The sequence below is a fragment of the Puia sp. genome (genome assembly GCF_035546395.1).
Classification (GTDB): Bacteria; Bacteroidota; Bacteroidia; order Chitinophagales; family Chitinophagaceae; genus Puia.
In genome coordinates this window covers 1037172-1152514 of sequence record NZ_DASZXR010000014.1, presented here as the reverse complement: position 1 = coordinate 1152514, position 115343 = coordinate 1037172, and the positions used below count along the sequence as shown (strand labels likewise).

General features: G+C 54.4%; 95 protein-coding genes (2 of these 95 cut by a window edge). 43 read left to right on the top strand and 52 right to left on the bottom strand.

Annotated features, from left to right (window positions below; translation table 11 throughout):
• The 3 genes in view from VHE34_RS17560 to VHE34_RS17550 are tightly spaced (at most 4 nt apart) and all read right to left on the bottom strand, a layout consistent with a single transcriptional unit that may run on beyond the window.
• On the bottom strand, positions 1 to 429 hold the 5' portion of the coding sequence (locus VHE34_RS17560; protein ID WP_325590158.1) for a LytTR family DNA-binding domain-containing protein. Its footprint begins 318 nt before the window's first position; only the first 429 of its 747 coding nucleotides appear in the window; its start codon is at positions 427 to 429; its stop codon lies off the left edge, out of view.
• A gap of 1 nt (position 430) precedes the next feature.
• Positions 431 to 1708, bottom strand: a complete 1278-nt coding sequence (locus tag VHE34_RS17555; RefSeq protein WP_325590157.1) for a hypothetical protein — start codon at positions 1706 to 1708, stop codon at positions 431 to 433.
• A 4-nt stretch (positions 1709 to 1712) separates the two neighbouring features.
• Positions 1713 to 3158 carry a DUF4270 family protein gene (locus VHE34_RS17550; RefSeq protein WP_325590156.1) on the bottom strand — a complete coding sequence of 482 codons (1446 nt, stop codon included), beginning with the start codon at positions 3156 to 3158 and terminating at the stop codon, positions 1713 to 1715.
• Between the two features lie 395 nt (positions 3159 to 3553).
• On the opposite strand from VHE34_RS17550, the gene VHE34_RS17545 reads away from it, so the two are divergent.
• The 3 genes from VHE34_RS17545 (at position 3554) to VHE34_RS17535 (ending at position 7771) form a co-directional block, all read left to right on the top strand.
• Positions 3554 to 4699: a hypothetical protein gene (locus VHE34_RS17545; RefSeq protein WP_325590155.1), complete on the top strand. Its 1146-nt coding sequence runs from the start codon at positions 3554 to 3556 to the stop codon at positions 4697 to 4699.
• Positions 4699 to 5109 (top strand): DUF4907 domain-containing protein, encoded by a 411-nt coding sequence (locus VHE34_RS17540; RefSeq protein WP_325590154.1) that lies wholly within the window; start codon positions 4699 to 4701, stop codon positions 5107 to 5109. The genes VHE34_RS17545 and VHE34_RS17540 overlap by 1 nt, the downstream gene beginning before the upstream one ends.
• A gap of 64 nt (positions 5110 to 5173) precedes the next feature.
• Positions 5174 to 7771, top strand: a complete 2598-nt coding sequence (locus VHE34_RS17535) for a M1 family metallopeptidase (protein WP_325590153.1) — start codon at positions 5174 to 5176, stop codon at positions 7769 to 7771.
• Between the two features lie 4 nt (positions 7772 to 7775).
• On the opposite strand, the gene VHE34_RS17530 is transcribed toward VHE34_RS17535, so the two are convergent.
• The 4 genes from VHE34_RS17530 to VHE34_RS17515 are packed head-to-tail and all read right to left on the bottom strand — an operon-like array spanning position 7776 to position 10797.
• Entirely contained in the window at positions 7776 to 8891 is a 1116-nt protein-coding gene (locus tag VHE34_RS17530; protein ID WP_325590152.1) for a carboxylate-amine ligase, read from the bottom strand.
• A 10-nt stretch (positions 8892 to 8901) separates the two neighbouring features.
• Positions 8902 to 9039: a hypothetical protein gene (locus tag VHE34_RS17525; RefSeq protein ID WP_325590151.1), complete on the bottom strand. Its 138-nt coding sequence runs from the start codon at positions 9037 to 9039 to the stop codon at positions 8902 to 8904.
• 60 nt (positions 9040 to 9099) lie between these two features.
• A complete protein-coding gene (locus VHE34_RS17520; protein WP_325590150.1) occupies positions 9100 to 10068 on the bottom strand; it encodes a hypothetical protein in 969 nt (322 codons plus the stop codon).
• A 6-nt stretch (positions 10069 to 10074) separates the two neighbouring features.
• Positions 10075 to 10797 carry an esterase family protein gene (locus VHE34_RS17515; protein ID WP_325590149.1) on the bottom strand — a complete coding sequence of 241 codons (723 nt, stop codon included), beginning with the start codon at positions 10795 to 10797 and terminating at the stop codon, positions 10075 to 10077.
• A 29-nt stretch (positions 10798 to 10826) separates the two neighbouring features.
• Between VHE34_RS17515 and VHE34_RS17510 the strand changes: the two genes are divergently transcribed.
• Positions 10827 to 11639: an alpha/beta hydrolase gene (locus VHE34_RS17510; RefSeq protein ID WP_325590148.1), complete on the top strand. Its 813-nt coding sequence runs from the start codon at positions 10827 to 10829 to the stop codon at positions 11637 to 11639.
• 109 nt (positions 11640 to 11748) lie between these two features.
• Here VHE34_RS17510 and VHE34_RS17505 read toward each other — a convergent pair whose 3' ends face one another.
• A complete protein-coding gene (locus tag VHE34_RS17505) occupies positions 11749 to 15102 on the bottom strand; it encodes a TonB-dependent receptor (protein WP_325590147.1) in 3354 nt (1117 codons plus the stop codon).
• Between the two features lie 343 nt (positions 15103 to 15445).
• Here VHE34_RS17505 and VHE34_RS17500 point away from each other — a divergent pair, with 343 nt between their 5' ends.
• The gene (locus VHE34_RS17500; RefSeq protein ID WP_325590146.1) at positions 15446 to 16645 is read left to right on the top strand and encodes a bifunctional 3,4-dihydroxy-2-butanone-4-phosphate synthase/GTP cyclohydrolase II; all 1200 of its coding nucleotides are present in this window, start codon (positions 15446 to 15448) and stop codon (positions 16643 to 16645) included.
• Between the two features lie 32 nt (positions 16646 to 16677).
• Here VHE34_RS17500 and VHE34_RS17495 read toward each other — a convergent pair whose 3' ends face one another.
• From VHE34_RS17495 to ggt, 3 genes are all read right to left on the bottom strand, one after another.
• Positions 16678 to 21423, bottom strand: a complete 4746-nt coding sequence (locus tag VHE34_RS17495) for a translocation/assembly module TamB domain-containing protein (protein WP_325590145.1) — start codon at positions 21421 to 21423, stop codon at positions 16678 to 16680.
• 113 nt (positions 21424 to 21536) lie between these two features.
• A complete protein-coding gene (locus tag VHE34_RS17490; RefSeq protein ID WP_325590144.1) occupies positions 21537 to 22076 on the bottom strand; it encodes a DUF1572 family protein in 540 nt (179 codons plus the stop codon).
• Positions 22077 to 22087: 11 nt separating this feature from the next.
• A complete protein-coding gene (gene ggt / locus VHE34_RS17485) occupies positions 22088 to 23800 on the bottom strand; it encodes a gamma-glutamyltransferase (RefSeq protein WP_325590143.1) in 1713 nt (570 codons plus the stop codon).
• Positions 23801 to 23867: 67 nt separating this feature from the next.
• Between ggt and VHE34_RS17480 the strand changes: the two genes are divergently transcribed.
• The 4 genes from VHE34_RS17480 to VHE34_RS17465 all read left to right on the top strand — a co-directional run bounded on the left by VHE34_RS17480 (position 23868) and on the right by VHE34_RS17465 (position 30950).
• The gene (locus tag VHE34_RS17480; RefSeq protein WP_325590142.1) at positions 23868 to 26420 is read left to right on the top strand and encodes a M14 family metallopeptidase; all 2553 of its coding nucleotides are present in this window, start codon (positions 23868 to 23870) and stop codon (positions 26418 to 26420) included.
• A 10-nt stretch (positions 26421 to 26430) separates the two neighbouring features.
• On the top strand, positions 26431 to 28905 hold the full coding sequence (locus tag VHE34_RS17475; RefSeq protein ID WP_325590141.1) for a PIG-L family deacetylase: 2475 nt from the start codon (positions 26431 to 26433) through the stop codon (positions 28903 to 28905).
• A 189-nt stretch (positions 28906 to 29094) separates the two neighbouring features.
• The gene (locus VHE34_RS17470; protein ID WP_325590140.1) at positions 29095 to 29226 is read left to right on the top strand and encodes a hypothetical protein; all 132 of its coding nucleotides are present in this window, start codon (positions 29095 to 29097) and stop codon (positions 29224 to 29226) included.
• Positions 29223 to 30950: a sodium:solute symporter gene (locus VHE34_RS17465; protein WP_325590139.1), complete on the top strand. Its 1728-nt coding sequence runs from the start codon at positions 29223 to 29225 to the stop codon at positions 30948 to 30950. The genes VHE34_RS17470 and VHE34_RS17465 overlap by 4 nt, the downstream gene beginning before the upstream one ends.
• 35 nt (positions 30951 to 30985) lie before the next feature.
• Here the strand turns inward: VHE34_RS17465 and VHE34_RS17460 are convergent, their stop codons facing one another.
• The 4 genes from VHE34_RS17460 to xerD are packed head-to-tail and all read right to left on the bottom strand — an operon-like array spanning position 30986 to position 34995.
• Positions 30986 to 31828, bottom strand: a complete 843-nt coding sequence (locus VHE34_RS17460) for a DUF2911 domain-containing protein (RefSeq protein WP_325590138.1) — start codon at positions 31826 to 31828, stop codon at positions 30986 to 30988.
• A gap of 42 nt (positions 31829 to 31870) precedes the next feature.
• Positions 31871 to 33328: a carboxypeptidase-like regulatory domain-containing protein gene (locus VHE34_RS17455; protein ID WP_325590137.1), complete on the bottom strand. Its 1458-nt coding sequence runs from the start codon at positions 33326 to 33328 to the stop codon at positions 31871 to 31873.
• An 8-nt stretch (positions 33329 to 33336) separates the two neighbouring features.
• Positions 33337 to 34035 (bottom strand): sigma-70 family RNA polymerase sigma factor, encoded by a 699-nt coding sequence (locus tag VHE34_RS17450; protein ID WP_325590136.1) that lies wholly within the window; start codon positions 34033 to 34035, stop codon positions 33337 to 33339.
• Positions 34036 to 34095: 60 nt separating this feature from the next.
• Positions 34096 to 34995, bottom strand: a complete 900-nt coding sequence (gene xerD, locus VHE34_RS17445; RefSeq protein WP_325590135.1) for a site-specific tyrosine recombinase XerD — start codon at positions 34993 to 34995, stop codon at positions 34096 to 34098.
• A gap of 72 nt (positions 34996 to 35067) precedes the next feature.
• Between xerD and VHE34_RS17440 the strand changes: the two genes are divergently transcribed.
• Positions 35068 to 35577: a YkgJ family cysteine cluster protein gene (locus VHE34_RS17440; RefSeq protein ID WP_325590134.1), complete on the top strand. Its 510-nt coding sequence runs from the start codon at positions 35068 to 35070 to the stop codon at positions 35575 to 35577.
• Here VHE34_RS17440 and VHE34_RS17435 read toward each other — a convergent pair.
• Positions 35568 to 35924: a YraN family protein gene (locus VHE34_RS17435; RefSeq protein WP_325590133.1), complete on the bottom strand. Its 357-nt coding sequence runs from the start codon at positions 35922 to 35924 to the stop codon at positions 35568 to 35570. The two genes, VHE34_RS17440 and VHE34_RS17435, sit on opposite strands and share 10 nt — an antisense overlap.
• A 28-nt stretch (positions 35925 to 35952) precedes the next feature.
• Between VHE34_RS17435 and manA the strand changes: the two genes are divergently transcribed.
• Positions 35953 to 37167 carry a mannose-6-phosphate isomerase, class I gene (gene manA / locus VHE34_RS17430; protein ID WP_325590132.1) on the top strand — a complete coding sequence of 405 codons (1215 nt, stop codon included), beginning with the start codon at positions 35953 to 35955 and terminating at the stop codon, positions 37165 to 37167.
• 8 nt (positions 37168 to 37175) lie between these two features.
• Here the strand turns inward: manA and rnhA are convergent, their stop codons facing one another.
• Positions 37176 to 37646: a ribonuclease HI gene (gene rnhA, locus VHE34_RS17425; RefSeq protein WP_325590131.1), complete on the bottom strand. Its 471-nt coding sequence runs from the start codon at positions 37644 to 37646 to the stop codon at positions 37176 to 37178.
• A 58-nt stretch (positions 37647 to 37704) separates the two neighbouring features.
• A complete protein-coding gene (locus VHE34_RS17420) occupies positions 37705 to 39345 on the bottom strand; it encodes an acyl-CoA carboxylase subunit beta (RefSeq protein ID WP_325590130.1) in 1641 nt (546 codons plus the stop codon).
• Positions 39346 to 39371: 26 nt separating this feature from the next.
• On the opposite strand from VHE34_RS17420, the gene VHE34_RS17415 reads away from it, so the two are divergent.
• Complete coding sequence (locus VHE34_RS17415) at positions 39372 to 40454, top strand: DUF3810 domain-containing protein (RefSeq protein ID WP_325590129.1); 1083 nt, start codon at positions 39372 to 39374, stop codon at positions 40452 to 40454.
• 22 nt (positions 40455 to 40476) lie between these two features.
• Here VHE34_RS17415 and dcd read toward each other — a convergent pair whose 3' ends face one another.
• A complete protein-coding gene (gene dcd, locus VHE34_RS17410) occupies positions 40477 to 41013 on the bottom strand; it encodes a dCTP deaminase (protein ID WP_325590128.1) in 537 nt (178 codons plus the stop codon).
• A 50-nt stretch (positions 41014 to 41063) separates the two neighbouring features.
• Between dcd and VHE34_RS17405 the strand changes: the two genes are divergently transcribed.
• The gene (locus tag VHE34_RS17405; protein ID WP_325590127.1) at positions 41064 to 41729 is read left to right on the top strand and encodes a 4'-phosphopantetheinyl transferase family protein; all 666 of its coding nucleotides are present in this window, start codon (positions 41064 to 41066) and stop codon (positions 41727 to 41729) included.
• 16 nt (positions 41730 to 41745) lie between these two features.
• On the opposite strand, the gene VHE34_RS17400 is transcribed toward VHE34_RS17405, so the two are convergent.
• Positions 41746 to 42984: a DUF2130 domain-containing protein gene (locus VHE34_RS17400; RefSeq protein WP_325590126.1), complete on the bottom strand. Its 1239-nt coding sequence runs from the start codon at positions 42982 to 42984 to the stop codon at positions 41746 to 41748.
• A gap of 65 nt (positions 42985 to 43049) precedes the next feature.
• On the opposite strand from VHE34_RS17400, the gene VHE34_RS17395 reads away from it, so the two are divergent.
• Positions 43050 to 43865, top strand: a complete 816-nt coding sequence (locus tag VHE34_RS17395; protein ID WP_325590125.1) for a M48 family metallopeptidase — start codon at positions 43050 to 43052, stop codon at positions 43863 to 43865.
• On the opposite strand, the gene VHE34_RS17390 is transcribed toward VHE34_RS17395, so the two are convergent.
• Both VHE34_RS17390 and VHE34_RS17385 read right to left on the bottom strand, forming a co-directional pair.
• Complete coding sequence (locus VHE34_RS17390; protein ID WP_325590124.1) at positions 43858 to 44721, bottom strand: AraC family transcriptional regulator; 864 nt, start codon at positions 44719 to 44721, stop codon at positions 43858 to 43860. The two genes, VHE34_RS17395 and VHE34_RS17390, sit on opposite strands and share 8 nt — an antisense overlap.
• A gap of 47 nt (positions 44722 to 44768) precedes the next feature.
• Positions 44769 to 45593: a cupin domain-containing protein gene (locus tag VHE34_RS17385; protein WP_325590123.1), complete on the bottom strand. Its 825-nt coding sequence runs from the start codon at positions 45591 to 45593 to the stop codon at positions 44769 to 44771.
• Positions 45594 to 45626: 33 nt separating this feature from the next.
• On the opposite strand from VHE34_RS17385, the gene VHE34_RS17380 reads away from it, so the two are divergent.
• From VHE34_RS17380 to VHE34_RS17355, 6 genes are read left to right on the top strand one after another with little or no spacing between them, the layout of a single operon-like run.
• On the top strand, positions 45627 to 47483 hold the full coding sequence (locus tag VHE34_RS17380) for an ABC transporter ATP-binding protein (protein WP_325590122.1): 1857 nt from the start codon (positions 45627 to 45629) through the stop codon (positions 47481 to 47483).
• A gap of 56 nt (positions 47484 to 47539) precedes the next feature.
• The gene (locus tag VHE34_RS17375; RefSeq protein ID WP_325590121.1) at positions 47540 to 48223 is read left to right on the top strand and encodes a response regulator transcription factor; all 684 of its coding nucleotides are present in this window, start codon (positions 47540 to 47542) and stop codon (positions 48221 to 48223) included.
• A gap of 6 nt (positions 48224 to 48229) precedes the next feature.
• Positions 48230 to 49549, top strand: coding sequence for a HAMP domain-containing sensor histidine kinase (locus tag VHE34_RS17370; protein ID WP_325590120.1), 1320 nt, complete (start codon positions 48230 to 48232; stop codon positions 49547 to 49549).
• Between the two features lie 12 nt (positions 49550 to 49561).
• Positions 49562 to 50971, top strand: a complete 1410-nt coding sequence (locus tag VHE34_RS17365; RefSeq protein ID WP_325590119.1) for a TolC family protein — start codon at positions 49562 to 49564, stop codon at positions 50969 to 50971.
• Positions 50972 to 50980: 9 nt separating this feature from the next.
• Positions 50981 to 54262, top strand: coding sequence for an efflux RND transporter permease subunit (locus tag VHE34_RS17360; protein WP_325590118.1), 3282 nt, complete (start codon positions 50981 to 50983; stop codon positions 54260 to 54262).
• Complete coding sequence (locus VHE34_RS17355) at positions 54243 to 55382, top strand: efflux RND transporter periplasmic adaptor subunit (RefSeq protein WP_325590117.1); 1140 nt, start codon at positions 54243 to 54245, stop codon at positions 55380 to 55382. The genes VHE34_RS17360 and VHE34_RS17355 overlap by 20 nt, the downstream gene beginning before the upstream one ends.
• On the opposite strand, the gene VHE34_RS17350 is transcribed toward VHE34_RS17355, so the two are convergent.
• Entirely contained in the window at positions 55345 to 56739 is a 1395-nt protein-coding gene (locus VHE34_RS17350; protein WP_325590116.1) for a glycosyl hydrolase family 8, read from the bottom strand. The two genes, VHE34_RS17355 and VHE34_RS17350, sit on opposite strands and share 38 nt — an antisense overlap.
• A 203-nt stretch (positions 56740 to 56942) precedes the next feature.
• Between VHE34_RS17350 and VHE34_RS17345 the strand changes: the two genes are divergently transcribed.
• Positions 56943 to 57941, top strand: coding sequence for a hypothetical protein (locus VHE34_RS17345; protein ID WP_325590115.1), 999 nt, complete (start codon positions 56943 to 56945; stop codon positions 57939 to 57941).
• On the opposite strand, the gene VHE34_RS17340 is transcribed toward VHE34_RS17345, so the two are convergent.
• The 3 genes from VHE34_RS17340 to VHE34_RS17330 form a co-directional block, all read right to left on the bottom strand.
• Positions 57938 to 60217, bottom strand: coding sequence for a transglycosylase domain-containing protein (locus tag VHE34_RS17340; RefSeq protein WP_325590114.1), 2280 nt, complete (start codon positions 60215 to 60217; stop codon positions 57938 to 57940). The two genes, VHE34_RS17345 and VHE34_RS17340, sit on opposite strands and share 4 nt — an antisense overlap.
• Positions 60218 to 60293: 76 nt before the next feature.
• Positions 60294 to 61040, bottom strand: coding sequence for a LytTR family DNA-binding domain-containing protein (locus VHE34_RS17335; protein WP_325590113.1), 747 nt, complete (start codon positions 61038 to 61040; stop codon positions 60294 to 60296).
• Between the two features lie 20 nt (positions 61041 to 61060).
• Positions 61061 to 62080 carry a sensor histidine kinase gene (locus VHE34_RS17330; RefSeq protein WP_325590112.1) on the bottom strand — a complete coding sequence of 340 codons (1020 nt, stop codon included), beginning with the start codon at positions 62078 to 62080 and terminating at the stop codon, positions 61061 to 61063.
• A gap of 209 nt (positions 62081 to 62289) precedes the next feature.
• On the opposite strand from VHE34_RS17330, the gene VHE34_RS17325 reads away from it, so the two are divergent.
• The 3 genes from VHE34_RS17325 to VHE34_RS17315 all read left to right on the top strand — a co-directional run bounded on the left by VHE34_RS17325 (position 62290) and on the right by VHE34_RS17315 (position 65578).
• Positions 62290 to 63081: a hypothetical protein gene (locus VHE34_RS17325; RefSeq protein WP_325590111.1), complete on the top strand. Its 792-nt coding sequence runs from the start codon at positions 62290 to 62292 to the stop codon at positions 63079 to 63081.
• Between the two features lie 249 nt (positions 63082 to 63330).
• The gene (locus VHE34_RS17320; protein ID WP_325590110.1) at positions 63331 to 64731 is read left to right on the top strand and encodes an ammonium transporter; all 1401 of its coding nucleotides are present in this window, start codon (positions 63331 to 63333) and stop codon (positions 64729 to 64731) included.
• 199 nt (positions 64732 to 64930) lie between these two features.
• Positions 64931 to 65578 carry a YdcF family protein gene (locus VHE34_RS17315; protein ID WP_325590109.1) on the top strand — a complete coding sequence of 216 codons (648 nt, stop codon included), beginning with the start codon at positions 64931 to 64933 and terminating at the stop codon, positions 65576 to 65578.
• Between the two features lie 176 nt (positions 65579 to 65754).
• On the opposite strand, the gene VHE34_RS17310 is transcribed toward VHE34_RS17315, so the two are convergent.
• The 7 genes from VHE34_RS17310 to VHE34_RS17280 all read right to left on the bottom strand — a co-directional run bounded on the left by VHE34_RS17310 (position 65755) and on the right by VHE34_RS17280 (position 73802).
• Positions 65755 to 66267 carry a hypothetical protein gene (locus VHE34_RS17310; protein WP_325590108.1) on the bottom strand — a complete coding sequence of 171 codons (513 nt, stop codon included), beginning with the start codon at positions 66265 to 66267 and terminating at the stop codon, positions 65755 to 65757.
• A 51-nt stretch (positions 66268 to 66318) separates the two neighbouring features.
• A complete protein-coding gene (locus VHE34_RS17305; protein ID WP_325590107.1) occupies positions 66319 to 66792 on the bottom strand; it encodes a tetratricopeptide repeat protein in 474 nt (157 codons plus the stop codon).
• A gap of 1 nt (position 66793) precedes the next feature.
• On the bottom strand, positions 66794 to 67780 hold the full coding sequence (locus VHE34_RS17300) for an RHS repeat-associated core domain-containing protein (RefSeq protein ID WP_325590106.1): 987 nt from the start codon (positions 67778 to 67780) through the stop codon (positions 66794 to 66796).
• Between the two features lie 596 nt (positions 67781 to 68376).
• Positions 68377 to 68571: a hypothetical protein gene (locus VHE34_RS17295; protein ID WP_325590105.1), complete on the bottom strand. Its 195-nt coding sequence runs from the start codon at positions 68569 to 68571 to the stop codon at positions 68377 to 68379.
• Positions 68572 to 69266: 695 nt separating this feature from the next.
• The gene (locus tag VHE34_RS17290; protein WP_325590104.1) at positions 69267 to 70124 is read right to left on the bottom strand and encodes a tyrosine-type recombinase/integrase; all 858 of its coding nucleotides are present in this window, start codon (positions 70122 to 70124) and stop codon (positions 69267 to 69269) included.
• Positions 70121 to 71029 carry a tyrosine-type recombinase/integrase gene (locus VHE34_RS17285; RefSeq protein ID WP_325590103.1) on the bottom strand — a complete coding sequence of 303 codons (909 nt, stop codon included), beginning with the start codon at positions 71027 to 71029 and terminating at the stop codon, positions 70121 to 70123. Before VHE34_RS17285 ends, VHE34_RS17290 begins: the two co-directional genes overlap by 4 nt.
• Positions 71030 to 71144: 115 nt before the next feature.
• Complete coding sequence (locus VHE34_RS17280) at positions 71145 to 73802, bottom strand: CHC2 zinc finger domain-containing protein (RefSeq protein ID WP_325590102.1); 2658 nt, start codon at positions 73800 to 73802, stop codon at positions 71145 to 71147.
• A 155-nt stretch (positions 73803 to 73957) separates the two neighbouring features.
• Here VHE34_RS17280 and VHE34_RS17275 point away from each other — a divergent pair, with 155 nt between their 5' ends.
• Entirely contained in the window at positions 73958 to 74314 is a 357-nt protein-coding gene (locus tag VHE34_RS17275; protein WP_325590101.1) for a helix-turn-helix transcriptional regulator, read from the top strand.
• Positions 74315 to 74331: 17 nt separating this feature from the next.
• Here the strand turns inward: VHE34_RS17275 and VHE34_RS17270 are convergent, their stop codons facing one another.
• From VHE34_RS17270 to VHE34_RS17250, 5 genes are all read right to left on the bottom strand, one after another.
• Positions 74332 to 75189, bottom strand: a complete 858-nt coding sequence (locus tag VHE34_RS17270; RefSeq protein WP_325590100.1) for a HEPN domain-containing protein — start codon at positions 75187 to 75189, stop codon at positions 74332 to 74334.
• Between the two features lie 81 nt (positions 75190 to 75270).
• Complete coding sequence (locus VHE34_RS17265; protein ID WP_325590099.1) at positions 75271 to 75891, bottom strand: hypothetical protein; 621 nt, start codon at positions 75889 to 75891, stop codon at positions 75271 to 75273.
• A gap of 58 nt (positions 75892 to 75949) precedes the next feature.
• Entirely contained in the window at positions 75950 to 76915 is a 966-nt protein-coding gene (locus VHE34_RS17260; protein WP_325590098.1) for a hypothetical protein, read from the bottom strand.
• 38 nt (positions 76916 to 76953) lie between these two features.
• Positions 76954 to 77667 (bottom strand): hypothetical protein, encoded by a 714-nt coding sequence (locus VHE34_RS17255; RefSeq protein WP_325590097.1) that lies wholly within the window; start codon positions 77665 to 77667, stop codon positions 76954 to 76956.
• A gap of 7 nt (positions 77668 to 77674) precedes the next feature.
• Entirely contained in the window at positions 77675 to 78787 is a 1113-nt protein-coding gene (locus tag VHE34_RS17250) for a T6SS effector amidase Tae4 family protein (RefSeq protein ID WP_325590096.1), read from the bottom strand.
• A 211-nt stretch (positions 78788 to 78998) separates the two neighbouring features.
• Between VHE34_RS17250 and VHE34_RS17245 the strand changes: the two genes are divergently transcribed.
• A complete protein-coding gene (locus VHE34_RS17245; RefSeq protein WP_325590095.1) occupies positions 78999 to 80369 on the top strand; it encodes an IS110 family transposase in 1371 nt (456 codons plus the stop codon).
• Here the strand turns inward: VHE34_RS17245 and VHE34_RS17240 are convergent.
• Positions 80352 to 80504 (bottom strand): hypothetical protein, encoded by a 153-nt coding sequence (locus VHE34_RS17240; RefSeq protein ID WP_325590094.1) that lies wholly within the window; start codon positions 80502 to 80504, stop codon positions 80352 to 80354. The genes VHE34_RS17245 and VHE34_RS17240 overlap by 18 nt on opposite strands.
• A gap of 29 nt (positions 80505 to 80533) precedes the next feature.
• Here VHE34_RS17240 and VHE34_RS17235 point away from each other — a divergent pair, with 29 nt between their 5' ends.
• A complete protein-coding gene (locus VHE34_RS17235; RefSeq protein ID WP_325590093.1) occupies positions 80534 to 81766 on the top strand; it encodes a glycoside hydrolase family 5 protein in 1233 nt (410 codons plus the stop codon).
• Here VHE34_RS17235 and VHE34_RS17230 read toward each other — a convergent pair.
• The 5 genes from VHE34_RS17230 to VHE34_RS17210 form a co-directional block, all read right to left on the bottom strand.
• Entirely contained in the window at positions 81758 to 82510 is a 753-nt protein-coding gene (locus VHE34_RS17230; RefSeq protein ID WP_325590092.1) for a lipocalin family protein, read from the bottom strand. The two genes, VHE34_RS17235 and VHE34_RS17230, sit on opposite strands and share 9 nt — an antisense overlap.
• A complete protein-coding gene (locus VHE34_RS17225) occupies positions 82507 to 83265 on the bottom strand; it encodes a hypothetical protein (RefSeq protein WP_325590091.1) in 759 nt (252 codons plus the stop codon). Before VHE34_RS17225 ends, VHE34_RS17230 begins: the two co-directional genes overlap by 4 nt.
• 23 nt (positions 83266 to 83288) lie before the next feature.
• A complete protein-coding gene (gene ppk1 / locus VHE34_RS17220) occupies positions 83289 to 85373 on the bottom strand; it encodes a polyphosphate kinase 1 (protein WP_325590090.1) in 2085 nt (694 codons plus the stop codon).
• A gap of 235 nt (positions 85374 to 85608) precedes the next feature.
• The gene (locus VHE34_RS17215; RefSeq protein WP_325590089.1) at positions 85609 to 86184 is read right to left on the bottom strand and encodes a DsbA family protein; all 576 of its coding nucleotides are present in this window, start codon (positions 86182 to 86184) and stop codon (positions 85609 to 85611) included.
• A 16-nt stretch (positions 86185 to 86200) separates the two neighbouring features.
• Entirely contained in the window at positions 86201 to 87079 is an 879-nt protein-coding gene (locus tag VHE34_RS17210; protein WP_325590088.1) for a helix-turn-helix transcriptional regulator, read from the bottom strand.
• 202 nt (positions 87080 to 87281) lie between these two features.
• Between VHE34_RS17210 and VHE34_RS17205 the strand changes: the two genes are divergently transcribed.
• The 7 genes from VHE34_RS17205 to prs all read left to right on the top strand — a co-directional run bounded on the left by VHE34_RS17205 (position 87282) and on the right by prs (position 93044).
• A complete protein-coding gene (locus VHE34_RS17205; RefSeq protein ID WP_325590087.1) occupies positions 87282 to 87986 on the top strand; it encodes an NUDIX hydrolase in 705 nt (234 codons plus the stop codon).
• Positions 87983 to 89500, top strand: a complete 1518-nt coding sequence (locus tag VHE34_RS17200) for a nicotinate phosphoribosyltransferase (protein WP_325590086.1) — start codon at positions 87983 to 87985, stop codon at positions 89498 to 89500. The genes VHE34_RS17205 and VHE34_RS17200 overlap by 4 nt, the downstream gene beginning before the upstream one ends.
• Before the next feature lie 71 nt (positions 89501 to 89571).
• Positions 89572 to 89982, top strand: a complete 411-nt coding sequence (locus VHE34_RS17195; RefSeq protein ID WP_325590085.1) for an ADP-ribosylation/crystallin J1 — start codon at positions 89572 to 89574, stop codon at positions 89980 to 89982.
• Between the two features lies 1 nt (position 89983).
• Complete coding sequence (locus VHE34_RS17190; RefSeq protein WP_325590084.1) at positions 89984 to 90529, top strand: RNA 2'-phosphotransferase; 546 nt, start codon at positions 89984 to 89986, stop codon at positions 90527 to 90529.
• The gene (locus VHE34_RS17185) at positions 90522 to 91472 is read left to right on the top strand and encodes an ADP-ribosylglycohydrolase family protein (RefSeq protein WP_325590083.1); all 951 of its coding nucleotides are present in this window, start codon (positions 90522 to 90524) and stop codon (positions 91470 to 91472) included. Before VHE34_RS17190 ends, VHE34_RS17185 begins: the two co-directional genes overlap by 8 nt.
• Positions 91465 to 92193, top strand: a complete 729-nt coding sequence (locus VHE34_RS17180; RefSeq protein ID WP_325590082.1) for a metallophosphoesterase family protein — start codon at positions 91465 to 91467, stop codon at positions 92191 to 92193. Before VHE34_RS17185 ends, VHE34_RS17180 begins: the two co-directional genes overlap by 8 nt.
• A gap of 11 nt (positions 92194 to 92204) precedes the next feature.
• A complete protein-coding gene (gene prs / locus VHE34_RS17175) occupies positions 92205 to 93044 on the top strand; it encodes a ribose-phosphate diphosphokinase (protein WP_325590081.1) in 840 nt (279 codons plus the stop codon).
• Here the strand turns inward: prs and VHE34_RS17170 are convergent.
• Both VHE34_RS17170 and VHE34_RS17165 read right to left on the bottom strand, forming a co-directional pair.
• Complete coding sequence (locus VHE34_RS17170) at positions 93041 to 95395, bottom strand: TIM-barrel domain-containing protein (RefSeq protein ID WP_325590080.1); 2355 nt, start codon at positions 95393 to 95395, stop codon at positions 93041 to 93043. The two genes, prs and VHE34_RS17170, sit on opposite strands and share 4 nt — an antisense overlap.
• Positions 95396 to 95469: 74 nt before the next feature.
• Positions 95470 to 96456: an aldo/keto reductase gene (locus VHE34_RS17165; protein ID WP_325590079.1), complete on the bottom strand. Its 987-nt coding sequence runs from the start codon at positions 96454 to 96456 to the stop codon at positions 95470 to 95472.
• Between the two features lie 19 nt (positions 96457 to 96475).
• Here VHE34_RS17165 and VHE34_RS17160 point away from each other — a divergent pair, with 19 nt between their 5' ends.
• The 3 genes from VHE34_RS17160 (at position 96476) to VHE34_RS17150 (ending at position 97849) form a co-directional block, all read left to right on the top strand.
• Complete coding sequence (locus VHE34_RS17160) at positions 96476 to 96700, top strand: hypothetical protein (protein ID WP_325590078.1); 225 nt, start codon at positions 96476 to 96478, stop codon at positions 96698 to 96700.
• Positions 96701 to 96912: 212 nt separating this feature from the next.
• Positions 96913 to 97509: a TetR/AcrR family transcriptional regulator gene (locus VHE34_RS17155; RefSeq protein WP_325590077.1), complete on the top strand. Its 597-nt coding sequence runs from the start codon at positions 96913 to 96915 to the stop codon at positions 97507 to 97509.
• Positions 97510 to 97591: 82 nt separating this feature from the next.
• Positions 97592 to 97849, top strand: a complete 258-nt coding sequence (locus VHE34_RS17150) for a hypothetical protein (RefSeq protein WP_325590076.1) — start codon at positions 97592 to 97594, stop codon at positions 97847 to 97849.
• Positions 97850 to 98034: 185 nt separating this feature from the next.
• On the opposite strand, the gene VHE34_RS17145 is transcribed toward VHE34_RS17150, so the two are convergent.
• From VHE34_RS17145 to VHE34_RS17135, 3 genes are read right to left on the bottom strand one after another with little or no spacing between them, the layout of a single operon-like run.
• Complete coding sequence (locus tag VHE34_RS17145; protein WP_325590075.1) at positions 98035 to 98952, bottom strand: helix-turn-helix transcriptional regulator; 918 nt, start codon at positions 98950 to 98952, stop codon at positions 98035 to 98037.
• Positions 98953 to 98967: 15 nt separating this feature from the next.
• Positions 98968 to 99495, bottom strand: coding sequence for a hypothetical protein (locus VHE34_RS17140; RefSeq protein WP_325590074.1), 528 nt, complete (start codon positions 99493 to 99495; stop codon positions 98968 to 98970).
• Between the two features lie 5 nt (positions 99496 to 99500).
• Positions 99501 to 99935, bottom strand: a complete 435-nt coding sequence (locus tag VHE34_RS17135) for an SDR family oxidoreductase (RefSeq protein ID WP_325590073.1) — start codon at positions 99933 to 99935, stop codon at positions 99501 to 99503.
• 546 nt (positions 99936 to 100481) lie between these two features.
• On the opposite strand from VHE34_RS17135, the gene VHE34_RS17130 reads away from it, so the two are divergent.
• Positions 100482 to 100793 carry a hypothetical protein gene (locus VHE34_RS17130; RefSeq protein WP_325590072.1) on the top strand — a complete coding sequence of 104 codons (312 nt, stop codon included), beginning with the start codon at positions 100482 to 100484 and terminating at the stop codon, positions 100791 to 100793.
• A gap of 200 nt (positions 100794 to 100993) precedes the next feature.
• Positions 100994 to 102757, top strand: coding sequence for an SMP-30/gluconolactonase/LRE family protein (locus tag VHE34_RS17125; protein ID WP_325590071.1), 1764 nt, complete (start codon positions 100994 to 100996; stop codon positions 102755 to 102757).
• Here VHE34_RS17125 and VHE34_RS17120 read toward each other — a convergent pair.
• The 3 genes from VHE34_RS17120 to VHE34_RS17110 are packed head-to-tail and all read right to left on the bottom strand — an operon-like array spanning position 102752 to position 111327.
• Positions 102752 to 106321, bottom strand: coding sequence for a VCBS repeat-containing protein (locus VHE34_RS17120; RefSeq protein WP_325590070.1), 3570 nt, complete (start codon positions 106319 to 106321; stop codon positions 102752 to 102754). The genes VHE34_RS17125 and VHE34_RS17120 overlap by 6 nt on opposite strands.
• Positions 106322 to 106327: 6 nt before the next feature.
• Positions 106328 to 108079, bottom strand: coding sequence for a RagB/SusD family nutrient uptake outer membrane protein (locus tag VHE34_RS17115; protein WP_325590069.1), 1752 nt, complete (start codon positions 108077 to 108079; stop codon positions 106328 to 106330).
• A gap of 23 nt (positions 108080 to 108102) precedes the next feature.
• Complete coding sequence (locus tag VHE34_RS17110; protein ID WP_325590068.1) at positions 108103 to 111327, bottom strand: TonB-dependent receptor; 3225 nt, start codon at positions 111325 to 111327, stop codon at positions 108103 to 108105.
• 138 nt (positions 111328 to 111465) lie between these two features.
• On the opposite strand from VHE34_RS17110, the gene VHE34_RS17105 reads away from it, so the two are divergent.
• The 4 genes in view from VHE34_RS17105 to VHE34_RS17090 are tightly spaced (at most 7 nt apart) and all read left to right on the top strand, a layout consistent with a single transcriptional unit that may run on beyond the window.
• The gene (locus tag VHE34_RS17105; protein ID WP_325590067.1) at positions 111466 to 112596 is read left to right on the top strand and encodes a mannonate dehydratase; all 1131 of its coding nucleotides are present in this window, start codon (positions 111466 to 111468) and stop codon (positions 112594 to 112596) included.
• Positions 112593 to 113525, top strand: coding sequence for an RraA family protein (locus VHE34_RS17100; protein ID WP_325590066.1), 933 nt, complete (start codon positions 112593 to 112595; stop codon positions 113523 to 113525). Before VHE34_RS17105 ends, VHE34_RS17100 begins: the two co-directional genes overlap by 4 nt.
• A gap of 4 nt (positions 113526 to 113529) precedes the next feature.
• Positions 113530 to 114915 carry a mandelate racemase/muconate lactonizing enzyme family protein gene (locus VHE34_RS17095; protein ID WP_325590065.1) on the top strand — a complete coding sequence of 462 codons (1386 nt, stop codon included), beginning with the start codon at positions 113530 to 113532 and terminating at the stop codon, positions 114913 to 114915.
• A gap of 7 nt (positions 114916 to 114922) precedes the next feature.
• Positions 114923 to 115343: the beginning of a bile acid:sodium symporter gene (locus VHE34_RS17090; protein ID WP_325590064.1), read on the top strand. Its footprint extends 2672 nt past the window's final position; only the first 421 of its 3093 coding nucleotides appear in the window; the start codon lies at positions 114923 to 114925; the stop codon falls past the right edge of the window.

The window sequence follows — 115343 nt, the reverse complement described above, 5'->3', positions numbered from 1 at the left end:
GTTGTTGCGGTGATGGATATAAATGGTGGAGGACAGATAGTCCCTGATCTTGTTGATGGTGGAAAGGAATCTTTCATAGGAAAGCGGCCGGACCAGGTAGCTGAAGACGTCCATGTCCGTTTCTTTCTCTTCCTTTTCCTGTTTGTCGGCGATGCAGATGACGATGGGATAGTAGCCCGATTCCCTGAGGCGGAGCATGACCCGGTTGTCGAGCAGCCGGATGTCCCAGAAGATGATGTCTGCGCGGTGCTGAGTGACGAGGGGATAGAGGTCTGCCGCCGATCCGCATTTACCGGAGAAGGAGAGCTTGGGTGTTTTTGCGATGTACTCCTTGAGGAGGGCGCTTTGCTTGTTGTTATCCTCCACCACCACGCAGTTGAGCACTCCCATCAGGGGGAAGCCTTTCATCTGCTGGTGGAGATCAAGCATATTAGTCAAATTTCTTTCCTTTTGTATACCAAATGGAGCCGTAGTTGATAACAAAGGTGACGTTGGCGTAGTTCTCGCGGATCAGGTTATTCTCGGTCGTTCCCTTAATGCCGTACTGGAAGACGATGGAGTAGGCGAGGGGGGACTTCAGGGAGTTCATCCCGAAGCCCAGGGTGACGCCCATATCCCTGATCTGCTTCCCATTGATCTGCAGGTAGGAGTTTCCGTAGTACAGGCCGGTTTGCAGGTAGTTGAGCTCTACGCGTTGATTGTAGAAGATGCGTTTTTTGGAGATCTCGAAGCCGACGGACCCGCGTTCGCTGCTGGCGATGCTATAGCCCTGGCCCGGATAGGAATTGTGCTTAAGGCTGCCCCAATCCTGGTAGCGGTAATCGGCGACCCAGGTGTACTTGTCGTTATGAGTAACGGAGAGGCCGGCGCCGTAGCTGTTCGGCAGGGTGAGGTAGCTTTCGGGCAACTGTTCGTTCTGCAGGATCGAGGAGTCGCTGCCGAGCACGAGCTTGGTGGGTGCGGCCAGCAGGTCGGCCCTTTGAGAATAGATGCCACCGACGCTGAAGGACCAGTGTTTGCCGATGTTGCTATACACCTGCATCCCATAGGTCATATAGAGGTTCTGCAGGTTCACGTCGTTCTCTGTGGATGTTTGGGAGGCGCCGCCGTTGAGATTCTGAATGATGTCCTTCTGGTTCAGCTGCCCGAAGATGTAACCCGCGTCCACCCCGATGGACAGGTGGTGAAAGAACTCGTAGGAGTTGGCCCAATAGGCTTTGTTGACGCTGCCGTGTCCCTGATAATAATGGTTGGCGGACTCGTTGGCGGAACCCTGGATATAATAGGGGACGTTGAACTCGTAGTTTTGCGTGCTGAAGGGCACCAGGCCGATGCTGGACCCCCAGTTCCTGGTTACCTTGATCCCCATGGCGAGGCGGCGGAAGGTGATATCGCCGGACTGGGTGCTTGCGGGGGCGACAGGGCTGCCGGAGTACTGGATGAAGGAGCCGCGGATGCCCATTTCCATCGAAAAATACTGGTTGGCCAGCGCGGAGAATGAAGCGGGGTTGTTATTGATCAGATAGCGGTTGCTCCGGTAGCCGATACCGGTATTGGCCAAGCCGCTGGTGCGATTGTAAAATCCGTCTTCGATGTCACCGATACCCATCTGGGAATAAGGCGAGAAGTTATTCTGGGCCATCACTCCGATGGAGGTTACCGTAAGCAGCGACAGCAGGAGCGATATTTTTATCCGGGTAGGTGCCATTTATTTATTGATGGGGATATAACGAAATATAGTAAATGTTCAGGGTAATGCGCTGATCGACGGGGTAGGTCTGGTCGGGGATGATCAGCCGGTTGAAGGCCGTATTGCTCGACGGGATGGTGAGCATTAATCCCGATTGACGAGCGGTAGGGCTCGAATTGAGCAGTGCGGCCTTGATGTAAGCGGTGACGTCATAGCTGTATACCGTATTGAGGGGATGGAAGTAGTCCAGTTGGAGCGCCCCGGTCTGGGTACCTGCGGCCCCGAGGGCAGGGATAGGGGACAGCAGCGTGTTATTCTGGTCCGTGCTATAGATGCCTACAGCAGGCGGCAGCCGCCAGGTGGTAGAGAAACTTCCCGGTACGGGTCTGACGATCAAGCTGGCGCGTAACAGGCCGATATAGTCGGGTCGTAATGCAATGGACGTGATGTTGGGGAAGGTCAGCTTGACATTGAGCCCGCCAATGGTTTGAACAAAGGAGACGTGTTTTGTATGCGTCGATGTGGTCAGTGGGGGGATCTGTGGACGCTGGGTCGGCCGCAGCAGGCTGTCGACGGGTTTGTTCTGATAGCCGCCGTTGCCGCCATAGTGAGTTATGACATTATTGAACTGGAAGGCTTTGGAGCCAATCGGAAAGTCGATGAAGGCCCCGGTGCTGATGACGCCGTTCTGCCGGTAGTAGATGCGCATGATGGCGCTGTCCTTGAACCCATAGATCAGGTTGGCGACTCCGGAGGAGACGTCCGGCGAAAGACAGAGTCCGTGGAACCAACGCTGCCATTTCGTCCCGTTGGTAATGGTGTCGGACTTGTTGTAGATCATGGTATACAACTGCTGGCCCAGTGCCTTGTCCATGGGAATGCGGACGGTATCGCCCGTACCCTGGCTGGTGTTGGAAAGGGCCAGGGCGGTATTGAGGTTGGGGAAGATGCGAACGGACGCGGAGCCCAGTGCCGGGCCGAGGGGGAGGGAGTCGTTGCTGAACCAGCCGATCTGTCCATTGGCTTCCTGGAAGAGGGTATCGATCTGGCTGACGACGTAATTTTGATAGACGGTGGTATCCCCATAGTAGGGGTTGCCGGTTTTTGCGAAAAGGATGAGCCCGATGGAATCATAGGTCGTCGAGCGTGGGTCGAGGGTGGGCAGGCTGGCCGGGGGAACGACCTGCCAGTAGGCCCGGCTGGTGATATTCCCCAGATAATCGTCATTATAGGAGCCGACCTGCAGGTATCCTGTGCCGGAGGTGGAGGTGGAGTCTACCAGCGCCGTTGACATTATTATAGTGGAGGTGTCGACCTGGATGACGTTGGCACCGGTGCCTTCATCGGAATAGCTGCTGCCGAACAGCAGGGAGGGCTGTTTTTGACAGCCGGCGAGGAAAAACAAAGCCAGAAGGGAAGAAAATATGGGAAAAAGCAGTTCTTTTCGCAGATATTTATGTATAGTCATGCTGGTTTCTTATAACTGGCCGGCAAAGATGCGAATTTTGGCCGGATTCCGTCCGGTTAAGGTGCAATATTAGGGGGGTGAGTTGTTACTATTTTGTTAGTATGTATCAAAGGTATCAAAAAAACGACCAATCGCTTTTTTTTATCTACCAATAGAAATGCTTTCGAGGTTGCCGGGCGGTGCAAAAAAGGCCTGCCGACTCCTTGTTAATTGCTCTTTTTCAAAAAGATAGAACAAAAGGAAGAGCGCGAAAAGCAAAGAAGCGGAAAAGGCGCGCGAATTCTTTCTTGGTATATAAAAAGCGGCATTTCGTCTATTAAATCTTTGTGAAAATACATTTTAACGAAATTGCTATGTGTACTTCGAATACTTTAGCGCAAAATATCAAAAAAATTATGAAGCGGATCAACATTACTTTGTTCGCGTTAATGTTACTAGGTATCCTGTTTTCCTGCACCAAAGCTAGCATCAACTATACACAAAACGGCAACTGGGTAGGTCGTGCCACCTTCCCGGGACAGACCTCCGGCTTCGGGGTTGCGTTCACCATCAATAACGTTGCATGGGTCGGCACGGGGATCAATCCGCAATTTCCCAACCAACGGTTAAAAACCTTCTTCAAATATACTCCGACTCCCATCCCCACCAATCCGCTTCCTTCTCCTACTTTTTATGATAGTACGCTGGGAACCTGGTCCAAGTCTGCAGATTTCCCTGGTCCTGCCCGCAGCAATGCGGTAGCCTTTACTATCGGCAATACGGGTTATGTCGGTACGGGTGTCGGCAACGACGGTTTCACGCCGCTGGCGGATTTCTGGGCCTATAGCTCTGACCAGAACACCTGGTACCAGATCGATTCCCTCGAGCAGGGCGGTGTCGCCCAGCCTCGTCTGGATGCTGCGGCCTGGGGTTTTGACTCGGTCGGCTACGTCCTCACCGGTACGGACAACTACACCTATTTTGTCGACGTATGGAAATACAGCCCTGCTACGAATACCTGGACCCCCAAACAATACCTGCCGGGCAACCCGCGGAGCGGCGCCACGACCTGGGTCTACAACGGCAAGGGTTATATCCTGGGCGGCTACACGGCCAGCGGTCAGCATGAGGTGAACAATATGGCTTATGACTTCTGGGTGTTCGATCCCAAACATGCGGAGACGGACACTACGCACGTCTGGAGCCAACTCCGGGATATCTCCAACACCAACAGCGGTACCTACGACGATGGTTATACCAATATCGTCCGCAAATACGGCGTTGGTTTTATCATCCCCGCGGGTCCCTGGAATCCTGCCGACAGGGGATATATCACGCTTGGACAGAACGGCACGTCGATCAACTATACCTGGGAGTATGATTTCGCCACCGATCTCTGGTATGAGAAGACTCCCTATGAAGGTGCGCCGCGCAGCGGGGCGGTCGGCTTCTCTCTTTTGGGCCGCGGCTTTGTCGGCACCGGCGTCAGTCAGGGTAACACGGGCGCTTTCCAGGACCTGAGAGAGTTCTTCCCGCAACAGATTTATAACCAGTTCGATTAATGAAATTCTTGCGTAAATGGGGGCTTTCGATCCTGATGCTGCTGGTGATCATCGGGACCTTTTCCTTCGGCTTCTATAGGCGGATGAAGGCGCGTCACGACCATGCGCAGCTGGAGCTGAAGGCCATCCCGGTAAAGAACGGCTGGGGCTATGATATCCTGCAGGACGGGCGCCCCTGGTGCCACCAGGATTATATCCCCGCGGTTACCGGTTTCCGGGTCTTTCGTACGAAAGAAGATGCGCTGGCGGCGGGCAAGATCGTCTATGATAAGGCCATGGCCGGGCAGCTGCCGGATATAACGGAGGCGGAGATGCGGAACAAGGGGATCTTTATTCCCCCGTTGGATTCCGCGGCCCAGGCGGCGCAGGCCGCGGCGGCCCCCCCCGCGCCCCCTACTTCGAAGAAATAATTTTTTTGATATTCTTATAGTTACGAACCCCGCGCGGCTGCGCGGGGTTCGTTATCTTTAGGATATGAGAATCCTTCTTACCACCTGTCTGCTTGCGTTTTGCAGCAGCGGCCTGATGGCTCAGGCTCCTTCCGCTTCGAAGTTCGATCCGCACAAGGCTTTTGATCCGTTGTTCTATTCCACGGGAAGCACGGTTTACCGCAGCGCGGGCGGGGCACCGGGAGAAAAGTACTGGACTAACCGGGCCGACTATTCGATCCATAGCGTGTTGGACACAACGCAGCATTCCCTCAAGGGCGATGTGACTGTTAAGTATACCAACAACAGCCCCGATGCCTTGACGTTCCTCTGGCTGCAGTTGGATCAGAACATCTACAGGGAGGATTCCAGGGGAGAGGCAACCAATCCCGTGACAGGGGGGCGGTGGTCGAATAAGAAGTTTACCGATGGAGATGTGATCCGAGCGGTGGTATTGCTGGTGGATGGAAAGGAAGTGAAGGCCGACTGGGTGGTTGCAGATACGCGGATGCAGATCAGGCTGCCGCAGGCCCTGAAGGGGGGCGGGGGAGTGATCCGGTTCCGCATCGACTATTCGTTTGCGATCCCGGAATATGGTACCGACAGGATGGGGAGAAAGCTGATGAGCGATGGTTGGATCTATGAGATCGCCCAATGGTATCCCCGGATGGAGGTATATGACGATGTCAATGGATGGAATGTGCTGCCTTATCTCGGCCAGGGAGAGTTCTATTTGGATTATGGCAATATCGACTATACGGTGACGGCGCCGTCGAATATGGTCGTCGTGGGATCGGGGGAACTGTTGAATCCCGCGGAGGTGCTGACCTCCGAGCAGCAGGCGCGTCTCGCAAAGGCGAGGACCAGCGATAAGACGGTGCTGATCAAGACGGCGCAGGAGGTCAGGGATGGGAGTGCCCGGCTGCCGAAGGCCAATCTTACCTGGCGTTTCCGGTGTACCCAAACGCGGGATGTAGCCTGGGCGGCCTCGAGGGCTTTTATCTGGGATGCGGCCCGGATCAATCTCCCGGAGGGCAAGAAGGCGCTGGCGCAGTCTGTTTATCCCGCGGAATCCAACGAAGCGGCAGCCTGGCAGCGGAGCACCGAATTCGTAAAGGGTTGTATCGAACTTTATTCGGAGGAGTGGTTCCCGTTCACCTATCCTGTTGCCACCAATGTGGCGGGAATTGTCGCGGGGATGGAATATCCCGGGATCGTCTTCTGCAGCAGCGGCGAGCGTGGCGGCGGGTTGTGGGAAGTGACCAACCACGAGTTCGGTCATAACTGGTTCCCGATGATTGTGGGTTCGAACGAACGCAAGTACGCGTGGATGGATGAGGGTTTTAATACGTTCATCAACGGGGTGGATACGAAGGTGTTCAATAAAGGGGAGTTTACGCATCGATCGGACGCGCAACGCGCGGCCCAATATATGTTCGGGGAGAAGAGTGAGGCTATTTTTACGGTACCCGATGTTATCCAGCCGAATAACCTCGGCAGTGCGGCCTATTCGAAGCCGGCCATGGCGCTGGACCTGCTGCGGAAATATGTCCTTGGGGAACGGCGGTTCGATTATGCGTTCCGCACCTATATCCGGCGTTGGGCGTTCAAGCATCCTACACCCTGGGATTTCTTCCATTGCATGGAGAATGCCGGAGGCGAGGACCTGGGATGGTTCTGGCGGGGATGGATCCTCAATAACTGGAAGCTGGATCAAGGCGTGAAGGGGGTGAAATATGTGGAGAGCGATCCTGCAAAGGGCTCCATTATCACCATCGAGAATTTGGAAGAGATGGTGATGCCGGTGGTGATGGTCATCGAGCAGGAGGGTGGAAAGTCCGATACGCTTACGCTGCCTGCGGAGATCTGGCAGCATGGGCCGACGAAGGCTTTTGCCTATCCGTCTACCTCGAAGATCAAGAAGATAGTGATCGATCCGGCGCATGACTTTCCGGATATCAATCCGTCGAATAACGTCTGGACCGGCCAGGCGGCGGAGCGGCCGGTTCCTGCGGGTGTCTCGGCGGCTTCGGTGATCGACAAATACCTGGCCGCCATCGGCGGGCGGGATAAGGTCGCCGCGGTAAAGGACCTGGAGATCGTTGCGACGGCGAATGTGCAGGGGCAGAGTGTGATCGAGACGAGGCGGTTCATTGCGCCGGATGCGGCGATGTTGGATATCGAGTTGCCCGATATGAAGATGCATGTCGTGCACCTGGTGGTCAGCAAAGACAGTGTAACTATCGCGCAGGGCGGGCAGAGTCCGGCACTGGACGAGAAGACGAAGAAAGAGCTGCGGGAGAATGCCAGTCCCTTTCCCGAGTTGAATTTTTTCAAGGAAGGATATACCACCGAGCTGACCAGCATCAAGAACCTCGAAGGCACGGATGCCTACGAGGTAAAGGTGACCGGTCCGGCGGGCCGGGTACATCACTTTTATTATTCCGTCGAGAGCGGGCTGCGGATCCGTGAAGTGAAAAATACGAGCCAGGGCGAAACATCGACGGAGTTTGGAGATTACCGGGAGGTCAGCGGGATCAGGTTTCCCTGGCATATCGATGACAACCAGGGGCAGGTGGACCTGGATATGAAGGTGACGTCCGTTAAGGTGAATTCAGGGCTGACAGCGGCGGACATGAAGTAGGTTTCTACGCGCCGGCGAGGAACTGGTCGTGAATGTAATCGACGACCGGCACCAGCTGTTGGCCGGATTCCTCGTACACTTTGAGCTGCCGGTCGGCGCCGGTGCCTGTATGCAGGATCTTCTCCGCAAAGTGGGCGGCTTCGCGGCTGCCGAGGGGGTCGACGACGTCGTCGATGAAATTGAGCAGCTCGTAGATCAGGGCGCGGGTATTCACTTCTTCCTCTTTGCCGAAGTCGATGAGATGGCCGTCGATGCCATAGCGGCTTGCCCGCCATTTGTTCTCGTTGATGAGGGCGCGGGAGTACTGGATATAGTTCATGTTCTGCGACCGCAGCTTGTAGATCTTTACGCAGATGGCCTGGAAGAGGGCGGCGATGCACATCGTCTCGTCGATGGTCATCGGCACGTCGCAGATGCGGAACTCGACCGTATTGAAGAAGGGGTGTACGCGGAGGTCCCACCAAATCTTTTTGGCGTTGTCGATACAATTGGTCTTCACCAACAGCTTTACAAAACTATCATAGGCTTCGATGCTCTCGAAGTACTCGGGGATGCCGGTGCGCGGGAATTTGTCGAACACTTTTGTCCGGTAGGATTTGTAGCCGGTGAGTCTTCCTTCCCAAAAGGGGGAGTTGGTGCTGAGGGCGTAGACATGCGGCAGGAAGTAGCGGGTGGAATTGGCGATATGGTTGGCCATTTCCCGGCTTTCCATGCCGACGTGGACATGGAGGCCGAAGATGAGGTTGCTGCGGGCGGCCTCCTGCAGTTCGTTCACGATCTCGTTGTACCGGGCATGGTCGGTGATCAGCTGGCTTTCCCAATGGCTGAAGGGGTGAGTGCCTGCGGCGCCGATCTGCAATCCGAGGTCGCCGGCGATCTTTGCGATCGTCTTTCGGAGGGTCGTCACGTCTTTTCTTGCCTCGTGGATATCCTGGCAGATATCGGTGCCTACTTCCACGACGGCCTGGTGCATTTCGGCCTTGACCTTGTCGCGGATGACCTTCTGGCCTTCGGTGACGATCTTCTGCTCGTGACTCTTGAGCTCTCTTGTTTTGGGATCGAGGACCATGTATTCTTCTTCGATACCCAGCGTAAAATTCCGGTAATTGATATCTGCCATTCGAGGTGGGTTAATGATTGAAAAAGTCTTTTATTTCGACTGAGAAACCGGGAACGGTTGCTGCGCAAAGGATGTCGTCTGCCTTATAGACAACGGAGGCGCCGGCTTCCTGGTATTTGTCTTCCTCCTTGTTATAGATGGTGAACATAGTATAGAGGTTTTGTTTGCTAATAAAATTAGCCGGTAAAAGGGATATGGCAAAAAAATATTATTGGGAGGCCAGTGGCCGGTGTCCGATGCTGTATTGAAGATATTTGCCCCAGGTGAGGTTGTCGGCGCCGTCCTGGTGGCGGAGGGCGCGTTCGATGGCATAATCGGCGGCGGTATCGACTACCCAGTTGAAATTGTCTTCACCCACGCTGCTTTTCTCGGCGTCGGGCGCGGGATTGCAGAAGTCGATGGCATAGGGGATGCCGTCGCGCACGGCCAGCTCGACGGTGTTGAAATCGTAGCCCAGCCAGGCGTTGATGCGCAGGACGATCTCTTCCATCTCCTGCAGGCGTTCGGCGGAAGGGGTGAAATCGGCCTGGTAGCGGAGATGGTGCGGGTTACGCGGCTCGTAGGGCATGATCCGCACATATTTTCCGCCGATGCAATAGCAGCGATAATATTCGGTGAAGACGATCTCTTCCTGTAAGAGCATGACCAGTTGTCCGGTCTCGCCGTGTTTTTGATAGAACTCTTCGGCGTTGTGCAGCTTGTATACATTCTTCCAGCCACCGCCGGCAAAGGGTTTCATATAGGCGGGGAAGCCGACGTATTCAAATATGCCCGGCCAGTCGAGGGGAAAGGCGAGATTGGTGAAGGACTGGTCGCTGGTGTCTGCCGGCAGCTCGCGGGAGGGCAGGATGACCGTCTTGGGGACGGGTACGCCGATGCGGGTGGCGAGGCAGTTGTTGAAGAACTTCTCGTCGGCGCTCCACCAGAAGGGATTGTTGATGACAGCCGTGCCGCAGAGCGCCGCATTCTTTAAGAAGGCCCGGTAGAAGGGGACGTCCTGCGAGATGCGGTCGATGATGACGGCGTAGCCGCTGTCTTCTCCCTGGACTACTTTGTCGATGCGAACGGGCTCGGCGCAGACGCCGGGAATATTTCTTTTGTTCACAGCCTCGATCAGGGCCATGGGAAAGCTTCTTTCGCGGCCGTAGAGGATGCCTATTTTTTTGTTGGCGCTCATAACTTACTATTTGGTGTTGGGTAGAAGGGAAAGGTAGTGTGGGAACATCTCTTTCCATACCGGCCAGTCATGGTCGCGTCCGGTGCGCATGTCCAGCCAATGGGGGATGGATTTTGCGGCGAGCAGGCGGCTCATCCATTCATTTTGTCCCCGGCAGATGTCGTGTTCGGCGGTACCCAACACGATGCCCATATGCCAGAGGGCGGAATCGGTGGCTCCGGGGATGAAATCGACGGGGTTGTTGAAGTAGACGTTGTCATCGTAGTAGCCGTCCGTGAAGGAGCGGATATCGAAGATGCCGCTCATCGCAAAGCAGTAGCCGACGAGACCGGGGTGACGGAAGGCAAAGTTTGCTGCGTGGTAGCCGCCAAAGCTGCAGCCGGCCACTGCTATGCGTCCATGACCTGTCTCGTCCATGGCGCGGGGAAGGATCTCTTCGAGAATGAGCCGGTCATAGACGGTATGGCGCCAGGCCCGGTCGGCGGGAGAGGCTGATTTGTTGTACCAGCTTTCGTTGTCGAGGCTGTCGGGGCAGTAGATCTTCACCTTCTCATTTTCGAGGAACCAGCGGGCGGTCTCGAGGAGACCCTGATCCTTGTTCTGGTAGTAGGTTCCGCGGGAGGTGGGGAAAAGGATCACCGGGTAGCCGCCTTTACCGAACACCAGCATTTCGAAGTCCCGGCCGGCGGACGGGGAGTACCATTTATGATATTCTTCGCTCAAATCCATTTATGATTAAATATACTATTTTTGGCGCTATGTCTATAGAAAAGAGCACGAATATCAGAAGGGAGAGCCTGGCCTTGCCTTCCGTGCCGCTTAACCGTACCGTGGATGTGGACTTCTATTATCCGTTGGATCTGCCGGATATGCGGGCGACCAGCCTGTTGCTGATCAATGACGGGCAGGATCTTGGCCGGCTGGGGCTGGCCGAAATACTGGATGATCTATACAGCCGTGGTCTGCTTGCGCCCCTGCTATGCGTGGGCATCCATGCCGGCGAATCGAGGAAGATGGAATATGGGACGGCGGGCCAGCCCGACTACCAGGGCTGGGGTGCGAAGGCGGGTGCGTACACCCAATTCATCTTTGACGAGCTGATGCCTGCCATCCGCCGGAAGTTCCGCGCGCCCGATTTTAAGCAGAAGGCCTTTGCGGGGTTTTCGCTGGGCGCGCTTAGTGCGATGGACATTGTCTGGAACCATCCACGGGAATTCTCCCGGGCGGGGCTATTCTCGGGCAGCTTCTGGTGGCGTACCCGGGATAAGGGCGACCCGGCCTATGATGAACGGATCCACCGGATCATGCATGCGGAGGTGCGTGGGGGGAGCTATTACCCCTGGCTGAAGTGGTTCTTCGAATGCGGGACGGAGGACGAGACCGAGGACCGGAATCACAATGGCGTGATCGATTCGATCGATGATACGAAGGATCTTATTGCGGAGCTGGCGGCGAAGGGGTATGATCCTTCGCGGGATATTCGCTATTTGGAGATTGCGGGAGGCCGTCATGATGTCGCCACCTGGGCGAGGGCGATGCCCGAATTCTTACTCTGGGCTTTCTCTAAATAAGAAAACCCGGCTTTGGCCGGGCCCCCGGCGAATTTGTTTCGCCGGACATAGTTGAAAAAAAGGCCGCCTACTTTTTGCAAGAGGCGGCCTTTTTTTATTTAGCTTGATTTTAGTTGAACATATAACGGATGCCGAACTGGATCTGCCATCTCGAACCGTAAAAGTTCTGACCGTTGGCAAAGTTGACCAGGTTGGTATTGTTTGCCCAGCTGGTCGTGTACGGAACCTTGTTGGAAGCATCGGAATAGGGGAACGAGAACTGCGGAGTCTTTCCATCGGCCGCCATTCCCTCGAACTTGAGGAACTGGGTTTGAACAGGCGATTTCTGGATACCCCAGTATTTGTTGAGCAGGTTGCCGAAGTTGACGATATCCATGCTCAGGCGCAGGGTATGCCTGTCCTTGTCGCCACCATGCTTCGTATAGAAGTAGATGTCCTGGGTGACGTTCAGGTCGAGGTGCCTGATCCAGGGATAGGTAACGGAGTTAGCCTGTGTGTACTGACCGCGGCGCAGGTTCAGGTAGTGGTCCTGGCTGATGAAGGCGTTCAGCTGGTTCCAGATCTGGGAAGCCGTGCGGTTATCGCTGTGGTCGAGCTTGGCATTGCCGATGTTGGCAGTGCCGGCGTTGACCTGGACCAGGGAGATATCCTGTTGGTTGCGCGGAACGTAGATCAGGTCGTTACCGGTGTTGCCGTCGCCGTTCAGGTCACCGTTGTAGGTATAGGAAGTAGCGCCGGGAGTAACCGCTTCGTAAACGGCGCTGATAAAGGTGGTGGTGTGCTGGCCTTCGTTGAGGTGGTAGGTTGCCGTGGCGATGATGCGGTGGGGTTGGTACCAGGATGGGCGGGCCAGGGTCGGAGCATTGGGATCGGTGTTGGCGACTGCGCGGGCAGACCAAAGGGAGCTGGCCGTGCTACCGTTCTCCATAGCCGTGCGGGTGTCGCTGTAGGTATAGGCTACGCTGGCCTGCAGGTTGGGCCAGTTCTTCAGCACGCGGGCAGTAGCGGCATAGCTCCAACCCTTGCTGGTATTGGCCAGGATGATGGCGCTGCCGATGTTCGGGTTGTCCAGGGTGCTACCGTTGTAGTATTTGTTGCTGTTGTTAGTGCCGCTGGTAGAGGTGCCGGTGGTATTGTACCGGAGACGGTGGTCGCCGCCGTTGTTGACTGCAAAGCCGTTGGTCTCTTTCAGGTTGGCATTGTACATATACGTCGCGTTGATGTCTTTCGAATAGGTGAACTCACCGCTGACGACCCAATCATCCGGCAGCTTTTTATCCAGACCGATGCTGGTGCGCAGCTTGGTGGGATATTTGAAGCTCTTGTCGACGACGTTGGTCGAGTAGCCTGTAGGCGTAGAGGTCTGAGACTGGTTGGTATTGGTCAGGTAAGTCTGAAGCGCCTGTGCGGGATTGGGATTGAAGGCGAAGTTGGTAGCAGTGAAGGAACCGAACTGGACGCCGTTGTTGGCGGCCTGGTTCTCGATCCAAACGAAGGGCGGGGCGCCTTCGAAGATACCGGCGCCGCCACGCAGCTGCCAGGTACGATCGCCGGTGATATCCCAGTTGAAGCCTACGCGGGGAGAAACGACCAGGAAGCCATTGGGTGCGCTACCCACGTTGTAGGTTCTTCCGTTCAGGAACTGAAGGGCGTCGAATTTGGGGTTGTCGGTGAACTTGTTCTGATAAGTGGTGTAGTCGAACCGTACGCCATAGGTGAGCGTAAAATTCGGGGTAGCGCGCCATTTGTCCTGCGCGAAGAAACCCAGGTTGGTGGCACCGGCATAGGCCCAGGGGAATGCGGCGCCTTTCAGCGTCGAATACTGCTGGTAGTAGGTAGCAGCCGGTTTGCCGCCGAGGAAGTCGCTGATGCTGTTGAACTGGTACACACCATTCCAGCCGGGTGCGAATGCGTTCTGGTATTTCTTGTAGCTGTCTTGCGTACCGATGGTGATCTCGTGCCCGCCCTTGTAAAACTGGAAGATATCCGTGAGCTGATAGGAGTCCATGTTCAGCGTGTTGGCATAGGTATACATCTCGTAACCGAAGGAGGTGGTGATGTTGCCGCTGGTGAGGATATCTACGTGGGGGAAGGTGCCTGTAGCGGCCGGACTGCGGAAATCCCGCTCGCGGGTGTAGCCGATCTGGAATTTGTTCGATGCGCTGTTGCCGAAGCGGGTATTGAGTTCGGCGATCCAGATGTTCAGATTGTTGTTGATGCGATAGCCGGCGTCCTGGAAGGGGATGGACGTATTGCCGGGCTGGCCGCCTGTTACCTGGCCACTGCCGGGCCGGCTGTTGCTGGCGAACTGGTCGGCGTAGGATTTCAGGTAGTTGTATTTCAGCGAGAGGGTGTTGTGCTGGTCGATATTGAAATCCAACCGGGCGTTCACCTTGTAGCTGTTGGTCTGGAAGGTGCTGGGTGCAAAGGAACCCGGATCATAGCCGTATTGGCTTTTCACGAAATTCCTGATCAGGGTCAGGGAGTCGGCGTTCGCCTGGCTGTAGACGCCGGATTGAGGCGGGTGGTTGGCATCCGAAGCGAGGACGCCGGTTGCCGGGGCGCTTTGTTTGTTCTGTTCGCCGTTGATAAAGAAGAACAATTTGTTCTTGATGATCGCCCCGCCGATGCTCGCGCCGACGATGTTATAGGTGAAAGGTGTTTTCGGGACCCGGGAGTTCTCTACTTTATAGCCGATGGTGCCGGGGCCTTTGATGTAGTCATAGACCGTTGCGCGCAACTGGTTGGTACCGCTGCGGGTAACCGAGTTGACGCCTGCGCCGGTAAAGCCGCCCTGGCGGACGTCATAGGGAGCGACGTTCACCTGGATCTGATCGATGGCATCCAGGGCGATGGGCTGGGCGTTTGCCTGGCCCCCGAGGGTGCTGGAAAGACCGAAGGAGTTGTTGAAATCGGCGCCGTCCACGGTGACGTTGTTCAGGCCGGGGTTGGTGCCGGCGAAGCTCAGACCGTTGGAGGTAGGCTCCAGCTTGGCGAAGTCCTGGATCGAACGGGAGACCGTCGGCAGGCGCTCGATCTGCTGCCGGGTGATGATCTCCTGGGCGCCGGTGCGGTTATTGTTGAAAATCTTGTTCTGACGGCCGGCGCTCACGCTTACGGCGGAGAGCTCTTTTGCTTCGGCGACCATTTTGACGTCGGCTACAAAGTCCTGGCCGACGACGAGCGTGATGTTCTCGGTCTTTTCTTCTTTGAATCCTACATAGGAGACGGTGAGCAGGTAGGGACCGCCGACCCGGAGGTTCGGGAGGTTGAAGCGGCCATCCTTACGGGTTGTCGTCGTGTACCTGGTGCCCGTCGGAATGTGAAGGGCGGTCACTGTCGCTCCTGAGAGCGCTGTGGTTCCGTCGGTAACGGTTCCGAGGATCTGGGAGGTCGTCTCCTGACCGAAGGAATACAGCACGGAGCAAAAAATGATTGCCGATAATAGCAGTCGTTTTATCATATAAAGTGGTTTTTGCGGGTGCAAAGGAATACAGAAATTACCATGACTGTACTCAATGGCTCATTAAGAAATCATTAACAACTAAATGGCAGGCAGATCCTAATTTTTCAAGGATTGGAAGGAGAAGGCAGACGGTGTTAAAGAAATGCAAACATAGAAAAAGGCTGCTCCGTACTGTGGATTTAATATTGACAAGTTATAAACAAAAATGGATCTCTTCGGCCGCTGGTGGTTTCTGGGTAGTGCGGGTTGCAGGCCGGCCGGTTCCCGGGAGGATACCTCAGGCATCCTTTTCTAACTTTCCGGCGTTTTTATTGTTAATTTTGTACATAAATCAAGTTGAATGCTATCTAGTATCGAGAGTGCCATTGAAGCCATAAAACAAGGGAAGCTGGTGATCGTCGTCGATGATGAAGACCGTGAGAATGAAGGCGATTTCATCACGGCGGCCCGGAATGTGACCCCTGCCGTCATCAATTTCATGAGCAAGGAAGGCAGAGGGTTGATCTGCGCTCCGTTGGTGGAGGACCGTTGTGATGAGCTGGGGCTGGAACTGATGGTCAACAAGAATACGGCGTTGCATGAGACTCCCTTTACCGTGAGTATCGACCTGCTGGGGCATGGGTGTACGACGGGCATTTCGGCAAGCGACCGGGCGAAGACGGTGAAGGCTCTGATCGACCCTTCTACAAAGCCGGAGGATCTTGGCCGTCCCGGGCATATTTTTCCCCTGCGGGCAAAGCGTGGAGGGGTATTGCGTCGCGCCGGGCATACGGAAGCGACGATCGACCTGGCGCGGTTGGCGGGTTTTGAGCCGGCGGGGGTGTTGGTGGAGATCATGAACGAGGATGGGACGATGGCGCGACTGCCGCAGCTGCTGGAGATCTCCCGGAAATTCGATCTTCCTGTCATTTCGATAAAAGACCTGATCGAATACCGGTTGAAGACCGATTCGCTGATCGAGGAGGTAGTCACGGTGGACATGCCTACGATGTATGGGCATTTCAAATTGACCGCTTTCCGCGAGAAGAATTCCAATAACGAACATCTTGCCCTTGTAAAGGGCAGCTGGCAGCCCGGTGAGCCGGTACTGGTACGGGTCCACTCCTCCTGCTTTACGGGGGATATCCTTGGGTCCTTCCGGTGTGATTGCGGCGAGCAGCTGCATGAGGCCATGCGGATAGTGGAACAGGCGGGGCAGGGCGTGATCCTCTATATGAACCAGGAAGGGCGCGGCATCGGCCTGCTGAACAAGCTTCGGGCCTACAAGCTGCAGGAAGGCGGAATGGATACGGTGGAGGCCAATCTGCATCTCGGTTTTCCGATGGACAAGCGGGATTACGGAGTAGGAGCGCAGATATTGCGTTACCTGGGCATCACCAAGCTCCGGCTGATCAGCAACAATCCGCGCAAGCGGGCCGGTTTGTTGGGCTATGGGCTCGAGATCGTCGATACGGTGCCGATCGAGATCGATCCTAATCCGCATAACGAACGATATCTTCAGACCAAGCGGGATAAGCTTGGACATGAGATCCTTAAATAAAAATGGGAGTAGCCCCCCGGTAACGCGGGGGGTTATTTGTCGGCAAGTGGGATTGGGGCGACGACCTGGGCCGGTTTTTTCTTCTTCTTTTTGAACAGTTCGTCGATGCGGTCGAATTCCCGGCGGTAGGAGATGCTTGTCCCGCTGCTGTTCTGCGTATGGTTGCCGGTCGACAGGTAGTTGTACGAATCGCGGTAGAAGAAGGTGAGGGCCACGCGACCGTCGGCGGTGATCTTATATTCGGCGTTGATATCGGGCAGGAACTGGAAGGACGCGGCGGCGGCTTGTTGCGCCGTCATTCCGAAGTCCAGGGCGCTGCCCACGGTCATTGTCAACCGTGTGTTCATGAATTCCTTGGCGATTGAAAAGTTGAGGTTGGTGCGGTTGTAGGTGGTCACGTCGGAAACGATCTGGTAGTTGCCGTTGTAGAAATTCGTATTGAAATTGACCCGGATGCTTTTGTCCTTGAAGATCGTTTGCAGCCGTTGCGAAGCCAGCTTGGAGAAGGCGTTGGAGACGGCGCCGGAAATGCTGTTGACCACAGCATTGCCTACGGCGCCGGTGGGGTCGAAGGTGGTCGTGCTATTGGAAAGGGGGACAAAGCTGTTGAGGACGACCAGGCAGGAGACCTGCTTATTGAGCTCGTTGGCATCGTTCTGGATCCGCGCCAGCAGGGTCTGGGCGTCCTGGTCATTCCTGAGCGGGCTGCCGGGAGGCAGCTCGATCTGGAAGGCGATGGCCGGAGACGTCAAATGGCCCGTCAGGTTGGCTGCAACGATGATATCCCCGCGGTAACGCAGCACGTTGGCATCCTGGATCCCCAGGTTGTTGTTGAGTCCCAGGTCGCTGAACCGGACATTCTCGGCGCGGAAGGTAGCAGCGATGCCGATCGTGGCGTCATAGGGATTCCCGTTCCACTGGATATAGTTGCCCACCCCTTCGCTGAGGACGAAGGGCTTATGGATGAAGGACTGGAAGGTGAAATTATAGTTGCCGCGATCGATCTCATAGCGGCCGTTGAGAGTCAGGTCCTCGGTGGTCCCGACGCGCATGATGAGGTTGCCATGACCGTTGGCCTTGATGATATCGCCGCTGAGCGGGTCGAGGATCATATAGACATTCGCATAATTGTTGGCGTACATGTCGAGGTTCACCAACAGGTTGGAGGACTTCCGGTCCGCCAGGCTTCGCGTCATCTCTTTCCCATACACCCGCCATTGGATGAAATCCGCTTCTCCGCTTTCCCTGCTATTGGAGGGGGGGAGATAGATGTTCGAACTGTCGGTGGGTTCTCCTTTGATGTTCATGACCATATTCTGTTCGGGTCCGGTGAGCGTCATCCGTGCCTTGCCGACGACGGTACCGTAGAACTGGCTGTTATCGGTGGCTTTGGTATCCAGCAGGAGGAGGCGGTTGGTATTCAGCTCGAAGTCGAAGGCCAGGTCATCGAAGGCATGATGCAGGAGACGTCCATGGAGCAGATCGGCGGTGTGTCCGAGCCTGTCCTTCAGCTGGATCGTGCCGAAATCGATGGTGTCCTTTTTGAAGCGGACGGTCGCCGAGGCGATCTTGTAGGTACACTGGGTATAGGCCACTTTCAGCGAGGCGTCCTTCAACTGTACGGTTCCGAGATAGTAGAGATGGGAGGAGGGACCGGTGATCCGGAGTTTGCCGCTGACGTTGCCGGTGAGATTGGTAAAGATGCCGCCGAGGTATTTCTCCAGCAGGTTAACTTTCATCGTGGAGACGTCCGTCGTGATATCGATGGGAGCGGCGTTGCTGTCCGAGGTGTTCACCAGGGCCTTTGTGTCGAAACGATAGTCTTTGTTGTCCGAGTGAAGGGTAGCGTTTATGAGTCCGGTGGACTTCTGGTAGTCGGCGGCGAGATCGAGCCGGCCGATGGAGTCGTTGTCGAACCGGAATTGTTCGGCTTGTCCCTGGAAGTGGAGGGTATGGTTACCGAAGGGATTGGTGATATCGGCGCTTCCCGTCAGCAATCCTTCCAGCCGTTCGGATCTGACGACGTAGGGAGTGAAGTCACCGATATTGATCTTTTTGAGGTCGACGTGGATATCGTTCCAGTTGCCTTCTCCGGAGGGGTGGGTGGTGATGGCGATCGATTGGTCGCCGCTGTGGATGTTCATCCCATCGGCGGACAGGATATTGTTCATGAACGCCAGCTCGCCGTCCTTATCGATGATCCAGGTCTTGCTGTTGATGTCGAAAGTGGAGGGATCGAAGGTGAGCCGCACGCCCGAGGGAAGGGTGCGCACCTTGGCGGAGATATTGGCGGAGTTGAGCGTTTGGTTGGCGCTGGTCTTTACCTGCAGGCTGGAAATATCGTTGGAACTGCGCAGGTGGATCCCGGTGCCGGGAAAGTGCAGGCTGTCGTTGATCTGTACGTCTCCGATGGTCGTCTCCATCGAGAGACTGTCGAGGTTGCCGGTGCCTTTCAGGACCAGGTTGTTGAAGGTGACGCTTTTGTAGCCGAAATTCGGGATATCGGCGTTCAGGTCGAGCAGGTGCTTGTCGCGGGTGTCGATGCGGCCGGCGATAACGGAATTGTTGAAGCCCTTGCAATCTTTTTCGAACAGGTCGATGTATTCATCCACCTTTTTGGTGGAGATGACGAAGGTGAAGTTCTGGTTGGCCGGTTCCGTTCGGGCGGGCTTTATATAGCTGGGGTAATATTTGTTGAGGAAGGTTTGAAAGGAGGCGGGCAGATCTTTGATGGAGAATTCGCCGGCGATGGCTCCGTCGAATTCGTTGCTGACGACGACGATCTTTTTATTGGGGCCTTCGATGCTTGACTCGAGGGTCAGGGAGTCAAAGGACACCCGGTTGCCGTTCTTGAACAGGGAGGCATCGTAGATGCTTGCGTGGCCGAGGAAGTTGTCGATGTCGTCGCCGGTGAAATTGCATTTGAACTTTCCGTCGAATTCGACTTCCTGGTTGGCGAAATGAAGGCGGGTAAGGTTGGCCTTGGCGACTTCGGCCTCGAAATCGAATTTCGGTTGATCCAGTGAGAAGTCGACCAGGCCGTTGAGGTGGGCGTCGAGGTTCGGGTCGCTGGCGATCAGCTCGCCGTTGAACCGTTTTTTCGCCACGGCGCCGTTGATCTGGATGTGTTGATAGGTATAGCCGTTGAACTCGAGACTGTTGATGATCCCGTCGAGCGTTGCGCTGAGGGTACCTCGCCGGAGGCCGGCCCCGTTGATCTTACCCTGAAAGGCGATACGGCCGAGGCTTTCGTTATCCAGGAACTGGCCCAGCCGGAAGCTGTCCGTCAGGAGGGTACCGTTGTAGACGGCGGGGCCGGATACCGGGATCTTCATACCCAGGTTGGTCTCGATGGTCCCGAGGTTGGTCTCGACCGTTCCCTTCGTAACGAAATCGCGAAAGGTGCCGGTAAAATCGCCCCGGAACCGCAGCCACTCGACACGATCGAGCCGGGGCTGTTGGGTTTGGCGGAGGGAAGGGACCAGGGTGACCATGTCCTGGTAAGTCGTGCGGAAATCGTTTGATTTGAATTCGATATGGGTCTTTTCGAAGTCGGGCAGTCCTTTGATATGGATATCGCCGTTGAGCAGGGTGCTGTTACCGGCCAGTACAATGACCTTTCTTCCGCGGAGATCGGAAACCGTGCCCTGCAGGTTGCCGGTCATCCGGACATGTACTTTCCAGTTCTTCAGTGCGGGCGCGAACCAGGCGATGTCGTCGGTGTCGATCTCTGCATCGGAGAAATCCCCTTCCATGCGGATCTTTGTCTCGAAGTCGGACATATCGTCGAGGGTCTTGAAGCGCATGGCAAAGTAGTTCCGCAGATGGCTCTTGTTGGTCTGCAGATCGAGCCGGGCGAACTCCATTGCTTCGGGGTACCAGCGGATGCGGGAGTTCAGGCGTTTCACTTCCAGGCCGCTGCGCTCATTTGTGGTCAGCGAGAGCTGTGCGGTAAGTGTATCCCGGTTGAGCCGCAAATTGGCGAAGGTGGTATTCACCGCGGAGAAATAGATATGATTACCGTCGAAATGGCGGTTGACGACCGTGTCGTTCCGTTTTTCGTTCCGGAAGGAGCCGTCCCGGATGGTGACCCGGCCGGCGGTGAGATCCCAGCCGGCGGGATTGAGCCGGAGATGCAATGGATCGTTGACGATGGGGGTCGTATCGATCGGCGGGGCCGGCCGTTTGCCGGGATAGTTGGACAGGACGAAATCGGGCCGGGTAAAGTCCAGGGTTTGGATACGGGCTCGCTTTCCCGTGAGACTGATGGTGTCCGCGTAGAGATAAAGGCCTTTCAGGTGCAGGTCCATGTCTTCGCCGCGCCATGCGTCGTGCTTGAGGAAATGGATCCTGGACAGCACCACTTCCCTGAGGTCCAGCTGCAATCCCCTGGCGGTGTCCTTCATCTGCCTGAGGGTAGTGTCGGTGTCGGAAAAATAGTCGACGAGGAATTGGTAGTTCCAGACCGAATCGGTGCGTTGCAGCTTGATGGTAGCGTTTTCGAGACCGATATATTGCAGTTGTGCCTTGTCCTTGAAGAACCACCAGTCGGTGATGTTGACCTTTACCGTTCCGGCGAAAAGCAGGGTGTCGGCCTTGCTGTCCTCTACAAGGGTACTGTCGAGCAGCATCTTGTTGAACAGGGAGAAGTTGACATGTTTTACGCTGATGCGGGTGTGAAGATCGTGGGAGAGCCTGGAGGTAACGCGGCCGACCAGCCAGGTCTGGACCGGGGGCAGATGGATAAGACCCCATAGCGAGAGCATTAATAGCAGCAAAACCACTAATGTATTACGGAGTATTTTCCAGAATTTTCTCAGGGGTTATCCTTTTTGGATGGCAAAATTACAACTTCCGGTAAGGAGGTGCAAATTGTAGACCAATTTACCTCTTAGCGGCCGTGTTTATCCTGCATCATCTTGTTAAATTCCCGGGACGATCCCTTGGGTATGGACAGGCTTTTCCAGTTCTGGTCGAGGATCATCTTGCCGATATAGACGATTTGCCCGACATGGTGCGGATAGTGAGCCAGCTGGCGGTTGATGGCATCGATGGCGATGAGGGGTTCGTGGCGGATGGTGATGGTTTTTTCGAGGTCTTCGGGTTTCAGCGATCGTAGCGTATCGATCAGGCAGCGCCAGCCGGCTTCCCAGAGGCCGAGGAGCTGTTCCCGGGAGCAGGTCGGCGGGCTGAATTCTTCGTCCCGGTTGCGGCCGGGCTTTTCGCCGTCTTCGGTGAGGAAGTTGGTCCAACGGCTGATCATATTGCCGTGCATGTGCTGGATGATCACGGCGATGCTGTTGGAAGACTCCCCGGGGGTGTAATAAAAATCTTTTTCGTCCAGCTGTGCGAAGGTCATATCGCCGAGGACCTTGTAAGTGAGGAAGCGCTTGATGGCGGATTCGAGATAGATGGCGCCAAGAGTATTCATAAAAATGTATTTTAGTATCCTTCAGCCGTGTCGTCGCCGCGGTTGTCCCCGACGGCTTCGATCTTGTGATCCGGGGTTATCCGAATGAGCTCGGTCCGGCCGATGCTGCCACGCAGGGTGACGGTATAGCCCATCGCTTTCAGTTGTTCCTGCACGCCGGCGGGGAATCCCGCTTCGACAAAGAGCTCGTCGGGAAGCCATTGATGATGGAATTTCGGCCGGTTGACCGCGTCTTCGGCCGAGAGACCAAAATCGATAATATCCACCAGGGTTTGGAAAACGGAGGTAGTGATGGTGGTACCGCCGGGGGTACCGGTGACCAGATACGGTTTGCCTTTGGCGAGCACGATGGTCGGGGTCATGCTGCTGAGCATCCGTTTGCCGGGTGCGATGGCATTGGCTTCGTTACCGACTGCGCCGTACATATTGGGAACGCCCGGCTTGACGCTGAAGTCATCCATTTCGTTATTGAGAAAGAAGCCCGCGCCGCCGACGACCACACGGCAACCATAACCGCCGTTGAGGGTGGTGGTAATGGAGACGGCATTCCCTTCGTCGTCGATGGTCTCGAAGTGGGTCGTCTCTTCGGACTTTTGCGTCAATAGGCCGGCACTGATCTCCTTGCTGCTTCCCGCTTTGTCGGGTTGAAAGGCGCTCATCCTGCGCAGGAGATAGGGTTTACTTGTGAGCGTATCTACCGGAACGGAGTAGAAGTCCCGGTCGCCGAGATATTCGGCGCGATCGGCATAAGCCAGGCGTTCGACTTCGGTCATCAGGTGAACGGCTTTCAGGGATTCAAAGCCATAGCTTGCGAGGGGCATATCCTCGACCATCTTCAGCATCTGCTGGAGAACGACGCCGCCGCTGCTGGGCAGGGGCATGGTAACGACGGTATATTGCCGGTAGGGGAAGACCGAGGGTGTTCGTTCTTTTGCCGTATACCTTTTGAGGTCGGCTGCGGAGATGATGCCTTTGCCGCGCTGCATCTCTTCAAGTATCAGCCGGGCCGTTTCGCCTTCGTAAAAACCTTTGGCGCCATTATCGCGAATGAGGCGGAGCGTCTTTGCGAGATCTTCCTGGACCAGCGTATCGCCTTGCTTCCAGCCTCCTTCCCTGACGAAGACGGGGGTGACGGTACAGTATTTTTTGAGCGAGGACTGGATACTGTTGAGACCTCTTGCTTCCGCGGCGGTGATGGCAAAGCCGTTCTGCGCGAGATCGATAGCCGGCTGGATCAGCTTTGCCAGCGGGAGCCGGGCATATTTCAGTTCGGCGAAGATGCCGGCGATGACGCCGGGGACGCCGGAGGCGAGATGGCCGTTTTGGCTGAGGTCGGTGCGGGCATTGCCTGCCGCGTCGAGGTACATGTCGCGGGTAGCTGCGGCGGGCGCCTTTTCGCGGTAGTCGAGGGTGATGTTTCGGCCTTTGGCGGTATGGGCGACCATGAATCCGCCGCCCCCGATATTTCCCGCTGCCGGGTAGACGACGGCCAGCGCCAGCTGGGTGGTGATGGCGGCGTCGAAGGCGTTGCCGCCTTGTCTGAGAATGGCGAGTCCGGCGCTGCTGGCCAGCGGATGGGCGGAGACGACAGCGCCGTGTGTCGCTACGACCGTTTTCCGGATGCTGTAATGGTAAGGGTCGGCTTGCGCCTGTGCGTGCGAGCCATACGCCGCGGCAAAAATCAATGTGCAAAGGACGCAAGAACGGATGAGCGGTTGGCGCATAGAAAGAGATGATTTGTCGTAAGTTACCATTTTTTTATCTTTCATTGTTTACTTACATTCGTCCGCCATGAAGCACAGTCCCCTCTTCGCGCTCCTGCTTTCTGCCTGCTGTTGTTTTGCGCAGCATCCGCCTTCCCCGGAGGAATTCCTGGGTTACCCGTTAGGAGCGCATTTCACGCCCCATTATAAGATCGTCGGCTATTTCGAGGCCGTGGCGAAGGCTGTGCCTGCGACAATAAAGCTCGAGCAATACGGACTGACGTATGAAGGCAGGCCGCTGATGCTGGCGTATGTCGCCAGTCCGGAGAACCTGCGGCGGCTGGAGGAGATCCGGGTCAATAACCTGCGGTTGGCGGGCGAGCTCCATGACAAGGCCGCGGACGAGCACGCGCCCGTGATCGTTTGGCTCAGTTACAACGTACATGGCAATGAGCCGTCCTCGTCCGAGGCGGCCATGAAGATGCTGTATGAATTGGCCGATCCTGGTTCTTCCCGGGCGGCAGAATGGCTGAAGAACACGGTGGTCATCATCGACCCCTGTATCAACCCCGATGGCCGCGATCGTTATGTGCACTGGTACAACGATGTCGTCGGCGCGCAGCCCAACCCCGACCCGCAGTCCCGCGAGCACCAGGAGCCCTGGCCGCGCGGACGGACCAACCATTATAATTTCGATCTCAACCGTGACTGGGCGTGGCAGACGCAGGTGGAGACCCAGCAACGGCTGAAGAAGTACAATATGTGGCTGCCGCAGGTGCATGTGGATTATCATGAGCAGGGATACAACAATCCGTACTATTTCGCCCCGGCGGCCGAGCCTTATCATGATGTGATAACGCCGTGGCAACGTGAATTCCAGGTCAGGATCGGGAAGAATAACGCGCGATATTTCGATCACAATGGATGGCTGTATTTTACAAAGGAGGAATTCGATCTGTTCTATCCGAGTTATGGCGATACCTATCCGATCTACAACGGTGCGATCGGGATGACCTTCGAGCAGGGCGGCATCGGCGCCGGGCTGGCCGTGCAGACGACGGATGGCGACACGCTGACGCTTGCGCAGCGGCTGGAGCACCATTTTACCACGGGCATCTCGACGGTTGAGATGGCTTCTTCGAACGCGGACAGGCTGATCAAAGAGTTTCACGCCTATTTTCTCGACGCGGTGCAGCATCCCGGCGGGGAATTTAAAGGGTATTATCTGCGTAACGATAGTTTTGGCGACCGGCTCGAGCGGCTGAAGGCCTTCCTGGACCGGAACGATATTCATTATTTACCTGTTGCAAGGGGAGTCATGATGACGGGCATAGATTACGAGATCGGGCGGCCGGCCAATTTCAGAACGGCGGCCGGCGATATTATTGTGGAAGCAGGCCAGCCCAAGTCCAATCTGGTCCGCGTCCTTTTCGAGCGGCGATCGCATATCAGCGATTCGATCACCTATGATATCACGGCCTGGTCGGTTCCCTTTGTATATGGGGTGCAGGCTTATGGGCTGAAGGACCTTGCCGGCGGCGCCTGGACGGCCAGGATTTCTGTCGACTCGTCCGGGGCAAAGGCCGTACAGGGACCAGAGCCAAACGATACCACGTATGCCTATGCGATCCGATGGACGGGCATGGGCAGCGTTCGCTTTCTTACCCGGATGCTCCGGCAAGGGATCAGGGTGCGGTATTCCGAGCGGCCGTTCGAGTCCGGGGGAATATCCTTTGACAAGGGGACGCTGATCGTCACGTCGACAGGTAACCGGTCCGTAGGGAACAGACTGTGGCCGATGCTTAAAGAAGCAGCGCGCCAGGCCGGTGTTCATCCGGCGCCGATAGCTACCGGCTTTGTGGATAAGGGCGCCGACTTCGGCAGCGGGCTGGTGCATCTTATTCACCGGCCGCGCGTGGCGCTGATGACGGGAGAGGAAGTGAGCAGCCTGAATGCAGGGGAGGTATGGCATCTCTTCGAGCAGGAGATCGGGTACCCGATCACGTTGGTCAATTCGGAGTCGGCGGCGAGGATCGCGTGGAAGAACTTCGATGTCGTCATCCTGCCCAACGGGAATTACCAGGCCCTCAATGAGAAAAATTCCGCTGACCCGTTGAAGAACTGGGTTCGGGAAGGAGGCAGGCTTATCGTGATGCAGAATGCGGTGCAACAGCTTGCGCGGATGGATTGGGGGATCAGGTTGAAGGGTGAGGCCGGGGACAAGAAGGACGACGGCAAGGATAAAAAGGCGGACGACGATATGGTCATCCACCGTTATGGCGACCGTCAGCGGGAGGAAGCGGCGGGAAGCGTGCCGGGTTCCATCTACCGGGTCGAATTGGACAGCACCCATCCCCTTGCGTTTGGCTATCCCGATCACTATTATACGCTCAAGGAGGACGATAAAGTGTACGAACTCCTGAAAGATGGCGGCTGGAATGTAGGGATCGTCCGCAAAGACGGATATGTGAGCGGGTTTACCGGAGTCCGGGCCAAAGAGAAGATCAGGGACGGGTTGGTGTTTGGCGTGCAGGAGATGGGCCGTGGGGCGGTCGTGTATATGGCTGACGATCCGTTGTTCCGCAGCTTCTGGGAGAATGGGAAGCTGCTGTTTTGCAATGCTGTTTTTCTGGTAAGATAAAATATTTTAAATGAAGCGTGTATTTGCCTTACTGCTGGCGGCGGGGCCCATTGGGTGGGTTCTGACGGCGTCGGCCCAGGCGCCTGAGACCGTTACCTCCGCCGAGATCTATTTACGATTGAATAAATTGAATGTCCTGGGTTCGGTGTTGTATATGGCCGCCCATCCCGATGATGAGAACTCGAGACTTATTGCCTATATGGCAAAGGACCGGCTTTACCGCACCGCCTATCTTTCCATGACCCGGGGAGACGGCGGCCAGAATCTCATCGGCGATGAGCAGGGCGTGGAACTGGGATTGATCCGAACCCAGGAGATGCTTGCGGCGCGGCGTGTGGACGGAGCGGAGCAATTTTTTTCACGGGCCTTCGACTTTGGGTTCAGCAAGTCGACGGACGAAGCCCTTGCCACCTGGGGAAAGGAAAAAGCGCTTAGCGACGCCGTTTGGGTGATCCGCAAGTTCCAGCCGGATGTGATCATCACCCGGTTTCCGCCGGACAGCCGGGCGGGGCATGGGCATCACTCTGCATCCGCGGTGATCGCGCGGGAAGCCTTTACCGCTGCGGCGGACCCCGGCCGTTTTCCGGAGCAGTTGAAATATGGGGTAAAGCCCTGGCAGGTGAAGCGGGTGCTTTGGAACTCGTTCAATTTCGGGGCGGGCGCCAATACGACAAGCGAGGACCAGATGAAGATCGATGTCGGCGGCTTCAACGCCATCCTCGGGAAGAGCTATGGAGAGCTGGCAGCGATCAGCCGGACCAATCATAAGAGCCAGGGTGCGGCATTGACGCCCGCCCGTGGCCAATCGATGGAATATTTTACGCTCGTAGCCGGCGACCCTGCGCATAGCGATCCGATGGAGGGCGTGGAGACCAGCTGGCGCCGGGTGGAAGGCGGAGAAAAGATCGAAGGGATGGTGAAGCAGTTGATCCGGGATTTTTCTCTTGCGCATCCTGAGCGATCGGTGCCGGGTCTTGCAGAAGTATACAAGGCAGTTTCCCAGCTACCCGACGGATACTGGAAGACACAGAAGCTGAAAGAGGTGAAGGAGCTGATCGCGGACTGCAGCGGGCTTTGGCTGGAGGCGGTGACGCGCAGCGCCTACGCCGTCCAGGGGGATTCCCTGGGGGTGGCGGTGACCATCAACAACCGCCTGAATGCGCCGTTGTCGGTTGCCGATGTTTCGCTTAGCGATGTGCGGACTGGATTTTCGGTGCCTTTGCAGCAGCAGCTGGAAGGGGACAAGAATTACAGTTTTAGCCGGAACATCTATATTTCGCCGGACAAGCCGCTGACGCAGCCCTATTGGCTGGCACAGGAAATGTCGCCGGGCTCGTTCAATGTCAGCGATCAGCGGCTGATCGGCAAACCCCAGGGGGATGCTGCGTACACTGTCGCTTTCCGGCTCGTGGCGGACGGCCAGGAGATGGTCTTTACCCGGCCGGTGCAGTACAAGTACACGGATCCCGTCAAGGGGGAGTTGTACGAGCCGTTGACGGTGCTGCCGCCGGTGACGGCGCAGTTGGACCCAAGCCTGGTGCTGTTTACGGATGGCGAGGAGAAGGGGTTCCGGGTAGAGGCGGCGGACAGGACCGGACATTCGGGGCTACCGAAATTCTCACTGACGCCGACGCCTGACGTCAGCGTCGGACCTCCATCGGGCCTGTCCTGGCTGGCCAGGCCTTCTACGAGCAAGACGGAGACCGTGACGGCGGACCTGGTATTCGACCATTCCGGCCGCCGGGATACGGCGGTTCAGCTGATCACCATCGACTACCCCCATATTCCGCGGATCGATTATTTCCGGCTCGCCCGTGAGAAGTTCGTGCTGGCGAATGTAAAGACGGCGGGTCACCGCATCGGCTATATCGAAGGGGCGGGGGATAAGGTCCCGGATGCCTTGCAGCAGATGGGCTATGAAGTGGTGATGCTGAAAGAGCGGGAATGCACGCCGGCCTATTTAAAACAGTTCGATGCCATCATTGCCGGTGTCAGGGCCTATGACGTTCATGACTGGTTGGCGGAAAGACACGAAGCATTAATGGACTATGTCAAGGAGGGGGGGAATCTTATCGTGCAATACAATCGAGGCAACCTCGGGAGGATGTCGACGGCGATCGGTCCTTATCCTTTTGCGGTGTCCAATCTCCGCGTTACGGACGAGCATGCGAAGGTCAATTTCCTGATCCCGGATCATCCGGTACTGAACTACCCGAATAAGATCACGGACTCGGATTTTGAAGGATGGATCCAGGAGCGGGGTATTTACTTCGCGGGTCAGACCGACCCGGCCTATCAGCAGGTGTTGTCGATGCGCGACCCTGGTGAGCCGGATCAGAAGGGCAGCCTGGTGATCGCTCCCTTCGGGAAAGGCATGTTCGTTTATACGGGGCTGGTGTTTTTCCGGGAGCTGCCTGCGGGTGTCCCGGGAGCCTACCGGTTGATGGCCAATATTATTGCATTAAATCATAAGAGAGCGTTTTGATGCGCACACGCGCATAAATTTATTATGCATCGAAGAAGAGATATTGCCATTGTGACGGCTATAGTCATTGGGCTGGTGGTGGGAAGGTTCATCAAGAGGGCTACATTTGGATTATTGGTAGGACTCTTTATCGGCCTTGTGGTGGCTATGTTGATCGCGAATCGAAATAACAATCGCAAATGATCACAAATGACCGCTAATAATTCAGACGAGGAGAAGACACCGCTTTTCAAGAGTTGGAGCGGCTGGTATCGGTTGGTGATCGGCTTTCTCGTGGTTTGTATCGCCGTATTTTATTGGCTGACCAAATTCTTTTCATGAGCCGGCCTGACTGGATAGTATTGGCGCTGACATTGCTTGGGACCATTGCCTATGGATTGTACAAAGGCCGTACTACCAAGGATCTGGATGGTTATTTCCTGTCCAACCGGATGGTGCCCTGGTATATGGTGCTGCTGGGCATCATGGGAACCCAGGCCAGCGCCGTGACCTTTCTCTCGGCTCCGGGTCAGGCCTATACCGATGGGATGCGGTTTGTCCAATATTACTTCGGATTACCGCTGGCGATGGTGGTGCTTTGTATCAGCTTTGTTCCCGTCTTTCACCGGCTTAAGGTCTACACGGCCTATGAATATCTCGAACAACGGTTCGATCTAAAGACCCGCACCCTCACCTCCTCTCTTTTCCTGCTGCAGCGGGCGCTTAGCACGGGGATCAGTATCTCCGCTCCCTCAATCATCCTCTCCTCCCTGCTGGGCTGGGACATTGTCTGGACGAACATCTTTATGGGGGGGCTGCTGATCATTTATACCGTCAGCGGCGGCGCCAAGGCCGTGGCCTATACGCAGCAGCTGCAGATGATCATCATCTTTGGCGGGTTGACCATCGCCGGTTACCTGGTCGTTCACCGGCTGCCGGAAGGGGTAGGTTTGACCGAGATCCTGCATATCGGCGGTAAGGCGGGCAAACTGAATATCATCACGACGGGAGTCCGGCAGGGTGGCGGCTTCGACTGGAGCGACCGGTACAACCTGCTTAGCGGGATCATCGGCGGGTTCTTTCTCGCCCTCTCGTATTTCGGTACCGATCAGTCCCAGGTTGGCCGGTATCTTACTGCGCGGAGCCTGACCGAGAGCCGGCTTGGCCTGTTGATGAACGGGCTTGTCAAGGTGCCCATGCAGTTCCTGATCCTTTTGCTGGGTGTGATGGTCTTTGCTTTTTATCAGTACAATCATGAACCTGTTTTCTTCAATAAGTCACAGGTGGATCTGCTGGCGCATTCGAAGTATAAGGACTCGCTGGCGATCGTGAACGGTAAGTATGAGAATGCGGAGAATCAGCGGCTGAACCTGATGTCCATGCGCAGCCCCGGATCGGCCGGCTCCCCATCGGCCATCGTAGATCCTTCCCTGCTGTCGCAGCAGACCGAGGCGCTGGAGAAGGAGAAGGCGGGTTATAAGGCCACCATCCGCCGTTGGCTGAGTGACCCGTCCGTAGGTGGCGAATCGAACGATACCAACTATATCTTTTTGAGATTCGTCACCGACTATCTGCCAAAGGGGCTTGTCGGATTGCTCATCGCCGTGATCTTTTTAGCCGCCTGGGGTTCCATTGCCGCCACGCTCAATTCCCTGGCTTCGTGTATCATCGTCGATTTTCACAAACGGTATTCGAAAAAGACGCTACCGCCACACCGGGAATACCGGCTATCGCAGCTGTATACCTTTTTCTGGGGGATCTTTTGCGTGGGATCGGCCCTGCTCGTCAATAATCTCGGCAACAGCCTCATCGAGGCGGTGAATGTGCTGGGATCTCTTTTTTATGGGGTGATCCTTGGGATCTTTCTCGTGGCCTTTTACCGTCCGAAGGTGGGTGGCTGGCCGGTATTCATCAGTGCTATCGTCGTCGAGATCGGGATCGTCGTTCTCAATATCCTGGGCCGGAAAGGCATCGTGCCGCTGGGTTTCCTATGGTTCAACCTCATCGGCGCTGCGGGTGTGGTGCTGTTGAGCGAGGTGCTGCAGGGGGTGATGAAGAAGAAGTGAGAAAAGGGGGGCCGGCGCCCCCCTTTTTTTTTGTTTTAGAGAGTGGCTATGAGCTTTTCGTTGAGTGCGACATAGTCGGCGTTGTTGACCTGTTTGGCCAGTTCGATGCCTTTTTGCGCGGTAGCTTTTGCTTCGGCTTTTTTGCCCATCTTAGCGAGGCAGCGGGCTTTCTGATAGACGATGAAGAAGGAACCGCCGGGAGAAGGATCCTGTGCGATGGCCTTGTCAAACCATTCGAGGGCTTTATTCAGATCTTTCCCGTTGTCGAGATAGTATTCCGCCGCCGTAAAATAGGGGTGATTGTCCCTGGTCATGGCGTTGTCGATCTGGGCCATGATCTTTGTGTCGATGTCGGTCGTTATCGGCAGGCTGACCACGGTGTTATCCCAGATCAGCTGCAGGTCGCAGGAGTTTGCGGTGACATTGGCAAAGAGGATGGAGAAAGTTTCGATCGGGAAGGGCAGCTCGACCGGCTTGGCCGTTACCCGGACCACGTCCTGGTCTGCTTTGTAGGCGGCGGGGTTGGTGACATCCAGCTGGTGGGTGATGATAAAGGTCCATTCGCCGGCGCCGGGGATGGTCAGCAGGCCATATTTCCCGGCTGGGATCTTGGCGCCGCCGATAGTGACCGCGTCACCGAAGGTAACCGTTGTGGCCTGGTTTGCGCCGGTGCGCCAGACCTTTCCAAAAGGCACCAGGTCGCCGAAGATCTTGCGGCCTTTAACTCCGGGACGGGAATAGGTCAGTTCGATGGACGAAAGACCGAGTTCCTGTTTTACGGTTTGATGGGACGACGGCGCAGGTGTGGTGATGGATTGGGCCAGGGAGCTCTGGTACAGGCAGGCTGTAAGGACAAGACAAACGAATAACTTGTGCATGTAGTGGTGGTTTTTGAGGGGCTAAAGGTAGGTAAAAATGGATCAGGGGAAGTTGACGCTTACCACCGCTCGTCCTTTTCTTCCATGAAGCAAATGCCAGGATGGACCGGTATTGATCAGTTGGATCACGCCGGCATCGTGGGCCGGGGAGAGGGAGTGTTCGATCTTGAATTCCGTGATCTGTCCTTTTTGATCCACCTGGAAGGAGATGCGTTCCGTCCCGAAGATCGTGGGGTCGAGTTTCAGCGATCGTTTGGCTGTATCGAGATATTGTTGATAGGCGAGGTTGCCGATGACCGGGGCTACTTTCAACCAGGATGAGTCCAGCCGTTCTTTGCCGGCGTCCGAGGGAGCGGCGGTGAAGGTCTCCTTACGTTGTGCGCCGTAGCCTGTGACTACGACTTCATTCAGACCGGCTTTTGCCTCATCCAGCTGGATGACATTATTGATCAGGGCGTTGTTATTGAGTGGTACGAGGGTTTGTTTATACCCGACGAGGGCCACTGCCATTTGCTGGATGGTGTCCCGGGGCCGGATGCGGAAATTGAAATATCCCGAGGCGTCGGTAGTCGTTATCGTTTTGGGGGCATTGTTCAGAAAGACGGATGCGCCTGCGAGGGGGCGATGATTGTTATCGGTGACACGACCTGAGAGGACGAGGAAGGATGGCTGAGCAGTGGCGGGCGGCGCAAATTTATAGAAGGCTTGCGGTGTCGCTGCCTTGCGATCGGCGTTGAACTGTAAGGAATCCGCCGCTGTCCGCAGAAACGCGGCCCGGTCGTCTTGCGCAGGAACTGCCCGAAGATCTTTGGTGACGCGTTCGGCCGGTGGTGGGAGCTCTGCTTTGGATGGGGGAGGGGCCGATGCGATATCGCGGAAGAGGGCTGAATCGGAGGTTGCCGAATTTTGAACCGTCATTTCGGCTTTGGCTTTCTTTTCTGCGTTCGTCCGCCGACTCACAATGACGTCTTTGCCCGCCTTCGCAACCAACGCGTCCGAGAGCGATTCATCGGGATGGATCTTTAGGGCGGTACTGTCGGCGGTGGCCGGCGCGGTTTGGTCAAAATGGTCGGCCGGTGGGGGTTGCGGCGCGCTGGCGGGAGTTGCCGGAGCGGTGACGGTCTTTGCCAGCCCGGAATTTTCCTGGGGCCGGCGGTGGTTGAGGCTGGAATAAAACACGGTCAGCCCAATACCCGCCAGGCCGATGACGATCGCCGCGACTTGCAGGGCGGGGCGGCGGAACCAGGCGACCGGAGGATGGCGTTCGTTTTCTTTCACGCGGGTCGCTATCCGGGACCGGAGATCGTCGAGCCCGGTATCCCCCGGCGGCAGGGTGGCCCAACCTTCGAGAGCGTCGGCCAGGAAGGGATCGTCCAGCGCAGCCCGCTCGAGGTCATGCCGCTCCCGCGGGGAAAGGTCCCCGTTGCGGTACATCCGGATTTCGGCATCGGACCAGGATTTGTTATGGTTGCTGGTGTTATCCATTACGTGCACATTCATGTCTGTCCTTAGGTTTGAGCTTCGCCTGACCATCGTCCCCGGGTCCAGGCTCGGTCTTCATCGGTTCCGGGGGCCTCCGGCGGCCTCTGCATTGCAGGGGCCTTGCCGGTCTCCTGCCGTTGCATACATATTTTAAGATTCCGCCGGCCGTTCTGGACATGGCTGCGCACCTTATTCCATTCCATGCCGGTGAGGGTCTCGATCTCTTTATAACATTTGTTTTGCAGGTAGAAGAGCTGGATGACCGTCCTCTGGTCGGTGACCAGCGCCTCGATGCATTTTGACAGCTGCTCGAATTGCTCCTCCTGCTCGATCTTGTCCTTCAGATGCAATTCTTCGGCCGTTTGCATATGTTCCGGGTCATAGGATTGGAACCGGGTCCGGCCTGCCGAGCGTAACTTCATCAGGCAGTGGTTCTTAGCCAGAGTATAGAGCCAGCCCCTAAAATTCCCGACCTCATGTCTGAGGAGCTGGCGGGCCAGCTCTTCGAAGATGTCCATGACGGCGTCCTTTGCTGTTTCCGGCTCCGACAGGTATTTCAGGCATACGCCGTACAGCAGTTGAAGATAGCGTTCGAACAGCTGTGCGACGACGGCGAGGTCGGAGGATTGCCGGTAGGCGGCGATCAGTTCCTGGTCGCCGGCGCCATCGGAGGGGGCGGGTTCGAGCGGTATGTTCTTTTGGCGAGTCAAATTGCGTTCTGGCAATGCGCTAAAATTAGCGCATTCTTTGTAAAGCGCCAATGTCTTGGACGGCCTTCCAGACCGTCAGCGAAAGGCAGGGTGGTAGCGATGTAGGGTTTCCCGCAGATATTCGCGGTCGAGGTGGGTATAGATCTCGGTCGTCGTAATGCTTTCATGGCCGAGCATTTCCTGGACGGCGCGCAGGTCAGCGCCGCCTTCGACGAGGTGGGTGGCGAAGGAATGGCGGAACGTGTGGGGCGAGATATTCTTGGTGATCCCCGTCTGGCGGGCGAGATCTCGGATGATGAGGAAGATCATCACGCGGGTCAGCTTGCTGCCGCGCCGGTTGAGGAACAGGATATCTTCATTGCCGGTCTTTATCGGAACATGGGGGCGGATCTCCTGCTGATAGATGCGGATATATTTTGTCGCCGATTCCCCGATGGGGACGAGCCGTTCCTTATCGCCTTTGCCGATGACGCGGATATACCCTACGTCCAGGTAGAGGCAGGAGAGCCGGAGCCCGACTACTTCGCTGACGCGGAGTCCGCAGCTGTACATTGTTTCGAGGATCGCCTTGTTGCGGCCGCCTTCGGGTTTGCTGAGATCGATCCCGCCGATGAGGGCTTCTATTTCGTCGAAGGCAAGGACATCGGGCAGGGCGCGTCTTTGCTTCGGGGACTCGAGGAGGGCGGTGGGGTCTTTGCGGACGATCTGCTCGATGAAGCAGTATTTGTAGAACGATCGGATACCGGAGAGGATGCGGGCCTGGGAGGCGGCATTCAGTCCAAGTCCGGCGATGGATTGAAGGAACTGCTGAAGGTCTTTGAGCTCGACTGCGTCGGGGGGCTTGAGTGTGCCGGCAGCCTGCAAATATTGGGTCAGCTTGTCGATGTCCCGGAGATAGGCTTCGATCGAGTTGTCGGCGAGCGATCGCTCCAGCTGCAGCCAGGCCTTATAGCCTTTTTTATAGGGCTCCCACATGGGCCGAAGATATGGGATTTTTGCGTTTCGCGGCAGATGTGCGAATACAATAGAATCCTATATTTGCAGGCTATGGCAACAGTCAATTTACGTTCGTTCAGACAGGTGGTCAATCATAATAAGGGACGGATGAAACGATTCCTGACCAAACTGGAGAAGAAGCGGCCGAAGGGATTTCATGCCTTGGAGATCGAGGCGAACCAGGAGGTTTGGGGAAAGACCGATTGCCTGGATTGCGCCAACTGTTGCAAGACGATGTCGCCGACCTATACCCCCGAGGACATCCGCCGGATCTCCGCCCATCTGGGGATGACGGCTAAGGCGTTCAAGGAAAAGTGGCTGTATAAGGATAAGACCGGCGACTGGATGAATGTGAAGCAGCCTTGTCAATTCCTTGATCTCAGGACCAACATGTGCGATATCTATGCCGTCCGGCCGCGTGACTGCGCCGGCTTCCCGCACCATGTTAAGAAGCGGATGAACGCGGACTACATGCATATGTATAAGCAGAACATCGAGTATTGTCCCGCAACCTACCGGCTGGTGGAGACGGTGATGGAGAAGCTCAACAGTCACAAATAAACGTCTTCGAAAAGGAGATATTCCGGGGGAGTGGGATGTCGCAGCGTAATGGCCAGCACATCATATTGCACGCGGCGATACCCGGGCCATCGCAGCAACCATCCTGCGCCGCCCTGCAGGATATGTTCCAGTTTTTTCCGGCTGACGCTTTCTTCGGGATGGCCATAGGTGGTGCTTCGCCGGCATTTGACCTCGATGAAATGCAGGACGGAGTCGCGGCCTGCGATGATATCCACTTCATAACGGCCGTGACGGAAATTGCGCAGGAGGATCGTGAATCCTTGTTTGGTCAGCCATTGCGCCGCCAGTTTTTCCCCGCCGGTTCCCACTTCTGTCTTCGATAACATTGTGAACGATATTTGGTATGTTTACAACATGAAAAAAGATCGGAAAGTTTTCAAATTACAAGGGAAAGTTCAGCATTATGCATGGGGCGGATCGGCATATCTGCCGCAGTTGTTGAACCTACCTAACCCGGATGGCCGGCCTTTTGCGGAATATTGGATGGGGGCGCATGACTCGGCGCCGGCGGACCTGGAGGGGATGAGCTTGAGTGAGTATATTCGTCGTGATCCCCGGGATACGCTTGGCGCGTATACGGCTGACCGGTTCGGCCGGCTTCCCTATTTGCTTAAGATTTTGGATGTAAAAGATATGTTGTCCATCCAGGTGCATCCTACCAAACGAAACGCGGAGCTGGAGTTTGCGGCTGAGAACAAGCGGGGTATTGCGCGGGATGCGCCGGAGCGGAACTACAAGGATGACAATCATAAGCCGGAGCTGATGGTGGCGCTGAGCGAGTTCTGGCTGCTGCATGGGTTCAAGCCGGCGGAACCTTTATTGGAGACCCTTGGCGCCTCGCCCGAGTTGGCCTTTCTGGCGCCGTTGTTCGGGAAAAAGGGGTATCAGGAGCTATATAGGACCGTCATGGAGATGCCACAGCCGGAAGTGAACCGGGTGTTGCAGCCGCTGTTGGACCGGATCGTGCCGGCCTATAAGGAGGGCCTGTTGAAGCGGCATCATGAAGATTTCTGGGCTGCGCGCGCCGCGCTGACCTATGATCAGCCGGGGAAGATCGACCGGGGCATCTTTTCGATCTATTTTTTCAACCTGTTGAACCTGCATCCGGGAGAGGCGATCTTCCAGGATGCGGGGTTGCCGCATGCCTACCTGGAGGGACAGAATGTCGAGATCATGGCGAATTCGGATAATGTGCTGCGTGGCGGGCTGACGCCGAAGCATGTCGATGTCGCGGAGTTGCTGAAGCATGTGCGGTTCGAGGAGACGAATCCGCGGATCGTGCCGGAGGAATATGGTCCCGGGCGTATTGCGGTGTTCCATACGCCGGCGCCGGATTTCGAGCTGAGCAAGATCAGCCTGCTGAAGGGGGAGATACTGACGATCCGGGCGCATTCGGCGGAGATCTTTATCGTGATGGAGGGAAAGACGGGAGTGATCGAGGTGGAGGCGGAGCCTTTCAGCCGGAAGGCAGGGGATGCGTTCCTTGCGTTTCACCAGGCGAAGTTCGAGCTGAATGCGCAGGAGGATACGGTGATATTTCGGGCTGCGGTGCCGGCTGGGGCATTATGACGGCGCCCTTACCGGCCCGATTCTTCTTCAAAGACTTTATCGACATGCAGGGGACCTTTATCCGCCGCTGCGGTGGCGAGTTGGTCGCAGCGGTTGTTGTAGGGATTGTCGGCATGGCCTCTGACCCAGACGAAGCGGATGGTATTTTTTTTTGCGAGTTCGTAGAAATGCAGCCAGAGGTCTTTGTTCTTTTTTCCGCCTTTGAAGTCGGTGGCGATCCAGTTCTTGAGCCAGCCTTGTTCCCAGGCTTTGACGACATATTGGCTGTCGGAGTAGATGGTGATCTTCAGGCCCCCTTTTTTGAGTGCTTCGAGACCGGCGATAACGGCCATCAGCTCCATGCGGTTGTTGGTGGTGTAGCGGTAGCCCTGGGAAAGCTCTTTTCGGTGATCGCCCCAGAAAAGGATGGCGCCATAGCCGCCGGGGCCGGGATTGCCTCTCGAGGCGCCGTCTGTGTACATGACCAGTTCGTTGCTCATGCGGCAAATATATGGGCCAGAAATGCCCTGTCAAAAAAATAGGGCGGTTCCGGCGGGCTCACACCTGGAAAACCCCGGTCCTGAATTCCGGCAGCTCGCGGTTGTGCGCGGCTGCATTCAATCCTTCGGCGATGACGCGGCGGGTATTCACGGGGTCGATGATGGCGTCCACCCATAGCCGCGCGGCGGCATAATACGGTGAAGTTTGGCGGTCGTAACGACCTTTTATCTCCTCGAGCAGCTTTTTCTCTTCAGCGGGATCGATGTCCTGACCTTTTGCCTTCAGGGCGCCTACCTGGATCTGCAGCAGGGTCTTTGCGGCCTGGTCGCCGCCCATAACGGCGATGCGTGCCGTAGGCCAGGCATAGATGAACCGCGGATCATAGGCTTTGCCGCACATGGCGTAATTGCCGGCGCCGTAGGAGTTGCCGATGATGATCGTGATCTTCGGGACGACGGAGTTGGCGACGGCGTTGACCATTTTTGCCCCATCCTTGATGATGCCGGCCTGTTCGCTGCGGGAGCCGACCATGAATCCGGTTACGTCCTGCAGGAATACCAAGGGTATCTTCTTCTGATTGCAATTCATGATGAAGCGCGCGGCCTTGTCGGCGCTGTCATTGTAGATCACGCCACCCATCTGCATCTCACCCTTTTTTGTCTTGACCATTTTCCGTTGATTGGCGACGATGCCGACGGCCCAGCCTTCGATCCGCGCATAGCCGCAGAGAATGGTCTTGCCATAGTCTTCTTTGAAGGGCTCGAAGCTGCCGCCATCGACGATCCGTTTGATGATATCGACCATGTCATAGGACCTGGTGGCGTCCGCGGGGAGGATCCCATAGAGCTCTTCGGCGGGATATTGAGGCGGTGTGGGTTGGATACGATCGTAGATGGGCGTTCCGGCGGGATGTCCGAGCCGGGACAGGATATGTTTCACCTGGTCGAGACATTCTTTTTCGGTGTTGAACTTGTAGTCCGCTATACCGGATATTTCCGTATGAGTAACGGCGCCGCCCAGGGTCTCGGCGTCGACGTCTTCGCCGATGGCGGCTTTTACGAGGTAGGGGCCTGCCAGGAAGATCGAGCCGTTGCCTTCGACCATCAGGGTCTCGTCGCTCATGATCGGCAGGTAGGCGCCGCCGGCCACGCAGGGACCGAAGACGGCGGCGATCTGGGTGATGCCCATCGCGCTCATCCGCGCGTTGTTCCGGAAGATGCGGCCAAAATGTTCTTTATCGGGAAAGATCTCGTCCTGCATGGGCAGGAAGACGCCGGCGCTGTCCACGAGGTAGATCACCGGAAGATGATTTTCCATGGCGATCTCCTGTAGCCGCAGATTTTTTTTGCCGGTGATGGGAAACCAGGCGCCGGCCTTTACCGTCTGGTCGTTGGCAAGGATGATGCATTGCCGGCCGCTGACATAGCCGAGTCCTGCCACGGTCCCACCCGCGGGACAGCCACCCTGATCTTCATACATCTCATAGCCGGCAAAGGCGCCCAATTCGATGAACGACGAGGCTTCGTCCAGCAGATAGCGGATACGCTCATGCGGGGTTAGCTTGTTCTTTTCCCTTTGCTTTTCTATGGCTTTTTTGCCTCCGCCAAGCGCTATTTTTTCGAGTCTTTGTCTCAGCTGGCCGAGGGCCTGGCGCATCGCATCTTCGTTCTTGTTAAAATCCAGGGTTTCCGCGTTCATAGCCAAATTTAGAATATTTTAGCGGTATGTCCGTCCGACGCAAAATAACATGGATATGCCTGGTCGTGCTTGCCGCCGGCATCAAATTGTTGTCTTTCTTCCCGGCGGCCGTGGAACGATATTATTCCATGGGCGCCTATCTTTTCATATCGCGGTTGCAGCGGATGCTTTTCGGCTGGCTGCCATTCAGCATTGGCGACCTGCTGTACCTGGCAATGGGTATCTGGCTGCTCGTCGCGCTGGTGCGGACGATCCGGACCTTTGTCCGGCGGGAAGCCGGCCGGGCCTGGTTCTTTTCGTTTATCCGCCGAACCGTTTTTGTCTGTCTATGGGTCTATGTCCTGTTCAATGGATTGTGGGGGCTCAACTATGACCGGAAGGGGATCGCCTATCAATTGCGGCTGAAGGTCCATCCTTATACCACGGACGAGCTGAAAATGCTGACGATCGCCCTGATCAAAAGGTTGAACGAAACGGACAGCCTGGCGCGGCTGAAGCGCCCGGAACTGGATCATCAGCGGTCCCTTTTCTCGGGTGCGATCGCGGCCTACCAGGATCTGAACCGGGGCGACGACCGGTTCGGCTATCCTTTTCCTTCCGTGAAAGCCTCGCTCTTCAGCTATGTCGGGCTTTATATCGGATATGGAGGTTATTATAATCCCTTCACCGGCGAAGCGCAGGTAAACACCTGTCAGCTGCCGTTCACCCAGCCGTATACCACTTGTCACGAGATAGGCCACCAGTTGGGTTATGCGCGGGAGAATGAAGCGAATTTCGCCGGTTACCTGTCGGCAAGGATATCGCCCGATGCCGCTTTCCGTTATTCGGCCTACTTCGATCTGTGGATGTATGCGACGGCGGAGATGTTCTCGCGGGACTCTTCATTCGTAAAGGAGCAGGTGAAGGAGCTGCACCCGGCGATCCGCCAGGATTACCGCGACCTCAAGGCTTTTTCCCGGAAATATGCCAATCCGCTGGAGGCCCGCGTCTGGCAGCTCTATGGGGGTTATCTGCGCGCAAACCGACAGCCAAAAGGAATCGTCACCTATACGGAGGTAACGGCCTGGCTTATCGCCTATGCGGAGAAAGTGGGCTGGGAGAGCATCTAGCCGGAGGCCGCAGGGCAGGGTGTCAGAAGTTGTTCTTCCACATCATGCTCTCGATCGGCTTGTCGGGCTGGCTGTTGTACTTGGCGTTCTTCTTCTGGTTGTATTTCACCATGATCTCGCCTTCCACCGGAAAATAGATCAGCTGTCCTACGGGCATTCCCTTATACACTTTAACCGGCTGCTTGACGGAGATCTCGAGGGTCCAGTTGCCGCAAAAGCCTACGTCGCCTTTGCCGGCCGTGGCGTGGATGTCGATCCCCAGCCGCCCCGTGGAGGACTTGCCTTCCAGGAAGGGAACATGCGCGTGCGTCTCCGTGTATTCAAGGGTGACGCCGAGGTAAAAGATGTGTGGATACAACACGAACCCTTCTTCCGGGATCTCGAAATATTCGATCTCGTTGTGTTTTTTTGCATCCAGGATATGTTCCCGGTAGGTGGCCAGCCACTTGCCGAGATGCACGTCATACGAATTGCTGCCCAGGCAACCCCTGTCATAAGGGTTGATCTTTATTGTTCCTTTTTCTATCTCTTCGAGTATGCGAGTATCGGATAGGATCATGTCGAAATTGGTTATGTTTGCTCCGCGAATATGTGAATATAATTTTATAGATGGCCCTGTTTTATCAACATAATATCAACCAGGATACAAAGCTAGGGATTTGGCGTATAGAAGAACCGGAATCCTTTTTTCTGGAGAAAGTGCCCTTGAAGCGCGATGTTTCGCATCCTTTCAAGCGTCTGCAGCATCTGGCCGGGCGATACCTGCTTGCCTATCTCTTTCCTGATTTTCCCCTGCAGGAGATCCGGATCGCCGACACCCGTCAGCCCTATCTTGCCGGGGACCGGTATCATTTCTCCATCTCGCATTGCGGGAGCTATGCCGCGGCGATCGTCAGCGCCAACAGCCGCGTGGGAGTCGACATCGAGCTGATCACTCCCCGTATCGAGCGGGTGGCTCATAAGTTCCTGGATGACGAGGAGATCCATTTCTTCAATGACGACTATGCCCAGTTCCTTGAACAATGGGGGTTGCGGGGCCGAGTCTTCCAGGAGTTTCTGACACTGATCTGGAATGCGAAGGAAGCCATTTTCAAGTGGTATGGCCGCGGCGAGCTGGATTTCCGAAGGCATATGAAGCTGGAGGGAAGCCTTAATCTCGACGGAGACTGGATCAAGCTACCCTTTGTCTTCGCAAAAGGCAGGAAGATACATCTCACGGTGGAGGGGCGTATCTTCGAGGAGCATTCCCTTACGCTTGCGTGGGTATTGACCTAGCCGGCGCTTGCGCCGACTATTCGTCGAGCAGGTCGTCTGCGTCGTCCAGCAGTTGGACGTCGATGGCGTCCTTTCCGGCGATGCCTTCGATGGATCCGCGGACGTGTGCGGCATTGAGGAGCACTTTTTCCAGCTGTTTCTCCCGGGCTTTCCAGAGGCGTTCCATCATATCCCGTTCTTTCTGGATGGATTGTTTCATGGACAGGAACCCTTCGCGGATCGCTTTCCATTGTTCGCTGAACTCGGTGCTGGTGAGGTAGTCGTAGAGCATATGCATCTTATCGCCTTTGTTCTCCTGCGATCTGGCGGCGTTGAACACGCGGATGATCCCGTCCCGCAGGACATGCGAGAGGGCTTTCACTTCTGCGAAGGTGCAGACCCAAACCCCGTTGATCTCGCCGAACCGGTCGAGGTCCTTCGGCATGGCCTGGGTGACGATGACGGCGACCATTGCACCCTGGCTGCGCATATCCGTCTTGAGTTTCTCCACCCAGTCCTGTGAGAAGGATTGGGTCCGTTTGCTCTCATAGATGATCTTCCCGCATTCCTGGCCGAAGTTGTTCCGCACGGTCTGGATGCAATCGGCGCCTCTCACTCCTTTTGCTACGGGGCCGATCTCGTCGAAGGGGAACCGTGAACGGAGCAGTTCTTCGAGGGCCAATTCCTGCACTTCGCCCTGTAATTGCATGGAGCCTTGCTCGGCCTTGCGTCGCATTTCTTCTATCAGGCCCTTCTGATCTTCGAGCTGCTTATCTTTTTCTTTGAGCCGCAGCTGGAATTCGGATTCCTTTGCGGCGATGCGCTGCTCCTCGATATCCCGGATCTCTTTTGACAGCTTGTTCCTTTCGTCCTGCAGCCGGCGTTGGATGGAAAGCTCCAGCTCGGCTTCCCTGTTCACCAGCTCCTGTTCTTTTTTCAGGAATTGGAGTTCTTTTTCCCGGGCTGCTTTCAGTTTTTCTTCATTATCCTTATTGGCGTTTTCCAGCAGCCGGAACTTGTTCTCATAGTCTGTGCCGATGGATTTGCGGAGGTTTGTTTCCAGCGTGCTGCGGAGCTCCTGCTCGCGGCGGACGAATTCTTCCTGTTTCTTCTGGTATTCTCTCTCCTTTTCATCCTGCTTCCTTTGGAAATCTTTCTCCTTGTCCTGCATGAACTTCTGCATCTGTGCCCGAAGCTCTTTTTTATATTCTTCGGAGACCGCTTCTTCCATGGGGAATTGGTGACCGCAATTGGGGCATTTTATTTCGGTGGGCATAGTATTCGCTGGTAAATTTTAACAAAGATAGGGGTACCTTTGTATTGCTTACAAAGCTAATCGTTATGAACAAATACCTTTTCGCTGCCGCGGCGGCGGGCGTCTTGCTATTTGCTGAATTTTCCTGTGCCAGGAATCCCATCACCGGGCGTAAACAGCTTGCCCTCGTCTCGGAGAGCCAGGTACAGGGCATGGCCCTGACGGAATACAAGAAATTTCTCACCACCAACGCCGTTGCGCCCGCGACGGATGCCAATGCGGCAATGGTCAAAAGAGTAGGCCGGCGTATTGCCGATGCCATTACGAAATACTATAGCGACCATGGGGCGTCAAATGTCCTGAGCGGGTATAACTGGGAGTTCAACCTGGTGGAGAGCAAGGAGGTGAATGCCTGGTGTATGCCGGGTGGGAAGGTCGTGGTCTATACCGGGTTATTGCCGGTGACCCAGAACGAGACGGCCCTTGCCATCGTGCTGGGGCACGAGATCACTCATGCCGTGGCAGGTCATGGCCGGGAAAGGATGAGCAACCAGCTGCTCGCCCAGGGCATCCAGGTAGCTGGAGACGTCGCCCTGGGAAACAATCCCAATACGGTGAATATCTTCAACCAGGTGTATGCGCCGACCGCGCAGGTGGGTGTGCTGTTGCCCTATTCGCGGAAATATGAGTACGAAGCGGACCATTACGGATTGATCTTCGCCGCGATGGCGGGATATGATCCGCGGGAGGCGGTTCCCTTCTGGAAGCGGATGGCGGCGTTGGGTGGTTCAAAGCCTCCCGTGTTGTTGAGCGATCACCCGGCGGATGAAGACCGGATCGCGAAGCTGGAGGCGTTGATGCCCGAGGCGCTGACGTACTATAACCAGGGGAAACCTAACTGATGCCGTGTTCCTTCTGATAGGATTGAGGGGTCTTGCCGGTGATGAGCCGGAAATTCTTGTGGAAGCAGGTGAAATTGTTGAACCCGCTCTCATAGCAGAGCTGTTTGATACTGATCCGGTTGTCAAGAAGCAATTTGCAGGCATGACCCACACGGATCTCCGTGAGGAATTGGGTATAGGTCTTACCCGTGCGGGATTTGAAATATCGGCAGAAGGAATTGGGAACGAGGCCGGCGACGGCGGCTACCTCACCGAGGTAGATCTTGCCGGTAAAATGGCGAAAGGTGTAATCGTAGATCGCGTTGATGCGGTCGTTCTCCGATTCGGAATAGTCGGGACGGAACCCGATGGAGGAGAGCATTTGTAAGCTGTCGGAGGCCGCGAAGGCGGAGAGGCATTCCATCAGTGCGATGATGCGGGCTACGCCTTCCGCCGAATGGATCTTGCGGATAAGGGTGGGAATGCCTTCCTCATCCCGGGCGCTGACGAGAATACCGCGCCGCGCCTTTTCCAGCAGGTTGCGGATGGGCTTTGTTTCCGGCAGGGAAAGAAAGGAGTCGCCCCAGAAATTCTCGGAGAAATGGATGACGGTGGAATGGACGGTGCCTTCCTGCTCGAAGTGGATATCATCATAACGCCAGTAGTGCGGCAGGTTGGAACCCACCAGGATGATGTCCCCGGGCTGAAACCGTTTGATATGATCGCCTACGAATTGCGTACCGCTGCCCTGGTGAAATACGATCAATTCCACTTCGGCATGATAATGCCAGCGGTTGTTGATAAACGGGTCGCGGTCTTCCCGGGCGCTGAACGAATGGGCGGGTGTCCGGGGTACCTTCAATAATTTCGGCTTCATGGCTCAGATGCAAAAATAACCATTGGGCTCCGGCTAAAAAAGCTGGGTTAAGGCTCCCATTGCAGGGCAAAATATTCGCAGCGGCCCGTGTCGCCGTTCTCCAGATCATGCGGAACGCCGGAGGGCAGGAAAACGAGGTCTCCGCCGGCCGCTTTCCGATAGCCGTCGGCGATGTGCATCCGGACATGGCCGCTTCGCAGCAGGATGATCTCTTCGTTACGGTGCATGTGTTGCGGATGACTGATCTGGCCGGGGTCGAGGGTGGTTGCGTGCATGTCGATGTTGTGCAGCCAGGCAATTGGCCGGCTGAAGATTGGGCGGCTCTCGCCCTTGCCGGTCTTTTTCATGACCATCTCGGGCCAGTCCAATAGTACCGGTCCGCCTGCCTGTTTTGCCCGGTTGTGATCGACCTTGCCTTTTGCCCGGAAGGACAGCAGGTAACAGGAGGCATTGGCCGTCGTGGTATTGACGAAGACGGGTCTTTCGCCGGCGGCAAAAAGCCCGATCCCGCCTGGGCCCAACACCTTATGCGTGGCGCCGATGGTCACGGTGATGCTGCCATCACGGACGATGAGTAGGTTGTCCGCCGCTTCGTTGGGCGCTGTGGAAAAGGTTTTTCCGGCAAAGAGTGTATGTGCATGGATATCCAGCCAGGAGAGGTCCCGGGTGGCGCCTGTGAGGAGGTCGCGGGCCTCGCCGTATTTTGTTTCGCGGGGTTTGGTCCTTTCCCATTCGATCACGGCTGCCGTGAGGGTGTCGGGAGCGCCGGTTTGGGTGGTGAGCGTATCGCCCACGGTGATCTGGCCGATGGTCCGGGTTGGGGAAAGCAGGACGGAGGCGATCAGGATAAGGGGCAACAATATTGGTTTCATTGTGTTAATTTACAAATTTATCGACAGCCGCACATGAACAAAGCAAGAACTCCGCTTTCCGAGAACCCGCTTACCTGGAAGCAACGGATCAAGGCGCTTCGCAACCTGCCCCGGTTCTTCTCTCTTGTCTGGGAGACAAGCCCGGGGATCATGCTTACCAATGCGGTGTTGCGCATTGCCCGGTCGGCCATTCCTGTTTCCACGTTATACATCGGGAAGCTGATCATCGATGAGGTGGTCCGGCTGCTGCGTGAAGGCGGGATCCAGGCGGCGGCCCATGCACCTGCGGGTCTTTCCCATCTCTGGATATTGGTTGCCCTGGAGTTTGGGCTTGCCGTGTTCTCGGACATTCTCATGCGGGTGATCACCCTGTTGGATAGCCTGTTGGGTGAACGCTTCGCCAATTTTACCTCGGTGCGGATCATGGAACATGCCGCCAGCCTCGATTTGGATCAGTTCGAGGATACGACCTTCTACGATAAGCTGGAGCGGGCGAGGCAGCAGACCAATGGCCGGACGGTGCTGCTTTCCCAGGTGCTGGGGCAGGTACAGGACCTGATCAGCATGGGTTTCCTGGCGGTGGGGCTGATGGCCTTCAATCCCTGGCTGATCGTATTGCTGCTGATCGCCGTGGTGCCGGCATTTTTGGGGGAATCCTATTTCAACGACCGGAGCTATGTGCTGATGCGTGCGCAGACCGCCGAACGCCGGGAGCTCGATTATCTCCGCTACCTGGGCGCCAGCGATGAAACGGCAAAGGAGGTGAAGCTGTTCAGTCTTTCCCGTTTTCTCATCGACCGGTTCAAGGGACTCTCGGACAAATTCTACCGCGACGCCCGAAGCCTGGCCGTGAAGCGATCTGCGTGGGGGACCTTCTTTTCCCTGTTGGGAAGCCTGGGGTATTACAGCGCCTATGTCTATATCATCTTCAAGGCCGTCAATGGAAAACTGTCGATCGGCGATCTGACCTTCCTGGCCGGCTCTTTCCGGCAGCTGCGGTCGCTACTGGAAGGCATCCTGTCGCGATTTACCAGCGTATCGCAGGGGGCGATCTACCTGCAGGACCTTTTCGAGTTCTTCGAGATAAAACCGCGGATCGTCCGGGTAGCTCATCCGACGCCTTTTCCCCGTCCCATCCGCGAAGGGTTTCGTTTCGAGGACGTCGGCTTCAAATATCTCTATTCCGAGCGTTGGGCCAACCGGCATCTGAGTTTCACCTTGCGGCCCGGCGAACGGCTTGCCCTCGTGGGGGAGAACGGCGCCGGCAAGACAACGCTGATCAAATTGCTTACGCGGCTGTATGATCCCACGGAAGGGCGGATACTGCTGGACGGCGTGGACCTGCGGGAGTATGATCCCGATGAGCTGAGAAAAAATATTGGGGTCATTTTCCAGGACTATCTGCGTTACCAGATGACGGTGGCGCAAAACATCGCCGTCGGAAATATCACCCACAAGGAGGACAGGCCATTGATCGAGGCGGCGGCGGAGCTGAGTCTTGCCAACCTGCTTGCGGACCGGCTGCCGAACCGCTATGACCAGGAACTGGGCCGGAGATTCCGCCAGGGCGTCGAGCTGTCCGGGGGGGAATGGCAGAAGATAGCGCTGGCAAGGGCTTATATGCGGGATGCGCAGCTGTTGATACTCGACGAGCCGACGGCGGCACTGGACGCAAGAGCTGAGTACGAGGTGTTTCAGCGGTTCTCCGAACTGACGAAGGGCCGGACGGCCGTGCTGATCTCCCATCGGTTCAGCACTGTGCGGATGGCGGACCGTATCCTGGTGCTGGATAAGGGTCAATTGCTGGAGATGGGCAGTCATGAGGAACTGCTGGCGATCGGCGGCCGGTATGCCGAATTGTTCCAGTTGCAGGCGCAGGGATACAAATAGGGCGGGGCTCCGCCTGCTTCAAGGTTGCTTCAAAATTTTATCCGAATTTTGGCGGGATGAAAGTTCTCATTATCGAAGATAACCAGGAGCTGGCCCGGAACGTCCGCGAATTCCTTGGCCGGGAAGGATATATCTGCGAGTCCAGTGAGACGCTCGGGGAAGCCCGGGAGAAGCTGGCCCTGTTCCAGTATGACTGCATCCTGCTGGACATTGGCCTGCCGGACGGCAGCGGCATCGGCCTGCTGAACTTTATCCGCACCGAACATAAGGACAGCAATGTCCTGATCATCTCCGCCAAGAATGCGCTGGACGATAAGATCATCGGGTTGGAAAAGGGGGCGGACGACTATATCACGAAACCTTTTCATTTGGCCGAGCTGCATGCGCGTATCCGGGCCGTTTACCGGCGTAAGAACCTGGGCGGGGCGAGCATCGTGGAGTTCAACGAGATCAGCCTCAATACGGATACCTTCGAGGCACGCATCAACGGTTCGCTGCTGGATACTACGCCAAAGGAATTCGATCTGCTCCTTTACTTCATCGTCAACAAGAACCGCGTCCTTTCCCGGCAGGCCATCGCCGCGCACCTATGGGGCGACTATACGGATAATTTGGCCAATTTTGATTTTGTTTACCAGCACGTCAAGAACCTGCGCCGGAAGATCAGCAATGCGGGCGGGATGGATTATATTAGTACGGTCTATGGGCTGGGCTACAAATTCAATTCGCGTTCACAATAATCAAGAGTGAAGCTAACGACAAAATTCACGCTATGGTATTTCGGCATTATGCTGGTGGTGCTGCTGATCGGCGGGGCTATCGTGTACCATGAGATACAGGCCAAGATCAGCGGTGTGGAGGTGGTCCGGCACCAGGGACTGAATGACCTGATCGCCGACCAGATCCGCCAGGGTGGGGACTACCGCGAACATCCTACGAGGAAGCGGGCCACTATAACGGTGATCCCTGCCGATTCCGTGCCCAGGGGGGTGTCTTCTTACTTTACCCGCGGCATCGACTGGAATCCCGAGTTCCAGCGCGACGAGTTCAAGCTGATGGTCACCTCGTTCTATGTCATCGGCGGCCGGCATTACCGGATCACGACGTATTCCTTTATTCCTTCTTTTTACCAGCTGCTGCCCGGCGTGGTGGATAGCTTCAAATGGATCCTGCTTGTGCTGCTGGTAGTGGTCGTCATTTCGAGCGGGCTGATCTCGAAATATATCCTGGCGCCTTTCAAGCGGACGATGCGGGTGATCCAGTCCTTCGACCTTAAGCAACGGGAACCGATCCGCCTGCCATCGACCCGGACCTCGGAGTTCATGGAGTTGAATCAATTTTTGAAGAAGATGACCGAGAAGGCGCAGGAAGACTACCAGTCGCTGAAAGAGTTTACGGAGAATGCCTCGCATGAGCTGCAGACACCCACGGCGATCATCCGTGGCAAGCTGGACCTGCTGATGGAGTCGGATATCCGGGACGAGCAGGCCATTCTTATCGCCGAAATGCAGAATGCGCTGGAGCGCCTCTCGCGCATCCACAGTTCGCTGACGCTGCTGACCAAACTGGAGAATAACGAATATGTGGCCAAAGAGCCGGTGGATATCAGCAACGTGGTGCGGGAGACGTTGAATACGTTTGATGAACTTATTCAAATGAAGGCCCTGGCGCTGGATATGCATATTGAAAAGGGCGTATATGTGCCATTGCATGTGGCGTTGGCCGATCTCCTGGTCACTAACCTGGTGAGCAATGCTATACGGCATAACGTAACTGGAAATGGGTTTATCCGGGTGAACCTGGGCCGGGAAGGCCTTGTCGTCGTCAATACCGGGCGGGAGCCGCAGGTGCCGACGGCAGAGCTTTTCGAACGGTTCAAAAAGGGGAATGCCGCCGGCGATTCCATCGGGATCGGCCTGGCCATTGTCCGGCAGATCTGCGAGCTGAGCGGATTCGACATCGTATATGAATATAAAGGGGGATTGCATGGGCTGGCCGTCAGCTTTTTACCCCGCGCTCCTGCTTCAAAATTGCTTCAAAATCTTTTGGTCCCTTTACATTCTTAAGAAGAATTGTAAATGTCAAAAAAGCTACTTTTCTGTCTTGCCTGGGTCCTTGGCGCGACCCTGGGGACAGGACGGACCCAAGCCCAAGTGTTGACGATGAGACAGGCGGTACAAAATGCCCTCAACAATTATGGTACGATCCGGGCCAAGGCCAACTATGTCAAGGCCTCGCAGGCCAATGTAAGGGAAGCCAAACGGGAGTATCTTCCGGATATCAACTTCGGCATCCAGCAGGACTATGGCACCGTGGCCTCGGCCTACGGTCCGTCGGCCCCCTCGAAGGTTGCGTCGGTATCTTCCTCCGGACCTGTTTTTCCCACCCAGAACTGGAACGCGGCCTTTGGCGCGCTCTATCTGACCAATGTCAACTGGGACTTCTTTCAGTTTGGAAAGGCCAGGGAGCGGACGATGGTGGCGCAACGCGTGCTGAACCGCGACCTGAGCGATCTCGACCAGGAGCGTTTCCAGCAAGGGATCCGCGTGTCGGCGGCCTACCTGCAGCTGGTGGCCACCCAGAAGCTGGTCATCTCGCAACAGAGGAACCTGGCCAGGGCGGACACTTTTTTGACCGTGGTCACGGCCCGGGTCAGGAGCGGGCTTAATCCAGGTGTCGATTCCTCTCTCGCGAAAGCCGAGGTTTCCAGCGCCAGGATCGCGCTGACCAATGCGATCGAGGCCGAACAGGAGCAGGCTAACGCCCTGGCGCAGCTGATGCAGGTTGCCGCACCCGATTCGAACAATTTTACGCTGGATTCCATTTTTGTCAGCCGCATCCCTGCTTCGCTGGCCAAGGCCCCGGCACAACCGCTTACCGAACATCCATTGCTGAAATTCTTCCAGGACCGGGTCAATGTAAGCGACGAGCAAGCGAAATATTTAAAGACCTTTCAATACCCCAGCTTTTCGCTTTTCGGCATCGGCCAGGACCGAGGTTCGGGGTTCTCTTACAACTATGGTCCTGCCAATCCGAATGCCTTTACGCAAAATTATCTGAAGGGGACCGGCTTCGGCGCCGCGAACTACCTGGTGGGTGTCGGGGTGACCTGGAACCTGACTACGCCGATCCGGGTGCATCAGCAGATCGTCGCGCAGAAATATACCTCCGAAGGGTTAAAGGAAGAATACGGTCTGATCAGCCAGGAGCTGCAGGCCCAGACCATACTGGCCGAGAGCCGGATAAAGAACGCGCTGGCGAACTACCGCGAGGCGCCGATCCAGGTCAAGGCTGCATCGGATGCCTATCTGCAGAAGGAAACGTTGTACAGGAACGGGCTGGCAACCATCGTAGACGTAACGACGGCGGCCTTTGTGCTCAACCAGGCGGAGACCCAGCTGGATGTCATCGACACGAATGTCTGGCAGGCATTGTTGTTCAAGGCGGCGGGCACGGGAGATTTCGGACTATTTATCAACGAATTTTAATAGCCTATCATGGGATTGATCAGAACTGCACTTCGAAAACCGATCACCATCCTCGTGCTGGTGGCGGGTCTTCTATTCTTTGGCATTGGGGCCGTAAGGACGATAAAGATCGATATCTTCCCCAATCTCGATCTTCCGGTGATCTATATCTCTCACCCTTATGGCGGCTTTACGCCCGACCAGATGGAGACCTATTTCGGGAAGCAATATGTCAACCTGCTTTTGTATGTGGGCGGCGTAAAAAGCATCGAATCGCGGAACATTCAGGGGTTGACGCTGATCAAGCTGACCTTTTATGAGGGCACGAATATGGCGCAGGCGGCTTCGGAGGTCACCGGGTATATCACCCGGGCGCAGGCGGCCTTCCCCCAGGGCTCGCAGCCGCCCTTTATCCTCCGGTTCGACGCCAGCACCCTGCCGGTGGGTCAGCTGGTGTTGAGCAGTCCCATCCGGAGCAATAACGAGCTGCAGGACCTTGCCAACGTCTATGTTCGGGCTGCATTCAGCAGCGTCCCGGGACTTGTGTCCCCGGCGCCGTTCGGCGGCACGCCCCGGACCATCGTTATCCGGGTCGATCCGGACCTGATGCGCAGCCATCACCTCACGCCGGATCAGCTCGTAGCGGCACTGCGGGCGAACAACCAGCCCACGCCCGCGGGAAATGTACGGATCGGCGATCTGAACTATTTGACGCCATCCAATACAACGATCCGCGACGTCAAGGATTTCGAGAAGATCCCGCTTTTTACCAACAGTGTCCAGAACCTTTACCTGGGGGATGTTGCAAAGGTGGAGGACGCGGGAGACATCACCACGAGCTATGCATTGGTCAACGGCAGGCGCAGCGTATACCTGCCGATCACCAAGGCGGCCGCGGCATCCACCTGGGAGGTCGTCCAAAACCTCAAAAAGGCCATCCCCCGGTTCCAGGCCCAGCTGCCGGAGGACGTCAAGCTCTCTTACGAATTCGACCAGTCGACCTATGTGATCAATTCGGTGAAGAACCTGCTGAGCGAAGGCGCGATCGGCGCCATCCTGACCGGCCTGATGGTGTTGCTGTTCCTGGGTGATGCCCGCGGCGCGGCGATCGTGATCCTTACCATCCCGATCTGCGTCGTCTCCGGCGTGCTTTTCCTGAACCTATTCCACCAGACCATCAATATCATGACCCTGAGCGGGCTTTCCCTTGCCATCGGGATCCTCGTGGACGAATCGACCGTTACGATCGAGAATATCCACCAGCACCTGGCGATGGGCAAGCCGAAGTCGCTGGCCATCTGGGATGCCTGCCGGGAGATCGCTTTTTCGAAACTGCTGATCCTGTTCTGTATCCTGGCGGTGTTTGCTCCTGCGTTCACCATGGGCGGCATCCCCGGCTCGCTGTTCCTGCCGCTTTCGTTGGCCATCGCCTTCTCTATGATCACCTCTTACCTGATGGCACAAACCTTTGTGCCGGTAATGGCGAACTGGCTGATGAAGGGGCATCACAAGAAAGGAGGCGCGGCATTTGCCTCCGATGAAGAAGAGTTCCGGGCTTCCGGCCTGAGTGCCGCCGATGAAAAGCATGTTGCCGAGGAAAAGCAAAAGCTTATGTCGCATGGTACGGGTAAGGATGGGAAGCTGACCAGATTCGACAAATTCCGGTTGCGGTATCTGCGCTTCATGGACAGGATGATGCCTGCCCGGACGCCGATCGCGCTGTTGTATATCGTCCTGGGGATGGGCGGCGCCTTTCTGATGTTGAACCGGATGGGCCGGGATGTGTTGCCGAAGTCGAACGCGGGCCAGTTCCAGGTTCGGCTGCGGGCGCCCGACGGGACCCGGATGGAGCGATCGGAGCAATATATGCTGAGCACCCTGAAGATTCTTGATACGCTGGTAGGACATGAGAATATCACGGTTACTTCGGCGGTCGTGGGGATGCACAGTTCCCAGTATTCCACGGACCCCATTTACCTGTTCATGGCGGGGCCGCAGGAAGGGGTACTCCAGGTCAGCCTTAAGGAAGACTATAAGGTGAATATGGATGATCTGAAGGAGCGTCTCCGGCGATCGCTTGCACAGGATCTGCCGTGGATGAAGGTCTCCTTCGAGCCGATCGAGCTGACCGACAAGATCCTGAGCCAGGGCTCGCCGACGCCGATCGAGATAAAGCTGATCGGCAAGAATAAGAAGCAGAACGAAGCCTTTGCGCGGAAGGTCATCGACCAGCTGAAGCAGATACCCTATCTGCGGGACGTGCAGCTGGACCAGGCCATCCATTATCCTTCGTTGAATATCGATATCGATCGGGTCAGGGCCGCGCAGATGGGGACGACGGCCGATCAGATCAGCCGGAGCCTTGTGGCCGCGACCTCCTCTTCCCGGTTCACGGAGAAGAACCTTTGGATCGATCACCGGAACAACCTTTCCTACAATGTGCAGGTGCAGATACCTGAGAACCTGATGACCAGCGTTCATGATGTCGCGGAGATCCCGCTTTCGCCGAATTCCAGCCGCCCTTTGTTGAGCGATGTGGCGACCATCACGCCCGACTCTGTGTATGGAGAGAACGATGATATCGGTGCGACGCCGGTGCTTTCGGTGACGGCCAATCTTTATAAGAAAGATCTTGGACATGCGGCCGTTGACGTCGACAAGGCGCTGGCCGCCCTTGGGAAGCCGCCCCGTGGTCTGACCGTCGAGACCAGGGGGCTTACGCGGGTGCTGACCGAGACCCTTGACAGCCTGCAGACCGGGCTGATCACGGCGGTGGTGGTTATCTTCCTGATGCTGGCGGCCAATTTCCAATCGTTCAGGGTCTCTCTTGTCACTTTATGTACCGTACCGGCTGTGTTGCTCGGGTCGCTGGCCTTGCTGATGCTAACGGGGTCGACCCTCAACCTGCAGTCTTATATGGGAATGATCATGTCGGTCGGCGTCTCGATCTCCAACTCGGTTTTACTCGTCACCAATGCCGAGGAATTGCGGGTGGACACCGGGGATGCGTTGAGATCCGCGCGGGAGGCCGCCGCGACGCGGCTTCGGCCGATTCTCATGACCTCGGTCGCGATGGTGGTCGGGATGATCCCGATGGCCTCGGGGCTTGGCGAAGGGGGGGATCAGGCTGCTCCCCTGGGCAGGGCCGTTATCGGTGGACTAATTGCTTCGACCTTTGCGGCATTGTTCTTCCTTCCGCTGATCTTTGCGTGGGTACAACGCAAGACGACCACGCAATCCGTATCGCTGGATCCTTCAGATGAAGCAAGTAAACATTATATACCGTCATTGTATGAACAAAATGAGAAATAAATCCAACTCCGCGCTTGTGCCGGCACTGTTTCTGTTGGCGCTTACCGGTATGTTCAGCAGCTGTTCTTCTTCGGATGGAGAGGAAAAGGCAAAGAGCGTGAGTGATGCTCCGAAAAAGGATAGTGTGGCTGCGCCGACGGCGACTTTTGAGCTCGCGAAGGGACAGCTGTCCGCCGATCTGTTCGTTCCGGGCGAACTGGTCGCTTTCCAGCAGGTAGATCTTTATGCAAAGGTCAACAGTTTTGTAAAGAAATTATACGTGGATGTCGGATCCGAAGTACGGGAGGGAGAGTTGTTGGCGACGCTCGAAGCGCCTGAGCTGCAGAGTCAGCTCGCCAGCGCGGAATCGCGGGTGAAATCCCAGGAGGCCATCTATATCGCCAGCAAGTCCAACTATGACCGGATCGTGGAGACCAGCAAGACGCCGGGCACCATTTCCCAGAACGATATCGACCAGGCCGATGCGCGTCAGAAATCCGATCTGGCCCAGTGGGATGCGGCGAAGGCGGCCTACAAAGAGATCGCCGAGACCCTTAAATACCTGGAGATCCGCGCGCCGTTCGGCGGAGTGATCAGTATCCGCAACGTCAACCCGGGTGCGATCGTGGGTCCTTCGGGCAAAGGGTCCGAACTGCCCATCTTCACCTTGCAGCAACAGGATCATCTTCGTCTCGTGATCTCCGTGCCGGAGGCTTTGACGGGTTATCTGCGGGATCAGCAGAAGGTGAATTTTACGGTAAAGTCGCAGCCTGGCCGTCGATTCACCGCCACCGTAAAGCGGCTGGCCGGTGCGCTGGATAACCGGCTTCGTGCGGAGCGCACGGAAATGGATGTATTTCCAAAGAACAAAGAGCTGCTTCCGGGGATGGTTGCCGAGGTAGACCTGGCGATGCCTGCAAAGGACAGTACGTTCGTCGTGCCGGTCTCTGCCGTCGTCAACTCGACGGAGCGGGTCTTTGTGATCCGGGTAAGCGATGATCATACCGCCGAATGGGTGGATGTTCAGCCGGGAAGGACACAGGGAGGCAAGATGGAGATCTACGGGAGCAAGCTGAAAGAGGGTGATAAGATCGTAACGCGCGCTAGTGAAGAACTGCGGAATGGTTCGCCGGTTCATTGATCGGCGCCCAATAGTTGCCGGAGAGGATGATCAGGTTGATCATCTTGATGCTGTTATCGTAGTAGTCGAAGTCCTTCAATTTAAACCGGGTGATGTAATCCCAAAGTTTGTTGAGCCATTCCTGGTTTTCCGGGCCGCCGGCCATTGCCGAGACCGCGAAGGGGCAGATAAAGCAGAGCGCTTCGAAATAACGGTGGGGGAGATCGGTACCCGAAAGATCATACCCGGCGGAGATATTGTCCGGGTTGCCTTTTGTCGTAGTGCGGATCCAGGCGTTGATCGGCGCGAGGAAATCGGCGGCCCGCCGGTCGCCTGAGACCAGCAGGTCGGAAGAGATGCGCCACGGTACGCGGCAGGCGTTGAAATTATAAAGCCCATCATATTTAGATTCCAGGTAGTTGGGCTGCGCGGGCACGGCGGAGATCGTCTCCATGGTCGGATCGTCCGCGTCTGCGCTGCCCGCCCCCTGGGCGGATGTTGGAAGATTGCCCGCGAAGCCCTGGCCGGGCCGCAGGGAGACCTGTTTGATAAAGTCCGGTACGAGACCTGCTTCGGGGCTATAGGTATCCTGCAGATAATGGAAGAGCCGGTAGTTGTTGGTCAGTACGCTATCCCAGGTAGAGTCTCCGGTTGCAGCGCGAAAGGCCCGGATATGATCCGGCATGAAGTCGCTTGAGCGCATATCATAATAGTCCCTGCTGTGCGGGGATTCTTCATTTGCTTCCATGACGATATAGGTGATCGGGTTGATCTCTTCGTGTTTGATCGCGGCGATGGTTGCGAGCGCTTCCTGTTTGTAGGGGATATTGCTATGACGGCCCCATTGTGCGTCGGCCAGCAGGAGGGAATAGGCGATGTCCATGTCGCCGTCGGTGGCGGTACCGCCGTCGATGCTCTTGCAATCCTTGCCCTGGATCCAGGCCATCAGGTGGGGGTTGCTGGCGGCAGGGTGGGATTTATAAAAGCGATAGAGTGCGTCGAAGGTCTCTTGTGCGGTAGAGTCGAATCCGGCCATGAGGGCGACGATGATCATCCCATATCCCTGGCCTTCCGATACGCAGATGTTGTCACTCTTTGACGATCCTTCGAACCAGACATAGGCCTCTCCCTGGGTGCAGCTCGGAACGATATACCGTTTCTTCCAGCTTCGGTAAAAGGAGCGGACGCTGTCGTCCATGACATTGCGGGAGATATGGTTGGGTAGGATGGTCCCAGGATGGTAAACAGTGTGTTGCGGGAATGGCCGGGCGGCGACTGCCGCCGAAGATGCGTAAGTCGTATCGATCGATGAGCCACGGGTGCCGGACAGCATGGTCAGTATGGCCAAACACCACAGAAATCCTTTAATACTGTACATGGGTAAAGAAATGTTCAGATGTCCTTTATCAATTTGCGTGCCGATATGTTTTGGCAAAATCTTAACAGCGGCGGTGCATCGGGATGAACGGCGATATGCTCTTATAACCGGAGGTTGTTAAAGACCCCTTTTTTTGTGTCCATAATATAACGGTAATGACTATGCGCTCAACTGATCTTAATACCCCTGGTTTGGGGTTTTTTATGCCCGTGCTTTTTTTGTTTTTCGCCTGTCATCCCACCAATATTCCGGATACCCAGCTGGGTAACTGGATCGCAAAGGCGTCGATCGGTGATCCGCCGCGTGGGAGTGCTGCGTCCTTTGTCATCGGCACCGACGCGTACGTCGGTTTGGGCTACAATCAATCGATCGGCAATACGGGCCGGCTGCGGGATTTTTGGCAGTTCAACGTAGATAGCGGCTGGCGGCAGGTGGCCGACTTTCCCGGCGCGCCGAGGAGCAATGCGGCCGCGTTCAGCATTGGAAGCTATGGCTATGTCGGAACGGGATATGACGCGATAAATGTGTACGGCGATTTCTACCAGTACGATCCGGCGGCGAATGGCTGGACGAAGAAGGCGGATTTTCCCGGCACGCCGCGGTACGATGCCGTCGGATTCAGCGTGCAGGGGAAGGGGTATATCGGTACGGGCTTCAACGTCAACTGGATGAATGATTTCTTCGAGTATGATCCCGTGCAGGACAAATGGTCGCTGACGCCCGGCACCAGCGGGAATTTTTCGAAGCGGCAGGGGGCGGTGGCTTTTGTCTATAGGGACCAGGCCTATATCGTTACGGGTATCAACAGCGGGGGGATGGTGCGGGACTTCTGGCGTTTCGATCCGTCACATACACCTGCCTGGCATCAGCTGGCCAATATTACCAATACGGACGAGGGCAAGTTTGACGACGGCTATACGGACATCGAGCGGCAAAATGGAACGGCGTTTGTCAATAATGACCAGGCCTTTCTGACGACGGGCATGAACGGGAGTATGGTCGCCTCTACCTGGGCTTATGATTTTGCAAGCGACCGCTGGAGCCGCCGGACGCCGTGGCCGCGGGCGCCGAGAAGCGGCGCCGTCTCTTTTACGGTTAGTGGTCATAGTTATGTCGGATCGGGGAATAACGGCAGTAACGGCACCTTCGATGATTTCGATGAGTTCGTACCGGCGCAGGCTTATAATTCAAATGATTATTAGTAGGGATTGGCGGGCTTTTGCTTTTTTGTCGTATCTGCTCCGCCATAGGCGTCCGCGCTGCCATTGCCCTGGTCGACGCCTTCCGCGCCCGGGTCGACGTTGGGGAACTTGCTGTAGTCCATGCTGCTGTTGGGGGTGAGACTGTCGGGTTTGGCGAAGCGGAGATCGCGTCTAAGCCCGAGGGTCTTGTCGGCGAGCGCTTTGGCAAAAAAGGTCTCCCAGATGGGGCGGGTGACGTGGCCGCCGTCGGCCGACCGGCTTTCCAGGCGGATGAAGCGGTCATCGCAGCCGACCCAGCCGCCGGCCAGCAACTGCGGGGTGTAGCCGATGAACCAGCAATCCGAGTTGTCGTTGGTGGTGCCGGTCTTGCCGCCCATTTCGGCCAGGCCCAGCCGCTCCCGGAGGCCTTTTGCCGTGCCGAAGTCGACGGGGCCCTGCATCATCCGGACCATCGTATAGGCGGTGTGCTGATTGAGCACTTCCTTCGGCGTGGAGCTGAAATTCGCCAGCACGTTGCCGTGTTTGTCTTCGATGCGGGCGATATAAAAGGGTTGCACGTTGAAGCCGCCGGTGGGAAACATCGTATAGCCATCCAGCATCTCGAACAACGAGAGCTCACAGGCGCCCAGGGCCAGCGAGGGATAGGGCTGTACGGAGGTCGGGATACCGATTTGTTTGAGAAACTCGGCGAAGCGCTGCGGACCTTTCGGGCCCATCGATTTCATCAGGTAGGCTGCGACCTCATTGATGGACCAGCCGAGACCGAAGGCCATGGGGTAGGGGCCGGGGCTCCAGTGGCTACCGCCTTTCGCCGGTACATAGGCGTTGTATTCGGGGAAATACTGTTGTATGGCGGGGCAGGTGTCCATTGGCCTGAAACCGAAGTCCTCGATGGCCAGACCGTAGAGGAAGGGTTTGATGGAGCTACCGACCTGTCGTTTTGTATTGATATTGACGTGATCGAACTTATAGGTGCGGAAATCGATGCCGCCGACCCAGGCCTTTATGGCGCCCGTGAAGGGATCCATGACCATAAATCCGGCCTGCAGCATCTGCCGATGGTATTTGATGGAGTCCAGCGGCGTCATCACGGTATCCTTTTCCCGGGCGGCGTTCCAGGCGAAGACCCGCATTTTTACCGGGGTGTTGAACGTATTGCGGATGGCTGCTTCGGACAAACCTTCGTCCTCTTCGTTCTGCCATCTTTCGGTGCTTCGCATGGCGGCTTCGAGAATATTCTTATGATCGGCCCAGACCGCGCCATCCCGGATATTCTTTTGGGCGTCCAGTTCTTTCTGAAGAATCGGCATCTGGCGGGCGACGGAGCTGTCGGCGTATTGCTGCATCTTCGGGTCGATGGTGGTGTAGATCTTGAGACCGTCCGTATAGAGACTGTAGGGTTTGCCGGTTTCCGGGTTGGTATGTTCCTTACACCATTTCCGGAGATCGCTTCGCAGCTGGTCGCGGAAATAGGGCGCGATACCGTTGTTCTCGTCGGCCTTGCGATAATGGGAGATGTCGATCGGTTTTGCCTTCAGTTCGAGCGCCTCCGGATCGGAGAGCCAGTGATTGGTGACCATTCGATTGAGTACCACATTGCGCCGTTCGGTCGCGGCCTTTATGTTGGTACGGGGATTGAAAAAGCTGGGATTGTTGACCATGCCGACGAGCACCGCCGCTTCGTCGACGCTGAGGCTATCAGGCTCTTTATGAAAAAAGGTGCGGGCGGCGCCACGGATGCCATATACATTGTCGCTGAAGGAGACGTCGTTGAGATAAAGGGTGATGATCTCTTCCTTTGTGAAGTTGCGTTCGAGTTCGATGGCGATGATCCATTCCTTCAATTTCTGGATGATCCGGCCGAGGCGGTGATGAGATCTTTCGCCATTGAACATATTCAGCGCCAGCTGTTGGGTGATGGTGCTGCCGCCGCCGTCGCGACCGAATTTCAGGATGGCCCGGAGGACGGCTTTGCCGTCGACGCCGGAATGTTCATAGAATCGTTCGTCCTCGGTGGAGACGAGGGCATGTATCACGTTCGGGGAGATGTCTTTGTACTGAACGTCCAACCGGTTCCCCTTTGCTGTATAGTATTTGCCCATGGAAGTGCCGTCGGCGGCGTAGACCTCCGAGGCCAGGACCAGTGAGGGGTTCTCCAGTTCATGCAAGGAGGGCAGTTGGCCAAAGGCGCCGGAGGCGATCAGGGCGATAAAACCAATAAAAGCGAGGAGCCCCGTGAAGAGGAGGATCCAGAAAATGCGAACGGCTTTAGACATAGGTAAATCCAATATATGCAAATAACGTACAAAACCTGCTAAATATTTAGCTAAAATTGCGGGAAATGCGATCTGTTTAAAATACCTTTTCCTTGATGCGATTCATGAATGCTTCGCGGAATTTCTCGCTGATGGGGATCTGTTTGGCGCCGATAAAGACGTGGTTATCGCGGATGGAGTCGAGTCTTGCGATATTGACGATGTATGAATTATGCACCCGGGCGAAGCTGTTCGACAGTTGCTCGCCAATGTCCTTCAGGCGCCGATAGATCAGCAATCGTTGGGTGGGCGTTACCAGCCGGGCGTATTCTTTCTCCCCTTCGAAATACAGGATCTCTTTTAACAACACTTTGTGCAGCATGCGGCCGGACTTGATAAAGAAGTACTCCTCTTCGGCCGGGGCTGCGGCCGTGGGGCTGGGGTCCTGCGTAGCCGCGGGTTTTGCGAAATGCGCTTCGATCTTCTGCATGGCGGCGTAGAACCGCTTGAGCGTTATGGGCTTCAGCAGGTAGTCGATCGTTGGGAAGCTATAGCTGTCTGCGGCATATTCCGAGTAGGCTGTGGTGAAGACGATGCTTGCCGAAGGGGGCAGCAGGGCCGCCATCTCCATTCCTGTGAGATGGGGCATATTGATATCGAGGAAGATCAGGTCCACCGGCTGACTCTTCAGGAAATTCAGTGCTTCGGGTGCGTCATAGCATTTGCCTGCCAGTTGCCAGGAGGTGTTCTGGCGGATGAACATCTCGAGCAGGCTTACCGCGTTGGGTTCGTCGTCGACGATGAGACAGCGTAGGTTCATTCCCGTGTTGATAGCAGCGTTCATACCAGCGTTTATTCCCGCGTTCATACCAGCGGGATCTTTAAGAAGGCTTTAAAATGGGTTTCGGTCCGGGTGGTGGTCAGGACAAACCGGTTGCCATAGAGCAAGGTAAGCCGTTTTTCCAGGTTTTGGAGTCCGAATCCGGGCTTGGCGGGAGCCGGGGCGTTTGCGGGAAGCGCATTCTCGGTAGTGAAGAGCAGGTGATCGTCCTGCTGAACCAGGGAGAGGCAGATGGTGTTACCCGCTGCGCCGCGGTCGATACCATGTTTGAACAGATTTTCAACGAAGGTCATCAGCAACATTGGCGGAAGCTGGGGATCGCCGTCGTATTCCTTGCTGAAATTGACGGTGACCCCATGGCGGATGCGAATTTCTTCGAGGGCGATATAGTTCTCGAGGAATTTTATCTCGGTGGTAAGGGATACTCTTTCCCGCGGACTTTCGTCGACGAAATAGCGCATAATATCGGAGAGGCGCCCGATGAGCAGGGCCGTTCCCGGCGATTCCCGGTAGGCCTCGTAGTAGATATTGTTCAGCGTATTGAACAGGAAATGCGGTTGGACCTGGGATTTGAGAAGATTCAGTTCTGCCTGGCTTTTTTGTTCCAGCATTTGTTCGGCCTGGCGTTTGAGCCGGAAATAGGCCATGGCGATGCGAAACACGAAGCTGAGGACGAAAATGGCGATACCCGCGATGGAATTGTAGAGATAGCGCCAGACATCGAGCGATTCCGGTTTGGTGGCGAAGTACTTGTTGTAGATCGTTATCGAGAGGAAGGTGCGTGTGACCCCGACTGCGATCAGCAGGGCGGCGGAGGCCAGGACATAGACGACGATATGGCCTTTTTCGTACAGCTTCGGGTAGAGGAGGCCGATGTTGCCATAGATGATGGCCGCATAGAAGGCGATGTTCATAGCGCTCCAGATGAGGGATTGCGCCAGGCCGTCCATGGGCAGATAGCTCAGGAAGGTGATCCCGAACACGAAGAGCCAGACCATCCTTTCCAGCATTCGGGGACTGGCCTTTTTGAAGGAGATGCGCATCCTCAAAAATACTATTCCTTGGCGGACCGGCGCGCTTCATTCCCGGCGCTTTGGCCGGATGGACGGTTCTTTTCAATCATCGATGGCTTTGCTTCAATTGTTGGATAATTGAAACCGCTGGGGGGCCGGCTGAAAAGCCGCCGCGGGTGGTTGAATGCGTTTTGCCTGCCGGTTCCGGCGCATCAATTTCGGGGATAAATCCCTGGAATATGCTACAATATCTTTATCTGTTCATTATTGTGGTTCTGCTCTTGCTCACCTCCGGCATTCGGGCGCAAGGGGATACCGTGCGTCCCGGAAAGGGGGGATTGATCACCCGGAACCTGAAACCGGGAGTCCGGCAGTACCTGGTGACCTATCAGGATCCGGCACATGACCGGCAACTGCGGTTTTGGTATTGGGTACGGGATATTTCTTCCGGTGTGCGAGATGGGCATCCTGTGTTTGTCATCGATCAGCGCTGGTATGGCAGCGATACCCCGGCTTACCGGGCGGTATATTCGGTCAATGAGGCCGCCAGCTTTGCGCCGGCGTATCACCGGGAGTTGGTGCGGGGGAAGTTAAGCGCCTATAATTGGAAATGGGAGGGCATCAGTGGGGCCGACACTGTTGCGGATAATGTGCGGAAGGGCTTTTCTTTGGCCTTTGCGGAGCCCAACTTCAACTGGAACCTCGATATCGAAACCTTTGAGATGCTGCCGCTGGCGGCGGGTAAGTCTTTTCTGATCAATTTTTATGACGCCGGGCTCGATCCGCCTCAATATGTTCGCTACACGGTGACTGGAAGCGAGAAGCTGGCCCTTGGGGGCACGGAGGTGGATTGCTGGGTGTTGGTTACCGAGGGAAAGGATCCCCGGGGGATGGCTTATACCGAAACCTATTGGATCAGTAAGAAAGACCATGAATTTTTGAAGGAGGTGGATCGTTTCAATGGGACGATCCGGTATAAGATCCGGATGCCGGCGTTGACGCCGGATGTGCGGATGGGGTTTGTGCGGTAGGGGGGCCTTCGCCGGGTTCAAAATATGATCTATATAATAGAAAAATTCAAAAAACAGCCCAGTTTTGGCCTCTTTTGCCTAAATTTTATGAACACCTTCTTTTGGTGTGTTTCTGTAACACGCGGATAGTTAATGAATTATTAAATATTTTATAAACATTATAAGAAATGGATATACGTGATGGTATATCCATTTTCTATTTTTTATATACCTTTATCGCGAATTACAATGCATTAGTATTTTATTAATATGAAATCAGCAACTATGAGCAAGATCACTGCTAAAAGGTTCTTACCCTTCATCGTACTGGCTGTGGTCGCGGTGGTGGCGATCTTTATTCCCAGCCTGAAGCCCAGCGTGGATGACAGTAAGTATAATTCTGCCGATGTAGCCTGGATACTGGTGGCGACTGCGCTGGTATTCCTGATGACCCCGGCCCTGGCCTTCTTTTATGGCGGGATGGTGAACAGGAAGAACGTCCTTTCCACGATGATGAAGAGCGTGGTTGCCGCGGGTGTGGTTGGGGTGTTGTGGATCGTGGTCGGCTACAGCCTTTGTTTTGGCGATTCGATCCACGGGATAATCGGTAATCCTTTTACGCACTTGTTCTATAAGGGCGTTGTTTCCGGACCGGTTTGGGGCCCTGCGCCGACGATCCCCAAGTCGCTGTTCTCGATGTTCCAGCTCATGTTCGCCATCATCACCCCGGGGTTGGTGGTGGGGGCTATTGCCGAGCGGATGCGCTTCTCGGCTTACGTTCTTTTTACCGTTCTGTTCAGCCTGTTGGTGTATGCCCCGCTAGCGCACTGGAGCTGGCATCCGGATGGCTTCCTGGCCAAGATGGGCGCTTTGGACTTTGCGGGTGGGACGGTGGTTCATATCTCCGCGGGCTGTGCGGCGCTTGCCGGCGCCCTGGTGTTGAAACGGCGGAAGGTGCATATCAATGGGGTAGGGACTCATCCTGCCAATATTCCCTATGTCCTGATCGGTACGGGGCTGTTGTGGTTCGGTTGGTTTGGCTTTAACGCCGGTTCCGCCCTTGCCGCCAACTCTCTCGCGGTTTCGGCGTTCTCCACTACGAATACCGCTGCTGCGGCCGCAGGTTTGTCGTGGATGTTCTTCGACGTCATGCGCGGCAAGAAACCCTCTGTCGTCGGCTTTTGCGTGGGTGCGGTGGTAGGGCTGGTGGCGATAACGCCTGCCGCCGGTTATGTGGCTGTTCCTCAAAGTATCTTCATCGGCGTATTTGCCGCCGTGGTTTCCAATATGGCCGTTCACTTCAAGGCGACCAAGACCGTGCTGGACGATACCCTGGATGTGTTCCCCTGTCATGGGCTCGGCGGGATGGTCGGGATGTTGCTGACGGGTGTGTTTGCGACCAAGCTCGTGAATGCCGCCGGCGCGGATGGGCTGCTGAACGGGAACCCGGGTTTCTTCTTTACCCAGTTGAAGGCCATGCTGATCGCGGTCGGCTATAGCTTTACCGTTTCTTTTGGTATCTTCAAGCTCGTCAACTTCATTGTTCCGCTGCGGGTCAGCGAGGAAGAGGAGGAAGAGGGATTGGATGCCAGCCAGCACGACGAGAAGTATACGCAGGGTACGCTGTTGGTAGCGACCCCCGAGGGGTTGAAGGAGCAGGAGGTGATGTAAATTTCAGCGATATTTATTGATAAAAGCCGGCCACAGGCCGGCTTTTGTTTTTGTTGAGGCCCTCGCAAGCGAAAATAGGGCCTCGCCAAAAACGGCTTATGATGGCCCTTCGGGCAGCCGGCCTGTGGCCGGCTTTTGTTTTTTAGACAAAATTGATATCTTCGCCCCGCTCGCCCAAATGGATGGCGCCGACATAACTATGATAACCGAAAAAGTACTTGCAGAAGCCAGGAAACTGTGGGACTATCATCATATGCATCATACTCCGGCGGTCAGCGACTGCATCTTGGTGCTGGGCAGCGTCGATCTCCGGGTTGCCGATCGCGGCGCGGAGCTGTACCAGCAGGGGCTGGCGCCGTTCATCATCTTCTCCGGGGGCCTTGGCGGTGTTACGCGTAGGATGTTTACTGAACCTGAGGCCGAATTGATGGCGCGTATCGCCCTCGACCGGGGTGTGCCTTCGGAGGCCATCTTTATCGAGAATCAATCCACCAACACCGGCGAGAACATTCTCTTCACCCAACGGCTCCTTGCCGATAAGGGATTGCATCCCCAATCGTTCTTATTAGTGCAGAAGCCCTATATGGAGCGGCGCAGCTATGCGACCTTCAAGAAGCACTGGCCGGAGAAGGATCTGCTGGTGACTTCTCCGCAACTTTCTTTTGACGAATATGCGAATGAGGATGTTCCGCTGGAGCAGGTGATCAACCTGATGGTCGGCGATCTGCAGCGGATACGCATCTATCCGGCAAAGGGGTTTCAGATACCGCAGGATATTCCCGATGCCGTTTGGGCGGCGTATGAAAGGCTCGTGGAGTGGGGGTTTGACAAGCATTTGGCGAAGTAGGCGGCCTCCTGAATATCGTTTGTTCCGATGACTTTCTTTCAGTAGTCAAGAGCCGACCGACTGCAACTGCTATCCAAAAGAATTTTCGGTGTCGGTCGCGACAAACTAGGGGGAGCTTTCAGGGGGCCGAGCAGCTTTTGTTCCTCTTCAGTACATCGTTGAAAAGAGCTTATAGGTTATGCTTTTAACCTGCGAGCCAAATATGAAGCAACGCGCTCGGCGTCTACGAGTTTATTGAATGTTCCAATCTTAAGATTGTACGGGTCGTCTGTCCGAATATACAAAAAGTATCGTTGCGTCGCCCCTCCAAACGCTTCAGTATAATCTGCAAATATCCTTTCGATCGCTGAAAATGGAATTTTCGATGGATGCTTCAACAGCTTTCCCAATAAGTTCTCAAGGGGATTGAGGCTTTTTCTGTAAATCACTTTTGTCTTCAAATCAATATTCGTTCTTTTGAGAGACAGCGAGTCGTATATGAATCCAACCGCCATTGACAAACATAGGACAAATCCCACCATGCCGGAGTCTTTATCGGATTCAAGGACAATCAGCGCCATAAGCAGGCAGAAAAAAGCCAAAAATATTTTCCATCCGAAAGGAGGATCGGATATAAGAATATAATCGTCTGCAATAACAATCCTTGGTCTGCGTAGATTTGAAAGAAAATCGTCTTTAAGTTGTTCCATTGGATGCAACGGCGTATTGTCAGGGGGTGTATTGTTAAAGGCAGTACAGGCTCACCTGGTTTCACCCAATTTGATTCTTTTTTCGCAGTCTTGAATTGCTGAATAAGCGTCCACAAAGCTAGAATCGGCCTCAATGCATTTCTTAAAAAAATACAAAGCCAAAGAATCATTATCGTATGAGTAATTTAATCCGATATTATAGTTCGCGGATGCTACTTTGAAATGGTATTTAATAGCTCTCTTATAATCTTCAATGGCATCTTTTTTCTTAATCAGCCTAGCATACGAGTATCCTCTTCTGAAATAATACTGTCCGTTCGTGGAATCTCGATCGATTAGTTTGTCGAAATATTTTATGGCATTCGAATAATCATCGTGTTCATAAAAAGTATTCGCCATCGTGGAAATCATTGACACATTAGTGTCTTCACTGTCATTTGCTTTTTTGTCGTTTCTCTTTTCACTTGGGGAAGTGCAGCAAGAAATGCAAATCGCCAGCCCCAAAAAATAATTTTTGAACTTCATGCTATTCTTTCTTATTCATTTGAGACATAATTCGATCCCTAATTTGAGCATATCTGCCCGCCTCGTGCCAGTATTCATTAGCCGATTGATTATCTCCATTCACATATGCGTTATGTGCCATTTTTAAATAATTCACAGAAGTCTGATCGGCGTCAAAGGCTGCCTGATTTAACGTAAATCTGGAGTTCATTACACCTGTGAGTGTCTCGTAAGTAAACACATAAGGGCTTAACCGACCCGACAAGCTAAGAACATTAAGTGTACCATCTGCGTATTTCCCATGCAAGAAATTATCGAGCGCACTAATTATTGTAAATCCCTTATTTAGCTTCTCGAATATTTCAGTCGCTTTGTCAAGGCCTCCTATGCTTGTCGCTTTTCCCGCCCATTCAGTCAGAGTACCGCCTGTTTCAGACACTTCGCCTAATTTCGTTTTCTCCATAAATTCCTTAACTCGATTAATTGATTCAGGCAGCTTTATGTTATCCCTTTGTGGTGCAGGCATAATATTGGATTCTCCACCTTTGCCTTTGGGCTTCTTCCCATCGTCATCCCCTCCTATTCTATAACTGGTCATTTGAACCATATTTTGTTGGCCGTTATTGGTGGCATTGCTGTATTCTTCCTCGCTCACCCGCTCTACCGAATACTTCTTCGTGTCTCGGTTATAGGTCACTTTTAACCTAATGTTTTCGTCGGGGTCATCATCAGCACCTGTAGCACCAGCTGTTTCCATTCCGTCCGGATCAACATATCTGAGCGGGTTGCTATATGCATATGCAAAAGGGCTCCATCTTCTATTTTTGTCAGACAGGGGATCTATAGAGTGCCAAACTCCCAACTGCGGATCCATCATTCTCGCACCATAATCATATTCCTCCAACCCACTCCCGTCGCTGAACTCCTGATTCTGCAGTTCTTTCCCGTTGTACCGATACCTATTCTGCGCATATTGCGTCTTAATCGCCTTATCCGATATCCCCGCCATGGTAAGTCCGCCCGGATAATACCTACCATCCCCTTTTTAAACCGACGCCCCTTTCTGTGGCAGTCGGGTTGGTGTACATTCAAAGAACTGCTTATACCCACCAAGATAGTAGATTTTCTTTTTTCAATTGAAAGAAAAAAATCCACGTCCGGAGGCGATGATCCGGGCGGGATTCAAACCTTCGACCGCCGGATTGATCCCTTCCGACAGCCTTTTTATCACCTGTCTTGCCCGGCTTTTACATAACGTGATGTTATGAGTTCGCTTCGCACACGCCCTCCGGGACGTGTCTCATAACCACGTTATGTAAAGCAGCAAAGCTGCCGCCGGGCAGCGAAGACGTTTGTATCGGGGAGCTTTCCTCGGGAGACCTGAGCGCGGTGTGGGACTTAACTCCGAGAAAAAGAAGGCAGATAGCATGCTGCCGCCGGCGATCAGTTACGGAACAATGTCCAGCTGAAGGAACGCCGTTGCCGGCGCCGCCCGTAGGTATAAACGCACGGCAGCGGTGGGAACAAAACCGGGCGGCAGGATCGGCGTTTGATACCTCCGGTCAGCGGGCTGTCGTCCCTGCTCCGCAAAAAGAAAAATCCCCCCTATTGGGAGGATTCGTCCTGGTCAGGGTGCCTGACCGCATCCGGTAAGTCCTGGAACTTCAGCAGCGCTTCCGTGATGGTATTGGCCTCTACCAGTATTCTGCCGGCATAATCCACCTGGAAGGACTCCTCCAGGTGCGCCTGCACGTTGATGATGACCAACTTCTTTTCTTCTTTGACGATGTAGACTGCCATGATGGTATTTTTTAAAATGAATGAAAAAAGGGATCCCCCTTCCCCCCGGCTTGAGGGGGTCCCTTTTTTCATTTTAAAAACCGGCAGGCTGCCGCCGGCAAAAGAAAGAAGGGATCATTGCTGGAAGGGATAGGCGCTCGTTGTGGAACTTAACTCTGCGGAGGATGAGGGAAGGGTGCACGACTCCGACGGCCGCTATAAAAGCCCCGTAGCGGCTTTACAGCAAAGGACAATGTCCGGGCTTTTATGGCGGGCGGCGGGGTAGCCAACGGCGTTACTCGTGCCCGGCTTTATTCTACTGTCGATCGCCGACGGCTGCTTATTCTCCCGTTACGATCTCGCCGATGGGAAGATGGTCGCCGCCACCTCCGCCATGTGACCGGCCGTGGAGCCCGGGGGAAGGCCGAGGCACGAGGCCTCCGGGCTCCTACCCGCGGTTCGGCCCTGGTTGTTTTGCCGGAGCGGCGCGGAGGCATCATCATAAGAGGAAGCGGCCGGTCACGGGCAGGTGGCGGACATTGATGTGGAGCTGCGCTGCGGGCGTGCCCGCAGAGGAAGCAGCGGAGGGCAGCCTGGCGGGCCGCGCAAAACCATGCCGGGCGCGGCACCGCCCGCCTGGCATGCGTTTTTGAAGCGTGGACTGCCGGGACTGCCCACTGATCTTCCTGCTGAAGCATGGGTCTTGTGCGGTGGGGTTAGCTCATGGGATGATGTTGCTGCAAGTCAGTTTTCAGATCGTCCAGGGTCGTGAGCTGGTAACGTTGCGTAGAGCTGACGTATTTATGCCCGGCCATGTATTGCACCTGGCGCAGATTGTTTGCCTTCAGCCAGTGGGCGATCACGCTACTACGGAACTGTGTCGCATTAATGACCCGTGGATTAAGCCGACGGAGCTGCTTCATCATCCCCTGCATCCGGTTATTGATATTGGTCGGGCTGATCCGTTGCTTCCTACCGGTGACCAGCAAAGGCCCCGTCTTTAGCCGGTTCTCCTGCATGTACTCGCCCAGCTCGATCAGCTGCAGGGCAGATAAAGGTAGCCATCGCTGCCCCGTCCGCTTCATCGCCCGGACAAAGACCCTGCCTTCCCGCAGGTGAACATGCACGGCCTCCAACCGGGTGATCTCTTCCGCTGCCAGGCCCTGGTAGATCAGCAGTCCCAAGATAACCTTGCTCACCAGGGGAACGTTCAGCTGTATGCTGTACTGCCGGTACAGTTCCTCCATGTCGCCCCAGCTCAGCAGGTTTCCCGGCAGCTTGCGCATGATACCCTTCATGAACACGCCGGCAGCAGGGTTATCGCTTCGCTGCTTTTCAACGACGAGGTAGTTGCAGTAATGCCGGACAACGCTGAGCACGTATTGTATCGCCTTCTTACTCTTGCCCACGCCCTGCAAGTACTGGATAAAGTCCAGCAGTTCATTATAAGTGAAGGTACCCCCGTCCAGTTGCTCAGCCGCCAGCCAGTCCGTAAAAGTTCGGATATAGATCGTATAGCTGTTTACGGTAGCGGGGGTGAACCGTTTTTGTTCCAGGTAATCTTTGAACGTCATGGATGATTGATTTTCTCGTTAACTAAATGGGTGTAGAGCTGGGTCGAGTCCACGCAGCTATGTCCTAAGAACTCCGCGATCCGTTCCAGCTTCATCCCGTTTTGCAGCAGGTGCGTCGCAATGCTGTGCCGCAGGGTATGGGTGCTGATCCGTTTCGTTAGCCCCGCCACACTCACCAGCCGTTTGACCCGGATGTACAGGCTTTGCCTGTCCAGTGGCTTACCGGTACCCGCACCGATGAACAGCCGGTCGGTAGGCCCTTGCACCAGCTGCGGCCGGCCTTCGGCGATATAAAGCTGTATCTCCTGGTAATTACGGCCCGCCATCGGCACATAGCGTTCTTTGTATCCCTTGCCCTGCCGGACGTATACAAGCCTTCTATCTTCGATAATATCCGGCAGGGTTAATGCCGCCCCTTCGCTCAGTCGCAGCCCACAGCCATAGTACACGGCCAGCATAGCCCGGTCTCTGATCCCCAGCACATCGTCGCTGATCGCTTCGTACATGCGCTGCACTTCGCGGGAAGTAAGCCAGTCGGGTTTGTTTCGGCGATCATCCAGCAGGGCCAGGGTAAAGCCGATCCCCGTGCGGCCGGTTTCCCGGATGTATTGATTGAAGAGCTTTAAGGCCTGGATGTATTTGTTGATATGACCAGCACTGTATCCCCTGCCACTCCGGGGGCCTATCTTTAATTTGATCATCTCGATGAACGCGCTGGCATCCGCTGCCTGTAAGGCTACCAGGCTGGGCTTGCCACCCTGCTCCTGGTAATGCAGGAACTCCTGTAGCAATCGGGGCAGTGAAGTGACAGTAACCGGGGCGTATCCCAAGGTTTGTAGCCATTCCCCGAAGCCTTTTTGCAATAGCTGGTACTCCGCGCTGTGAAGCCCGTAAATCGTGTCCATAAAAAATGCTATTATTATCTTTTCACTGAACTACTGAACCACTGCCCTAAAGTGTAGGTGGGATAAGGATTAGAGTGGTTCACTGCCATTACTGAACCACTGGTGAACTACTGAACTACTGGCCTTTATTTCGGATGGAGACGAGGATGGCTTGCAGGTGCCGGTCGATGCTCGATTTCAGCTGCTCGTATTCTTGCACGTTGGAGATGATATACTCATAGTTGCCCCGATAGCGGTTGCCGCTGCCTTTGATGTAGCCGTAGCGTTCCAGCTCCACCAGGTAGCGCTTCAGGTTGCTGGGATTAATCCGCAGCTGTTCGCGGATCTCCCGCGCGGTGAAGCTCGGCTTGCCCTGTTCCCGCAGAATGACTTTGAGCAATTCTAAAAACCCGCGCGTCGCTTTCGTCAACTCGTCGCTTTTGCTGAACAGGACATCTTTCAAGAGGCTAAACGCTGCTTCGATATCTTCCACCGTGGTCTCGATATAGGACTGGTGATGATTGTCCCGCTTCACTTCCCGCTGATATTGGTGCAGCAGCGTCACCCCTTCGATAAAGCTCAGCAGCAGCCCCATCGTCCGCCGCGGCTTGAACACCTGTTCCGGCAGCTGGATGTATTTCGCATAGGGATTGACCACCGCCACCGGCTTTAACACCCGCTGCATGTTCTGCAAGCTGTTCTTGATGGCCTGCTCCCGATCTTGGTCAACTTCCCCGCCTGCTGTACGGGCCTGGTAGTCCATGATCCGTTTGTCTTGCTCCTTACTGGCATCGATGTAGACCAGCAGACAACGGTTGGCGTTATCCTCGTATATCTTCTCTCTCGTCGTGCAACCGCTCACGCTGACGGGGCCTTCCACCGTGAGGGTGATCGTCTTCAGGTTGCCTTTGGTATCCTTCAGGGTAACGGTCTTGCTGATCCGCCGCTTGCTTTGTAGCTCCCGCAGGGGATACATCGAAGATTCCGCGCCGTCCAGGTCTTCGATGAGCAGCAGCTTGTTGCGTAGTTCATCCTGCCGGAAGTAGTAGAAGGCATTTTCGGTGATTTGTGTTATTTCGATCTTGTCTTCCTTCGGGATCAGCTCCGATACCTTCTCCTGCAAGTAGGTCTTGCCACTACCACTGCTGCCCAGGAACATCAGGTGCAAAGGATTTTGGAGCTTGCGGCTCGTGTACACGATAAAAGCGATCAGCCGGTTTACCGGTTCCCCTACGATCCCGCTCTCGCCGATCAGGTGATTAATGCGTTCCAGTAGGTTCGGCGTCTTCCATTCCTTTATAGCTGCGGCTATTTCCACCGGCGTCAGCTCCGCTTTTGCGGCAGGCTTTGCTTGCAGGTGCTCGATGCGCTGCGCCCGGTAGCTTTCCAGGGCGCTCGTCAGTGCCGCAATGGTCTGCATCGTGGCCTGGGTGCTGGTATCGAAGTTCTCCGCGATCTTGCCCACCAGCTGCTCGGTATGCGGATGGTTGTACAAGTCCAGGTTATGACGCAGCGGCAAGGCCCGCGCCGTCTTGTGTTCTACTTTCAAGGTCACCCGCATCCTGTCCAGGCCCGTGATCTTGATGCCACCCAGCACCGTGATCCGCAGCTCACAGTTGTCATAGATCAGCAGCTCGGGGTTGGTGGTGATCAGCTTGGTGTCTATCGCCGAAGAGGTTGGCGTAGCCGGGGTTTCAGCAGATACCGGCATGGCTGGGGCGGGTGAAAAAGAAAATGCTGCGCGGCGCTCTACCAGGTCGGCCAGTACACCAGGATCATCGTGCGTCTGTAAGAGACTGTTCACGTCCTCGCCATCTGGAACCGCTACCGCCGTGAACTTCACCGCCGGCAGCAGCATGCGCAAGGTAGCATAATGCTTACCGGTAGCCGCTCTGCCGGCATCATCGCCGTTGAGCATAAAGATAATTTCATCCAGGTGCTTCAGTCCGATGATCGCCTGGCTGTGCTCGTCGGTCAGTCCGTTGGTGCCATAGAGCGCCAGCACGGCATAGCCTTCTTTGACCCGTGGCTGTTGCAGCAGCGATGCGGCATCGATGATGCTCTCCACCAGGATCAGCCGCGTCGTCGCGGCGGTCGGATAACCCGGATACAGGCCCTCTCTACCAGCCAGATAAAAATGCCGCTGGTCGCTGTCATTGGTAATACTCCGGCCATACAGGCTGACGATCTTGTGTTCGGCATTGCGCAGCGGGAAGATCACGCAGTCCCGCGCCCATACGCTGTGACCCCGGACAGCTAAGGGTTTCAGCAGCCCGTACTTTTCCATGGTGGCCACCAGGTGATGGTTCTTGCTCTCGCCATGCAGCCCGCCGCTGTTGTAGCCGATCTCGGCTACCGTGTAGTCGATGCTGCGGCCTTGCAGATAATCGACAGCCTTCTTCGTCAGCGGCAGCGCCTTCTTAAAATAGTTGAACACCTTGCCCATCAGCGCCGCCTTTTCCAGCTCGTCCGCCTCGGTAAACAATCTCGCCGCCGGCGCAGGTGCAGCAGGAGAAGGATGCGAAGTAGCCCCGACCAGGGAGGTCGCTTTCACCAGGGCTTCATGCTTGTTACACTTCTCCATCAGCTGGATGAACTGGATCACATCGCCGGTGCCGGCGTTGCAGTTGCTACTGAAGCAGCAAAAGGTATTGGTCTTCGGATAGATTTGCAAGCTCGGCGTTTTGTCCGGGTGGAAGGGACACAGCAACCGGTCGTGCTTGTCCGGTTTCAGGCCATAATGCCCTAAGACCGTCGGCATCGATAGCAGTGCTTTGATCTGGTTTAGCTCCATGTGGATAAAATTGAGAAGTTGTCGTTTTAGAAACAAAAGTATTCCTAAATGACACTCCTGCCAAATCAGAAAGTCGGCAATTATCCACATTATGGCACCAAAATCTGCATAAATAGTGCTATATAAGGTATTTTTGCAGGGAAAAATAGTCAAAAATGAAAGAGACCCTGGCAGATAGAATACAGCTTTTAAGGAAGCAGGGGGGAATGACACAGGTTGACCTGGCCGGCAAGATCGGTGTGTCTAAATCACAGTTCATACGCTATGAGAGTAAAAATGTACAGCCGCCTGCTGATATTCTCAATAAACTGGCCGATGTGCTCGGAACTTCTGTTGATTATTTGATCAGCGGAGATAAAAGCGAGAAGGCTAAAGCCTCGCTGAAGAACTCAGAGCTGTTGCAACGCTTTAAAGAGATCGATGTATTGCCAGAAGAAGAACAAGGTATTTTGCTCAAGGTAATTTCCGCTTATATCAGGGACTACAGGGCTAAGCAGGCTTATGCCTCCTAAAAACTATCCTACCTTCTTTATGCCCTATCAAAGGAATCGATCTTTTCCAGGCATAGCCGCTCGGCTATAGTTTGCAGCTTGCCTACCCGCTCGATCAGGATGGCTAATTCCTCTGCGGTGATCTCATAATGATCTTTGTAACGGGTATCGATGTAGCCGCGTTTCAGCAGATCGAACAAGTGTTTTTCCTCGGGCGTATTGTCCGAGAAGACGGCGTCCAGCTCCTGGGAGAAGCGTTTGGAGTAACGTTTCAGCTTATCCAGGTTGTGCGTCTTGGGTTTATACCCCGTATGTACCAGGATGATCGCATTATAGATGCGCTCGGTCGCCTGGTGAAGATAAAAAGCAGCATTTTTATTACTACTCCGCTGGTATGCGTTCTGTGCATCGATGTAAAATTCCTTTGCCCCGCCATACCACTGCTCAAAGTATTGCTGCGCAATAGCTTTTGCCTCCGAAGTACTTAACGGCTTGCGCTCCGCCAGCGGCGTGTTGCCGGCATCATATAGCAGGATGCCCTCTTTCTCAATGTCGGTAAAAAAATACTGGCCCTCACTAAGCATCTTGTTGATAAAATCAATGTCGTGGGTAATCACCGTGACCGGCGTCTTGTACACGCACCGGTTCTCGATCAGGTCTTGCACCTCGTAGTCCTTGCGGCTCTCTCCTGATTTGGTGATGACCAGGATATCGTAGTCGCTGATATATTCGTAAACGATGCCGCCTTCCGTATACCGGTGCTCCACCCACCGGCCTGTCGCATAGCTCCCGAACAGGATCACCTTCTCAGGATCCACCGCCTTCACGATGATCCCGGTGATCTCTCTCAACTGCTTTTGCTTGTGCTCCGGTAAATGCTCTAGCGTTGTGTTCACGGTCTAACTGTTTGCGTTGCCGTAAAGCTAGGGAAGTTTTAACTCCCAAAATAAAACGGATTGCTTTCAGTGGTCTTTTAGTTACTTCGCAGCTTCTTGCACCATTGCAATTTTTTTCAATTTAATCTTATTGTACAACAAAGTGCGATTATTCTTTACCTCTATCGTATCGGCAAGCGTTGTTCGAACAAAATCTTTTGAGTTGACACTAAATTTCAACATTATAGTCTTCCCCTGAGCGTCATCAATTCTTATTTTTCGAGAATACAACGTATCTACCTTGGGAGGTGATGATAGCAACCCCTCGTAAGAAAGATAAGATTTGGCCTGTATAGTCTCGACTTTATACTCAGGTGCAAGAATCGTATCCTTTGCTATTTTATAAATTGCATTGTCATTAATTATGACAACAGACTTAATATAAGGGGCGGCCTTATCTCTACTGTAAAATATTTGCACTTGTGTGTCATTGCTGTTTATACTCTTGGCGACAGCACTCTCGACATTTAACATGTTTACGTCTTTATCGGTAAAACCAGTTAAATATACCTTGTTTTTGTTCCGCTTCCATTCTCCCGTCGAATATTGCAACAGGCCCATTTCGCCTCTCGTATAATATTCAAACCTGTTTGGATTTTCTGTGAATCTAAGCTCGATACTGTTGTTATAAACATAGTTTCCACTCAACTGTTTATAAGTCATACAGGACACAAATAATTGTGTTGATATCACCGATAGTATAATCGCTCTTTTCATATGATTAAAATCCTAATCCAAGTAAGCTAAAAATTGTACCTACCATATTCTGAACATTCGGGTAAATTGGAACACTCCCGCCCTGGGCATTTGTTCCAGTTAATCCTCCAACATAAAACGCATTAATACTGCTCATGGAGCTAGGTGTCCCACCCATCGTTGAGGAAGGCATACTGCCAGGACTAAACGCATATTGCGCCTGGTATGCCCCAATTTCTGAATTGGCGTTCACCATCTGTGCTGCAAAAATACTTGCTCCACGAAACGTTACAGGATTGTTGGCATTATCCAAGTTAAAAGAAAACATGTGTTCAATGCCTCCCTGATACGCGTGCGTCAGTTCATGAACAGCATTGGCATCACTTAAAACATTCATGACAATCACACTTTGATTACTTCCATTTACACTCATTGTCTTTTCCACTGTGCCACCCTCTGTTGAGTTTGCTGGCAACTGATTAAATGTATACGCCTGTGTTTGGTCGTTTGCTATTGCATTGAGGTGAGAAAGAGTAGTATTATTCGTATTTATACTCGCATTCACATCGTTCAATTTTCCTTGCAAGGAATTAACCTTATCAGTATTGCCTTTCGCCTGTGCTTTTGCAATTTGACCATTTATCTTTGATGCTTGCTTATTTAAACTTGCATTCTGTGAATTAATCCCCTTCGTTATACGCGCAGCCATCCTCTGATCTGCTTTAGTTAATAGAGTATCACCGAATGGATCATTACGTAAAACCGGATTATTACCCATTGCAGAATATGGACTTTCAGACACATCTGGCCTAGGATCAATCTGCCACCATCTGCCACCCAACTCTACGTCAAGCATCCTAAAACGGGTCTCATACATCTCCAAGCCGCTACCATCACTGAACTCTTTATTTTGAAGCTCTGAGCCATGGTTATAACGGTATTTGTTTTCAGCATAGTTTGATTTCAATGCTTTGTCGCTGATCCCCGCCATGGTGAGTCCGCCGGGGTAATAATGGTTCTCCTCGAGGGCTAGTCAATCGGAACAAGTGTATAGCTGAGCTTGTCTCCCTTATAGAGGTAAACAACTGATCCAGATTTTCGGATCCCAAATACTTCTCCTGATTCTGACATATTCTTGTTGTCGACATCAAACAAATCAACACCAAACAACATCTGGCCATTTACCTTGTATCGTTTAATATCGGCAAATTCGTAATGTCTAGAAATTCCCTTACTCGATTCACTTTGAATTTTCCATTTATCAATATAGGCTGTCGTTGTGTCAGGCGATTTTCCGTTTTTAAAGTTTATGACTTTCCATTTTCTAGATGTACCCCAAAAATGGTTTCTGAGCAATACTTGAATTCCACTCCCAATCACCGCTCTGCTGCTCACTTTCTTAAATGTTATATTGTGACGGCTATTAAATAGTAGCATTGTACTGTCGTGGCCGATCGCAAATCTACGTTCCATTGAACTAAAATAAGCGCTATCTCCTTTTTTCGAGATTTTGTTGACTCTCGAAGTTTTTGACTTTTGTTCAAACCGAAATTCGATTGTCATTTTATTATTTAAGTCAATGTAAATGCATCTCGGAACAATCGAATCTAATTCAACACTTGGCAAATCCTGCCGTACAGCGTTATATATTTCCGTATTGACCCAAGTTCCACTAATTTTTATAGCTTGTGCTTGAAGTTTGTCAAAGCATAAAAAAAATAAGATTGTCAGTAGCTGCTTCATTGATAATTTATTTGATTTCCCAAAAATAAATTTTTTTTGAGTCTACCATTTGGGGAAGGTAAGGAGCATTTATATCATTCTTGTTCCATAGGTCAATATGAACATTCTGATCTGAACGAGTTTGGGGGCCGCCTGGTTCACCTTCAAGAAACGCCTGGAAAAATACTATACCAGTCTTCCCATCGAGTAACTTTCCGATTTCTTGTTTTGTACCATCATAAACAACAGGGGTACCGAGGTAGCCTTTTAAAAAGCCAGCCAAATTCGTTGCGCCCATAACATTGCCATCTTTGGTAAATGTCGCCCCTCCTGGATTTGTCAAATTCTTTGTCCCTGAAATATCAACACCAGACTTTTTTAAAGTTATACTCATCCTTATTGCACATTGATTGTAATACATAAAGCTGCGTTCGTCGTCGTCACTAGCGGACGCAAATCCTGGGGAAGTAGTTCTATCCGGTCTGTGACTATATGGTAGTGGATAATTTTTCTGAAGCGTAGAAAATGATGGCTTAGTTTGTTTGGGATGTTGGTCGGAGTTAGACGGCTTTTGAGGATCTAACCCTTGATCATTACCTCTATCATTGTCACTGCTGTTATTCTGGTCGTCCGAGGGATCGCTAACCGACGTCGCCGTTACCAGTCCATTTGCATTAGTTGAGAAATCATAGTAAAGCACATTGAGCTTGCAACTTCCTCCCTCATCATTATTTTCATTGTTGTTATCTTCTCCCTCCATTCCGTCGGGATCAATGAAGCGGATTGAATTGGCAAAAGCATAACTATACGGACTCCATCTTCTCGAGTTATCTGCCAACGGATCAATTCCGTGCCACACTCCCAATTGTGGATCCAGAAACCTCGCCGCAAAGTCATACTCTTCAAGTCCTGTTCCGTCGGAGAACTCTTTATTTTGCAGCTCCTTGCCATTATACCTGAATTTATCCTGCACATATTGGGTCTTCATAGCCTTATCTGAAATCCCCGCCATGGTAAGTCCAAACGGATAATAATGATTTTCCTCAAGCATCGCCCCGTTATAATGCGTAACACTCAGATTATCAAAGAACCTAACTATGGCCGCAGCCCCATTGATTTTGGGCTGACAACCTGTATCCATTATCTTCGGGATGCTTCAGAAGAAACCTTAAAAGTGAATGGCACTTGTAGTCCTTCAAAGAACCCGGTTGGAATGTATTATGCCCTGCTCCAAGTCAGGGTATTTGTTGATTTTAATGGTGACCCTGTGTCGAAACAGGAATCCCGTACAGAAAAGTTTTTATAACAAATATACATTCCCTGAAGTTTTTTCCATCTCCAAATTTTAAAAAATGAAAGAATCGGAACTTTCCATGAAAGTCGTCAATCCGCATGCTGCCGGTATCGACATTGGATCAAAGACCCATTGGGTTGCAGTAGATCAAATCCCTGTAAACGTGAGAGAATTCGGGGTATACACAAGAGATCACCAACGGCTCATTGACCATTTAAAATTCCACCAAATCTCAACGGTAGCCATGGAAAGTACTGGTAGCTACTGGCAAACGCTCTTCCATGCATTGCAAAAGGCAGGCTTCGAGGTCGTATTGGTGCAAGGCAGTCAAACAAAAAACGTGAAAGGCAAGAAAACAGACATCCTTGACTGTATGTGGATTCAAAAGTTACATACTCTAGGGCTTTTGAGCTCGAGTTTCCTTCTGAGCGACTATCTCCAAACACTACGTACCCACTATGCTCATCGGGAGCACTTGCAGGAGCAGACGGCCATGTACATTAATAAAATGCAAAAGGCCCTACGTCTGATGAATATCCGACTAGATGTAGCTATCCGGGATATTACCGGAAAATCCGGCCGGGCAATAGTCGAGGCGATCCTTGCTGGTCACAGAGACCCCGATTATTTAGCATCTCTCGCTCATTTCCGCGTAAAAAAATCCCAACAGGAAATCGCCGCGGCACTTCATGGAAATTGGCGGGAAGACTTATTATTCGAATTGCGATCTTGCCTCAAATTCTATGATGCCTACAAAAAGGAGATTCTCGTCTGTGATCAACAAATTCAATCCCTGCTATTGGATTTTGTTCCAGGAGCAGACCTTTCGGCTTTGGAGAATAAATCTCCTGACAAATTAAATCACAAGCAGGTTAATAGAAATTCTCCTTCTTTTAACGTCCGGCAACTGGCCTTCGCCCATCTAAAAACTGATCTTTTTCAAATACCCGGTGTCAGTCACTCCACAGTTCTTTGCCTGCTATGCAATATGGGAAATGACATTAAACGGTTTTCTTCAGCCAAACGATTCGCCAGTTGGCTTCGCCTGGTTCCCAATAACAAGTTGAGTGGCGGGCGACTGATAAGCAGCAGGACTCCTAAAGGAAAAAACGCCATAGCATTAGCCCTCCGCCAGGCTGCCAACAGCATAGGGAACCAAAAGGAACACCCCCTAACCCCATTTTTCAAACGCATCGCTTATCGAAAGGGGCGGCATGCCGCCGTCACCGCAACGGCAAGAAAGTTAGCTGTTATCATCTGGAACATGATAACTAAGACCCAATCTTTCTTTAAGCCGAGTACAGAACTCTTAATCGAAAAACGAAAACATGCCCAGGTAAAAAATATTAAATTGAGGCTGTTCAGGCTAAATCTCTCCGATATTGAGATGGCAGAACTGTTTCAAAAAACTTCATATCCATCCACTTAGCTGCTGGTTGTACAGAAAATTCACCTGGCCATAGAAAAACTGTTCACCGGTATATTGGCTGGTATTAAAAGCCGACTGCTCGCCATAAGGATCTGTTTTGTAGTTGCCGTCGGCCGAAGGGGAGGTATAGGGCAAAAGTAGAAAAAATGACTTATTTTCCGGTAATGAATCGGATCAAACGGCTTGCTTTTGGTTTACTGCTCCTGCTTTTTGTAACGAATGGTAAGGCGCAGGGCTTTTTACGGTCAAATGGCCGGCTGATCGTCAACGAAAGAGGGGAGAAGGTGATCCTTCGCGGCATGGGGCTCGGCGGATGGATGCTGCAGGAAAGCTATATGCTCCAGCTGGGTCCGGTGGGGCCGCAATACCGCATTAAGAAGGCATTTGAGGACCTGATCGGCAAGGAGAAGACGGCGGCCTTTTATGAGGGCTGGCTCGCCAATCACACCCGGAAGATCGATATCGATTCGATGGCGTCCTGGGGCTTCAACTCAGTAAGGCTGCCGATGCACTATCGCCTGTACACCCTCTCGGTGGAAGAAGAGCCGGTGAAGGGCAAGAATACCTGGCTCGAAAAGGGTTTTGCGCTCACCGACAGCCTCCTTAGCTGGTGCAAGGCCAATAAAATGTACCTCATCCTCGATCTTCATGCCGCTCCCGGCGGCCAGGGTCATGACTACAATATCTCGGACCGCGACTCGACCAAGCCATCCCTCTGGGAGAGCGAAGCCAACAAACAGAAAACGATCGCGCTCTGGCGGCGCCTTGCCGAACGCTATGCCAACGAACCCTATATCGGCGGTTATGATATCATCAACGAACCGAACTGGGGCTTCGAAGACCCGAAGGACCGGAATGGCCTGAAGGAAACGAAGAACGCCCCGCTTCGCCAACTGATGATGGATATCACCGCGGCCATTCGGTCGATGGACAAGAAACATATCATTATCATCGAAGGGAACGGTTGGGGGAACAATTACAACGGGGTGCTGCCTCCCTGGGACGACAATATGGTCCTGAGCTTCCATAAATACTGGAACCCGAACACCGAAGAAGCGATAAAGGGCCCGCTCGGGCTGCGTGAGAAATATAATATCCCTCTGTGGCTTGGTGAGTCGGGAGAAAACAACAACACCTGGTACCGGGAATGTATCCACCTGGTGGAGAGTCATGATATTGGCTGGTCCTGGTGGCCTTTGAAGAAGATCGGCGCCAACAACCCATTGGAGGTCCCGATGACACCCGAATATCAACGGGTAGTAGACTACCTCAACGGGAAGGGACCACGGCCAAGCCGTGAAGAAGCCGAAAAGGCGCTGCAGGGATTGCTTCGCAACATCCGGCTGGAGAACAACATCTACCATAAAGATGTTATCGATGCCCTGTTCTTACCGTAGGAACTGCTGCAGTTGCTGGAATCCCCCAATCATTTTTTCGTAATCGTCTTTAGCTTCGGGCCATTTGATCGTATTCCGGCGAAAGGTGTGTTTGATCAGGGTGTCGGCCTTACGGCAGTCCTCCTCATCGAAGAAACAGGCCTTCCAGGCGGGGGAAAGTTTGTCATAATGCCGGAGGCCGAAGCCATTTCCATAGATCTTTAGCGGGGATGGGAATTCGCTGATGTCCGTCAACCCTTCGTTCTTATCATCCACCCATTTATAGAAGGCCTCCCAAAACTGGCAGTGATTGTACAGCCTGCTACGGATCTCCGCATCGCTTTCCTTGTGTGTAGCCGGGATCCGCCATTGATTGTTATAAAGGGAAAAGGGATCTTTCTCCGGTTTGGCGGAAGGAAGCTGGTGTACGCGGAAGCTGCCGGTTCTGCCACTATCCAACCGAAGGACCAGTTTCGTTGCTGTCAGCGAAATTACCCGGTAGACATAGGTTCGCCGTCGTTGGTTAGTGAGATAGAGCCGGTCTTCTTTCAGCGACCAGCTGCCATAGTCGTAATGACCGAAATCCTGCGCGTACGATCCGTCAGGACGCAATTGCAGGAAGCTGACGAAATTCAGCGTGGTATCGGTATTTGGGTCTCCCTCGAGAAAAGAAGTATAGAAATAGATGCCCGCGCCGGGTTTGTGGGGGGCACAGGCGAAGAAACCGAGGGTAAAGAGGAGGGCAATGGCGAGGGATACTCTCATGGCTTACAATATTGTTCCAATTGCTGAAAGGCGCCGATGAACATCTTATACTTACTGTCGGTGTTGGGCCAGGCGATGGTCTTATTGCGGAAGATATCCTGGATCATCTCGTTGGCCTTGCGGCAGTCCGCCTCATCAAAGAACAGGGATCGCCAACGCGCGGGCAATTCAGCGAAGGGTTTCAGGCCGAAGCCATTGCCATAGATCTTGATGGCGGTTGGCGTACTTCGGACGTCGAGGTAGTCAATCTTCTTATTCAGCGCCCAGGCGAAATAGAATTCCCAGAACCGGCAGTGGTTGTAGAGTCTTTGTTTTATTTCTGCATCGGATTCTTTATGGGTCGCGGGGATTCTCCAGCGGTTGTTTTCGGCGGCAAAGGGGTCTTCCGCCAGTTTGTCGGAGGGCAGCGGCCGGCCTTCGAAGTGGCCGATCCGGTCTTTGGCGACGGTAAGCTGCATCTCTTTGGGAGTGGCCATGTTCATCGTATAGACATAGGTCTTATGCTGCTGGTCGGTGAGGTACAGCCGGTCGGCTTTCCGCGTCCATGCGCCATATTCATATTTCCCAAAATCGAGCGTATAGCTGCCGTCGGGGCGAAGTTCGATGAAGCTGGCGGGCGTCAGGCCGGCCGTGGTATCGGTGCCCGAACCGCTGGCATAGGAATAAAACCAGCAATGGTTCAGGGAGTTGCCGCATCCTGAAAGGAGGTCGAGCAGGAGGATAAGCGGCAGCCAACGGTAGAAGGGAATTTTCATGCGCTACAATATACAACATCGGATCAATTCCGGGTAGGGGGATCGTTTCGCAACTCTGCCAGGTATTGGTAGATGGCTTCCTGGCTACGAATTGCGTCATTGCCGATGGGTCTCGCGGCCGGAGCAGGGTCGGCTATCGTGTTTTCCCCTTCCGCGGTGATGGGCGAGGCGGCAACGGTATCGGCCAATTGCAGGCGGAGCAATTCGCGTATCTCTGCTTTTAACCTTGGTTCGTAGACGGGAAAACAGACCTCGATCCGCCGGTAGATATTGCGGTTCATCCAATCCGAGGAACCGAGGAAGATGTCTTCCTGCCCGCCGTTGTGGAATATAAAGACCCGGCCATGTTCGAGGTAGCGGTCGATGATCCGGTGGATGGTGATGTTCTCGCTTTGCCCGCTGACGCCGGGCACGCAGCAGCAGATGCCCCGGATGAGCAGTTGGATGCGCACGCCCGCCTGTGACGCTTCGTAAAGCTTGTCGATGAGGACCCGCTCTTCGAGGTTGTTCATCTTGATGATCATCGAGGCCGACCGGCCTTCCCGGGCATGGCCTATTTCGCGGTCTATCAGCGCCAGGAACCGATCCTGCAGATTGAATTGGGCGACCAGCAGGTATTGGAAGGCGATCTTTTCGGCTTTTCGCGGGTCCTTGCGTTTGCTTAGGAAAATGAACAGCAATTCGAGCTCCCGCATCAGTTCGTGGTTGCCGGTGAGCAGGATATGATCGGTGTAGAAGCGGGCCGTATTTTCATTCAGGTTCCCGGTGGCCAGCAGTCCGCAATAGTGGACCCGGCCGTCGACCCTTTTCTTCGCCAGCCCGATCTTGGCATGGACCTTCAGACCGGGGATGCTGTAAATGATCTTTACCCCGGCTTCCTTCATCTTCTTTGCCCATCGGAGGTTGTTAGCCTCGTCGAAGCGGGCTTTCAATTCCACAAAAACGGTCACATTCTTGCCATTGCGGCTCGCGCTGATGAGAGCGTGCACGATACGGGAATCCCTTGCCACCCGGTACAGGGTGACGAAGATGCCTTCGACCTGCGGATGGATGGCGGCCTCGTTGAAGAAGCGCAGGACGGGGTCATACGCTTCGTATGGGACATGCAGCAGGATATCCTTCTCCATGATCGCCTGGAGCAGGCTGGGCCGGTGGTCGAAGTTCCTTCCCGTTGCCGGCCAGGGCCGATAGGAAAGGGTAGGGTCTTTCACGGGAAAGCCCGCCAGGTCGCGCAGGTTGTGATACCGGCCGCCTTCCATGGTGGTCGCGCCTTCGAGGTTGAGTTGTTTTATAAGCGATTCGAGAATGCGAATCGGGGCGCCGGGCTCGTACAGCAGCCGCGTGGCGAGGCCGGCATCGCGTTTGGTCAGCCGCTTCTCGATCTTTTCGGCGATATCGCCCTGGTATTCGTCCTCGAGGTCGAGTTCGGCATCGCGGGAGATCTTGAAACTGATGACACTGCTGATGACCGACGCCGGAAAAACATAGGTGAGATTCTCCCGGATGATATCGTCGAGGAACAGGATATGATGCGTGGTCCCTTCGGAGGTGGAGAAAAAGCGGGGCAGGCTATCCGATGGGATGTTGAGAATGACCAGTTCTTCTCCCGGGCTGTCCTGGTCGAGGATGATGAGAAAATAAAGATGGTCGTTCTCCGGGAAGAAACCGGCGCCGCCAGCCGACAGATAAACAGGTTGCAGGAAGGCGAGTACCTGCGTAAGGAAATAGCCGGTGGCCGCCGCCATCGCCGACGCGGGGATCGGCTGACGATAGTTGAAATGAATGCCTTTCTGCCGCAAGGCCGGCAGGACCTGGCCGGTGAGCAGGCGACCAAAATTCTCCAGCTGCGAATTGATCCTGGATGAAATTTTTGTTAAGAGTTGCACGCCGGCCGCGGAAATATAGTCTTCCCGCGTGGCCTTTATCTTTTGCAGGGCCGCCACGGCCGGGATCCGGACCCGATAGAACTCGTCCAGGTTGGAACAGTAGACGGAGAGGAAGAATAGTCTCTCCAGCAGCGGGGTCTCTTCTCTTGCGGCTTCTTCCAGCACACGGTAGTTGAAGGTCAGCCAACTGAGATCGCGGTCAAAATAGGAGGAGTGCGGCATGCTGCAAAATAGCTTTTTTTTGCTTTGACCCCTGCAAAAGGAAGAGGCCGTCTATTGATTGTAAGACGGCCTCTGTTAAAAAACCCCTGCCTGTTGTAATCGCCTGCCGATTTTTGTTTCCGAGTGCCTGCCGGAAGTGTAAGTCGTTTTGCTTTGTCAGCGTTTATTGATAGAACAAATTTACAACCGATAACCACCCAAGTCAATGTACCAATCATAGCATCTTGTGTACAAATCACGCGCGACTCTTTGTGGCTCTCGATCTGGCGATGGACCGCGTCGAGCGGCAAGCTGCTTCCACGTGATCGCAAAGGTTCTTCACCGATATACGGCCCTCCAACTTTATTCCGTTGATGAAAAAGGTTGGAGCTTCCTTAACGCCGAGCTTAATGCCTGCCGACAGGTCGTCCTGCACATATTGCCCGAATTTACCGGTCACGAGGCTGTCGAGGAAGTTGATGCCGCCGATTCCCAGCTCACGGGCGTAGAAGGCGAGGCTTGCCGTGCCGAGGTTCCGGCGATTGCGTAAAATGATGTCGTGCATCTGAGGAAACATCCCAACCTGGGCTGCGGCGATCGCGGCTTCGGCGGCTTTGTGCGCCCGCTGGTGGATGCGTAGTTGGGGGAAGTGGCGGTAATTGAAGTTGACCATGCCCGGGAATCGTTGCAATACTTCCCGCACGATAAGATCGTTGTGCAATCCGGTCTCGCATTCATAGTCGCCATATTCCGTCAGCGTGACGGGCGCCTTGGGGTGCCCGATGAATACATCCTTGGGCAGGACGATGGGAACGTCTTTTTTGTAGATCATTTGTTACCGGTTTAGATTAACTGTAATGGGAAATGCTCTCTTTTTTGAAATCGGTGAAATTCTTACCGTATACGGTCTTGAAGAATTTGCTGAAATGTGCGATGTCATCGAAACCCAGGTGATAAGCGATCTCTTTCATACTCACATCGGAGTAAGCCGCCTTGCGCCGGGCTTCCAGCACCACCCGCTGCCGGATGTGATAGCCCGCCGAATAGCCGGAGATGCGTTTGACGATCTCGTTGAGATAATTGGGCGTTACCGCCAGTTCACTGGCGTACTGTTTTACCAGCTTGTAGCTGATGAACTTCTTTTCCACCAGGGAGATGAAGTTCTTGACCAGGCGGACATTCTTTGTCTGGACGGAGACCTGGAGGGCGCCGTCGAACTGGCGGGCGAGGTAGATGAGGAAGATGCTGGTGTACCTCCTTATAATTTCTTTTCGGAGGAGATAGCCGCTGCACAGTTCTTTGTGCAGGCGTTTGATGATCTCGTCGACCTCCTGGGCCGCATCCGATTCCATGCGCATCCCGGGGCTACGCATGAGGAGATGGAAGAGGCCGGACCGGTAGAGCAGATCGAAGTCGTCGTTTCCGCCGTTCATCAATTGTTCGGGAAACGAGATCAGGAATCCGTCGACGGTCTCGTCCAGCTCGAGCTGGTGCAACTGTCCGGGGACGATACAATAGAGCATATTCTCGCCCATCCGGTATTTTTTCAGATCGATGTCCAGGCATCCATTTCCATTCTTGATCCAGAGGATCTCGATATGTTCATGCCGGTGCGGCATCAGATGCTCTTCGCTCTTGTTCTCGCGGAGCCATTGAAGAGGTTGGATCTCCAGTGCGAGTTCTTTTTCGGGTGTGCCTGCTTCGGAAGCAGAAGTTTGAATAGGCATATGATCGGTTATTAAGCGTCGGATATATCTTTTCTAATAGTATGCCAACATGTAACCTGATGATTTGCAAATCGTTGTAACCTCCGAGTAATGGCCGCTTTACGAAATATCGCTTTTTCGCAAAATTTAATCGAAATATCGTCGCAGAATCGTTTTTGAGCGGCGGCTTGCAAATGTGAATTTTTTGTCGTTAGTTTGCGTCATGTTAACGCAAACTACCTTGAGACCCTTCCATAGCTATTCAAATCCGGCTCTTGCCGTCGATCTCGTAGTATTTGGGTATAAGGCCCGGGAGCTGTCGGTTTTGTTGCTTAACCGGAAAGAGGAGCCATTTGAAGGAGGCTGGACCCTTCCTGGCGCTTTTCTGCGGATGGATGAGCGGTTTTCGGACACCTGCTCCCGTATCCTTCGCACCAAATTGGGGATGGACAAGCTGTACCTGGAGCAGCTGTATTCCTTTGACGATCCGAGTCGGGACCCACGCGGCAGGACGATCTCCGTTGCCTATTATGCGCTGGTCAACCCGTCGAAATTGAAGATCACCGCCGGCACTATGGCCAATGACGTTCAATGGATGAATAGCCGGAAACTGCCGGCGCTGGGTTTTGACCACCGCCAGATATTTAAGGCTGCCCTGCAGCGGCTGCAGGGGAAAATATTGTATTTCCCGGTGGGTTTTGAATTGCTGGACGAGCAGTTTACGATGACGGAGCTGCACGAATTATACGAGTGTATTTTGGACATCCCGTTGGACCGGCGGAACTTCCGGCGCAAGATACTGGCCTCGGAGTACATCCTGCCTACGGGGACAAAAAGGGAAGGGCTGCAAAACAGGGCTCCGGAACTGTATGTCTTCAATAAAAAGATAAAAAGAAACGATTTTCAACTTAATATCCCCTTAACATGACAACTTCACCGATCTTATTGAAAGATGGCTATAAAGTGGGCCATAAATTCCAGTATCCTGTAGGCACTACTCTTGTTTATTCCAATCTTACGCCGCGTAAATCCCGGAGCGCGGAGATGGATGAGATCGTTTTTTTCGGATTACAATACTTTATCAGGGAGTACCTGATCCGTCAGTTCAATGAGGAGTTTTTTCAACGACCGAAAGAGGAAGTATTGAGAACCTATGCGCGCCGGATGGACAATTACCTGGGCAAGGACAGCATTACTTACCATCATATCGCGGAGTTGCATGATCTGGGCTATCTGCCACTCGAGATCAAAGCGATCCCGGAGGGCAGCCTGGTTCCGATGCGAGTCCCTGTCTTTACTATAAAGAACACCCTGCCTGCCTTTTTCTGGCTGACCAATATGCTGGAAACCGTACTCAGCGCGGTGCTGTGGAAGCCTTCGACGTCGGCAACCACCGCCTTTGAGTACCTCCGGAACTTTACCCGGTATGCAAAGGAAACGGTCGGTGAGGATACCAGCTTTATTCCCTGGCAGGGACATGACTTCTCTTTCCGTGGCATGAGCGGCATCGAGGATGCCGTCATGAGCGGTGCGGGGCATCTATTGTCGTTCTCGGGAACCGATACTATCCCGGCCATCGACTTTCTCGAGCATTATTATCATGCCGACTGTGAAAAGGAGCTGATCGGCGGTTCGGTGCCGGCGACGGAGCATAGTGTCATGTGTATGGGTACCCAGGGCGATGAGATCAAAACCTTTGAGCGGCTGATCACCGAAGTGTACCCCGGCGGGATCGTGTCCATCGTCAGCGATACCTGGGATTTCTGGCAGGTGATCACCGAATTCCTGCCCCGGTTGAAGGATCGCATTCTGGCCCGCAACGGGAAGGTGGTGATCCGTCCCGATAGCGGCGACCCGGTGAAGATCATCGTCGGCGATGCCAACGCTCCCGTGGGCAGCCCGGAGTACAAGGGCGCCATCGAATGTATGTGGGAGACCTTCGGCGGGACGATAACGCCCAAAGGCTATAAGCTGTTGGATTCGCATATCGGTCTCATCTATGGGGACAGCATCACGATCGAACGGCAGCTGGCGATCCTCGAAGGATTAAAACAAAAGGGATTCGCGAGTTACAATGTGGTCCTGGGGATCGGCTCCTACACCTATGAGTATGTGACAAGGGATACTTTCGGGTTTGCCATGAAGGCCACTTATGGTGAGGTGAATGGCGTTGGCCGCGATATCTTCAAAGATCCCAAGACCGATGACGGGACCAAGAAATCGGCCAAGGGCCTGATGCAGGTGGTTCGTGATGCGAGGACCGGGAAGCTGGTATTGAAAGACCAGTGTACATGGGACGAGGAGCGGCAGGGTGAGTTGAAGCCGGTGTTCAGGGATGGGAAGCTGCTGGTGGATTGGACGCTGGCGGAGATCAGGGAGAGGGTGAGGAAGAATTTGAATGAACAGAAGAAATATATCGATGCGCGCCGCCTGGATCTTTAACAGGTGCCTATTGAAAGGATTTGGGAGATGCCCAAGGTGGAACTTGGACAAAAAATTGGAATCACATGCAAATGAGAACGGTAACATTATATCGACCTGTTGGATTGAAAGAGCTGGCGTTGATCGCGGGCTCGGGCTGGACGGCTTTTCCACCCAGACTCGAGTGGCAGCCGATCTTTTACCCGGTGTTGAATCGGCCTTATGCCGACCAGATCGCATCGGAGTGGAATACGAAGGATCCTTTTTCGGGATTTTGCGGAGTGACGATCGAATTCGACCTATTGGAATCACATTTTTCCATGTATGCCGTTCAGAATGTGGGCTCGGCTATTCATGACGAATTGTGGGTTCCGGCGGAGGAACTGGTGGCTTTTAACCAAAACATCGTCGGGCCGATACGGGTTGTTGCGGCTTTCTTTGGAGAAAGTTTTTCAATGCCGGATATTCCGGAATTGGTCGATGTGTTGTCAAAATTTAAGTAAAATGAAAGAGAAAGATAGGAACAAGATCAGCAAATTCCTGAGCCTGGTGCTTCGGCACAAACCCGAGGCCATTGGGTTGCAACTAGATGAGAACGGATGGGCGGATGTGCTGGAGTTGATGGCAAAGTCGGCTGCAGGCGGGCAGGCTTTCTCCCGAGAGGAATTGGAGGAAGTGGTTGCGCTGAACGATAAGCAGCGATTTGCCTTTGACGATTCCCGGGCACGGATCAGGGCTAACCAGGGACATTCTATCGAGGTGGAACTGCAACTGGAGGTTCGCCGGCCGCCCGAGCTGCTTTATCATGGAACGGTGGAAAGGTTTTTGACCAGCATCCGGGCGGAGGGCCTGCGGAAAATGAGCCGAAATCATGTCCATCTCAGCGCGGATCGGGAGACTGCTCAGAGGGTGGGGAGCAGGAGAGGCGAGGCCGTGATCCTAGCCGTTCGCAGCGGCGAAATGAGCCGGGATGGAATAGAGTTTTTTATTTCGGATAATGGGGTATGGTTGACCGATGCCGTGCCGGTTGGATATATACAGTATGAATAGGAATTTTGTAAAAGATGCATTATTGGGAGTTGCAGTCGGGGATGCTATTGGTGTTCCGGTGGAGTTCAAATCCCGAGGATATTTGAAAGAGCGCCCTGTAATCGGTATGCGAGGGTATGGTACTCATTTTCAACCAGAGGGTACGTGGTCGGATGACAGTTCGCTGACGTTTTGTTTGGCGGAAATGCTGGCTGAAAAATATGATCTTGTCGATCTTGCGAGGCGGTTTGTCAGATGGAATTATGAGGCTTATTGGACTCCTCACGGGAAGCTGTTTGACATAGGCATCGCTACATCAGCTGCTATTGATCGGCTTTCCGATGGCGCTATTCCTGAACTTGCAGGCGGGGTCCACGAAGACAGCAACGGAAATGGCTCATTGATGAGAATATTACCCCTTTTGTTTTTGGTTAGAGAGAAAGACATACACAGTCGATTTCAGATGATAAGGGACGTGTCTTCGCTAACGCACCGGCATGTTCGCTCCGTCGTGTCTTGCTTTATTTACCTGGAAGTAGCGGCGCAGGTGATGGCGGGAAATGACAAGGTTGACGCCTATCGGCGGGCCTGCATAAGCAGCAAAGCCTTTCTTGACGAGACTGCAGTGTGTCCAGCGAACGAACGAAAATATTTTGAAAGAGCGCTGTCGGGGACAATCTTTACATTGTCCGAGAAGCAGATTTGGTCGAGCGGTTATGTTATTCACACGTTAGAGGCGGCGCTATGGTGTTTTCTGACGAAGGGCAGTTATCGCGATGCGGTGTTACAGGCCGCCAACCTGGGTGAGGATACGGATACCACAGCCGCCGTTACGGGCGGGCTTGCCGCTTTGTACTATGGCTGGGAGTCTATTCCGGATGACTGGCTGAAGGTATTGGCACGGTTTGAGGATATTGAAGAACTTTGCCGGCGGCTTAACAATAAATTGGAAGCGAATGGCTAATACTTATGTGATCGGCGATATTCACGGCGCGTTCCTCGCTCTGCAACAAGTGATCCGGCGAGCGGCGCCGGACCCGGATGACCGGCTCATTTTTTTGGGGGATTATGTAGACGGCTGGTCGCAGTCCCGGCAGGTGATGGAGTATTTGATGGAACTGGATACTATGTTCAACTGCCTTTTTATCCGGGGCAACCATGATGCCTGGTGCGAAGAATGGCTGGCGGGGCTTGGGCCCGATCCCAATTGGCTTTTTCACGGAGGCCGGGCGACCGTGGAGAGCTATAATGGGATCAAACCAGCGGACCGGATCCGTCACCTGGCCTTCTTTGGCCGGATGCGGCCGTATTTTGAGGAGGACGGCCGGCTTTTTATTCACGCGGGGTTCTCGTCCATGCACGGACCGGGAATGGAACATTATGAGAGCAACTATTCCTGGGACCGGACACTCTGGGAGATGGCATTGGCCGTCGATCACCGTATCCCGAAAGAGAGCTTTTTCTATCCCAAGCGGCTGCAACTGTACCGGGAGATCTATATCGGCCATACTCCAACCACCAATTACGATCGGGATACGCCCATGCAGGCCTGCAATGTCTGGAATATCGACACCGGGGCCGCGTTCAACGGAAAGATATCGATGCTGGAGATTGCTTCAAAAAAGCTCGTCCAGAGTGATATCGTACAAAAGCTATACCCCGGCGAAACCGGGCGCAACAAATAAATTTTTCATCGATGACAACATTCAACCTCATTTACCCCGAACAATCCGATATCGCCTACCAGTCCATGGTCTTTCCCGACGGACAACCGCATGTCAAACTGGACCTGCAACACGCCGGAACCATCGACCGCAGTCTGCCGCTGCGTATCCTGACCCGGCTGAATAATGCCAACGATCTTCTGATGTCCCTGTTTGTCAAAAACGCGCTGGACTATCTGGAATTCTCCACCATCGAATTGCATGTTTCTTATCTGCTGGCTGCCCGAATGGACCGGGTCATGCTCGATGGCGAACCTTTCTCGCTGAAAGTGATTGCAGCCATGATCAACCAGGCGGGCTTTAAAAAGGTTCGCATTTTTGATCCGCATTCCGAGGTTTCGACTGCCTTGATCGACCGATCGTATGCGGTCCCCAATCATACGTTTGTCGCCGATGCGCTGAAAGACTATGCCCGTTTGCACCCTGGCGAGGCGCCGGTGCTGGTGTCGCCGGACGCGGGGGCCTTAAAAAAGATCCATAGGCTGGCCCAACATCTGGCGATCGACAACGTTGTCGAATGCATGAAGGAACGGGATGTAAGGACCGGGGCGCTGACCCATTTCAAGGCCATGACCGATGATCTGCATGGACAGACCTGTTTTATCGTAGACGATATCTGCGATGGCGGTGGAACCTTTGCAGGAACGGCAAAAATGCTGCGGGAGAAAGGGGCCGGGAAGGTCAATCTCATCGTCAGCCATGGAATTTTCAGCCGCGGAACGGCCATCGACTCTATCGACGAAATTTATACCACGGACTCTTATAAAAAAGTCGAAGGGGTACATTGTCTGCCGATCGGCAACTATCTCTAGAGCTTCACAGCTACTGTCTTCCCATCATAAACAATATTCTTCGCCGCCTTGCCGGCTTCGCTCATCAGCTTTACCGCAAAGGCGCGATGGACAGGCTGGCTTGTCATTCCCGCGGGTGCGCCCGGCCGGAGGATGAGCGTGTGGCGGGCATCGTCCCAGGTCATGCGGATCCAGCTCGCCTTGCCTTTCAGATAGTCCTGGCTGATCCCATCGTCGTCGTACAGGGTGAAGTCGCCGTTGGCGCCGGGATAGACGCGGAGGGTGGTCGGCCCGGTCACGGGCTGCCCGGTATACTGGCGCACCGGGTCGAGGGGGATGATCGCGCCGGCGCGGACGTAGATGGGCATGATCGAGAGATCGACCGCCCGATGGACCGATGCGCCGCCATCAAAAACCTTGTTCGTCCACCAGTCGTACCATTTCCCTTTGGGAAGATAAACACTGCGATGGGTGGCGCCTTTTTCGAACACCGGCGCGATGAGCAGATCGCGTCCCCAAAGATATTCACTGCCAAGACCGCGGGCAACGGGGTCGTTGGGATAATGCAGCCAAAGGGCGCGCATCAACGGCATCCCCGTAGCGCGGGTCTCCCAGGCTAGCGTGTAGGTGTAGGGTAGCAGCTGATAGCGAAGCTCATCGTATTTTTTGACAACAGGTGTGATAGCGGGGTTATTCATCTCCGAAGGCAGGACATTGCGACGGACGACCTCGCTGTCGGTACCGGGCTTGGTCGATGTTTCCAGCTCGCCCCGGTCGCTTTGGCCCCAACCCCAGGGGAGGATCGTCATCGTGGTCCGGCCATGGCTCCGGAAAGAGGGGCAGAATGCGCCGAATTGGAACCAGCGGGCATAGAGCTCGCCCGTCTTCTCGGCGTTCGAATAGAAGCCGCCGATATCGGAGCCCCAGTAGGGGCCCAGGCTGAGGGAATGGTTGATGCCAACGGCCACCTGTCCCTCCAGGGTCTTCCAGGCCGATTCCGTATCTCCCGACCATACCCAGCCGCCCCAGCGGGCGATTCCGAGGTAACCATTGCGATGGAGACTCCAGGGCCGGATATTGGGATAGGTGGACAGCGGACCCTGGTAATACAGCTGATGGCGTTTGACACGCTCATACAGATTGAACCAGTCGCCTTCGTCCGGCCAGAAGGCGTCGACGCCGGCCTTCATCAACACGACATGCTGCGCCCAGTAGTTTTGAATATGACCCGCGTCCACTATTTCGCCGGGCGCGGCCGGGATCGACCCGTGCAGGGAGGGAAGCTTATCGCGGTCCCAGGGCACCATGTGAACGATGACCCTGACATGCTGCGCGTGGAAATCTGCGAGCACAGCTGCGGGATCGCGGTGGAAGACCGCGGGATTGAAATCGAAAGAAGGTTGTTTGGTATTCCATCCCTGTGGAGTGAAGCCGGTTCCCAGGTAAATGACGGCATCCACGGGGATGCGCTTCGACCGGAAGCTGTCGACGATGCCGAGGATATAATGCTCGTCCTTTATGGTGCGGTGGGACTGCATGTATCCGAGGGCCCAGCGTGGCGGGATGACCGCGGGACCGGTGAGGTCCGATACATCTTTCATAAAGGCGGCAGGCCGGCGCGCGTCGAAGACGATGACATCATAAAGGCCTGGTATGACGGTATTGGCGGGGGGGAGCCCTTTGGCCCCGACGAGCCCCTGGTTGTGTTCATTCTGCTGGAGGGTATCCTTTGCGGCCGGCTTCCAGGGGATGAAGACGCCGTGGCCGGCAGTCCGCAGGTCTATCTGCCCCCAGGGTGTTGCGACGAAGAGCGCCCAGCCTTTTGTACCGATCAGCAGCGGCACCGGGTTGCGGGAACCGTAGGCATCGCTCTGCCATCTGGGTTGCATGTCCTGTAATCTGCCCCGGCGATCGAATTCGATGGGCGCCGTACGCCAGTTGACTCCCCGCTCCGGTTTATGACCGCCTTCACCGAGACCGAGAACGGGAGCGTCATCCAGTGCAAAGGAGAGTGTGCTGTCCCCGAAGACCAGCCGCTGCACCGGTGTGCCTTCTTTTGTCGTGACGGTGACCGTCAGCGGGGCGGGACTCACGGTGACGATGAAGTCGCCGACGGCTTTGCGTACGGTGGCTGAAAGTTCGTTCAGCGCCAGGGCGGGAGCGGGGTAGGGGCGGTCGACCAACGCGGGGCTGAAGGGAAGACCTGTGGTGTCGCTCAATGGTTGCAGTGTGATGCGGATGCTGTGCGTTCCGGCTTCCCGAATGGACAATTGCGCAGGAACTCCGGCCGTAACGATCGGTTGGGCGACGCCCGAAGTGGCCTGCAGCAGCGCGGGCAGGCAGAAGGCCAGGATGACTGAGCGGTGGTTCATAAGACTAATATCCTTCAATGCCGCCATTTGCGGCGGATACATTTTAGCCCATTCGCAACACATTTTAACCCATCCTAGCTCTTGTCCACAAATCTCTTATTGGACTCGTTATACCGATCGCCGATGTTGGGATATTGGCGGACCAGCCGGTCTATTGCCGTGAAATCGTCCGGGCCGAGGTGGACATCGACGGCGCCGGCATTATCGACAAGGTACTTGCGGCGTTTGGTGCCGGGGATCGGGATGATATTCGGTCCTTTTGCCAATACCCAGGCGATGGCCAATTGAGCGGGGGTGCAACCTTTTGCTTCCGCCAGTCCGGCAAAGCCCGCGGCCAGCTGCCGGTTGTTATCGGCATGTTCACCCTGGTAGCGCGGCAGCGTCTTGCGGAAATCGTTCGCCCCCAGCCGGGCGAGGTCCAGCGCATTGGTCATAAGGCCGCGGGCCAGTGGGCTGAATGGAACGAAGGAGATATGCAATTCTGTGCACAGGGGTAATATCTCCTTTTCCACGTCACGGGTGAGAATGGAGTATTCGCTTTGCAATGCGCTGATAGGATGGACGGCGTATGCGCGCCGGATGGATTGCGGTGAGGCTTCGGAGAGCCCCAGAAAGCGGACCTTTCCCTCTCTGACCAGGTCGGCCATGGCGCCGACGGTATCCTCCACGGGAACATTGGGATCGATACGATGTGCATAATAGAGATCGATGACATCGGTCTTCAGCCGGCGGAGGCTTGCTTCCACCGCCTTTTTTGCATAGGCGGGAGAAGCGTCGAAGCCGCCCATTTTTGCATCGGCATAAGACAGGAAGCCGAATTTTGTGGCGATGAAGATCTTTTGCCGGTTGGGCTGAAGCACCCGCGAGATCAACTCTTCATTGGCACCGTTGCCATAAATGTCGGCCGTATCCCAAAAGTTGATGCCCAGGGCGATGGCTTCTTCGAGGGTGGCGATGGATTCCGCATCGTCGGGCTGACCGTAGGCATGGTTCATGCTCATACAGCCGAGGCCGATGGCGGAAAGGCGGATGTTGGTATTTCCGAGTGTTCTATATTGCATTGTTTTAATTTTATATGGTATGGAAGATTATATCATAAATGTCGGAAAAGTCGAGGAATGGCAGATGATCCGGGATATCCCGTCGCTGGATGAGACCTTTCAGCGGGCAAAGCGGGTGCTGGTCGGCGGAGGGACGGTGGTGCTGGAGCGGGTGCAGGGGGACGGGACTTCGTATCGTTTTGATGAATTCACTAATTTGGAGGATTTTGAAGCGTACAGGAGGAACGTATATAAGTATTTATAAAAGAGGACGTCCTCAGGAGATGGCCGAGGCTAATAAAAAGAGGCCGCCCTCGCGGGGCGGCCTCTTCCGGCGCATTTGCCGGCAGACTATTTTTGGAGCAACCCGGTTAAACGAAATTAACCGAAGGTTTCCATGATTTATCTGTAGATAGCATGAATACCTCCTTTTTTTTGGTGAATGATAGATTCAAAGGTAAGGAAAAATTACGAGAGGTGAAGCAGACTGAGCGGTCTATTTTGACGTATCTTCGCTTCATGCGGGAATCGGCGGTAAAGGACAGGATCCTGGATACGGCCTCGAGGCTGTTCTACGACCAGGGCTATCATGTCACGGGGATCAACCAGATCATCGAAGAGGCGGATATCGCCCGCGCATCTCTCTACAATCATTTTACCTCAAAGACCGAGCTCCTGCTCGCCTATCTCGACCGGACCCATGAGGAATGGTTCCGGGAACTGGACAACTATCTTGTGCCTTTTTCCTCCCCCCGGGAACGGCTGCTGGCCTTATTCGATTTTCGTATCCAGCGCCAGCGGAAGTTGAAATACAAGGGCTGCCATTTCAATAAGATCACTGCAGAGACCGGCGAGGATGAAGAGGTGGCCCGGCGGGTCAGGGTTCACAAAGAGCGGTTCCGGCAATACATCCTGGACCTGGTGCGGCAGACTGATCATCGCGCCGGCGTTGACGATGAGACCCTAGCCGATACCCTGTTCCTTTTACTGGAGGGAGGGATTGCCGTGGGTGCGATGTTCCGAAGCTCCGAGCATGCCGAAAAGGCCAGGGCTATAGCCGGGTCGTTGTTATAACTTCAAATTTTTTTCAAAATTTGTAGATAGACTTGTGTGCTCATTCGGATTGCCTGCACTTTCAATTTATCTTTAACCATTCGTGTATGAAGCTGATTTGCTGGTGTTGTTTCCCTGCGGGTCCAATCCGCCATTCATCATCCGGTTCGATACCTCGACCTTGCCGGTGGGGGAACTGGTGCTCAGCAGTGAAAAGCGGAACAACAACGAACTGGCCGACATGGCCAATATCTATTTGCGCGCCAGTTTTACACAGATACCGGGTTTGCTGTCCGCGCCGCCGTTCGGCGGCAATATCCGGACGGTGGTGATCAAGGCCGATCCCGAGCCGTTGGCATGATTTTACGGCACGTCGACGAGTCTATCGTTTGCTATTGCCTCGAAACCATTGCGCTCAAAGCAGAAACAATTATGCCGCCACCGGCGCTTTCACCTGCAATATCTATCCTTAGTTAATGAGAAACAGCATTCTCCCAGACCAAGACTTACTTTCCTGAACATAGAAGGAACGCTTCAACGCCCTGGTCAGTTGAATGTTGCTCTGAATTCCACAGGGGACATTTTCGTCTTTGACTTAAAAAGCTTGCTAAATGACTGCATATGTTCAAATCCTAAGTCGTATGCAATTTCACTTACCGTCATATTAGTGGTTGAGAGCTTTTCTTTCGCTTTTTCAATCAACTTATCATGAATGTGCTGCTGGGTAGTCTGACCCGTAAGAATCTTCAACAAATCACTTAGATAGCCCGCTGAGACATTTAGCTGGTCAGCTATGTCGACGACAGACGGTAAACCATTTGTTGCCGACAAATTGCCGCTAAAATAGCTGTCAAGGGTTTCTTCCAGGCGCTCAAGCAACTGATGAGTAGAAACCTTCCTGGTAATAAATTGCCGCTGATAGAATCTGTCTGCATAGGTGAACAATACTTCGAGTTGCGCAACGATAACCGGCTGACTAAACTTATCGATATTAGCATGGTACTCTTGTTCGATATACAGAATAATACCCTTTACAAGTTGTTCCTCCTTTTCAGAAAGGTATAGGGCTTCTTTGACCGAATAATTAAAGTACCCATGCTTTTTGATGTTTTTAGCCAACTGTGTACCCCACAGGAAATCCGGATGAACCAGAATCATCCATCCGGTGGAAGTATTGGCTGCACCTTTTTCAAGGGTAAAGCCCCAAACTTGACCAGGGGCCATAAAGAATAATACGCCCTCGTCAAAATCACCATACTCCTGTCCATACCTGATGGTTGCGTTTAAGCCCTTTTTTAGGGAAATGCAGTAGAAATCAAACACCAGGCTAACTGGAACATCCGATAAAGCCGGTTTAAGTAAAGAAACGTCAATTACGCTAATCAACGGATGCTCAGGTTTGGGAAGGCCGGTCAGACGGTGGTATTCGGTAATTGATTTAATTCGGTAGGGTATTTTTGGCATAGTTGAATTGAAATGTTATTGATGGTAAGTTGCAGCAAAATCTTTGGCAAAGTCCTTCATTTTGACTTTCCCCATTACCTCTGGCCTGTGGCGGTAATAATGTTCATTAACCCGGCCGTTATGTATCCCGGCATTCATTTCCACTACACCCCGTGCTCTTGATTCCGGCATTCCGAACATTTTAAGACCACTTAACATGCTTTTGTCTGACATTAGCGCCCACTTGAGGTATGGTTTACCGATCGCTTCACCAATAATTTGCGCAATTTGATTGCAAGTTAACTCTTCACTAGCTATGTACCGAAACATTCGAGCAGTGAACGGGCCCGTAAGCTCTTCAGCAACAACGGACGCTATATCCAGGGGTGAAACCCATGGGTTACGGTCATCGGCCCCGTAATTAGCGGCGATAACTCCGCGCTTTCCACTAAGTAGGCTCCATAAGCCTGAAAACCGAAGTGTCAAAAAGGCTCCTAAAAATCCCTTCCCTTGTATGGATGTTTTAAAGTCATAGAGGTTTGTATAAAAACCCACTGGACGCATATGCTTTATATTATAATTACATCTTGGGGCAACTCACGAAACAGCGACTCCGCCAGATGATGAAATGCCAGCAGACCGTTGCCTTTGTCGGTATGCGCGCCAATACTGCTCAAGTGTATAACCTTTTTTACTTCGGCGTTTCGGATAGCCTGTACGTAATTGCCAACCTGCCTGCGCGTAGTATTTATAATATCGAGGTTAGGATCGAAATAGTCAAATGGTGGCAGCATACAATAGACCGCGTCAGCATTAGTAAATGTAGCGGTTAAGAATTCGACGTTTTCTATACTTCCGATTGCTGCATGGGAATGAAACGCTTCAATGGCGTTCTTTTTTTCGTGTTTACTGCTGATTACCGTAACCGTATGACCTTTTTTAACCAGATCCAGGGCCAGAGGTTTGGTGACGTTCCCGAGAGAGCCTGTCAGAACAATTTTCATTATTTTTTACTTTTGTCAAAACTAGAATTTCCTGAACGCTGAAATTTAGCCGATATCCAGTTTGAGTTAGCCATTTTCGGTCGGCGACTTCCGCAATTTGCTGTCTTATTCGGCATGCGGGCAGCCTTTAAAAGGGGAATTGTTAAGTTATCAATGAGTGTGGGTAATACGGCGGTCGACGTCCATTTAAGACGCGCCTTAAACACGATGACAGGTATGCGCCGCTAACAAAGATCCCTCCTAGTATCTCACTTAAAAGGGTATTTTGACGAATCAAAAGCCCCGAGGGGAATCGAACCCTATAACTATGCTATCTTCAACTACTTAATTTCTTCAATTGCTCCAAGATTTGGTTCGAATTCTGTCCGGTCCGGGGACGGACAAGATACTTAGCCAGGGTTCGCCGACGCCCGTGGAAGTGCGGTTCTCCGGACGGGCCAGGCGGAGCAACGAAGAGTATGCCGCGAGGCTCATGGAAAGCGTCGCCAGATTCCGTCCACTACTTCTTCCAGATATATTGAAAAGGATATCTGGGTCGATGAGAAGGTGAACAATGCCTACAATGCGCAGGTCGAGATACCGGAGAATAAGATGAACAGCCTTGCCGATTCTCTCGGCAGGCTGGAGAATGGGTTGGTTGTGGCGATCATCATCATCTTTTTGATGCTGGCCGCGAAGTTCCAATCCTTGAAGGTTTCCGCCGTTGTGTTGGCGACCGTGCCTGCGGTGATCCTGGGCTCGCTGTCGCTGTTTATAGGGACGGAGTCGACGCTGAATTTGCAGTCTTATATGGGGATCATTATGTCCGTGGGGATGATCCCTATGGCCAGCGGTATCGGCGAGGCCGGTGACCAATAGTCGCCGCTGGGCTGGACGGAGATCGGGGGGCTTATCGCGTCGACGTTTGCGGCTCTTTTTATTCAGCCATTGGTATTTGCCTGGGGGCTTGAGAAGTCGGGAACGGCGTCGGTGTCGCTGGAGCCTGAAAATGCGGCGAGCCAGGAGTATTTGGCGGCGGCGGGAGTGGCGGGGTGGAAGTAATTCAGTAACTTGATTTCATGAGAAATTACCTAACGATCGTTCTTACTGTTGTGGCGATAGGACTGGCGGCGCTGGAGGCGCATGCTCAATCCACCGAACAGTATCCAGTCGACTCCGCATCGGTGGAGCATGCCGGGGTGCCAAAAGGGGAATTGATCCATTGCCGCTGGGACCATTCCGCGATTTTCCCTGGGACGCAACGCGAATATTGGATCTATGTCCCCGCGCAATACCGGCCTGAGCGGCCCGCCTGCGTGTATGTCAACCAGGACGGCATTCAGTGGAAGGCGCCGACGGTGTTCGACAACCTGATCGCGGCGGGGGAGATGCCGGTAACTATCGGTGTTTTTATCCAGCCCGGCCGGGTGGTGGCGGCGGACGGGAAGACGGCGTTGGACCGGTTTGACAGAAGCTTTGAATATGACGGTCTCGGCGACGCCTATGCGCGGTTCCTCCTCGAGGAGATTTTGCCGGATGTGGAGCGGCATCAGGCCGGGGACGGGAGGGCCATCCGGCTCTCGCACAACGGCAACGACAGGGCTATCGGCGGCAGCAGCAGCGGCGCTGTCTGCGCCTTTACCACGGCCTGGGAGCGGCCCAATGCATTCACGCGCGTCTTTAGCGCCATCGGGACCTATGTGGGACTGCGCGGCGCCGACCGCTATCCGACGCTGATCCGCAAATATGAGCCAAAGCCGATTCGCATCTTTCTGCAGGACGGCAGCCACGATCTCAACATTTACGGCGGCGACTGGTGGATGGCCAACCAAATGATGGAACGGGCGCTTGTCTTCGGCGGCTACGAGGTCAACCATGCCTGGGGGGAGGGATCGCATAGCGGGGCGCAGGGCAGTTCGCTGTTTCCGGAAGCGATGCGGTGGCTTTGGAAGGGCTGGCCGCAGCCAGTTGCAAGGGGTGCATCCACCAATCAAGTCCTCCACGACATTCTGGTCCCCGGTGAGGAATGGCAGCTGGTGGGAGAGCACTATGGATTTACCGAGGGGACGGCTGCGGATGCCCTGGGCACGGTGTTCTACCAGGATATCCCCGCCTCCACAACTTACCGCGTCGCCCAGGATGGACGTCCCGTGGTGTTCTCCAAAGACGCCAGACGGGCCAGCGGCACCTGTTTTGCGGCGGATGGCAGCCGCTATGAAGTGGCGGGCGGGACAAAGCAGATCATCAAATACGACGCTACGGGAAAGGGTACGGTCGTCGCCGACAACATCAACGGGAACGATTTGCTGGTCACGCGCAGCGGCAATGTCTATGTGACGGTGCCGGATGGATCGGAGCGGCCGAGCAGGCTGGTGCTGATAAAACCGGGCGGAGAAAAGCTCGTGGTCGACAGCGGGCTGAAGTTCATCAACGGCCTCACGCTCACTCCGGATCAAACACAGCTCTATGTCGCCGAATCGGCTTCTCACTGGGTTTGGATCTATACGATCCAGCCTGACGGGAGCCTGGGAAACAAACAGCGATGGGGCTGGCTGCATGCGCCCGATAATTCCGAGACGGCCTGGCCGGATGGGATGAAATGCGATACCGGGGGAAGGCTCTATGTGGCTACCCGGCTTGGCATCCAGGTGCTCGACCCACTGGGAAGGGTCAACGCGATCCTGCCTGTCCCTTCGGGACAGGCCTCCAATTGTTGTTTTGGGGGACCGGGGTTCGATATATTGTATGTAAGCTGCGGAGACAAGGTCTATCGCCGCAAGTTGAAGGTGCGAGGCTGCAATCCTTTCGAGGCGCCGGTAAAGCCGGGGCCGCCGCATTTATAGCACCCGCCGGCTTCGTCCCATCGCATCGGTAACGGTGACTTCGGCCATGGCCGAGGTCACCCGGATGAATCGGGCCGACTGGGAGAGAAAGGACGAGCCAAAGTAAAATTCCAGTTTCTGGATCTTGCCGTTTTTGAAGCGGATGAGCGCGCTGCGGTCGTCCGGGCCGATCGCGATAGACGGGCAAGTGGATTTCAATGCGAATAGCTTCAGGTCATCCCTGTATTGACTGGCGGCGACGAGGTAGCGTCCACCCGCGCCCATGAGCTTCACCAGCGCCTTGCCGTCGCCGGGAATGTAGATGCCGCTTTGTAGAATGCTTAGCGGCGTAAATCCACCGGCTCCGTCGCCTTTCAGCAGCAGGCCGTTCAGGGCGTCATACCGGCCGATATCGATCTGCGTCCCGTAATCGTTCCCATTGATGAGCACGTCGAGGTTACCGTCACCATCAAAGTCATCCACCAGCATCCCGTTCAATACGGATACCTGGGCGGCGGCCGGCAGCGGGATCATCGTGAATTTTCCATTCCCTTCGTTTCTCAGGTAACAGGACTGCAGCATATTGGCCTTCAGCCGCAGGGCGCCTTCCCGCTGTTGGGGGGTCAGGATTTCCTCCATCGTGGCGTGGGCAAAGGGTGAGAAATTGGGATACCGTTTCTTGATACTGCTCCAGTGTTTGGCGATATCGTCCCTGACCGGCCCGGGGAATTCCTTTTTTTCACCATGGACATCCTTCAAAAAAAGCGACGGAATGGCGATATAGTTGTTGCTTTTGTCAAAGTCCCCGGCGGTGATATATACCGGGAAGCTGTCGCTGGCCTGGTAGAGCGTATTCAGCCCCACATTGCCGACGATATAGTCCATTCGCCCGGTGTGGCGGAAATCCCCGGCGACGATCGAGTTCCACCAGCCCAGTTTGCTCCCGAGGCCGGTGGCCGGGGTGACATTGGTGAACTTGCCGTTGACATTTTTTAAGAACGTCACGGCCATCCACTCGCCGACAATGATGAGATCGGTCTGGCCGTCGCCGTCAAAATCGGTGAACAAGGCATCGCAGACCATCCCGATATTCTTCAGGTCGGGGGCTACCTCGGCGGTGATATCCGTAAACTTCGCATGACCGTTTGTGGCGTCGTTCCGGAGGATGCAGCTGCTGACCGGTTTTGGATAATGGCCCGGATCGACGCGTCCGGATATGAAAAGATCCAATTTCCCGTCGTTGTTGATATCCGTTGCCCGCACGCAGAGCTTTGGCATGTGGTTGACCGGTAACGCCGCGGTGTCGAGTGTAAAACTCCCTTTGCCGTCGTTGATGTACAACCTGTCCTGGTATTCTTCGCTGCCTGCTTCGGCCTTATAGCCGCCGCTGGCCGTGTATAGATCGGGTTTCCCGTCCCCGTTGGCGTCGAACAGGAGCATTCCTTCGTCCTTGGTATAGGAGGCGGCCATCGGCGCTTTGGGGAGAAGATCTTTTTGAACGAACCGGCCGCCGGCCTGCTGCAAAAAGAGATGCGCATGGGTATAGGCGTTGCCGCCGATGACCAGGTCGTCCAATCCATTCCCATCGATATCGCCGGCCGCCAGGGCGGGACAATATTCGGAAAGCTTATGCGGCAGCAGGTTCTGGATATTGAAATCGATGAATTCGACGTCCTTATGGGTGTATTGCAGGCCGGCGGAATCCGTTATCTCGCGGAATAGGGCGCCCGTGGCGATCAGTGGTTGGGAAGAGGAGTTGGGTTCAAGGGCTTCAGCGGTATTTGCGGTAATTGTCTGATTGGCCCGCACGCGTAGCAGCGTTTGTTTTTTCCTGTTGGGCCAATTGATGACGACCGAGTCGAGTACCGTCGTCCGGCCAAGCCCGAAATGGGCGCCCGGCTGCATCGTCGATAGGTAACCCCGGTAAGGATTATTCTCGAAGACCTGCTGTTTACCGTGATCATAGTAGATGGATGCGATGGCTCCAAGACCGTTGCGGTTTTGCGCGTCGCCGGAAAACCGGATGTTTAAAAAATTTGCTGCCGTCGTGTCCCTGTCCCTCGAAGTATTCCGGTAGATAAATACGGGGTCATCGATGTTGTTGATGACCATATCCATCGCGCCGTCGTTGTCGAGGTCAACATAGGCCGCCCCGTTCGAGAAGGTAGGGGTGGAAAGGCCCCAGTCGGCAGACCGATCGTCGAAGCGGCAGTCGCCGGTATTGCGGAAGGCATAGTTATGCAGCCGGATCTGCGGGATCTGCCGGATCATCTCCGTCTTGCTGACCTGCCCCGTGGCTTGCTGGCGATAGGCCATGAAATCATGATCCGATACGTCGCGGGGAAACCCGTTGGTGATGACCATGTCCCGGTAGCCGTCATTGTCAAAATCGGTGATCAGGGGTGTCCAGCTCCAGTCGGTCTGGGATATTCCACTCTGGAAGCCGATCTCGCTAAAGACGGGGATACCGATCGAGTCGTTTTGCCGCAGTCCCGGCCCCTGGTTCAGCTGGAGTGTATTGCGGACATACTGGTATTGATAGCCGTAGGCGTCGAAGTTTTGATACGTGTTGGTATTATTGGCTGCCGACATCATCTTCTTACGATAGTTGTCTTCGGGGTTCATATCCAGCTCCACCACATCGGGAAGACCGTCATTGTTGATATCCACGACATCCTGTCCCATGGAATTGAAAGAGGTGTGCTTGAAATATTCTTTGGCGCGGTTGGTGAAGGTGCCGTCGTGGTTATTGATGTAGAGGATGTTGTTGGACAGGAAATCATCCGAAACATAAATGTCCTTCCAGCCGTCGCCATTGAGATCGGCGACGGTGGCTGCATGGCCATAGCCTTCATATTTGATCCCTGCCGAGTCGGAGACATCGTGGAACACGGGGTGTTTCAGGACAGGGTCCATCTCGTTGCGATACAGCCGGCCCCGGTTGGGTCCACTAATACCGGTGTTATGCCGTTGGCTAAAGGTGGAGGAGTTGTAGCCGTTTGACGCTTCGTTGACCGCAAGATACATATCGAGGTCGCCATCGTTGTCGTAGTCGAAGAAGCTGGCCATGGTGGATTGAACATGGATGTCCAGGCCATATTCGGCGGCCATGTCCTTGAAGTGGGGGATGCCGTCCTTGTCCGGTCCCTGGTTGACGTAGAGGATGTTGCGACGACGGAGAGAATCTTTGTAGATGGTGTTACAGATATAGATATCCATCAGGCCATCGTTGTTGATGTCCACGATGGAGGCTCCCCGGGCCCACCGGCCCATTCCTTCCACGCCGGCCGTTGAAGTGATATCCTCGAATCGGAAATGGCCCTTGTTGAGGTATAGTTTGCAGGGAACCATGTTGCCTGTGAGAAAGATGTCTTGCAGGCCGTCGTTATTGAAGTCGCCGATACCAACGCCGCCGCCGTTGTAGATGTTGACGACGTCCATCGGGTTGATGGAGTCGTTCTCGGTGATCTGGTTATTGAAGGTGATCCCTGTGTGGGAAGCCGGCATCTGCTCGAAGAGAGCTGTCTTGTTCCGACAGGCCGACAACCAACACAGGGATGCACCGATAAGAAGAGTTCGAATCATTTATTATCAATACCCCGGATTCTGGGTCAGGTTCGGATTGAGGGCCCGCGCCACCTGGGGGATCGGCAGCAGGGTCCCGTTGATGGTCAGGCTCGTATTGTACAGGCCATGTTGCTTGCCGTCGTGAGTCGGACCCGGCGCGGGATTGGGGACGGGGTTATAGCTTCCATCCACCGTTCCGTTAGCCTTATTGATAAACGCGACGGCAACATCGGCGCCCGCCCGGCAGAGATCGAAAAATACGGAATATTCCCCACTTAGTTCATGCCGGTATTCGCTCAGGACCATCTGGAGGGGATCGGTGATCGGCTGGCCGGGGGTGCCGTCGAAGTTTGCGCTGTCCGCGATGACGGTGGGCGCGGTTCCGCCCCAGGCCCGGTTGCGAACGAGGGCGAGGTCGGCCATGGCGCCGGGGATATCCCCGGTATGCACCTTGCATTCGGCCCGGGACAGGATCACCTCGGCATAGCGCATGAGGATCTGGTTCTGATCGCCGAAGAGATTGCTTTGTCCCTGGGAATTGGTATTGCCGCCGGTGAGATTGGGGTCCCGCCATTTCTTTGCGCAATAGTAACCGCTTCGGCCTTTATCATCTCCGTACCAGGGGCGGGTGAGGGTGCCCACGGTATTGAGGGTGTCGCCGTTGTCGGCTTTGTAGATGGGATTGCCGGCTTTAAAACCCTGCTGCACCTGGTAGTATCCCTTTAATCCGCCTAGAGCCTTGACGATGCCCGGACTGGCCAGGGTGTCGCCGGGGCCGCAAATGGTCAGCAGCTTGCGTTTGTCGCCGTGCTGATAAGACTGCCAGAGCGCGGGGTTGCCGTAGTCATAGCCCTGACCGGTGAGCTCCTGTGGCCAGCTGAAGTCATCGATCCACGCGATCTCCCCGCCGGGCGGGTTCCAGCTTCCATTCCAATCCTGTGGGTCGCCGGACTTCTTCTCGAACTGCACTTCGAACAGCGATTCGTCACTGTTCTGGTGGTCGTATTCATTTACGTCGGCAAAATTGGGCAACAGATGATAGTTGTTGAATTCAGGATTATTGAATGCCGTCAACGCACCGGAATAGTCCTTCAGCCACATCCTGGCGGCGCCTTCGTAGGCGTAAGCGGCGCCCTTTGTCGCGCGGCCGAGGTCCGCTCCCGACAACGCCGTTTTCGACAACAGCAGGCCTTCGGCCAGCTGCATGTCGGCAACAACACGCTGGAATACGGAGTCCCGCGTCGATCGGGGCCGGAGGCCCAGGTTTATTTTCGAGCTGGTATCCACTTCCAGCGGTACGCCGCCAAATGAAGCGGCCAGGTAGTAATAGGTCATGCCCCGCAGGAAAAAGGCCTCGCCTCTCAACCGGTTAGCCAGGCCGCCGTCGATGATCGACCGTTTTTCCGCATCGCTGATAACCGCGAAGGCGGAATTGGCTCTGGCGATGCCGATATAGGACTGGTTCCAGAAGGTGGTGAGACCGCCGAAGGTGGCCGGGATCTGGTAGTTGTTCCAGAACACGTCGCCGCCCCAGTTGAAGAAGTCATGGGTTCCGAAATTGGCCCGGTACCAGATGCATTTCTTCAGCAGATCGCTGTTCTGGTAGGTGTCGTAAATGGCGTTTACCAGGGAGATCACATCCGAGGGAGTGTTGAACGTGCCTTCCGCGGTACCTTGGAAGGTGCTTTTCTGTGCCAGGAAACTTCGTTTGCAGGCTACTGCAACCAGAATTCCGCTAAAGGCGGCTATGATGACAACTATTTTCCATTTTTTCATATCGCTGGGTTTTCAATCTTTTATTAAAAGCTAACATTGAGACCAAAGGTGAATGACCTCGATGGCGGATAGGTACCGTTATCGACACCGTTCTGAGTGGCGTTGCCGAACTGTATCCCGATCTCCGGATCCAGACCGGTGTACTTTGTGATCACGAATACGTTCTGTGTCGAAAAATACAGTCTGAGCCTGGACAGCGACATCCGTCTTGCCAGCGCTTCCGGTAAGGTATAGCCGATGGTCAGGTTCTTCAGTTTCAGGAAGCTCCCGTTCTCGACGAAAGCGCTGTTGGGCACGCTGTTGAGGGTGTTGTCGTCGGTGGCAAGAGCTCTTGTATATTTGTTGGAAGGGTGCGCCGGCGTCCAGTGATTGTTATAAAAATCCTGGCTGACGTTCTCGACACCTTCCGAACCGCGTTTCTGGAAGCTCTCCAGATCGCTTTCGATATAGTTGAGGATCTTGTTGCCAAATACTCCATAGAAGTACAGGTTGATGTCCCAGGACTTCCAGGAGGCGTCAAGATTCAGACCGCCAAAGAACTTGGGTTGCGGATTGCCGAGGGGTACCCGATCGCTGTCGGCGTTGACCAAACCATCATGGTTGATGTCGACAAAACGACGGTCCCCGGGAGATGTGGCGGCCCGGTAGTAAATGCCGCCGGGAGCCTTTGCATTCAGGGCGTTGATATCCGCCTGCGATTGGAAGATGCCTGCGGATTTATAGCCATAGAACTCACCGACCGGACCTCCTACGTAAGATCGCGAAAACTCATCCCATCCCTGGCCTGTCAGCGTAAGTCCGCCAAAATTGGAAACAAAGCTGGTTCCGGAAGTGATACTGGTCAATTTATTCCGGATCGCGGACACCGTCGCGGTGATCCCGTATTGAAAGTCCTTTCCTTTGTTGCCACGGTAGCTGGCGGCGAATTCGAACCCTTTATTGTTCATGCTACCGACGTTGCGTGTGATAAAGTTGTATCCCGTCTGTGCAGGCGCCGCGAGTGTCAGCAAAAAGTCCCTTGAATTCCGGTTGAACCAATCGGCCGTGAACGTGAGGGCTCCATCGAGGAAGGCGGCGTCCAGACCGATGTCCGTCTGGACATCCGTTTCCCATTTCAGGTTGGGATTGGCAGGCTGGGTCTGGGCGATACCGTTCTGATAGACTTTGTTGAATGGATACCCCAGGTTATCGTTCCCGTTCCCGTTCAGGTTTGAGGGGAAATAGCCGGAGTAGAGGGCGGCATATTGGAAAAGGCCGATCGCGCTCTGGTTACCCACTTCGCCATAGCTGCCGCGCAGTTTCAGGTCGGACAGCCAGTTGACGGGTTGTAAAAAGGATTCATTCTTTATCTTCCAGGCGATGGCTCCGGAGGGGAAGACGCCGTACTGGTGGCCGGTATCGAATTTCGAGGACCCATCCCGCCGGATGGTACCGGTGACAATATATTTGTCGTCATATTGATAGGTCAGCCGTGCAAATTCGGAGGCCAGGGTCCAGATCTGCTGGCCGTTGCCGTATTTGTCAAAGGTGAGGTTGGTCAGCTGACCGAGATCGCGGATGCCGCTGTTGGGTGGGATGCCGCCGGCGCCCATCAGGGTATTGGTGTTCTTCTGCGCGGAAACGCCGCCTACGAAGTTTATTTGATGCCTGCCGAAGGTGTGATCGTAGGCGATGGTGTTTTCCCAAAGCCATTCGAAGGTATTATTCATTCCCTGGTGGTAATTGGCCGCCTGAATGATCGAACCGGGGTATTGGAGGCTTGCCCGGTTATCCTGGGGTTGGAAGAAGGAACTTGAATTGTCGCTGATATTCAACCCGGCGTTGGTCTTGAGATGAAGTCCGTCAAACGGTGTCACTTCGAGCGAGGTGTTGGCCAATACGAAGTTGGTGATGTTCTTATACTCGTTCGTTTCGACGGTGTAGATGACATTGTTGAACTTGAAGACATTGGAGTTAACCGGGTTGTAGAAGCCGTAGTTGCCCTTGCCGTCTTTGATCTGGTAGGTAGCACGATTCCCGCTGTCCAGCGTGGGCGGGTTGGTCACCAGTTGGAAGAGCGATCCCATCGTACCGGAGCCGACCGAATAGGGATTGACGGCATCCTGGTAGGTATATTTTACGCTGGTCGAGGATTTAAGCCATTTCGCGGGTTGGTAATCCAGGTTCAACCCGGCAGTAAGTCTCTTAAAGTAACTGCGATCGGCGATGCCTTTCTGATCGTAGTATCCAATGGACAGGGCGGACTGGGCCTTATCATTACCTCCCCGGATGGCGATGCTGTAGTTTTGCGTCAGGCCCGTCTGATAGAGCGCATTCTGCCAATCTACGTTGTGCAGTTGGTCGGGTGTATGCCATATTGCCAATCCGTGATAGGTATGGGTCGAGTCGGCGGCTTCCACCTCGTTGGACAGGGTCGCCCATTGCCGGGCGTTCAGGAGTTTGTATTCCTTTGGTTTGGATTGGACGGTCTCGTACATATCGAAGGACACCTGTGTTTTGCCTTTCAATCCTTTTTTGGTCGTGACGATCACGACCCCGTTGGCCGCACGGATACCATATACGGCCGTGGCGGAGGCATCCTTGAGTACATCGATCGTAGCGATGTCATTGGGATTGATGTTGTTGATCCCGTCGGTGGTGGGATAGCCGTCGATGACATACAGCGGCTTGTTGCCGCCGCTGGCGAGACTTCCGACGCCGCGGATCAGCACGCTGGTGTTACCGCCGGGTGAAGCATCGTTGTTGATGACCTGTACGCCTGCCGCGCGGCCTTGCAGGGCTTGTTCGGGCGAGGTGATGGGTACTTTGCCGATCTGTTCGGCATTCACGCTGCTGACGGAGCCTGTCAGGTCTTTGCGTTTGGCGATCCCATAACCGATCACCACCACCCCTTGTAAAGAACGCGGATCGGGGATGAGGCTGATCGTTATCGTGGTCCGGTTGTCCACCGGGATATCGATGGACGAGTAACCAACTGAGCTGATAGACAATACGTCATGCGGTCCGGCATTGATCGTGAAAGTTCCATCTGCTGCAGTCACCACTGTTGTCGGCGATCCCTTTACCTTTATGGTCGCTCCGGCAAGATCGCTTCCGTTCTCGTTGGCGATTACCTTGCCGGTGACGGGCCTTGCCTGGCCAAGAACGGTGTTGTGGGTGAGAAAGATCAGCAGGGAAGTTGACAGAAGAGGAAGTAGCAGTCGAAGCAAGACATTCCCCGCACCTGAATGGCAGGAGTGTTTTGGCATAAGCAAGCTGAGTTTAATTGTTAAGTTGACGGATTAAAATTCGAAAGTTATTTGCAATCGGCGTAATACTATTTTATCCATTTCTTAGTGAGAATGGTTTGCAATTTTTTTGCAATTATCTTTAAGAAAATTTCGCACATGAAAGCAAACCGGAGAGAGTTCATTCGTAATTCCGCATTGGCAGTGTCTGCATTGGCGGTTCCGGGGGGAAACGCGAGCGTTTCCGGAGAGTACGCAAACGTTCCCGGAAGAATATCACCGGTCATACGTGATGCGGGTATGCAGATGTCGGAGGCCTATTTCGACGGGTTCAACCAGCATAAGATCGCCTTATGCCGCCAGATGGATGTGTTGGGTGCGGTGGGCGGGATCAATCCCCGCATGGTGGGATTGAACGAGGTGAAGCCCTGGGAGCTGGCTGCCGTGCAGGCAGTGAAAAATGCCTGGGACAACCAGGGACTGAAGATGACCGTCGTCGAGGGACCGCCGGCGTTGGGAGAGAAGACGAAGCTGGGATTGGAAGGGAGGGATGAGGAGATCGCCAACTTCATAGCGTTCATGCACAATCTGTCGAAGGTGGGTATCGACACTATCTGTTACAACTGGATGCCGGTGATCGGGTGGTACCGGACCGACAACGCGAAAAAGGGAAGGGGCGGAGCGTTGGTCACCGCCTTTGACAACGATGCGGCGAAGGACCTGCCGCCGACACAATATGGCGTCGTTCCCAAGGAACAATTATGGAAGACCCTCGAATATTTTCTGAAGGCGGTGATCCCCGAGGCCGAGAAGGCGGGGATCAAGCTGGCGATGCACCCGGACGATCCGCAGGTGGATGAGATAAGGGGAATTTCCAGAATCATGACAACTGTGGAGAATTTCAAGCGGATGCTGGATATCTATCCCAGTCCCAGCAACGGGATCACGATGTGCCAGGGCAATTTTTCGCTGATGGGAGCCGATATTCCCAGCCTTGTCCGGGAATTCGGCAAGCGGAAAGTGATTCACTTTGTACATTTTCGCAATGTTCGGGGAGGAAAATATAAATTTGAAGAGACCTTTCACGACGAGGGGCAGATCGACATGTATGAAGCGATGAAGGCCTATTACGAGACCGGCTTCCGGGGGCCGATACGCCCGGATCATGTACCCACGATGGCCGAGGACAGCAATTCCTTCCCCGGCTATAGCACCATCGGCACCCTTTATGCCAACGGCTATATCCGGGGGCTGATGGAAGCAGTCAGTAAACAATCGCACAGCATATGAACAAACGGCTTCTCTTTTCCGCGCTTATTCTTTTTAACAGTTTTAGCATCGAGGCTCAGACGGTGGCGGCGACACCCGAGTATATCAAGGCGCTTACTTCCCAGTGGAAGGGCGAGCGGTTTCCCGATGGCAGGCCGAAAGTGTCCGATGAGCTGCTGCAGCGCCTGAAAAACCTCGGGCTGGAAGATGTCTGGGGCGTTTTGCGGAACAGGGGGTATCAGAACCAATTCGAAGGCAACTGGCAGGTGATCAACCCTGACAGCGCTATGACGGGGCGGGTGGTGACGGCCCAGTATATGCCGTTGCGGCCCGATTTCGCCGATGTGATCAAGGCGGAGGGGAAGGCCGAGGGGCGGGGTCAGCATGGGGGGACAAACAGCTGGCCGATCGATATCCTGGTGGATGGGGACGTGTATGTTGCCGATAGCTATGAGAAGATGGCGGATGGTACGCTGATCGGGGATAACCTGGGCAACTCCATTTATGCGCATTCGCACCGCGGCGTGATCTTTTATGGGAGCGTGCGGGACATGGCCGGCCTGAGCGAGATCAAGGGTTTTAACGGTTGGGTCAAGGGCTCCGATCCCTCCTATATCCAGCAGATGATGCTTAGCAGCATCAACCAGCCGATCCGGGTCGGCAGGGCGACCGTATTGCCGGGCGATGTCGTGCTGGCCAACAAGTTCGGGGTCATTTTCGTCCCGGCCTTTCTGTGCCAGGAAGTGGTGATCACGTCCGAGGTGACGCAGCTACGGGATGAGTTTGGTCATCAGCGTCTTCGGGAAAAGAAATATCTCACCGGGCAGATCGACAGCGAGTGGACGGAAGACATCAAAAAGGATTTCCTGGACTGGCTGAACCATTATCCGGGCAAGCTGCCGATGACGAGGAAAGAGCTGGATGACTATCTTAAGGAACGTAATTATTAAAGACATGGATAAAAGAAGCTTCCTGAAGAACGCCGCCCTGGGTGGGCTTGCGTTCAGCGGGCTGGACCGTTTTTCCTTTGAGGACCGCCTGGCGCATACCACGCGGAACGTCCGGCGCGCTTCGGCGCCCTCCGATCTAAAGATCACCGATATGCGCTATGCAGTCGTACAGAACGTTGGCCGAACGGCCATCCTCCGGATCGATACCAACCAGGGTATCTATGGTCTTGGGGAGGTCCGGGATGGGGCGGACGAGCGCTATGCGTTGATGCTGAAGAGCCGTATCCTGGGGCAGAATCCCTGCAACGTGGAGATGATCTTCAAGATGATCCGGCAATTCGGCGGGCCCAGCCGCCAAGCGGGCGGGGTCTGCGGCGTTGAGATGGCCTTATGGGACCTCTGCGGCAAGGCCTACAATGTTCCGGCCTGGCAGCTGTTGGGCGGCCGTTACCGGGACAAGATCCGCCTGTATGCCGATACGCCCGAGGCGAAATCACCTGAAGAGCAGCGAAAGCTGATCCGCTACCGGCTCGAGGAGCAGGGTTATACCTGGCTGAAGATGGACCTCGGCATCGGGGAGATCAAGGATATCCCCGGCGCGCTGGTCAACGCCGATTTCTGGGGGCCGACCCTTAATCAATGGCAGGGCGACTATATGTCCTACGCGAATGCCGAGCATCCTTTTACCCAGATCCAAATTACCGATAAGGGATTCGAAGAGCTGACGAAGATCGTGGACAATGTCCGGAGCATGGTAGGGTATACTATTCCCCTGTCGACAGATCATTACGGGCATTTCGATCTCAATAACGGCATCCGGCTGGGCAGGGCGCTGGAGAAGTACCGGCTGGCCTGGCTGGAGGATATCGTGTCCTGGGAGCGGACCGATCAATGGAAGACCATCACCGACGCCCTCGAGACGCCTACGCTTACCGGGGAGGATATCTACCTGTTGAAGAATTTCAAGCCGCTGATCGACAATCATGCCGTCGATATCATCCATCCCGACCTTGTCAGCAGCGGGGGATTGCTCGAGACCAAGCATATCGGGGATTATGCCGAGGAGCATGGGATCGCGATGGCGATGCACCAGGCCGGTACGCCGGTGAGTTTTATGGCCAACGTGCATTGCGCCGCCGCCACGCAGAATTTCCTGGCGCTGGAGCACCATTCCATCGATGTTCCATGGTGGGAGAACCTGGTGAAGACCACGGATGGCCGCGCCCTGATCACGAAGGGGTTTGCCAATGTCCCGCTGACCGCGCCGGGGCTGGGGATCGAATTGAACGACGACGAAGTGAGAAAGCATCTTACAGCCAGGGATAAAAGCTATTTTGCGCCGACCCCCGAATGGAACGATCTGCGCAGTCACGACAGGGTATTCAGTTAAAAGCCATATGAAAAGGAAAGATCTTACGTACACGTTCGTGATCATCATCGCGGTGATCATCTCGCTTTGTTTTCCGAAATATTTCACAGAGATCGGCGGCTACAAGCTGGCCGGGCTGATCACCCCGTTGTTGCAGATCATCATGTTCGGGATGGGGACTTCGATGAGCGTTCATGATTTTGCCGGGGTTATCAAACAGCCCAAGGGTGTTATCATCGGCGTTTGCAGTCATTATATCATCATGCCGTTGTTGGGCTATACGCTGGCGAGCATCAGCGGGTTACCTCCCGAGGTCGCCGCGGGGATCATTCTTGTCGGCTGTTCGCCGAACGGGCTTGCATCCAATGTCATCTCTTACCTGGCGCAGGCCAACCTGGCGCTTTCGGTGACGCTGACGGCGATTTCGACCTTATTGTCGCCGCTGTTGA

Excerpts from the sequence above, each read along its gene's own strand:
- VHE34_RS17555 (WP_325590157.1), bottom strand. The coding sequence starts at position 1,708 with ATGGCACCTACCCGGATAAAAATATCGCTCCTGCTGTCGCTGCTTACG.
- VHE34_RS17550 (WP_325590156.1), bottom strand. The coding sequence starts at position 3,158 with ATGACTATACATAAATATCTGCGAAAAGAACTGCTTTTTCCCATATTT.
- VHE34_RS17545 (WP_325590155.1), top strand. The coding sequence starts at position 3,554 with ATGAAGCGGATCAACATTACTTTGTTCGCGTTAATGTTACTAGGTATC.
- VHE34_RS17540 (WP_325590154.1), top strand. The coding sequence starts at position 4,699 with ATGAAATTCTTGCGTAAATGGGGGCTTTCGATCCTGATGCTGCTGGTG.
- VHE34_RS17535 (WP_325590153.1), top strand. The coding sequence starts at position 5,174 with ATGAGAATCCTTCTTACCACCTGTCTGCTTGCGTTTTGCAGCAGCGGC.
- VHE34_RS17530 (WP_325590152.1), bottom strand. The coding sequence starts at position 8,891 with ATGGCAGATATCAATTACCGGAATTTTACGCTGGGTATCGAAGAAGAA.
- VHE34_RS17525 (WP_325590151.1), bottom strand. The coding sequence starts at position 9,039 with ATGTTCACCATCTATAACAAGGAGGAAGACAAATACCAGGAAGCCGGC.
- VHE34_RS17520 (WP_325590150.1), bottom strand. The coding sequence starts at position 10,068 with ATGAGCGCCAACAAAAAAATAGGCATCCTCTACGGCCGCGAAAGAAGC.
- VHE34_RS17515 (WP_325590149.1), bottom strand. The coding sequence starts at position 10,797 with ATGGATTTGAGCGAAGAATATCATAAATGGTACTCCCCGTCCGCCGGC.
- VHE34_RS17510 (WP_325590148.1), top strand. The coding sequence starts at position 10,827 with ATGTCTATAGAAAAGAGCACGAATATCAGAAGGGAGAGCCTGGCCTTG.
- VHE34_RS17505 (WP_325590147.1), bottom strand. The coding sequence starts at position 15,102 with ATGATAAAACGACTGCTATTATCGGCAATCATTTTTTGCTCCGTGCTG.
- VHE34_RS17500 (WP_325590146.1), top strand. The coding sequence starts at position 15,446 with ATGCTATCTAGTATCGAGAGTGCCATTGAAGCCATAAAACAAGGGAAG.
- VHE34_RS17490 (WP_325590144.1), bottom strand. The coding sequence starts at position 22,076 with ATGAATACTCTTGGCGCCATCTATCTCGAATCCGCCATCAAGCGCTTC.
- ggt (WP_325590143.1), bottom strand. The coding sequence starts at position 23,800 with ATGCGCCAACCGCTCATCCGTTCTTGCGTCCTTTGCACATTGATTTTT.
- VHE34_RS17480 (WP_325590142.1), top strand. The coding sequence starts at position 23,868 with ATGAAGCACAGTCCCCTCTTCGCGCTCCTGCTTTCTGCCTGCTGTTGT.
- VHE34_RS17475 (WP_325590141.1), top strand. The coding sequence starts at position 26,431 with ATGAAGCGTGTATTTGCCTTACTGCTGGCGGCGGGGCCCATTGGGTGG.
- VHE34_RS17470 (WP_325590140.1), top strand. The coding sequence starts at position 29,095 with ATGACCGCTAATAATTCAGACGAGGAGAAGACACCGCTTTTCAAGAGT.
- VHE34_RS17465 (WP_325590139.1), top strand. The coding sequence starts at position 29,223 with ATGAGCCGGCCTGACTGGATAGTATTGGCGCTGACATTGCTTGGGACC.
- VHE34_RS17460 (WP_325590138.1), bottom strand. The coding sequence starts at position 31,828 with ATGCACAAGTTATTCGTTTGTCTTGTCCTTACAGCCTGCCTGTACCAG.
- VHE34_RS17455 (WP_325590137.1), bottom strand. The coding sequence starts at position 33,328 with ATGAATGTGCACGTAATGGATAACACCAGCAACCATAACAAATCCTGG.
- xerD (WP_325590135.1), bottom strand. The coding sequence starts at position 34,995 with ATGTGGGAGCCCTATAAAAAAGGCTATAAGGCCTGGCTGCAGCTGGAG.
- VHE34_RS17440 (WP_325590134.1), top strand. The coding sequence starts at position 35,068 with ATGGCAACAGTCAATTTACGTTCGTTCAGACAGGTGGTCAATCATAAT.
- VHE34_RS17435 (WP_325590133.1), bottom strand. The coding sequence starts at position 35,924 with ATGTTATCGAAGACAGAAGTGGGAACCGGCGGGGAAAAACTGGCGGCG.
- manA (WP_325590132.1), top strand. The coding sequence starts at position 35,953 with ATGAAAAAAGATCGGAAAGTTTTCAAATTACAAGGGAAAGTTCAGCAT.
- rnhA (WP_325590131.1), bottom strand. The coding sequence starts at position 37,646 with ATGAGCAACGAACTGGTCATGTACACAGACGGCGCCTCGAGAGGCAAT.
- VHE34_RS17420 (WP_325590130.1), bottom strand. The coding sequence starts at position 39,345 with ATGAACGCGGAAACCCTGGATTTTAACAAGAACGAAGATGCGATGCGC.
- VHE34_RS17415 (WP_325590129.1), top strand. The coding sequence starts at position 39,372 with ATGTCCGTCCGACGCAAAATAACATGGATATGCCTGGTCGTGCTTGCC.
- dcd (WP_325590128.1), bottom strand. The coding sequence starts at position 41,013 with ATGATCCTATCCGATACTCGCATACTCGAAGAGATAGAAAAAGGAACA.
- VHE34_RS17405 (WP_325590127.1), top strand. The coding sequence starts at position 41,064 with ATGGCCCTGTTTTATCAACATAATATCAACCAGGATACAAAGCTAGGG.
- VHE34_RS17400 (WP_325590126.1), bottom strand. The coding sequence starts at position 42,984 with ATGCCCACCGAAATAAAATGCCCCAATTGCGGTCACCAATTCCCCATG.
- VHE34_RS17395 (WP_325590125.1), top strand. The coding sequence starts at position 43,050 with ATGAACAAATACCTTTTCGCTGCCGCGGCGGCGGGCGTCTTGCTATTT.
- VHE34_RS17390 (WP_325590124.1), bottom strand. The coding sequence starts at position 44,721 with ATGAAGCCGAAATTATTGAAGGTACCCCGGACACCCGCCCATTCGTTC.
- VHE34_RS17385 (WP_325590123.1), bottom strand. The coding sequence starts at position 45,593 with ATGAAACCAATATTGTTGCCCCTTATCCTGATCGCCTCCGTCCTGCTT.
- VHE34_RS17380 (WP_325590122.1), top strand. The coding sequence starts at position 45,627 with ATGAACAAAGCAAGAACTCCGCTTTCCGAGAACCCGCTTACCTGGAAG.
- VHE34_RS17375 (WP_325590121.1), top strand. The coding sequence starts at position 47,540 with ATGAAAGTTCTCATTATCGAAGATAACCAGGAGCTGGCCCGGAACGTC.
- VHE34_RS17365 (WP_325590119.1), top strand. The coding sequence starts at position 49,562 with ATGTCAAAAAAGCTACTTTTCTGTCTTGCCTGGGTCCTTGGCGCGACC.
- VHE34_RS17360 (WP_325590118.1), top strand. The coding sequence starts at position 50,981 with ATGGGATTGATCAGAACTGCACTTCGAAAACCGATCACCATCCTCGTG.
- VHE34_RS17355 (WP_325590117.1), top strand. The coding sequence starts at position 54,243 with ATGAACAAAATGAGAAATAAATCCAACTCCGCGCTTGTGCCGGCACTG.
- VHE34_RS17350 (WP_325590116.1), bottom strand. The coding sequence starts at position 56,739 with ATGTACAGTATTAAAGGATTTCTGTGGTGTTTGGCCATACTGACCATG.
- VHE34_RS17345 (WP_325590115.1), top strand. The coding sequence starts at position 56,943 with ATGCCCGTGCTTTTTTTGTTTTTCGCCTGTCATCCCACCAATATTCCG.
- VHE34_RS17340 (WP_325590114.1), bottom strand. The coding sequence starts at position 60,217 with ATGTCTAAAGCCGTTCGCATTTTCTGGATCCTCCTCTTCACGGGGCTC.
- VHE34_RS17335 (WP_325590113.1), bottom strand. The coding sequence starts at position 61,040 with ATGAACGCTGCTATCAACACGGGAATGAACCTACGCTGTCTCATCGTC.
- VHE34_RS17330 (WP_325590112.1), bottom strand. The coding sequence starts at position 62,080 with ATGCGCATCTCCTTCAAAAAGGCCAGTCCCCGAATGCTGGAAAGGATG.
- VHE34_RS17325 (WP_325590111.1), top strand. The coding sequence starts at position 62,290 with ATGCTACAATATCTTTATCTGTTCATTATTGTGGTTCTGCTCTTGCTC.
- VHE34_RS17320 (WP_325590110.1), top strand. The coding sequence starts at position 63,331 with ATGAAATCAGCAACTATGAGCAAGATCACTGCTAAAAGGTTCTTACCC.
- VHE34_RS17315 (WP_325590109.1), top strand. The coding sequence starts at position 64,931 with ATGATAACCGAAAAAGTACTTGCAGAAGCCAGGAAACTGTGGGACTAT.
- VHE34_RS17310 (WP_325590108.1), bottom strand. The coding sequence starts at position 66,267 with ATGGAACAACTTAAAGACGATTTTCTTTCAAATCTACGCAGACCAAGG.
- VHE34_RS17305 (WP_325590107.1), bottom strand. The coding sequence starts at position 66,792 with ATGAAGTTCAAAAATTATTTTTTGGGGCTGGCGATTTGCATTTCTTGC.
- VHE34_RS17300 (WP_325590106.1), bottom strand. The coding sequence starts at position 67,780 with ATGGCGGGGATATCGGATAAGGCGATTAAGACGCAATATGCGCAGAAT.
- VHE34_RS17295 (WP_325590105.1), bottom strand. The coding sequence starts at position 68,571 with ATGGCAGTCTACATCGTCAAAGAAGAAAAGAAGTTGGTCATCATCAAC.
- VHE34_RS17290 (WP_325590104.1), bottom strand. The coding sequence starts at position 70,124 with ATGACGTTCAAAGATTACCTGGAACAAAAACGGTTCACCCCCGCTACC.
- VHE34_RS17285 (WP_325590103.1), bottom strand. The coding sequence starts at position 71,029 with ATGGACACGATTTACGGGCTTCACAGCGCGGAGTACCAGCTATTGCAA.
- VHE34_RS17280 (WP_325590102.1), bottom strand. The coding sequence starts at position 73,802 with ATGGAGCTAAACCAGATCAAAGCACTGCTATCGATGCCGACGGTCTTA.
- VHE34_RS17275 (WP_325590101.1), top strand. The coding sequence starts at position 73,958 with ATGAAAGAGACCCTGGCAGATAGAATACAGCTTTTAAGGAAGCAGGGG.
- VHE34_RS17265 (WP_325590099.1), bottom strand. The coding sequence starts at position 75,891 with ATGACTTATAAACAGTTGAGTGGAAACTATGTTTATAACAACAGTATC.
- VHE34_RS17260 (WP_325590098.1), bottom strand. The coding sequence starts at position 76,915 with ATGGCGGGGATCAGCGACAAAGCATTGAAATCAAACTATGCTGAAAAC.
- VHE34_RS17255 (WP_325590097.1), bottom strand. The coding sequence starts at position 77,667 with ATGAAGCAGCTACTGACAATCTTATTTTTTTTATGCTTTGACAAACTT.
- VHE34_RS17250 (WP_325590096.1), bottom strand. The coding sequence starts at position 78,787 with ATGGATACAGGTTGTCAGCCCAAAATCAATGGGGCTGCGGCCATAGTT.
- VHE34_RS17245 (WP_325590095.1), top strand. The coding sequence starts at position 78,999 with ATGAAAGAATCGGAACTTTCCATGAAAGTCGTCAATCCGCATGCTGCC.
- VHE34_RS17235 (WP_325590093.1), top strand. The coding sequence starts at position 80,534 with ATGAATCGGATCAAACGGCTTGCTTTTGGTTTACTGCTCCTGCTTTTT.
- VHE34_RS17230 (WP_325590092.1), bottom strand. The coding sequence starts at position 82,510 with ATGAGAGTATCCCTCGCCATTGCCCTCCTCTTTACCCTCGGTTTCTTC.
- VHE34_RS17225 (WP_325590091.1), bottom strand. The coding sequence starts at position 83,265 with ATGAAAATTCCCTTCTACCGTTGGCTGCCGCTTATCCTCCTGCTCGAC.
- ppk1 (WP_325590090.1), bottom strand. The coding sequence starts at position 85,373 with ATGCCGCACTCCTCCTATTTTGACCGCGATCTCAGTTGGCTGACCTTC.
- VHE34_RS17215 (WP_325590089.1), bottom strand. The coding sequence starts at position 86,184 with ATGATCTACAAAAAAGACGTTCCCATCGTCCTGCCCAAGGATGTATTC.
- VHE34_RS17210 (WP_325590088.1), bottom strand. The coding sequence starts at position 87,079 with ATGCCTATTCAAACTTCTGCTTCCGAAGCAGGCACACCCGAAAAAGAA.
- VHE34_RS17205 (WP_325590087.1), top strand. The coding sequence starts at position 87,282 with ATGTTAACGCAAACTACCTTGAGACCCTTCCATAGCTATTCAAATCCG.
- VHE34_RS17200 (WP_325590086.1), top strand. The coding sequence starts at position 87,983 with ATGACAACTTCACCGATCTTATTGAAAGATGGCTATAAAGTGGGCCAT.
- VHE34_RS17195 (WP_325590085.1), top strand. The coding sequence starts at position 89,572 with ATGAGAACGGTAACATTATATCGACCTGTTGGATTGAAAGAGCTGGCG.
- VHE34_RS17190 (WP_325590084.1), top strand. The coding sequence starts at position 89,984 with ATGAAAGAGAAAGATAGGAACAAGATCAGCAAATTCCTGAGCCTGGTG.
- VHE34_RS17185 (WP_325590083.1), top strand. The coding sequence starts at position 90,522 with ATGAATAGGAATTTTGTAAAAGATGCATTATTGGGAGTTGCAGTCGGG.
- VHE34_RS17180 (WP_325590082.1), top strand. The coding sequence starts at position 91,465 with ATGGCTAATACTTATGTGATCGGCGATATTCACGGCGCGTTCCTCGCT.
- prs (WP_325590081.1), top strand. The coding sequence starts at position 92,205 with ATGACAACATTCAACCTCATTTACCCCGAACAATCCGATATCGCCTAC.
- VHE34_RS17170 (WP_325590080.1), bottom strand. The coding sequence starts at position 95,395 with ATGAACCACCGCTCAGTCATCCTGGCCTTCTGCCTGCCCGCGCTGCTG.
- VHE34_RS17165 (WP_325590079.1), bottom strand. The coding sequence starts at position 96,456 with ATGCAATATAGAACACTCGGAAATACCAACATCCGCCTTTCCGCCATC.
- VHE34_RS17160 (WP_325590078.1), top strand. The coding sequence starts at position 96,476 with ATGGAAGATTATATCATAAATGTCGGAAAAGTCGAGGAATGGCAGATG.
- VHE34_RS17145 (WP_325590075.1), bottom strand. The coding sequence starts at position 98,952 with ATGCCAAAAATACCCTACCGAATTAAATCAATTACCGAATACCACCGT.
- VHE34_RS17140 (WP_325590074.1), bottom strand. The coding sequence starts at position 99,495 with ATGCGTCCAGTGGGTTTTTATACAAACCTCTATGACTTTAAAACATCC.
- VHE34_RS17135 (WP_325590073.1), bottom strand. The coding sequence starts at position 99,935 with ATGAAAATTGTTCTGACAGGCTCTCTCGGGAACGTCACCAAACCTCTG.
- VHE34_RS17125 (WP_325590071.1), top strand. The coding sequence starts at position 100,994 with ATGAGAAATTACCTAACGATCGTTCTTACTGTTGTGGCGATAGGACTG.
- VHE34_RS17120 (WP_325590070.1), bottom strand. The coding sequence starts at position 106,321 with ATGATTCGAACTCTTCTTATCGGTGCATCCCTGTGTTGGTTGTCGGCC.
- VHE34_RS17115 (WP_325590069.1), bottom strand. The coding sequence starts at position 108,079 with ATGAAAAAATGGAAAATAGTTGTCATCATAGCCGCCTTTAGCGGAATT.
- VHE34_RS17110 (WP_325590068.1), bottom strand. The coding sequence starts at position 111,327 with ATGCCAAAACACTCCTGCCATTCAGGTGCGGGGAATGTCTTGCTTCGA.
- VHE34_RS17105 (WP_325590067.1), top strand. The coding sequence starts at position 111,466 with ATGAAAGCAAACCGGAGAGAGTTCATTCGTAATTCCGCATTGGCAGTG.
- VHE34_RS17100 (WP_325590066.1), top strand. The coding sequence starts at position 112,593 with ATGAACAAACGGCTTCTCTTTTCCGCGCTTATTCTTTTTAACAGTTTT.
- VHE34_RS17095 (WP_325590065.1), top strand. The coding sequence starts at position 113,530 with ATGGATAAAAGAAGCTTCCTGAAGAACGCCGCCCTGGGTGGGCTTGCG.